The 115343-nt window shown below is 48.9% G+C and carries 99 protein-coding genes and 1 CRISPR repeat array (2 of these 100 cut by a window edge); of the genes, 44 read left to right on the top strand and 55 right to left on the bottom strand.

The window, feature by feature from the left end:
- From DUW71_RS00715 to malE, 9 genes are all read right to left on the bottom strand, one after another.
- Window positions 1-124, bottom strand: the start of a protein-coding gene (locus DUW71_RS00715; protein WP_267896634.1) for a methionine ABC transporter permease. It extends 548 nt beyond the left edge of the window; the window shows 124 of its 672 coding nt (coding positions 1-124); its start codon is at window positions 122-124; its stop codon lies beyond the left edge, outside the window.
- A complete protein-coding gene (locus tag DUW71_RS00710; RefSeq protein ID WP_119393313.1) occupies window positions 117-1127 on the bottom strand; it encodes a methionine ABC transporter ATP-binding protein in 1011 nt (336 codons plus the stop codon). Before DUW71_RS00710 ends, DUW71_RS00715 begins: the two co-directional genes overlap by 8 nt.
- Window positions 1128-1278: 151 nt before the next feature.
- The gene (locus DUW71_RS00705; protein ID WP_119393312.1) at window positions 1279-1716 is read right to left on the bottom strand and encodes a GNAT family N-acetyltransferase; all 438 of its coding nucleotides are present in this window, start codon (window positions 1714-1716) and stop codon (window positions 1279-1281) included.
- Between the two features lie 239 nt (window positions 1717-1955).
- Window positions 1956-2642 (bottom strand): EAL domain-containing protein, encoded by a 687-nt coding sequence (locus DUW71_RS00700; RefSeq protein WP_233545991.1) that lies wholly within the window; start codon window positions 2640-2642, stop codon window positions 1956-1958.
- A gap of 116 nt (window positions 2643-2758) precedes the next feature.
- Entirely contained in the window at window positions 2759-2989 is a 231-nt protein-coding gene (locus DUW71_RS00695) for a hypothetical protein (protein ID WP_119393310.1), read from the bottom strand.
- Window positions 2990-3076: 87 nt separating this feature from the next.
- Window positions 3077-5242: a catalase/peroxidase HPI gene (gene katG / locus DUW71_RS00690; RefSeq protein ID WP_119393309.1), complete on the bottom strand. Its 2166-nt coding sequence runs from the start codon at window positions 5240-5242 to the stop codon at window positions 3077-3079.
- 480 nt (window positions 5243-5722) lie between these two features.
- Window positions 5723-6613, bottom strand: coding sequence for a maltose ABC transporter permease MalG (gene malG, locus DUW71_RS00685; RefSeq protein WP_119393308.1), 891 nt, complete (start codon window positions 6611-6613; stop codon window positions 5723-5725).
- Window positions 6610-8130, bottom strand: coding sequence for a maltose ABC transporter permease MalF (gene malF, locus DUW71_RS00680; RefSeq protein ID WP_119393307.1), 1521 nt, complete (start codon window positions 8128-8130; stop codon window positions 6610-6612). The genes malG and malF overlap by 4 nt, the downstream gene beginning before the upstream one ends.
- Window positions 8131-8207: 77 nt before the next feature.
- Window positions 8208-9386: a maltose/maltodextrin ABC transporter substrate-binding protein MalE gene (gene malE, locus DUW71_RS00675; RefSeq protein ID WP_119393306.1), complete on the bottom strand. Its 1179-nt coding sequence runs from the start codon at window positions 9384-9386 to the stop codon at window positions 8208-8210.
- Window positions 9387-9600: 214 nt separating this feature from the next.
- On the opposite strand from malE, the gene DUW71_RS00670 reads away from it, so the two are divergent.
- A complete protein-coding gene (locus tag DUW71_RS00670) occupies window positions 9601-10650 on the top strand; it encodes a substrate-binding domain-containing protein (protein ID WP_119393305.1) in 1050 nt (349 codons plus the stop codon).
- Window positions 10647-11765, top strand: a complete 1119-nt coding sequence (locus tag DUW71_RS00665; RefSeq protein WP_119393304.1) for an ABC transporter ATP-binding protein — start codon at window positions 10647-10649, stop codon at window positions 11763-11765. The genes DUW71_RS00670 and DUW71_RS00665 overlap by 4 nt, the downstream gene beginning before the upstream one ends.
- Here the strand turns inward: DUW71_RS00665 and DUW71_RS00660 are convergent.
- The 13 genes from DUW71_RS00660 to aroQ all read right to left on the bottom strand — a co-directional run bounded on the left by DUW71_RS00660 (window position 11754) and on the right by aroQ (window position 25169).
- The gene (locus DUW71_RS00660; protein WP_233545989.1) at window positions 11754-12173 is read right to left on the bottom strand and encodes a GNAT family N-acetyltransferase; all 420 of its coding nucleotides are present in this window, start codon (window positions 12171-12173) and stop codon (window positions 11754-11756) included. The genes DUW71_RS00665 and DUW71_RS00660 overlap by 12 nt on opposite strands.
- Entirely contained in the window at window positions 12140-12955 is an 816-nt protein-coding gene (locus DUW71_RS00655) for an ATP-grasp domain-containing protein (protein WP_119393303.1), read from the bottom strand. The genes DUW71_RS00660 and DUW71_RS00655 overlap by 34 nt, the downstream gene beginning before the upstream one ends.
- 247 nt (window positions 12956-13202) lie before the next feature.
- A complete protein-coding gene (coq7, locus tag DUW71_RS00650) occupies window positions 13203-13829 on the bottom strand; it encodes a 2-polyprenyl-3-methyl-6-methoxy-1,4-benzoquinone monooxygenase (RefSeq protein WP_119393302.1) in 627 nt (208 codons plus the stop codon).
- Window positions 13826-16081, bottom strand: coding sequence for a response regulator (locus DUW71_RS00645; RefSeq protein WP_119393301.1), 2256 nt, complete (start codon window positions 16079-16081; stop codon window positions 13826-13828). The genes coq7 and DUW71_RS00645 overlap by 4 nt, the downstream gene beginning before the upstream one ends.
- A gap of 3 nt (window positions 16082-16084) precedes the next feature.
- Window positions 16085-17380, bottom strand: coding sequence for a phosphoribosylamine--glycine ligase (gene purD, locus DUW71_RS00640; protein ID WP_119393300.1), 1296 nt, complete (start codon window positions 17378-17380; stop codon window positions 16085-16087).
- Between the two features lie 13 nt (window positions 17381-17393).
- Window positions 17394-18974, bottom strand: a complete 1581-nt coding sequence (gene purH, locus DUW71_RS00635; RefSeq protein WP_119393299.1) for a bifunctional phosphoribosylaminoimidazolecarboxamide formyltransferase/IMP cyclohydrolase — start codon at window positions 18972-18974, stop codon at window positions 17394-17396.
- Window positions 18975-18984: 10 nt separating this feature from the next.
- On the bottom strand, window positions 18985-19275 hold the full coding sequence (gene fis, locus DUW71_RS00630; protein ID WP_119393298.1) for a DNA-binding transcriptional regulator Fis: 291 nt from the start codon (window positions 19273-19275) through the stop codon (window positions 18985-18987).
- The gene (dusB, locus tag DUW71_RS00625; protein WP_199671113.1) at window positions 19272-20258 is read right to left on the bottom strand and encodes a tRNA dihydrouridine synthase DusB; all 987 of its coding nucleotides are present in this window, start codon (window positions 20256-20258) and stop codon (window positions 19272-19274) included. Before dusB ends, fis begins: the two co-directional genes overlap by 4 nt.
- Before the next feature lie 89 nt (window positions 20259-20347).
- On the bottom strand, window positions 20348-21661 hold the full coding sequence (locus DUW71_RS00620; RefSeq protein WP_119393297.1) for a zinc-ribbon and DUF3426 domain-containing protein: 1314 nt from the start codon (window positions 21659-21661) through the stop codon (window positions 20348-20350).
- A gap of 7 nt (window positions 21662-21668) precedes the next feature.
- Window positions 21669-22556 carry a 50S ribosomal protein L11 methyltransferase gene (gene prmA, locus DUW71_RS00615; protein WP_119393296.1) on the bottom strand — a complete coding sequence of 296 codons (888 nt, stop codon included), beginning with the start codon at window positions 22554-22556 and terminating at the stop codon, window positions 21669-21671.
- A 348-nt stretch (window positions 22557-22904) separates the two neighbouring features.
- Window positions 22905-24248, bottom strand: coding sequence for an acetyl-CoA carboxylase biotin carboxylase subunit (gene accC, locus DUW71_RS00610; RefSeq protein ID WP_119393295.1), 1344 nt, complete (start codon window positions 24246-24248; stop codon window positions 22905-22907).
- An 8-nt stretch (window positions 24249-24256) separates the two neighbouring features.
- Entirely contained in the window at window positions 24257-24715 is a 459-nt protein-coding gene (gene accB, locus DUW71_RS00605) for an acetyl-CoA carboxylase biotin carboxyl carrier protein (protein WP_119393294.1), read from the bottom strand.
- Window positions 24716-24731: 16 nt separating this feature from the next.
- Window positions 24732-25169: a type II 3-dehydroquinate dehydratase gene (gene aroQ / locus DUW71_RS00600; protein ID WP_119393293.1), complete on the bottom strand. Its 438-nt coding sequence runs from the start codon at window positions 25167-25169 to the stop codon at window positions 24732-24734.
- Between the two features lie 329 nt (window positions 25170-25498).
- On the opposite strand from aroQ, the gene DUW71_RS00595 reads away from it, so the two are divergent.
- On the top strand, window positions 25499-26518 hold the full coding sequence (locus tag DUW71_RS00595; RefSeq protein WP_233545987.1) for a DUF2333 family protein: 1020 nt from the start codon (window positions 25499-25501) through the stop codon (window positions 26516-26518).
- A gap of 153 nt (window positions 26519-26671) precedes the next feature.
- On the opposite strand, the gene DUW71_RS00590 is transcribed toward DUW71_RS00595, so the two are convergent.
- From DUW71_RS00590 to DUW71_RS00570, 5 genes are all read right to left on the bottom strand, one after another.
- Window positions 26672-27457, bottom strand: a complete 786-nt coding sequence (locus DUW71_RS00590; RefSeq protein WP_158583811.1) for a hypothetical protein — start codon at window positions 27455-27457, stop codon at window positions 26672-26674.
- Window positions 27458-27460: 3 nt separating this feature from the next.
- Window positions 27461-29065 (bottom strand): hypothetical protein, encoded by a 1605-nt coding sequence (locus DUW71_RS00585; RefSeq protein ID WP_119393291.1) that lies wholly within the window; start codon window positions 29063-29065, stop codon window positions 27461-27463.
- Window positions 29062-29724 (bottom strand): ATP-binding cassette domain-containing protein, encoded by a 663-nt coding sequence (locus tag DUW71_RS00580; protein ID WP_119393290.1) that lies wholly within the window; start codon window positions 29722-29724, stop codon window positions 29062-29064. Before DUW71_RS00580 ends, DUW71_RS00585 begins: the two co-directional genes overlap by 4 nt.
- Entirely contained in the window at window positions 29721-30107 is a 387-nt protein-coding gene (locus DUW71_RS00575) for a GntR family transcriptional regulator (RefSeq protein WP_119393289.1), read from the bottom strand. The genes DUW71_RS00580 and DUW71_RS00575 overlap by 4 nt, the downstream gene beginning before the upstream one ends.
- A gap of 99 nt (window positions 30108-30206) precedes the next feature.
- The gene (locus tag DUW71_RS00570; RefSeq protein ID WP_119393288.1) at window positions 30207-30686 is read right to left on the bottom strand and encodes a hypothetical protein; all 480 of its coding nucleotides are present in this window, start codon (window positions 30684-30686) and stop codon (window positions 30207-30209) included.
- A 376-nt stretch (window positions 30687-31062) separates the two neighbouring features.
- Here DUW71_RS00570 and DUW71_RS00565 point away from each other — a divergent pair, with 376 nt between their 5' ends.
- The gene (locus DUW71_RS00565; protein WP_119393287.1) at window positions 31063-32946 is read left to right on the top strand and encodes a PhoX family protein; all 1884 of its coding nucleotides are present in this window, start codon (window positions 31063-31065) and stop codon (window positions 32944-32946) included.
- An 88-nt stretch (window positions 32947-33034) separates the two neighbouring features.
- Here DUW71_RS00565 and DUW71_RS00560 read toward each other — a convergent pair whose 3' ends face one another.
- Window positions 33035-33688, bottom strand: coding sequence for a hypothetical protein (locus tag DUW71_RS00560; protein WP_119393286.1), 654 nt, complete (start codon window positions 33686-33688; stop codon window positions 33035-33037).
- Window positions 33689-33842: 154 nt separating this feature from the next.
- Here DUW71_RS00560 and thiD point away from each other — a divergent pair, with 154 nt between their 5' ends.
- Window positions 33843-34637, top strand: coding sequence for a bifunctional hydroxymethylpyrimidine kinase/phosphomethylpyrimidine kinase (thiD, locus tag DUW71_RS00555; RefSeq protein WP_119393285.1), 795 nt, complete (start codon window positions 33843-33845; stop codon window positions 34635-34637).
- Here thiD and DUW71_RS00550 read toward each other — a convergent pair.
- From DUW71_RS00550 to DUW71_RS00540, 3 genes are all read right to left on the bottom strand, one after another.
- The gene (locus DUW71_RS00550) at window positions 34627-36300 is read right to left on the bottom strand and encodes a methyl-accepting chemotaxis protein (protein ID WP_119393284.1); all 1674 of its coding nucleotides are present in this window, start codon (window positions 36298-36300) and stop codon (window positions 34627-34629) included. The genes thiD and DUW71_RS00550 overlap by 11 nt on opposite strands.
- Window positions 36301-36406: 106 nt before the next feature.
- Window positions 36407-39481, bottom strand: coding sequence for an efflux RND transporter permease subunit (locus DUW71_RS00545; protein ID WP_119393283.1), 3075 nt, complete (start codon window positions 39479-39481; stop codon window positions 36407-36409).
- Window positions 39474-40697 carry an efflux RND transporter periplasmic adaptor subunit gene (locus DUW71_RS00540; protein WP_119393282.1) on the bottom strand — a complete coding sequence of 408 codons (1224 nt, stop codon included), beginning with the start codon at window positions 40695-40697 and terminating at the stop codon, window positions 39474-39476. Before DUW71_RS00540 ends, DUW71_RS00545 begins: the two co-directional genes overlap by 8 nt.
- Window positions 40698-40994: 297 nt before the next feature.
- Here DUW71_RS00540 and DUW71_RS00535 point away from each other — a divergent pair, with 297 nt between their 5' ends.
- Window positions 40995-41711 carry a hypothetical protein gene (locus DUW71_RS00535; RefSeq protein WP_119393281.1) on the top strand — a complete coding sequence of 239 codons (717 nt, stop codon included), beginning with the start codon at window positions 40995-40997 and terminating at the stop codon, window positions 41709-41711.
- Here DUW71_RS00535 and DUW71_RS00530 read toward each other — a convergent pair.
- Window positions 41708-42289: a class I SAM-dependent methyltransferase gene (locus tag DUW71_RS00530; protein ID WP_199671112.1), complete on the bottom strand. Its 582-nt coding sequence runs from the start codon at window positions 42287-42289 to the stop codon at window positions 41708-41710. The two genes, DUW71_RS00535 and DUW71_RS00530, sit on opposite strands and share 4 nt — an antisense overlap.
- A 66-nt stretch (window positions 42290-42355) precedes the next feature.
- Between DUW71_RS00530 and DUW71_RS00525 the strand changes: the two genes are divergently transcribed.
- The 10 genes from DUW71_RS00525 (at window position 42356) to DUW71_RS00480 (ending at window position 50735) form a co-directional block, all read left to right on the top strand.
- Complete coding sequence (locus DUW71_RS00525) at window positions 42356-43462, top strand: GGDEF domain-containing protein (RefSeq protein ID WP_119393280.1); 1107 nt, start codon at window positions 42356-42358, stop codon at window positions 43460-43462.
- A gap of 120 nt (window positions 43463-43582) precedes the next feature.
- On the top strand, window positions 43583-43774 hold the full coding sequence (locus DUW71_RS00520) for a hypothetical protein (RefSeq protein WP_119393279.1): 192 nt from the start codon (window positions 43583-43585) through the stop codon (window positions 43772-43774).
- A 29-nt stretch (window positions 43775-43803) separates the two neighbouring features.
- Window positions 43804-44754, top strand: coding sequence for a nitrilase family protein (locus DUW71_RS00515; protein WP_119393278.1), 951 nt, complete (start codon window positions 43804-43806; stop codon window positions 44752-44754).
- A 45-nt stretch (window positions 44755-44799) separates the two neighbouring features.
- Window positions 44800-45315, top strand: a complete 516-nt coding sequence (locus DUW71_RS00510; protein WP_119393277.1) for a putative periplasmic lipoprotein — start codon at window positions 44800-44802, stop codon at window positions 45313-45315.
- Window positions 45316-45381: 66 nt separating this feature from the next.
- Window positions 45382-45711, top strand: a complete 330-nt coding sequence (locus DUW71_RS00505; protein WP_119393276.1) for a hypothetical protein — start codon at window positions 45382-45384, stop codon at window positions 45709-45711.
- Window positions 45712-45795: 84 nt separating this feature from the next.
- Window positions 45796-47328, top strand: coding sequence for a M48 family metallopeptidase (locus DUW71_RS00500; protein WP_119393275.1), 1533 nt, complete (start codon window positions 45796-45798; stop codon window positions 47326-47328).
- Between the two features lie 41 nt (window positions 47329-47369).
- On the top strand, window positions 47370-47879 hold the full coding sequence (locus tag DUW71_RS00495) for a GNAT family N-acetyltransferase (RefSeq protein ID WP_119393274.1): 510 nt from the start codon (window positions 47370-47372) through the stop codon (window positions 47877-47879).
- Between the two features lie 10 nt (window positions 47880-47889).
- Entirely contained in the window at window positions 47890-49311 is a 1422-nt protein-coding gene (locus DUW71_RS00490) for a right-handed parallel beta-helix repeat-containing protein (RefSeq protein ID WP_119393273.1), read from the top strand.
- Between the two features lie 360 nt (window positions 49312-49671).
- Window positions 49672-50118 carry a GNAT family N-acetyltransferase gene (locus tag DUW71_RS00485; RefSeq protein WP_233545985.1) on the top strand — a complete coding sequence of 149 codons (447 nt, stop codon included), beginning with the start codon at window positions 49672-49674 and terminating at the stop codon, window positions 50116-50118.
- Between the two features lie 5 nt (window positions 50119-50123).
- Window positions 50124-50735: an HAD-IB family phosphatase gene (locus DUW71_RS00480; protein ID WP_119393272.1), complete on the top strand. Its 612-nt coding sequence runs from the start codon at window positions 50124-50126 to the stop codon at window positions 50733-50735.
- Here the strand turns inward: DUW71_RS00480 and DUW71_RS00475 are convergent.
- The 4 genes from DUW71_RS00475 to DUW71_RS00460 are packed head-to-tail and all read right to left on the bottom strand — an operon-like array spanning window position 50732 to window position 54612.
- Complete coding sequence (locus DUW71_RS00475) at window positions 50732-51529, bottom strand: ABC transporter permease subunit (RefSeq protein WP_119393271.1); 798 nt, start codon at window positions 51527-51529, stop codon at window positions 50732-50734. The genes DUW71_RS00480 and DUW71_RS00475 overlap by 4 nt on opposite strands.
- Complete coding sequence (locus DUW71_RS00470; protein WP_119393270.1) at window positions 51526-52398, bottom strand: ABC transporter permease subunit; 873 nt, start codon at window positions 52396-52398, stop codon at window positions 51526-51528. Before DUW71_RS00470 ends, DUW71_RS00475 begins: the two co-directional genes overlap by 4 nt.
- Window positions 52395-53525, bottom strand: coding sequence for an ABC transporter ATP-binding protein (locus tag DUW71_RS00465; RefSeq protein ID WP_119393269.1), 1131 nt, complete (start codon window positions 53523-53525; stop codon window positions 52395-52397). Before DUW71_RS00465 ends, DUW71_RS00470 begins: the two co-directional genes overlap by 4 nt.
- A 16-nt stretch (window positions 53526-53541) precedes the next feature.
- Window positions 53542-54612, bottom strand: a complete 1071-nt coding sequence (locus tag DUW71_RS00460; RefSeq protein ID WP_325048576.1) for a polyamine ABC transporter substrate-binding protein — start codon at window positions 54610-54612, stop codon at window positions 53542-53544.
- 170 nt (window positions 54613-54782) lie between these two features.
- On the opposite strand from DUW71_RS00460, the gene DUW71_RS00455 reads away from it, so the two are divergent.
- Together DUW71_RS00455 and DUW71_RS00450 are read left to right on the top strand one after the other, a co-directional pair.
- Entirely contained in the window at window positions 54783-55529 is a 747-nt protein-coding gene (locus DUW71_RS00455; RefSeq protein ID WP_158583810.1) for a GNAT family N-acetyltransferase, read from the top strand.
- Between the two features lie 13 nt (window positions 55530-55542).
- On the top strand, window positions 55543-55830 hold the full coding sequence (locus DUW71_RS00450) for a hypothetical protein (RefSeq protein ID WP_119393266.1): 288 nt from the start codon (window positions 55543-55545) through the stop codon (window positions 55828-55830).
- Window positions 55831-55865: 35 nt separating this feature from the next.
- On the opposite strand, the gene DUW71_RS00445 is transcribed toward DUW71_RS00450, so the two are convergent.
- Window positions 55866-56048: a hypothetical protein gene (locus tag DUW71_RS00445; RefSeq protein ID WP_119393265.1), complete on the bottom strand. Its 183-nt coding sequence runs from the start codon at window positions 56046-56048 to the stop codon at window positions 55866-55868.
- A 236-nt stretch (window positions 56049-56284) separates the two neighbouring features.
- Here DUW71_RS00445 and DUW71_RS00440 point away from each other — a divergent pair, with 236 nt between their 5' ends.
- Both DUW71_RS00440 and DUW71_RS00435 read left to right on the top strand, forming a co-directional pair.
- Window positions 56285-58915, top strand: a complete 2631-nt coding sequence (locus tag DUW71_RS00440) for a contractile injection system protein, VgrG/Pvc8 family (protein WP_119393264.1) — start codon at window positions 56285-56287, stop codon at window positions 58913-58915.
- A gap of 10 nt (window positions 58916-58925) precedes the next feature.
- A complete protein-coding gene (locus tag DUW71_RS00435; RefSeq protein WP_119393263.1) occupies window positions 58926-62750 on the top strand; it encodes an OmpA family protein in 3825 nt (1274 codons plus the stop codon).
- Here DUW71_RS00435 and DUW71_RS00430 read toward each other — a convergent pair.
- Together DUW71_RS00430 and DUW71_RS00425 are read right to left on the bottom strand one after the other, a co-directional pair.
- Window positions 62728-63681, bottom strand: coding sequence for a formylglycine-generating enzyme family protein (locus DUW71_RS00430; protein WP_119393262.1), 954 nt, complete (start codon window positions 63679-63681; stop codon window positions 62728-62730). The genes DUW71_RS00435 and DUW71_RS00430 overlap by 23 nt on opposite strands.
- Before the next feature lie 464 nt (window positions 63682-64145).
- Window positions 64146-65105, bottom strand: a complete 960-nt coding sequence (locus DUW71_RS00425) for an SUMF1/EgtB/PvdO family nonheme iron enzyme (protein ID WP_119393261.1) — start codon at window positions 65103-65105, stop codon at window positions 64146-64148.
- A 387-nt stretch (window positions 65106-65492) separates the two neighbouring features.
- Here DUW71_RS00425 and DUW71_RS00420 point away from each other — a divergent pair, with 387 nt between their 5' ends.
- Window positions 65493-65900, top strand: coding sequence for a hypothetical protein (locus DUW71_RS00420; RefSeq protein ID WP_119393260.1), 408 nt, complete (start codon window positions 65493-65495; stop codon window positions 65898-65900).
- A gap of 20 nt (window positions 65901-65920) precedes the next feature.
- Here the strand turns inward: DUW71_RS00420 and DUW71_RS00415 are convergent, their stop codons facing one another.
- Both DUW71_RS00415 and DUW71_RS00410 read right to left on the bottom strand, forming a co-directional pair.
- Window positions 65921-66832 carry a formylglycine-generating enzyme family protein gene (locus tag DUW71_RS00415; protein WP_119393259.1) on the bottom strand — a complete coding sequence of 304 codons (912 nt, stop codon included), beginning with the start codon at window positions 66830-66832 and terminating at the stop codon, window positions 65921-65923.
- Window positions 66833-67295: 463 nt separating this feature from the next.
- Window positions 67296-68255 carry an SUMF1/EgtB/PvdO family nonheme iron enzyme gene (locus DUW71_RS00410; protein ID WP_119393258.1) on the bottom strand — a complete coding sequence of 320 codons (960 nt, stop codon included), beginning with the start codon at window positions 68253-68255 and terminating at the stop codon, window positions 67296-67298.
- 321 nt (window positions 68256-68576) lie between these two features.
- Between DUW71_RS00410 and DUW71_RS00405 the strand changes: the two genes are divergently transcribed.
- The 8 genes from DUW71_RS00405 (at window position 68577) to DUW71_RS00370 (ending at window position 82733) form a co-directional block, all read left to right on the top strand.
- Complete coding sequence (locus DUW71_RS00405) at window positions 68577-69419, top strand: WYL domain-containing protein (protein ID WP_158583809.1); 843 nt, start codon at window positions 68577-68579, stop codon at window positions 69417-69419.
- A gap of 85 nt (window positions 69420-69504) precedes the next feature.
- Complete coding sequence (gene cas1f, locus DUW71_RS00400; RefSeq protein WP_119393256.1) at window positions 69505-70458, top strand: type I-F CRISPR-associated endonuclease Cas1f; 954 nt, start codon at window positions 69505-69507, stop codon at window positions 70456-70458.
- Window positions 70455-73805, top strand: a complete 3351-nt coding sequence (gene cas3f, locus DUW71_RS00395) for a type I-F CRISPR-associated helicase Cas3f (RefSeq protein ID WP_119393255.1) — start codon at window positions 70455-70457, stop codon at window positions 73803-73805. Before cas1f ends, cas3f begins: the two co-directional genes overlap by 4 nt.
- Complete coding sequence (csy1, locus tag DUW71_RS00390) at window positions 73802-75115, top strand: type I-F CRISPR-associated protein Csy1 (protein ID WP_119393254.1); 1314 nt, start codon at window positions 73802-73804, stop codon at window positions 75113-75115. The genes cas3f and csy1 overlap by 4 nt, the downstream gene beginning before the upstream one ends.
- Window positions 75115-76059, top strand: coding sequence for a type I-F CRISPR-associated protein Csy2 (gene csy2, locus DUW71_RS00385; protein ID WP_119393253.1), 945 nt, complete (start codon window positions 75115-75117; stop codon window positions 76057-76059). The genes csy1 and csy2 overlap by 1 nt, the downstream gene beginning before the upstream one ends.
- Before the next feature lie 12 nt (window positions 76060-76071).
- Window positions 76072-77055 carry a type I-F CRISPR-associated protein Csy3 gene (gene csy3 / locus DUW71_RS00380; RefSeq protein ID WP_199671111.1) on the top strand — a complete coding sequence of 328 codons (984 nt, stop codon included), beginning with the start codon at window positions 76072-76074 and terminating at the stop codon, window positions 77053-77055.
- A 7-nt stretch (window positions 77056-77062) separates the two neighbouring features.
- Window positions 77063-77683: a type I-F CRISPR-associated endoribonuclease Cas6/Csy4 gene (cas6f, locus tag DUW71_RS00375; protein ID WP_119393251.1), complete on the top strand. Its 621-nt coding sequence runs from the start codon at window positions 77063-77065 to the stop codon at window positions 77681-77683.
- A gap of 129 nt (window positions 77684-77812) precedes the next feature.
- A CRISPR array of direct repeats spans window positions 77813-81861; the repeat unit is 28 nt; unit sequence CTTCACCGCCGCACAGGCGGCTTAGAAA.
- A 374-nt stretch (window positions 81862-82235) separates the two neighbouring features.
- A complete protein-coding gene (locus DUW71_RS00370; RefSeq protein WP_119393250.1) occupies window positions 82236-82733 on the top strand; it encodes a hypothetical protein in 498 nt (165 codons plus the stop codon).
- 270 nt (window positions 82734-83003) lie between these two features.
- On the opposite strand, the gene gloA is transcribed toward DUW71_RS00370, so the two are convergent.
- The 3 genes from gloA to sodB all read right to left on the bottom strand — a co-directional run bounded on the left by gloA (window position 83004) and on the right by sodB (window position 85757).
- Window positions 83004-83552 (bottom strand): lactoylglutathione lyase, encoded by a 549-nt coding sequence (gene gloA, locus DUW71_RS00365; protein WP_119393249.1) that lies wholly within the window; start codon window positions 83550-83552, stop codon window positions 83004-83006.
- Window positions 83553-83901: 349 nt separating this feature from the next.
- A complete protein-coding gene (locus DUW71_RS00360) occupies window positions 83902-85029 on the bottom strand; it encodes a 1-acyl-sn-glycerol-3-phosphate acyltransferase (RefSeq protein ID WP_119393248.1) in 1128 nt (375 codons plus the stop codon).
- A gap of 143 nt (window positions 85030-85172) precedes the next feature.
- Complete coding sequence (sodB, locus tag DUW71_RS00355) at window positions 85173-85757, bottom strand: superoxide dismutase [Fe] (RefSeq protein ID WP_119393247.1); 585 nt, start codon at window positions 85755-85757, stop codon at window positions 85173-85175.
- A gap of 280 nt (window positions 85758-86037) precedes the next feature.
- On the opposite strand from sodB, the gene DUW71_RS00350 reads away from it, so the two are divergent.
- Window positions 86038-86919, top strand: coding sequence for a hypothetical protein (locus DUW71_RS00350; RefSeq protein ID WP_119393246.1), 882 nt, complete (start codon window positions 86038-86040; stop codon window positions 86917-86919).
- Window positions 86920-87131: 212 nt separating this feature from the next.
- The gene (gene rlmM / locus DUW71_RS00345; RefSeq protein ID WP_119393245.1) at window positions 87132-88157 is read left to right on the top strand and encodes a 23S rRNA (cytidine(2498)-2'-O)-methyltransferase RlmM; all 1026 of its coding nucleotides are present in this window, start codon (window positions 87132-87134) and stop codon (window positions 88155-88157) included.
- A gap of 16 nt (window positions 88158-88173) precedes the next feature.
- On the opposite strand, the gene DUW71_RS00340 is transcribed toward rlmM, so the two are convergent.
- The 5 genes from DUW71_RS00340 to DUW71_RS00320 all read right to left on the bottom strand — a co-directional run bounded on the left by DUW71_RS00340 (window position 88174) and on the right by DUW71_RS00320 (window position 92675).
- On the bottom strand, window positions 88174-89616 hold the full coding sequence (locus tag DUW71_RS00340) for a hypothetical protein (protein WP_119393244.1): 1443 nt from the start codon (window positions 89614-89616) through the stop codon (window positions 88174-88176).
- A 138-nt stretch (window positions 89617-89754) separates the two neighbouring features.
- Window positions 89755-90387 carry a dethiobiotin synthase gene (bioD, locus tag DUW71_RS00335; protein WP_119393243.1) on the bottom strand — a complete coding sequence of 211 codons (633 nt, stop codon included), beginning with the start codon at window positions 90385-90387 and terminating at the stop codon, window positions 89755-89757.
- Window positions 90380-91084 (bottom strand): methyltransferase domain-containing protein, encoded by a 705-nt coding sequence (locus tag DUW71_RS00330; protein ID WP_119393242.1) that lies wholly within the window; start codon window positions 91082-91084, stop codon window positions 90380-90382. The genes bioD and DUW71_RS00330 overlap by 8 nt, the downstream gene beginning before the upstream one ends.
- Complete coding sequence (locus tag DUW71_RS00325) at window positions 91081-91653, bottom strand: alpha/beta fold hydrolase (RefSeq protein WP_119393241.1); 573 nt, start codon at window positions 91651-91653, stop codon at window positions 91081-91083. The genes DUW71_RS00330 and DUW71_RS00325 overlap by 4 nt, the downstream gene beginning before the upstream one ends.
- Window positions 91647-92675: an aminotransferase class I/II-fold pyridoxal phosphate-dependent enzyme gene (locus DUW71_RS00320; RefSeq protein WP_119393240.1), complete on the bottom strand. Its 1029-nt coding sequence runs from the start codon at window positions 92673-92675 to the stop codon at window positions 91647-91649. The genes DUW71_RS00325 and DUW71_RS00320 overlap by 7 nt, the downstream gene beginning before the upstream one ends.
- Window positions 92676-92761: 86 nt before the next feature.
- On the opposite strand from DUW71_RS00320, the gene bioA reads away from it, so the two are divergent.
- Entirely contained in the window at window positions 92762-94039 is a 1278-nt protein-coding gene (gene bioA / locus DUW71_RS00315) for an adenosylmethionine--8-amino-7-oxononanoate transaminase (protein WP_119393239.1), read from the top strand.
- Here bioA and DUW71_RS00310 read toward each other — a convergent pair.
- Complete coding sequence (locus DUW71_RS00310) at window positions 94002-94826, bottom strand: putative RNA methyltransferase (protein ID WP_119393238.1); 825 nt, start codon at window positions 94824-94826, stop codon at window positions 94002-94004. The genes bioA and DUW71_RS00310 overlap by 38 nt on opposite strands.
- A gap of 110 nt (window positions 94827-94936) precedes the next feature.
- Between DUW71_RS00310 and DUW71_RS00305 the strand changes: the two genes are divergently transcribed.
- From DUW71_RS00305 to gloA2, 4 genes are all read left to right on the top strand, one after another.
- Window positions 94937-96745, top strand: coding sequence for an ABC transporter transmembrane domain-containing protein (locus DUW71_RS00305; RefSeq protein WP_119393237.1), 1809 nt, complete (start codon window positions 94937-94939; stop codon window positions 96743-96745).
- Between the two features lie 55 nt (window positions 96746-96800).
- Window positions 96801-97628, top strand: coding sequence for a hypothetical protein (locus DUW71_RS00300; protein ID WP_119393236.1), 828 nt, complete (start codon window positions 96801-96803; stop codon window positions 97626-97628).
- Between the two features lie 191 nt (window positions 97629-97819).
- Window positions 97820-98254, top strand: coding sequence for a DUF1801 domain-containing protein (locus DUW71_RS00295; RefSeq protein WP_119393235.1), 435 nt, complete (start codon window positions 97820-97822; stop codon window positions 98252-98254).
- Window positions 98255-98266: 12 nt separating this feature from the next.
- Complete coding sequence (gloA2, locus tag DUW71_RS00290; RefSeq protein WP_119393234.1) at window positions 98267-98686, top strand: SMU1112c/YaeR family gloxylase I-like metalloprotein; 420 nt, start codon at window positions 98267-98269, stop codon at window positions 98684-98686.
- Window positions 98687-98705: 19 nt separating this feature from the next.
- Here the strand turns inward: gloA2 and DUW71_RS00285 are convergent, their stop codons facing one another.
- The gene (locus DUW71_RS00285; RefSeq protein ID WP_158583808.1) at window positions 98706-101948 is read right to left on the bottom strand and encodes a S8 family peptidase; all 3243 of its coding nucleotides are present in this window, start codon (window positions 101946-101948) and stop codon (window positions 98706-98708) included.
- 340 nt (window positions 101949-102288) lie between these two features.
- On the bottom strand, window positions 102289-104376 hold the full coding sequence (gene fusA, locus DUW71_RS00275) for an elongation factor G (RefSeq protein WP_119393231.1): 2088 nt from the start codon (window positions 104374-104376) through the stop codon (window positions 102289-102291).
- 343 nt (window positions 104377-104719) lie between these two features.
- Here fusA and DUW71_RS00270 point away from each other — a divergent pair, with 343 nt between their 5' ends.
- From DUW71_RS00270 to DUW71_RS00260, 3 genes are read left to right on the top strand one after another with little or no spacing between them, the layout of a single operon-like run.
- Window positions 104720-106393: a GGDEF domain-containing protein gene (locus tag DUW71_RS00270; RefSeq protein WP_158583807.1), complete on the top strand. Its 1674-nt coding sequence runs from the start codon at window positions 104720-104722 to the stop codon at window positions 106391-106393.
- A gap of 45 nt (window positions 106394-106438) precedes the next feature.
- Window positions 106439-107200, top strand: coding sequence for a hypothetical protein (locus DUW71_RS00265; RefSeq protein ID WP_158583806.1), 762 nt, complete (start codon window positions 106439-106441; stop codon window positions 107198-107200).
- 1 nt (window position 107201) lies between these two features.
- Entirely contained in the window at window positions 107202-108038 is an 837-nt protein-coding gene (locus tag DUW71_RS00260) for a GGDEF domain-containing protein (RefSeq protein WP_119393228.1), read from the top strand.
- Between the two features lie 44 nt (window positions 108039-108082).
- On the opposite strand, the gene gatB is transcribed toward DUW71_RS00260, so the two are convergent.
- Genes gatB through gatC form a run of 3 tightly spaced genes read right to left on the bottom strand, consistent with a single transcriptional unit; the run spans window position 108083 to window position 111281 of the window.
- Window positions 108083-109516 (bottom strand): Asp-tRNA(Asn)/Glu-tRNA(Gln) amidotransferase subunit GatB, encoded by a 1434-nt coding sequence (gene gatB, locus DUW71_RS00255; RefSeq protein ID WP_119393227.1) that lies wholly within the window; start codon window positions 109514-109516, stop codon window positions 108083-108085.
- A gap of 14 nt (window positions 109517-109530) precedes the next feature.
- Window positions 109531-110976, bottom strand: a complete 1446-nt coding sequence (gatA, locus tag DUW71_RS00250) for an Asp-tRNA(Asn)/Glu-tRNA(Gln) amidotransferase subunit GatA (RefSeq protein ID WP_119393226.1) — start codon at window positions 110974-110976, stop codon at window positions 109531-109533.
- 17 nt (window positions 110977-110993) lie between these two features.
- Window positions 110994-111281, bottom strand: coding sequence for an Asp-tRNA(Asn)/Glu-tRNA(Gln) amidotransferase subunit GatC (gatC, locus tag DUW71_RS00245; RefSeq protein ID WP_119393225.1), 288 nt, complete (start codon window positions 111279-111281; stop codon window positions 110994-110996).
- 182 nt (window positions 111282-111463) lie between these two features.
- Between gatC and DUW71_RS00240 the strand changes: the two genes are divergently transcribed.
- The 5 genes in view from DUW71_RS00240 to rng are tightly spaced (at most 15 nt apart) and all read left to right on the top strand, a layout consistent with a single transcriptional unit that may run on beyond the window.
- Window positions 111464-112498 (top strand): rod shape-determining protein, encoded by a 1035-nt coding sequence (locus DUW71_RS00240; RefSeq protein WP_119393224.1) that lies wholly within the window; start codon window positions 111464-111466, stop codon window positions 112496-112498.
- Window positions 112499-112513: 15 nt separating this feature from the next.
- Entirely contained in the window at window positions 112514-113359 is an 846-nt protein-coding gene (gene mreC / locus DUW71_RS00235) for a rod shape-determining protein MreC (RefSeq protein ID WP_119393223.1), read from the top strand.
- Window positions 113340-113831, top strand: a complete 492-nt coding sequence (gene mreD / locus DUW71_RS00230) for a rod shape-determining protein MreD (RefSeq protein WP_119393222.1) — start codon at window positions 113340-113342, stop codon at window positions 113829-113831. Before mreC ends, mreD begins: the two co-directional genes overlap by 20 nt.
- Window positions 113832-113841: 10 nt before the next feature.
- The gene (locus DUW71_RS00225) at window positions 113842-114420 is read left to right on the top strand and encodes a Maf family protein (protein WP_119393221.1); all 579 of its coding nucleotides are present in this window, start codon (window positions 113842-113844) and stop codon (window positions 114418-114420) included.
- Window positions 114417-115343: the 5' portion of a ribonuclease G gene (gene rng / locus DUW71_RS00220; protein WP_119393220.1), read on the top strand. 537 nt of this gene lie beyond the right edge of the window; the window shows 927 of its 1464 coding nt (coding positions 1-927); the start codon lies at window positions 114417-114419; the stop codon falls past the right edge of the window. The genes DUW71_RS00225 and rng overlap by 4 nt, the downstream gene beginning before the upstream one ends.

Genomic DNA, 115343 nt, shown 5'->3' with positions numbered 1-115343 from the left:
CTGCAAGTGGTAGGCCAAAAATAACCGCCACTAAACCCGAGACAAATACCATCAAAATGGTTTCCCACGATGATTCAAGCAATAAGCCAATTAAGCGTTCGTTCTCGTTAATCCAGTTAAACACGACCAAGTACCTCTACTTTTGCCCCGTTGATGGCAGCACAAATCACTTCAGGCTGTTCGCCTTTGAGGGCGGCAATCACGTGTCCAAAACACGCACCGTCCACATAATCCAAGTCGGATTGGTACAGCCTTACTGCCACTTGGTGCTCAGCGGCAAGCTGATAAAGCTGCTCGGTATCGTGAGCACTACCAGAAAATGTGATTCGTACAGCCAAGGCCTCACCGTTGTCACTTAGTTCACTGGCCAGTGCCTTGGGTAGCTCGTCATGTTGTGTGGCGGCAATAAAGCGCTTGGCTTGTGCGGTTTTCGGCTTGGCAAAAATACTGCCAACGGTTCCGGCTTCCACTAACTCACCGGCATCAATAATGGCAACATCGGTGCAGATCTGCTTAACCACTTGCATCTCATGGGTAATCAGCAAAATCGTAATGCCAAGCTGTTGGTTGATATCTGCGAGCAAGTCGAGGATTTGTTTGGTTGTAGCAGGGTCGAGCGCCGACGTTGCTTCGTCGCACAGCAACACCTGAGGTTTTGGCGCCAGTGCTCGAGCAATGGCAACTCGCTGTTTTTGGCCACCCGACAATTGCGCTGGATAAGCCTGTTCACGGCCAACTAAGCCAACTAATGCAATGAGCTCATTGACTCGCTGCTTTATGTACTTCGGTGGGTGTCCAGCCAACTCGAGTGGTAAGGCGATGTTGTCGAAAACATTGCGATTACTGAGCAAGTTAAAATGCTGAAAGATCATGCCAATGTGCTGGCGGGCTTTGTTAAGTGCCGAGCGATTAAGCTCAGTAAGGGTTTGCCCTGCTACGACAACAGACCCGCTAGTCGGTGCTTCAAGCATGTTAACGCAGCGAATCAGTGTGCTTTTGCCTGCACCCGATGCACCGATTACACCGTAGATTCGACCCTTAGGCACGCAGAGGTTGATGTTTTTGAGCGCATACACAGCTTGCTCGCCATCGCCAAACGTTTTGCTTACAGATTTGAGCTCTATCATGGTGGGTCCACAAATCGACTAGGTGGCGCGATGATAGAGTGCACTCGCAAGGCTTGCAAAGGCTATATCAAAATATTTTGATATAGCCTGTTTAGTTAGCTGTACGAAATTTTTAGTTTAGTTATTTATATATGCAATGATGCTTTAGTGCCTAGCTTAAAGTATAAAACAACCACTGACTGGATTTGGTCGGTAGTGCTTCATACACTGCTTGAGCGGTACTATTGTCTGGCGCGGTGACCCATTGCAGGCGGGCTGCACCTTGGTCGATCGCATAATCGCGACAATGTTGGATGAGTTGTTTGGCAATCCCTAAACCACGCGCATCGGGTGCGGTGTACAGGTCGTTCATCACGGCTACTTTGCTGGTGATGGTGCTGTTAAAACTAAAATAAACGGTTGCGAACGCTACCAGCTGGTGGTTGTGGCGAAAGCCAAATAAGCAGCCAGTTGGTTTTCCTTCGCCAAACTGATTTAAGAAAGTCCGATTCTTGTCGTCGTTTATATCGCTAACTCGATAAAACTCCTGATACTGGCGAAATAATGGCAGAACGGCCTCTAAATTTCCTTCGTTTATTGGCTCAATCATGCTCGACCTCCCTTGGTCTTTTATAACAAAGGGCTAAGCCTAACATTGCGGTACAGAGATAAGAAGTCAATGCCATTAACTTAAGCTTTATCCAAAGTGGTCGCGGTGCTCGATAAGAGACCGTCACCCGCAGGGAGCGGGTGTCGAGGCTACAGGGACGTACTTGTGCCGTGTCGATTATCGAGTTCCACGACCGCTCCAAATGCTTAAGTTAATGGCATTGGATAAGAAGATAATAATTAAGCGGTAGGCCAGTCGATGTTAGGCAAGCATTCAAAACCCGGTTTGGCGAATAAATAACCTTGCATCAAGTCGACCCCTAGTGCCTTTAGCCACTCGAACTCATCCACAGTTTCAATGCCCTCGGCCAGTACGGTAATGCCAAGGTCTGTCATCATGTTGCAGGTATGGCGAACAATAATCTGTTTGGTGGCATTGCTGTCAATGTCGCGAACCAGCGCCATATCTAGCTTTACGATGTCAGTTTTGAGCTGCGCCAACATGTTTAGGCCAGAATAACCAGCGCCAAAATCATCAATGGCCGTGGTGAAACCACGCTCGTGGTAATAGTCAACGATATATTTAATGTGCTTGATGCTATTCAGCGCTTCCGATTCGGTAAGCTCAAACATAATTTGATTAAGTGGAAAATCGTGGTCTTCGGCGGCCTGAACGGTTGTATGAATGCAGCTTGCAGGTTGATAAACCGCTCTAGGCAGAAAGTTAATGCTAACTTTCTCAGTGATGCCAAGCTGACTGGCGAGCTCAATGGCTTTCACCCGGCAATTTTGGTCAAAGCGATAACGATTTTCTTCGTTAACTTGTGCAAGAACATGGCCCGCGCCTTCTTGGTTAGGCCCCCGCACTAGCGCCTCGTAGGCAAATACCGAGCGGTTAGACACCCTAACAATGGGTTGAAATGCCATGGTGAATGCAAAATCAAGTTCGGGGACAGACTGGCAATGCTTGCAGGACATAAAAAGGCTCATCAAACAGTTTCTTTGATAAGCCTAGATGCTAGTAAGGGCGCAAGCAATATTTGTTATGGGCTTACGATTAACCCCGTGGCAATGGTAACAAGAGCAAATGACTTCCATTCGTTCTGCGAACGCTCTTTAAGTAGTGCAGTAGCATGACGAGCATCGTTTGCTTCGATCGGGTCGCCAACAAGCTTAAAGCCTTGATCCATTAGCTGGCGCTTCTCTTCTTCGGCGGTCGCGTCAGTTAGTTTTATATGGGTGACCACTGATTCATCGGTGAGGAACTGATACATGGGTTGTCCTTATTTAGTGCATGCACGATTTACTATCCATATTACTGTTAACGAATCAATAAAAAGGGGGCCTAAGCCCCCGAGTTGTTAATTTAGGTCAAAGCGATCCAAGTTCATCACCTTCACCCAGGCTTTGATAAAGTCGTCAACAAACTTTCGCTCGCTATCGGCTTCAGCATAGACTTCAGCAATGGCTCTAAGCTGTGAGTTCGAACCAAATACTAGGTCCACGCGAGTTGCGGTCCAGCGGCGTTCACCGGTTTTACGATCAACACCTTCAAACTCAGTGTTATCACTATCCAGTGGTTTCCACTCGGTTGCCATATCTAACAAGTTAGTGAAGAAGTCTGGCGATAGCGTGCCTTTACGCTTCGTCAGTACCCCATGATCACTATCGCCAACGTTGGCGCCAATTGCCCGCAAGCCACCAATAAGCACGGTCATTTCTGGGGCAGTCAGGGTTAATAACTGAGCTCTATCGAGCAGCATTTCCTCGCCCGTTACTGCATACTTGGCTTTCTGGAAATTGCGGAAACCGTCTGCTTTGGGCTCCAGAGGCTCAAACGAGTCGACATCAGTTTGCGCTTGTGTCGCATCCACTCGGCCTTGGCTAAATGGCACGACCACATCATGGCCAGCAAGGTGAGCGGCGCGCTCAACACCAACACTGCCACCTAGCACAATCAAGTCGGCCATCGACACATTTTTACCTGTGGCTTCTTTGAATGCCTTTTGGATGTCTTCGTATTTACCTAGTACTGCCGACAGTTCAGTTGGCTCGTTCACTGCCCAGTCTTTTTGCGGCGCTAGGCGAATGCGCGCACCATTAGCACCGCCGCGGAAGTCAGAGCCGCGGAAGGTAGAAGCACTTGCCCATGCGGTTTTAACCAGTTCAGCATTAGTGAAACTGTGGTCTTTAATGTGCTCTTTAAGCGTTGCAATATCACTGTCGGTTAACTTATCCATCGTCGCAGGCAAGGGGTCTTGCCACGCTAGGTCTTCGGCTGGTACCTCAGGGCCTAAGTAGCGTGATTTTGGCCCCATATCGCGGTGAGTTAGCTTGAACCAAGCTTTCGCAAAGGCTTCGGCGAACTCTTCTGGATGCTCCATAAAGCGGCGAGAGATTTTCTCGTATGCCGGGTCAAAGCGCAGCGACAGGTCGGTTGTTAACATGGTTGGCTTATGCTTTTTCGCTGGGTCATGGGCATCGGGAATGATTTCATCAGCATCTTTAGCCACCCATTGATGCGCCCCTGCTGGGCTTTTCTCTAGTGTCCACTCATACTTAAACAGCAGCTCAAGGTAATCATTGCTCCATTGCGCTGGGGTGCGTGTCCAAGTAACTTCTAAGCCACTTGAAATGGTATCGCCACCTTTACCTGACTTGTAGGTGCTGTGCCAGCCAAACCCTTGTTGTGCGATATCAGCCGCTTCGGGTTCCGCCCCAACATGGGCTGCATCACCTGCGCCATGGGTTTTACCGAACGTGTGCCCGCCAGCAATTAAAGCCACAGTTTCTTCATCGTTCATTGCCATGCGAGCAAAAGTCTCGCGAATATCAACAGCCGCTTTTAATGGATCTGGATCTCCATTTGGGCCTTCTGGGTTCACATAGATTAAGCCCATTTGCACCGCTGCTAGTGGGTTTTCAAGATCGCGCTCAGATGTGTATCGCTTATCATCAAGCCACTCTTGCTCGGTACCCCAATAAATATCTTTCTCTGGCTCCCAAATATCTGGGCGCCCGCCAGCAAAACCATAGGTTTTAAAGCCCATTGATTCGAGTGCAACATTACCCGTTAAAATCAGCAGGTCGGCCCAAGAAATCTTCTTGCCGTACTTTTGCTTGATCGGCCATAGTAGGCGGCGCGCTTTGTCTAGGTTCACGTTATCCGGCCAACTGTTTAACGGCGCAAAACGCTGTGCACCCGTACCACCGCCGCCACGACCATCGGTCACACGATAGGTACCTGCCGCATGCCAAGACATACGAATGAAGAACGGACCATAATGGCCAAAGTCTGCCGGCCACCAGTCTTGTGAGTCGGTCATTAAGGCATGCAAATCTGCCTTGAGCGCCTCGTAGTCGAGCGTTTTAAACGCTTCGCGATAGTCAAAGTCTTCGTCGAGTGGATTAGATTTATTGGAATGCTGGTGTAGAATGTCCAGCTTCAATTGATTTGGCCACCAATCCTGATTATTGGTTCCGCCGCCTGCTACATGATGAAAAGGACACTTGCTCTCGTTGCTCATAGTGGTTTCCTCCTGCCACCGATGACTGGGTACCTATATGTTTAGACCCAGAGACTGTTTACCGCCAATTGAGTTTGTTGCCATTAGTTATTTAAAAAATAAATGGTGGTGGGAAATAATGAATGAGCGGAGTAGGTTGTACAGCGCGTATAGCGCTGGGCAACGGGTCGGGCTTCGCAAAACCGGGAGTCTAGTTTCAGATGTTTCCCGAAGCTTCGCTTCGAAAAACCTACGCCGGTTGATGAGTGTTGGGCGTGGGTTGTATAGCGCTTTGGACTGCGCAAAACCGGGATTTGGCGCCTATCGGCTTACGGGGCAATGCGTCCATGCGGTGGCTCCCAGCCAGGCTACGCAAAATCGGGGTTTGGCGCCTATCGGCTTACGGGGTGATGCGTCCGTGCGGGGGCTCCCAGCCAGGCCATCCATGGCCTGTCGTTCAACCCTGAAAACGCATGCGTTTTCTGCCTTCGGCACCGGGTTTCACCCCTTAACCCCGCCGTCGCTTAGGCCTGCTACGAGGAATTTCTGAGCGTAGAGAAAGACGATGGTGATGGGTAGGCCGGACAATATTGCCGCAGCAGCGAAGTCGCCCCAGCGGTAGTTGTTTTCTTGTAAGTACTGGCGGGCGCCAATCGCTAACGTCATTTGGTCAGTTTCGCGCAACAGTACTGAAGCAACAGGATACTCGCCGATCATAAATATGAACGCGAGGACAAACACCACAGCCAAAATTGGCAATGACAGCGGAAGGAAAATGTAGCGGAAAGTTTGCCATGGGCTAGCGCCATCTATCGCAGCGGCTTTATCAAGGGCTGGGTCAATGGAGTCGAAATACCCCTTAATCGTCCAAACGTGCAAGGTAATGCCGCTTATGTAGGCCAGCACTAAAGAAACATGGCTATCAATCCCTAATAGGGGGGACACCTCACCTAGGGCATCAAAAATTGCGTAAATGGCAACCACGGCCAATGATGCAGGAAACATCTGGATAATTAGCAGTGAGTCGAGCAGGGCGCCGCGTCCTCTAAATTTCATACGTGCGAACGCATAAGCTGCCGTTGTTGATAATAGCAATATGCCTGCCGAAGCAATTGTCGACACCTTGATTGAGTTCCATAGCCATAGCAGTACGGGGAATGGTGGTTCGATTATGGTGCCATCGGCACGGGTATAGTCGAAACCAAAAGCCAATATCCAATGTTCTAGTGTCGGCCGGTCAGGAATTAAGCCACCGGTGGCGAAGTTTCCCTCACGCAGTGAAATCGACAACACCATAAAAAATGGGAATAAAATAAGCGCCAGAAATAATAATAGAAAACCATGCGCTAAGATTTTCTTTATCCACAGGTTGTGGCGGTGTTCTACCATCATCGTCCTGTCCCCTTAGCATTTGCCGCTTTGCTTAAAGCAATAAAGTTAACGTAGGCAATGACTGCCACCACAATAAAGATCAAGCTGGTCACCGCACCGGCCAAACCAAAGTTCTGACCAGAATCCAAAAACGAAATTCGATAGGTAAACGACCCAAGCAAATCGGTGTAACCTGCTTGAATGGTGGTGCCTGGAATATCTGGCAGGCCGCTGGTTAGCAATAAAATCAGTACAATGTTATTAAAGTTAAAAGCAAAGTTGGCAATTAATAACGGTGCAAAGGGTGGCAACAGTTGCGGCAAGGTAATGGTAAAGAATGTGCGCACTGGGCTTGCACCTTCAAGTGCTGCTGCCTTGTAATGATCCTGAGGTATCGATTGCAAATAGCCCATTGCCAGCAACATCATATACGGATAGCCAAGCCAGGTATTTACGATCAGTGTCATGGCTCTTGCAAGCGTTGGGTCGGTAAACCACGCCGGTTTAATGCCAAAGATGGAGCTCAAGATAAAGTTGATTTCGCCGAAGTTCTGGTTAAAAAGCCCCCGAAACACCAAAATCGAGATAAACGCTGGTACTGCGTAAGGCAGAATTAACATTACCCGATAAATAGCTTTGCCCCTTAGGTGCTCCCACTGCAGCACCATTGCTAATACAAGGCCTACGGCAAAAGTGAATAACATAGATAGGAACGCAAATGTCATGGTCCAAATAAAAATCGTGACCATGGGCGCACGAATGCTCTCTGAGCCTAATACTCTAGCGAAGTTTGCCCAGCCAACATGAACTTTCCAACCGGGGGCAATTTGCTCGCCCGATTCAAACTCATAAAAGCCCGTTTCGTGATTGGCAATTAATAACTCACCAGTGCTACGGTTGCGAAGGGTATTGTCATCAACTTGCTCATAAACCGGTGTAATCGGCGCAAATGAGCGCAAGCCACTAGCGCGTAATACGCCATCGGGCGTGTCGATCGAAACCTCTTGCAGGAGTGAACGGTTTTGTACAACATCCCGAACCGACAAAAGATTCTCTGGTGTTTCTGCTGAAGAGGTTGCAAGCGGCTCGCTATGGCCCGTCATAAACGGTTCACTAAGCAGTGATTGATCGGGTAGCCAGATTTGAAACCCTTGTTCACTGCGCACTAGATTAAATGCTTGCTCATTATCTTGATCAACTTCGCGCAGAGCCAAGTGGTATTTGGTCGCGCTGTCAAAGTCGAGAAGGTTGCGGCCACCATAGTTGGTAAAGCCTAAGTAGCTGGTGTACAGCACGGGTACCAATATAAATATCAGTACCGCTAAAATTCCGGGGAAGACAAATCTTTGGGTATATAACTTGGGGCTGGCAAAGATGACGGCCGCGCTTAACGAAATGGCTAGCACAATTAGGCCAATGCCTTGCTCGCCTGCTGTCATTAAAATCCAAGCCATGTAAAGCGTGAGTACAACAAATGTGACCAATGCGGCCCAATAGAAGATGGTTTTTCCTATTGCGGGTTGCGTGGCGACTGTCATATGGAGCATCCCTAAAGTAGAGCGTGAAGGGCTCGCTAGGTAGGCCAATGGCCATACCTAGCTGCCCTAAATTGTTATTATTCAGCCAAAATTCGTTTGGCTGCGTCGTCTAACGCTTCTTGTGGCATTTGGCGGCCACTAGTGATGTTTTGCAGTGCTGGTTCCATTGCTGACCAGAACTTGCCCATTGCAGGAATACCTGGCATTGGCACACCGTTCTGCGCGTTGGCCAAAGTGGCAGCAATATTAGGGTCTTGCGTTACCACATCCGAGAACGACTTGTCGGCCGCCGCACCAATTGGGCTGGCTGCATTCATTTTGGCTAGGCCTTCATCGGTTAGCAGGTAGTTTTCGAGGAACTCTTTGGCAATGTCTTTATTTGGCGTGGCCGCGTTGATCGCAGCTGAATAAACGCCAACGAATGGTGCGGCAGGCTGACCATCAACACTTGGTAGTGGCGCAACACCAAAGTCGATGCCCGACTGTTGCAACTGACCCCACGCCCAAGGACCATTGATTACCATGGCAACCTCACCCTTGTTCATCGCTGCATCCATTACGCCGTAATCTACCCCCGCAGGCATGATGCCAACGTTGATTAGGTTGCGCAGAAGTTCGGCACCAGCGACCGAACCTGAGTTATTTACCCCAGTATCTGTTGGGTCGTAGTTGCCAGCAGCGTCTTTCTTAAACGCATAACCGCCGCTGGCCATCATCAGTGGGAAGGTAAAGTAGGTGTTGTTATAGTCCCAAAGAATTGGTGCCACACCATCTGGCAGGTCTAAGTCAACCAAATCAGAGAAAGCTTTTGGCGGGGTGTCAATGTAAGCTTTGTTGTAGATCAAACCAACCGCTTCGAACGAAATTGGATAACCCCAGTATTTACCGTCTTGGCTAACAGCATTCCAACCCGTATCAAAAATGCCCTCCATCACTGCACGCGATGGCTCAACTGGTGCAATGAGGCCACTTGCAGCCCATTCGCCTAAGCGGTCGTGTGGCCAGAATACAATGTCTGGGCCATCACCGGTTGCGGCAGCTTGCTGGAATTTATCAGTAATTGGCTCTGGGTGTTCAATAACAACCTCAATACCTAGGTCGTTAAAGAACTGCTCACCAACGGCTTTAATGCCATCGATACCCTTATCTGGTGCAATCCAGAGTACCAGCTTGTCATCGTCAAACGCCATTGCATTACCAGCAAGCATGGCACTAGCGGTGATAATCGCGGCGGTTATTGTTTTTTTGCTTTGCATAGTTGCATCTCCAATCGATCACGAAAGTACGACTGGCACGCTTATTTACTATGTGTCAGTCTGACTTTTCGACACTGTGGTCTTTGCTCAGAATAGGCCAAAGTTGGCAGAGTGCTAATTTTGACCAGTGGTTTTTTATGTCGTAACCAAAAGCGTAGACTATAGTTATTAAACCGGTTTAAATTTTTGTCGCTTGCGACGTTTTAGGGCTGTTATGGCAAGATTACAGGACATTGCAGATCGACTGGGGCTGTCGAAAGCGACAGTGAGTCGAGCACTGAATGATTACCCAGAGGTGGGCGCTTCTACTCGGGCCAGAGTCAAAGCGGTAGCGCAAGAGCTAGGCTACTTACCAAACTTGAGTGCCCAGCGCTTGGCGACTGGACAAACGGGGTTGATCGCCATGGTGCTGCACAGTGAGGACGGTGAAGTACTCGATCTAAATCACTCCAAGGTCATGCTCCAGTTAACTGATCACTTGCAAGTTAGTAAGCTCGATTTGGTATTTCGAATGTCGGCACATGGCGACAGCTTAGAGCTCTATCAGCGGTTGGCCCGCCGTGGCGTAGTGGATGCGATGATTGTTAGTGCACCGCGCCCGAATGATCGGCGAATTGCTTACCTAAAAGAAAATGGTCTGCCGTTTGTTGTCTATGGCTGCGATAGAAAGTCACCCGACTATGCTTTTTATGATGTCGACAACGAAGGCGGTTTTTACCAGGCAGCCAATGCTCTAATCGACGCTGGACATCAACGAATAGCCATATTAAATGGCCCCGAGCGCTTATATTTTGCCCGTCAACGAAGTAATGGCTTTTTAAATGCATGTAGCGAAAAAAGTCTGTTTATTCCCGAGTGTTTTGTGTCATTTGGCGCGCTGACCGATGCGTCGGGTTATAAACAAACCAAACAAATGTTCTTACAACAACAATACTCACCGCCTTCTGCTTTGCTATGTGCCTCTACTTTACAAGCTTATGGTGCTTACCGAGCACTTGCTGAGCTAGGTTTTATTGTTGGCCAGGATGTTGCCGTGGTTGCTCACGATGACGTGTTGCCACAATGGCAAGCAGAGCAATTTCATCCACCACTCAGTGTGGTGCAGTCCGACTTAACACTTGCCGCTCAGCCGTTGGCGGAAATGGTTGTAAAAGTGTTGAAAGGCGAAAATCCGTCTACGCTGCAACATATTGAACAAGTTCAACTCATTTTGCGTGAATCCTTTTGCCATGCAACAAACAATAAGGAAAAAGGCTGGTCATGACTGCTCAAGCGATACAACAACCCAGCGCTATTTTGCGCATTGATCACTTAAAGAAAACCTTTGGTACTACAAAGGTACTCGAGGATATTAATATTGATATGCCACCGGGCGGCTTTTTAGTGTTGGTGGGGCCATCGGGATGTGGCAAGTCCACCTTGTTGAACTGTATTGCGGGCCTTGAAGAAACTAGTGCGGGGCATATTCATATCGATGGGCGTGAAGTGACTGAACTACCGCCACGCGAGCGCGATATTGCCATGGTTTTCCAGAGCTACGCCTTGTACCCAACCATGACGGTGCGCGAAAACATAGCATTTGGCATGAAGGTTCGCCGAATTGCTAAAGACGTGCAAACCGAAAAGGTCGACAAAGTTGCCAAGCTGTTAAAAATTGAGCAATTGCTTCACCGTAAGCCCTCGCAGCTCAGTGGTGGTCAGCGGCAACGGGTAGCCATGGGGCGCGCATTAGTCCGCGATCCCGCCTTGTTTTTATTTGATGAGCCGTTGTCGAACTTAGATGCAAAGCTGCGGGTTGAAATGCGCGCAGAAATTAAACAACTGCATGAAAAAACCGGTGCCTCGTTTGTTTACGTGACACACGACCAAGTTGAAGCCATGACCATGGGCTCGCAAATCGCCGTATTAAACAATGGCTATTTGCAGCAACTCGGCACACCAGACGAGATCTACAACAAGCCTGCTAATATCTTTGTTGCTAGTTTTATGGGCTCACCGCCGATGAATATTCTGTCGGCTACTTACGGCAAGGATGAGCAAGGTTGTTATGTGGAAGTCAACACGGGTGCACCGCATAAGCTTTATAGTGCGCATTTTGCCTCAGCTAACCTGTTGCCGAATACACCGGTTAAGCTAGGCATTCGCCCAGAAGCATTCGAGGAGGTCGAGGCGGCACAAGCCACGTTATCGCTCAACTTGAAGCTGGTTGAAATTACCGGCGCCGATACTTATGCGGTATTAGACTTTGGTGACGAAAAAGCGACTGCCCGCCTAGGAGTGCCTTTTGCCCATAGTGCTGGCGACACTATTCACCTGCACATAGACCCAAAACAAATGATGTTATTTGATGCCGAAAGTGAGCAGCGTTTAACGAGCTAACAGCATGTCAATATGGGGAATCCCATCTTCAAGGTAGGGCTCCCCTTGGCTTTTAAACCCAAGAGAATGGTAAAAACGGGTTAAGTAACTTTGAGCGCTAATCTTAATCGATCGGGTAGGGTAAAGCTGCTCAATGCAATATGTCATTAATTGGCGAGCCCTGCCTTCACCTCTGCGTTGGCTAAGCACACGGCCAATGCAAAGAAAACCATCTTGCTCATACACACGCGCGTACGCCGCTAACTCATGGTTGTGCCAATCGCATACATGTAATGCCTGCCAGTCGATTGCATCGATATCTCGATAGACACAGTTCTGCTCGACGACGAAAATGTCGATTCTAGCTTGCATTATGTGCAGCAGTTGCTCGGCGGTTAGCTCGCTAAGTCGGTAGGCGGATAGGGCCAAAGTTGCTCCACTGTCGGTTCTGAACGCTGGGCTAAATACTCTTCGATTGCCGCATCTACGTCAATGCCCGCTACTTCTAAGCCTTGATTGCCAAATAGCCGGTTGAACTCAAACAAGTATGGATGCTCGCCGACCATGGCGATATCAAAACCAGCGTGGTCGATGCCAAAATGACGGGCAACGCGCTCTGCCAGAGCAAGCGCTTGCTCAGATACTTCACCCGTTATGATCTCACCGCCTTGCGAGATATTATTGTGAAAGCCATGCTCACTTGCTTTGCGCCAATAACCACCTAAAGCTTTGTCGCCGATCACAATGATTCTAAGGTCGCGATCGATCGGCAATAACTCTTGCACATACAGCACATCATGTTTCGCACAGTAATCGTCGAACTCAGACCGGTTGTTAATTTTGAACACCCCATAGCCCATGCTGGCTTTTGCTGTTTTGGCGACAAAGGGATACATCATGACATCTAGAATCTCTTCAATCGCACTTGCCGTGTTTGGTCTAATTAGCGTAAGCGGCACGTGGGCAGGGAAGAAGGTTTCAAATGCGCGCGTTTGCTGCACTTTATCGTGCCCTAAAAAGTAGGAAGCAGGCGATGGAAAAACCTTCTTTTTGGTGCCATATATCAATGTTGGTAGCTGCCAATATTCGGGGAACAACAGCCATTCAGCTGCATCAATTCTATCAAGCTCAGTTTGAAAACTTTCTGGTTTAATTGCCGTCACGCCAGACAGCTTCAGCGTTCGCAGAGCGTTAAAACTCACTTTTTTCATGGTATACCATCACGCAAAGGCAAGCAGGTGGATACTTGCAAACTAATAAAAGTTATTAGCGGCGATAACTGCCAGCCTCAAGCGAGGCAAGGGTTTGAATAAACCAATATAAGCCGAACCTAGGGCTAGGTTCGGTAACGCAAGCGTTAAACTGCCCGAGTAGACGAGCTGAACGGAAAAGTGTTTTAAGCCAGCGGAATAATAGCCAAAACGACACGTCTGGCAAGTGGTTTGGATGACTAGTTGGTTAAATTCTATACGTGGTCGTTGTCATTACCTTGCTCATAACCGTCATCAATTGCTTAACTGGGCTTGGAAAGGCTTTACCACCACGCGCTAGGGCTTCACTGCCGTGGCGCTCCTCATCCTCAATCATTTGTTGCAGAATGGCTCGCGAGCGCTGGTCCTCCTCTGGCAGGGTCACCATATGCTCTTCTAGGTGCTTGCACACTTGGTCTTCGGTTGCCGAGACAAAACCTAGGCTTATTCGGTCGCCAAGCAAGCCCGTCATCGCACCAATCGCAAAACTAGCGCCATAAAAGGCTGGGTTGAGCAGGCTTGGGCGACTAGCTAGCTCGGCTAAGCGCTCTTCACACCATACTAGATGATCGGTTTCTTCGTCTGCTGCATGTTCTAAGTAGGCACGGGCCTCTGCTGATTTGGCGGTGAGCGCTTGGCCGTTGTATAGCGCTTGTGCGCATACTTCGCCTGTGTGGTTGATGCGCATCAAACCAGCAGCATGCTGGCGGCTACCCTCGTCCATTTCGATGTCATGTGGTGCCTGCTGCGCTGGATTGGCTTTTGCCGCACTGGCGCTATTGGGGATAACCGTTTTCAAAAAACGGTCAAATTGTGCGATACCATATTCAATCATGCTGAGCCTCGAAGATATTCATTGTATGCGTGTTCAAGCGTTTTACGCAGGGAGTGCATAAATACCGGCTTTTCCACTACATGCTTAACACCTAGCTGCCTGTACTCATCTGGCAGTTCAAATTTCGGCGTGCCACTCATTAACACAATCATCATGCGTTTTTGCCAAGGCTCTGTGCCTTGTTTGAGTTCTCGCACTAGTTGCAAACCAGGATAGTTACCCAACTGGTGATCACATAAAATCACCTCAAATGGGTCATCCATATGGTACTGGGTTTCTATTGTTGCGAGCGCCGTTTGAATATTGTCTGCCACTTCCACGCGCAGTTGTAACTGTTGCAGCATAGGCTGCAGTGTTCGCCGACAAGTCAGACTATCATCCACGACCAGCACGCGCATACCACTAGGTAGTTGCCAATTACTACGTATGGTGGCTTGAGTTGGTTGCTCAAAAGGAATTGCCAATTGAATTGGTAATACAAAACTCACGCCGGGTGAATCACCGGTTAGGTGAAGCTCGGCATCAAATTGTTTGGCAAGGTGCACCGCTAACTGTAGCCCTAGTGCTCTAGGTTGCTCATGATTAGTGTGCATTAAAGATTGGATATCACTAGCACTCATGGTCATACCACGAGCTTGAATGCGAAAACGGCAATCGCGATCGTTAGCTGCCAATGCCGTTAAGATAATCTCATCCCCGGTGGCACTAGCATCGATGGCTCTGCCTAGAATAATTTTAATGCAGCGCCTAATTGCCTCGTCTGGCCCAATGCGTGCGCTGTGTGTCACTTGCTCAAGGTCGGCAATCAGTTCCACCCCTAAGCGAGCAGCCACTTGCCTAAATGGATCGACACAGGATTCAATCAGCTCAACGACATCAAACTGTTTTGGACTAAGAAGCCGCTGGCGCGAATCCGCCGTGCCTCGGTCTTGCAAGAGCGTGATGGTGTTGAGCTCATCACACAAACTCTCAAGCTGTAGCACGGATAAATCTATGGTACCGAACCACTCGGCATGCTGATTGGCAAGCCCTGTTTGTGCCAACATATCCATGGTGCCAGTCAAACCATTAATCCGGTTGTTGAGACTATGGCTAATATCTTTCAACAGTTTGGTCGTGATACTCGAACTCACTGGCGTAACCGGCAGTGGTTGTTTTTTATGGCTACGACTAAAGCTAAACACACCATGGTAAAGCAGCGTCACATGTAACATGGTGATCACTGAGAATACCGGAACCGTGTAGGGTTTAGCCAGCGACTCGCCGCGCATTTCAAACAGCCATAGAATCAACCACACTCCAAATGCTAGCGCAGAGGCGACCAAAGCGGATAAGCCAGGTGCCTGGCCGCGATAGCCAAACAAGCAGGTGCCCAGAACGATAGGGCACAACAAGGCAGTTGCCGCCGAGTAGAAGGATCTTGGTATGCCTAGCCAGAGTAAAAATGGGATCGCAACGAGCAGAGTAATGGCCGCAGTTTGCGTTGTTCGGTAATAAATATCCGATAATGAGGTTCGCACCATATAACTGGATATGAGCCAGAATATCAGTAAAAAACTCAATACAATGGCCGAAGCCAGCATGGGTGTATTGGGGGTTACAGTTGCAACCGCGTAAGGCCACACAGCGCCAAAAAAGAAAAGGCTTGCGGTAAAATATGTCGATAAGAAAAACAGTAAACCATTACGCTGGCGAATGGCATACCACATGCTAAACCCCGCCATGGCAACCAGAACGCCTGCCATAATTGCTTGCACACCACCAGCTTGTAGACGGTACGCTATCGACTGCTCAACCGAGCCGATACTCAACGACAGCGAGGTAGGCGCTGTTGGAACAAACCGCACAAAGAACTCGTGTCGACCTTCTGGCAGGGTTAGCCCAATACTTCGCTCACCCATGGTCGTTACAGCCTGCCCATTCATGCTAACAATCTGATCAATGACTAGGTAAGGTGAGTCGATAAACAGTAATCTCTGTATCGGCTCTTCGGCAAAGGTCACTAATTCAAAGTTTAGCCAAAAGGGGTGAATATCAGGGCCAGTGCGAAGACTGTTGCGGCTAAGCGGGCGAAAGAACTCTACGACGGTATCAGACCGCAGGTCATCTTCAGACAGTGCGCGCGCCGATTCAATGTAAATCGACGCGTGCGGTAGGACAGGTTGAACTTCATCCGTGATGTTCAGCGCCAATACGCTTGGGCTGATTGATATCCAGCAAAGAAGAACCAACCAAGCCAAGCGATTGGACATGAATTACTCCTTGTTAGCTTGCTCGCGAGCGATGGCGCGGTAAGCGATGTCGCTGCGGTACTCAACACCTTCCCAATTAATGGTTTTGACGCGCTCGTAAGCAGCAGCTTGTGCTTCTGATACAGTGTTACCTAGTGCTGTCACACATAGTACACGACCACCAGACGTAACAACATCACCCGCTTCGTTAAGTGTGGTGCCAGCGTGGAATACTTTCGCTTCGCCGCCATCAACGTTCAAACCAGAGATCACGTCGCCTTTTGGATAGCTGCCTGGGTAGCCTTTAGCTGCCATCACAACACCAATTGCTGCACGTGGGTCCCAGTCAGCAGTTTCGCCGTCTAGTTTACCGTCGATACCAGCCAAGCAGTGCTTAACCAGGTCTGAGTTCAAACGAGACATGATTGGCTGAGTTTCAGGATCACCAAAACGAACGTTAAATTCGATCACGTTTGGTGTGCCATCTTCAGCAATCATTAGACCAGCATATAGGAAACCAGTGAAGGTATTGCCTTCTGCTTTCATGCCACGAACTGTCGGTAGAATTACCTCGTTCATTGCACGCTCAGAGATTTCAGCTGTCATCACAGGTGCTGGGCTATATGCGCCCATGCCGCCAGTGTTAGGGCCTTTGTCGCCGTCGTAAGCGGCTTTGTGGTCTTGGCTAGTGGCCATTGGCAATACATTGTCGCCATCAACCATCACGATGAAACTTGCTTCTTCGCCAGTCAGGAACTGCTCGATGACCACGCGGGCACCCGCATCACCAAACTTGTTACCGCTTAGCATGTCATCAACCGCTGCTTTTGCTTCGGCTTCAGTCATTGCAACGATGACACCTTTACCGGCAGCAAGACCGTCGGCCTTGATGACGATTGGTGCACCTTTTTCTTCAATGTAAGCGTGCGCAGGTGCCACTTCAGTGAATACTTGGTAGAAAGCCGTTGGAATGTTATGGCGCGCTAGGAAGTCTTTCGTGAAAGACTTCGAGCCTTCTAGCTGAGCCGCACCCTTGCGCGGGCCCCATGCTTTTAGACCATTCTCTTCGAAGAAGTCTACCGCACCTGCAACGAGTGGCGCTTCAGGACCAACAATGGTTAGCTCACAGTTGTTTGCTTTGGCAAAGTCAACCAACTTAGCGAAGTCCATCTCGTCGATCTCAACGTTGGTTAGACCCGCTTCTGTTGCGGTACCAGCATTACCTGGTGCAACGAATACTTGCTCAACAAGCTCAGACTGAGAGGCTTTCCAAGCTAGCGCGTGTTCGCGGCCACCGCGACCAATTACTAATACGTTCATCTTAATGTCCTTCTTAGTGACGGAAGTGGCGCATGCCAGTCATAACCATCGCAATGCCATGCTCGTTGGCTGCGGCAATAACTTCGTCATCACGCATTGAGCCACCAGGCTGGATAACCGCTGTAACGCCCATTTCTGCTGCTTGGTCTAAACCATCGCGGAATGGGAAGAAAGCGTCAGACGCGAGTACTGAACCCTTAATCTCTAGGCCTTCGTCAGCGGCTTTGATGCCAGCAACTTTGGCAGAGTAAACACGGCTCATTTGGCCAGCGCCAACACCAACAGTTTGACCGTTTTTCACGTAGACGATGGCGTTAGACTTAACAAATTTGCCTACTTTCCAAGCAAACATTAGGTCTTTCAGCTCTTGCTCAGTTGGCGCGCGCTCAGTCACAACTTTTAGGTCAGCTTCAGTGATCATACCTAGGTCACGGTCTTGCACGAGTAGGCCGCCGTTAACCTTCTTGTAGTCGTAGCCTGCAACAGGTGCATCCCACTGACCACATTCTAGAAGGCGAACGTTCTTCTTCGCAGCCACATATTCTTTTGCTTCAGCTGAAACAACAGGGGCAATGATGACTTCAACAAACTGGCGATCAACGATGGCTTTTGCCGTTTCGCCGTCTAGTTCTTTGTTGAATGCAATGATGCCGCCAAAAGCTGACGTCGGGTCAGTTTTGAACGCAAGGTCGTATGCTTCCAGAATGTTGTCAGCAATTGCAACACCACATGGGTTAGCGTGCTTAACAATCACACATGCAGGCTCGTCGAAGCTCTTCACGCACTCAAGTGCGGCGTCGGTGTCAGCAATGTTGTTGAACGATAGTTCTTTACCTTGAAGCTGCTTAGCCGTTGCAACTGATGCTTCTTGCGCATTCGGATCAACGTAGAAAGCAGCATTCTGGTGTGGATTTTCGCCGTAGCGCATGTCTTGCGCTTTAACGAACTGGCTGTTGAACGTACGTGGGAACTGGACACGACCTTGCGCAGATAGTTCTTCTGCTTCAAGGTTAACGGTACCCAGCCAGTTAGCAATCATGCCGTCGTACTTGGCAGTGTGCTCAAATGCTTTTAGCGCTAGATCGAAGCGCGTTTTCATTGTGGTGCCGCCCGCGGCAACTTCCTGCGCAACACGATCGTAGTCGGCTGCGTCAGTCACAATGTTTACCCACTTGTGGTTTTTCGCTGCTGAACGAACCATTGTTGGACCACCGATGTCGATGTTCTCAATGGCGTCAGGTAGCGTGCAGTCTGGCTTAGCAACGGTTGCTTCGAATGGGTATAGGTTTACTACTACCATGTCGATTGCAGCGATGTCGTGCTCGCTCATAACTGCGTCATCTTGGCCGCGACGACCTAGGATGCCACCGTGGATTTTTGGATGCAGTGTTTTTACCCGGCCGTCCATCATTTCTGGGAAGCCCGTGTGATCAGACACTTCGATCACTGGCAAACCGCTTTCTTTTAACAGGCGGTGTGTACCACCTGTCGACAATAGTTCAACGCCTGCTTCGCTTAGTTTTTTAGCGAATTCAACGATTCCAGTTTTGTCAGAAACACTCAGAAGTGCGCGCTTAACAGCAACTTGAGTCACGGTCTGCTCCTTATAGCATGTCGTATTGTTTCAGCTTTTTGCGCAGCGTGCCGCGGTTCAAGCCGAGAATTTGCGATGCTTTCGTTTGATTGTCGCGAACATAGTGCATTACCGCTTCTAATAATGGTGCTTCTACTTCTGCAAGGACCATCTGATAAACGTCAGATACTTGCTCACCATCAAGTTGGTCGAAGTAGTTAGCCATTGCGCGCTCAACACTCTCACGTAACGATAGTGGCTCTTCTACTTTTAGCGCAGCGTTTACCTGTGGCTGGGCTTCGATCACACTTTGTACACTCATGCAGCGATTTCCTGTCGAATAATAGGTTCGAAGTATTCCTCAATTAACGCAAGTTGCGCTAACGGGTCCTCTAATTGATTAAATGCTCGCCTGGTTGTCTCGCCCTCTGCGTGGCTTTTGAGATACCAACCTAAATGTTTGCGAGCGATGCGAACTCCTGGAAGTTCACCATAAAAACTGTGTAGGGCTTTAATGTGCTCAATCAGCACATCGCGCGTTTCATTTGCGCTAGGTGCTGGCGCGTCCTCGCCAGTCGCTAAGTAATGTTGGACTTGGCCAAAAATCCAAGGATTCCCTTGTGCCGCCCGGCCAATCATGACGCCGTCGGCTTTGGTGTAATCCAGTACATATTTTGCTTTTGCACCGCTGGTGATATCACCATTGGCAATAACAGGGATGGCCACCGCTTGCTTGATGGCGGCGATGGTATCGTATTCAGCATTGCCCATATATTTGTCGGCACGGGTACGGCCATGTACCGAAAGCATTTGAATGCCAGCTTGTTCAGCGATTTTGGCAATGGCAACACCATTGCGGTTGTCTTGATCCCAGCCGGTACGGAATTTAAGTGTTACCGGCACATCAACTGCCGCAACCGTTGCCTGTAGCATTTCTGCTACGAGTTTTTCGTCACGTAGTAATGCACTGCCGGCAGCCTTGTTACAAACCTTTTTGGCTGGGCAACCCATGTTGATGTCGATGATCTGTGCACCATGTGCAACATTCATCTGGGCCGCTTGCGCAAGCCACTCAACATCACCACCGGCAATTTGGCAAACAATCGGGCCAGGTTCTCCATCGTGATCACGGCGCATTTTGCTTTTGCGGCTATTCCAAAGGTCGGGATTAGCGCTCACCATCTCAGAGACGGTTACCCCTGCGCCAAGGCGTCGACATAGCTGTCGAAAAGGTCTGTCGGTCACGCCGGCCATGGGCGCTAAAAACAGCGGTTTTTCAATACAATGTTCGCCTAAATAAAACACAGTTGTTCAAATCGTGATCACCAGAGGGGCGCGTATGATACCTAAGCTCGCGCCCATACGAAAGGTTGAAATCGTAGAAATTTTGAACTTTATGGCGCGCCGGTAACATCTATTCGATAGGTTGGAACATTACCAGGGTTTTCTAGTTTTAATTGGACTTGCACCGGTACACCAATAGGCATTAAGTCGGTTGACTTAATATTGCCGGTCAAATAATTGTTTGGGTTAACACGGTAGCGCTGTGTTACTTGGCCTTGACCATTTAAAAACGACACAATGACTTGTGGATAAGGTTGCTCGAAGTTAGCCGAATTGCGCAGCATTAAGTCTACTAATACCGTACCTGGGTCGGAAGGGTTTGGGCGAACTTGGTGATTGCTAATTTGAATTTTGTCAACTTCGGTTAGTGCCGGCAAGGTGCAGCCAACTAAGTTGCAAGCGCTATCATAAAACGGTCGCAGGCTGCTGTTTTGTGACAAAGTATCACGTTGAAACCAGGCGTATTGCCCTATCAGCACCAGTGCTAGTACAACCGCTAAAATCGCCCACAGAACGCTTGAAAACATGCTTTGATTATTAAGGTGGTGCGATTCGATTTCGTCGATTGCTAAAGCGCCACTACTGGCTGGGGCTTTAGGTTTTTTGGCTTTGCCTTTGGCAAATGTTGGCTTGCCAACCGGCGCTACATATTGGGTAACATTCACCGACGATGTTTTTGGCTCATTAGTGATATCAAAATCATCGTCCAGCAAACTATAGCTGTCTGGGGTTGCCCCTTTCTTGTCGTCGTCAACAAGCGACTTCGCCCATGCTTCGTCGTCATCGTCATCGGTAAAACCAGCCGCGCGGGGTTCGAATTGATTGCGCATGCTGTCATCAGCCCGATAGTTAAGAAAGTCTTCGGAAATTTCGCCAATACCACTATCTTCGTCTTTTGCAGCAACTTCTTCTGCATCATCAAAGATATCATCTGGGTCGTCTTGGAAAACAAAATCATCGTCTGATTCAGCTGACAAATTGGCTGTGAAATCGTCGAAGTCCGCAGTGCTCGGTTTGTTTGCTGTGGGCTTTACTGGCGCTGGTTCGTCATTAAATGCGCCCCCTAACTGCGGCTCAGTTCGAGCATAGCCTTGTTTGGGAATGCTTGGTTTCTTTTCGACTGGCTTAGTAGGCGGCGCAACTGGTTTAGGCGGCGGTGACAAGGGCTCATCATTAAGTACAACTTGCGCCGCTGGTGCACTGTTTTCTAGTTCATCGCTCGCAAACTGAATATGATCTTCTGCATCGAACACGCACAAACATGCGCCACACCGCACTTTGCCATTAGCTTTAGCGAGCAGGTTAGGGTTGACCTTAAATGCTGTTTTGCATTTAGGACAGCGTGTTACAAATGCTTCATCCATGTTTCAACTACCGTTTAATACCTGAAAGTCGAACCCAGCCCTCATGTTGGCAGACTGGGTCAAAATCAATCCATTTTTCATAAGCCGACATCACGTCGCCAGCTTGATCCTGTAGGATACCAGATAACACAATTTGTCCACCAGAGCGCAATAAGTCGCATATATCTGACGACAGTTCTACTAATGGACCGGCCAAAATATTTGCCAGCATTAGATCACACTCTTGACTTTGAACTTCGTTAGGTAACCACAATTCTAACAAGTTTTCTGAGACGCCGTTAGCGATGGCATTGTTTTTTGTTGCCAATATAGCTTGTGGGTCTATGTCGATTCCCACCATCGACTTCGCACCCAGCAAGAGCGCAGCGATGCCAAGAATACCGCTACCACAGCCATAATCGGTTATGGTTTTGTTATGTACATCATTCTCCGACAACCATTGCATACACATATGTGTGGTAGGATGGGTGCCGGTTCCAAAAGCCAAGCCTGGGTCTAGGCGTAAGTTGGCTGCATTTGGGTTGGGCGCCTCTTTCCAGCTTGGTACTACCCATAAGCGATCATTGAAGTTAATGGGCTCGAAGCGATCCATCCATTCTCGCTCCCAGTCTTTGTCTTCAACAATCTCGGCTTGCCACTTAGGCAGGTCGCTGACTGATTTTCCTGTAACAACACTCAACATGGCAATCACTGCTTCCGGTGCTGTGTCTGCCTCATACAACGCAGTTAGCACCGTATCTGCCCATAGCGGCGTGGTACCTAGCTCTGGCTCATACACTGGATTGTCGTGTAAGTCTGTAAAGGTTACCGCAAGGGCACCGGTTTCAAGTAAGGCATCTTCATATACTTCACTTTCTTCTGGGGAGATGTCGAACTTTAGTTGGATCCAAGCCATGCAAGTACCTTTGTGTTGCCTATGAGGGTAGGCTGTGAGCAAAAATAAACCACTATTTAACCATACTTTTTGGCATTTTTGTGCAGGTAAAAAAAATCGGCCGTTCCAATGGAAAGCCGATTTCTCGGGCGATGCTGGTTTCCCAAACCTGCGGTTTGTAAAACCTAAGAATCATCCCGTAGGTCGTACGAACCTATGGTTCGGGCGACAATGTGTTTCCCAAACCTGCGGTTTGTAAAACCTACGAATCACCCTGTAGGTCGTACGAACCGAAGGTTCGGGCGACATGCCTGCTAGACATTTACAGCGCATCAACTAGGTCCCCGCCTTCGCGGGGATGACGTTTGTTTAGCGGTTTTCTAGCTTTTTCTCTAGGTAGTGGATGTTAACACCACCTTGTTTAAAGCCACTATCGCGAACCAACTCTTTTTGCAGGTCGATATTGGTGCGGATGCCACTAATGGCAAGTTCGTCCAATGCTATGCGCATTTTCTCAAGCGCTTGCTCGCGAGAGTCGGCATAAGTAATCAGTTTGCCGATCATCGAATCATAATATGGCGGAATGCTATAACCGGCATACAGGTGTGAATCCCAGCGTACCCCTAAACCACCAGGTGCATGGAACTGGTCCACTTTACCAGGGCTTGGCATAAAGGTTTTTGAGTCTTCGGCATTGATACGACACTCAAAGGCATGGCCGTGGAAGCGAATGTCTTCTTGCTTCACCGAAAGTGGCAAACCAGAAGCAATGCGCAGCTGTTCTTTAATGATGTCGATACCGGTAATCATTTCAGATACTGGATGTTCCACCTGAACACGCGTGTTCATTTCAATAAAGTAAAAGCCGCCGTTCTCGTACAAAAACTCAAACGTACCAGCGCCACGGTAGCCAATTTCGATACAAGCTTTTACACAAGCTTCAAAACAAGCGGCACGCGCTTCTTCGTCTACGCCAGGCGCGGGTGCTTCTTCCAATACTTTTTGGTGACGGCGCTGAAGCGAGCAGTCGCGGTCACCTAGGTGAATGGCGCCACCTTGGCCATCAGCAAGAACCTGTACTTCCACGTGACGAGGGTTTTCCAGGAACTTCTCCATGTAAACCACGTCTGAGCCAAACGCTGCTGCGGCTTCAGACTTTGTTACATGAATAGATTGAATTAATGACGCTTCTGAATGCACAACGCGCATACCACGACCACCACCACCAGCGGCTGCTTTCACAATCACAGGAAAACCAATGCGGCGGGCAATTTCTAGGCATTTTTGGTCGTTGTCCGGAAGCGGGCCATCAGAACCCGGAACGGTTGGCACACCAGCAGCTTTCATTGCTTCAATCGCAGAAACCTTGTCACCCATTAGGCGAATGGTTTCTGCTCTAGGGCCAATGAAAGTAAAACCACTTTTTTCTACCTGCTCAGCGAAGTCAGCGTTTTCCGCTAAAAAGCCATAACCTGGATGAATGCCAACTGCACCAGTGACTTCGGCCGCTGAAATTAAGCGCGGAATGTTCAAGTAGCTTTCGTTACTTGGGTTATTACCAATGCATACCGTTTCATCGGCTAGGCGCACATGTTTAAGGTCGCGGTCTACCTTGGAGTGCACCGCAACCGTTTTAATGCCTAGCTCCTTACAGGCACGCAAGATACGTAGTGCAATCTCACCACGGTTTGCGATTAGAACCTTATCTAACATTGAGTGCCTCAAACAATCGTTACTAGCGGTTGATCGAACTCTACTGGCTCACCGTTTTCTACCAAGATGGCTTCGATGGTGCCGCTCTTGTCTGCTTCAATTTGGTTCATCATCTTCATTGCTTCAATAATGCAGATAACGTCGCCTTTTTGTACCGACTTGCCCACTTCAACGAAGGCTGGCGAGCTTGGGCTTGGCGCTGAATAGAAGGTGCCTACCATTGGCGATTTAACAGTGTGGCCAGCAGGCGCAGCCGGAGCAGCTTCTGCCGCCGGTGCTGCAGCTGGTGCTGGTGCAGGGGCAGCCGCCGGTGCTGCAGCTGGCGCTGCATATTGAACAGGTGCTGGTGCAGCATGCGTTGAATGGCGTGAAATTCGAATAGACTCTTCGCCCTCGGCAATTTCAATTTCGTCGATGTTTGATTCTTCAAGCAACTCAATGAGTTTCTTAACTTTGCGAATATCCATGAGGCGGTTCCTATTGTTAAGCGGTTAGTCGTTTGATTATGTAGCTCAGCGCACTGTCGTAACCAAAACTACCTAGGCCGCATATTACGCCTTGAGCTTGGTCAGAAAAATACGAGTGATGACGAAATGGCTCGCGGGCATGCACGTTAGATAGGTGTACCTCGATAAAAGGTATCTGCACCGCCGCCAAAGCATCGCGCAAAGCAACAGAAGTATGTGTAAACGCTGCCGGGTTGATAATGATGTAATCTACCCGACCACGCGCTGAATGGATGCGCTCAATTAACTCATGTTCAGCATTGCTCTGAAAGGTCTCGACTTCAATCTTTTGCTCGCTACCGGCGCGTTCTAAACGCGCGTTGATATCTGCCAGTGTTTCATGGCCATAAATATCGGGCTCGCGTGTACCAAGAAGATTTAAGTTTGGACCATGCAGTACCAAAACGGTTGTCATTGTTGATCGCTCTACTCAGCAAAAATTCGGAAAAGTTGTATTGATCTTGAGCACAACTGCTCATATATGAACGATAAAGACACTAATCAATGGAGGCAACGATTTTTTGTGATTACACCTGTGACTAACGGGCAACAATCAAGGCAATTAATCACTGGCTGAATGCTAAATCACAGAGTAGTCTTACTAACATATTGATCAACTAGCCTTTTGGTGTAAATGGCGCTGGGTGCAATGCGTGGTCACTGTTGTGGCCTATGATTACGCGCAAAATAACGATGATAGGGTATTACATTTACTCACAAATGCGCTAGAAAGAGAGGGATGCGATGAGCGTGAAAGACGAATTGCTAGGGCATTGGCATCGGCTGAAAGCGAAGCTAACGCCAACAAAGTCTGAACATAGCAGTGAAGGCGAACCGGCACTAAAAAAGATGCCATGGCGTTACCTTGGGTTTGGTTTGGCAGGTATTTTTGCCCTGTTAGTATTGCTTGGCATCTATTGGAGCAATGAGCCAAAGCTATTTGATGTGCCGCCTGCTACGGCCAACCCCGAAATTATCGGTAGTACGTCCGTTGCCACAGTCGATGAGCTGGTTAATGTAATGCTGAATAAACCAGGGGGCATGCTCGCCAATGACGTGACGCCGCCTAGCATTTGGCTAGACAATATTCCAAGTTGGGAAGTTGGCGTGATCTTCCAAGTGCGAGACTTCTCACGCGCATTGCGCCGAGACTTTTCACGCTCACAATCTCAGTCGCAGGAAAACGGCAATCTAGTGCTGGCCGACCCGCAATTTAATGTGGATATCCGCAGCTGGCTCATTCCTGCCGCCGAAAGTGAGTATCGTGAAGGGCAGCGCCATTGGCGTCGCTACCAAGCTGAGCTTGAAAGTGGCCAAGGGGCGCAGTTTTATGCGCGCGCCGATTCTCTCAACCGTTGGTTAGGCGATGTGCAAACCCGTATTGGCAGTCTAAGCCAGGAGTTAAGCGCATCAGTTGGACGCCCAGTAGTGGGTAGTGAAAACAATGGTGAAGTTCAAAAAACACCATGGTTGCAAATCGACAATGTGTTCTATGAAGCACGAGGTCAGAGTTATGCCTTAATTCATTTGCTCAAAGCCATTGAAGTCGACTTTGCCGACGTATTAGAGAAAAAAGAGGCGCAAGCTCCACTAGCTCAGATCATTCGTGAGCTCGAGGCAACTCAAAAAACGGTTTGGTCGCCAGTCATCCTGAATGGTTCTGGTTTTGGCATGGTTGCCAACCATTCACTCGTGATGGCCAACTACCTCAGCCGCGCAAGCGCCGCCATCGGTGACCTCCGAGAACTACTGTCATCAGGATAATAGCGTCGCAACCGGTTCGCGAGATGCCGCCAATGGTAGTTACCTCTCTGCGCAGCAATGCAACACCTTTTGGTAGGTCTGTAAATCATCCGCGTAGCGGATGTTTGCAGACACCGTTGGTAGGTACTGCGCGACCATCCAGCGCCGCCCGCATCAGTTGTGAAAGCTTTTCTCGAGTAATTCAATGAATGCTTCGCCATTGAAGATGGCTTCGGCATCAAATTGAGCAGCGGTATTGGTTACAGAAAAGTGCTCGCTGATGTCAGGTGGAAGCTGGTTGAACCATGTGTTGCGGTTGCCCGATGAGCGAAAGGAGACTTCTAGTTGTTGGCTAGCGAGCAGCAGGTCAATACTAAACATTTGCATTGTGTCGGTTTGCTCAAACCCTGCTACCAGCTTGCCTTGTTGATAAAGCTGCCAGGGTTTTGGGGTAGTACTAGGTTTGGTAGCCAGTGCAGTAACTAGCTGTTCAACTTGTTTGGTTGTAGGTGCAACCGCCAGCCAATTGGGTGTAAATAAGATAAATGTCTCACCAAGAACCGGAAGGGCATCGATGCGATACAGGTTCGTACCTACTTCTTGCACGGCAAAGTCGATCAATAGCTGTCGAATAATCTGCTCAGCTGAAAAGGTACCATGCATTAGCAGTTGTGGCTGGTCTAGCGAGCCAAACACAAACAGGTAGTCGAGTTGCGCTCGCAGTTGATGATTGTATAAGCCCGCAAACCAGTACGGTGTGCGCTCAACAGCAGGGGTAATAAAGTCATAATAGCCGGCCAGCCGCTCGATTTCGCCATGATTAACAACAACCAGCGGGCTGTTTAGCTGCATAGCAACACTGCCAGCACTCTGAACCGGTGTATAAGACTGCTTGGGTAGCAATAGGAAAGCAGCAGCGATTACCACACTGGCAACCGCTACCATGAGTGCCCACTTCAATGATTAATACTCGTATTGTTGTTCGCGTGCATGCATTAGTAAGAATGGCACGCCCAAGAGCATACTCCCCACTAATACAGCCTTGCGACGGCGAATACTGATAGCGACTGCAATCAAGCTGCTAATCAGTAGTGCCAACCCGCCAGCTTTAAGCTCGTTATCTAGTGCCGCCTGAAATTGATGCCACTCGACGGGTTGCACGACGCCAGCGTTATCAAGTGCTAATGGATTCTGATTAAGGTCGACAGTGTAAGCATTAGTAGCTGTAGTAAAGTGCAAGTTAGCTGTACCTGAACTGTAGCGGCTATAAGCAAAACTGGTTGGTTGCGCCATGGCGCCAAGGTTTTGCAATCTATCTCCTCGATCACTGGTGACAATGAATAGTTCGCCATTTTTGTAAAACCATACAAAGTTGGTTGGTTGCTCTTGGCTTAGGTCCATCACCATGCTGTTACCGTGATGTAGTTCAATATCATTCAATATTGGCTCAGGTGGGGCCTCTTCCAAAGAACTAGCGCGCATGTATACTTGGTAGGCGCTGTTGCCACTAACTACAATCCAATTGCTGTATGTGAGCTGGTAGATATAAAGGTCCCCATTGTGGTGCCAGAGCTGCCCCAGCCAGGGTTGTATTTTTTGCCACTGATTATCAGACCAATAGTCAGTGAGCAAATCCCACCTACCGGCGTAAACGTTCTTATTGACTGGATTATATCGCAGTGCATCCGAGTCTTTTGCTAACAGAGTTTTCTCTGATGGAACTAGGTTATAGAATTTAAGTAAAGGTTCGAGTGCTGCTTGATAAGCTATTTGATCCCTTACTTGCAACCCCGGCAAACTGGTGGCTATTTCGCTATATCTGATATGTTTTTTGCTCTCTCCGACAGCACTGATGCGCACGGTATTTATGTTGTCTCTCGCGCTGTCAAAGTAGGTTCTTGTGGCACTGCCAGTGAACAGCCATTGATCCTCGGGGTGTGAGAACTGAACATTAGCTGTCACGATAAATGGCAAGGTAAAGCTAAACACTAACGCTGCGGTTTTTAAAATTGCAGCAATTGGTTTGGCGAGTGCAAGTGCGATCACCGGAAGAACCGTAAGCATTGCCAACAGGCTGATTGCCAAAGATACATACCAGGTCATATTGGCGATATACAACGCAATGGTGATGCCAGCTAACACCAGCAGCCAGCGAGTGCGGCTTTTATCTAGATGATACAGTAAGCCAATACTATAGCCGCTTAATCCAATCAGCCAGAATAGCGATAGTACTGCAAAATCGTAACTCTGGGACCTTGGGAACTCCGCCACCACGAGCAAAGATGGCAGTAACTGGCAAGTTAAGCCGATTAGCACGCCTTGTAGCATAACAATCAGCCAAGGGCTGTTGGGCAAAGTTTGGCGCAATAACCATAATCTGCTGCGGGCAAAAAATTGTGATAGTACGAGGTTTTGCAAGAGCCAAAACACCAAAAGCACATCGGCAAAGCCATAAAATGCACCAGCATGATTGTATGTGGCAACCCACATCAGCAGTCCATAATTAATCGCCAATATAACTGGTGCTAACCAAAGTGAGCGTAATGAAAGTTGCAGTATGCTTTTCATGCTGCTTCTCCTTGCAGACATTTGAAAATATGTTGACTAAAGGTGTTTTCAGTGTGGTCAGGGGCGCCAATATCTTGCACTTGGCCATTGTCAATTAGCAGGATTTCATCTGCTAGACGCTCTAACTCACTGGTGTTGTGAGATGTATAAAGTAAGCAGGGCGCGTCATCAGCGAAACACTGACCTAACATGCTGAGCATTTGCTGACTGGCGATGATATCTACGCCTAATAGCACTTCATCTAATAGCCAGATATCTCTGGGTTGAGCAATATAGGCAGCAAGACGGGTAGCAGCTTGCTCGCCCGTGGATAATTTTCCATAGCGGCTTTTTGCGTCTATTCCTAAGATACCTAAGCAATTTAGCCACCGATCTTCTTGCCAGCCTGGCTTGGCAATGAGTTTGGCAATGGTTTGTAGACGCATGGTATTGGGAAAGCTTGCACTGGGTGATAGTGCAACAACTGGCTGCTGACTGTTTACTTTTATGCTGCCACGATCTGGAGCGATGGCTTTACTAATTAACTTCAATAGTGATGATTTTCCTGAGCCATTGCGGCCAATTAATCCATAGCAGGTACCTGCTTCGAGCGATAGGTGGTCAATTGCGAGACTGAAACGACGGGAACGTTTGAGTACGACGTTATCCATTTGAATCATGTTTTATCCTTTTCTAGTACTTGTTGAACCGCGGCAAGCAAATCTTCGGTGCTAACGCTTAACGTGCGTGTTTCAGCAACATAGGTTTCGGCTGCGGCCAATAGTTTTTTTTCCCTAGCAATTTGTGACAGCTCACTTTCTTTGCTCGCTACGAAATAGCCCCTGCCGCGCTGACTTACGAGCGCTCCGCGAGCAACTAGTTCTTTATAAGCGCTCGCAATGGTGTTGGGGTTAACGCCAAGCTCGCCTGCAAGGGCTCGCACACTAGGCATGGGTTCGCCCTGTGTGAGTTGCTGGCGCGCAACGGCAAGCTCCGCCTGTTTAACGAGTTGCTGGGCTATGCCGTCTTGGCTGTCGAACTGAAGGGTGAATGAGATAGGCATTGAGCCTCCTTGTATTAACTGTACTGATATTAGTAGTACAGTTAATACAAGGTCAAGGAAATTTTAGTAAAACATCGGCCAATAACCTATCGAGTCAAATTAGGCTTTCTTAGCGCCAATGCTTTTCAGTGCGTGTTGGCGTTGGCTTTCGGCCCATTCAAAAGCGGCTTGTGGATCGTCGAAGAGTTTAAATATAAAACCGGCCTGACTATAAATTTGCTCGTATATTTCCGCCATCATAAACGCACCTTCAACATCGGGCTTGAGCACAAATGCTGTGGCATGGGCGTTTAGCCCGTGCTTTTTCGTTTCAATCAGGTATTCGGTTAGCAGTGCTTTGGCGTCGTCGAGGATCATGCAGGATTCTTTGATTTCAATGACTTCACACCAAAACTCGAACTGCTCGGAAAACTCAGTTATGGCTGACTGGTCGACTGAAACAAAGGTTTCTAATAATTCTAGGTTCGCAGGCCCAACGGCTTCGTAATACATAATGCCATTGCCGTACGCGGTAATATGAACCTGGCCGTGAGCACCCAGGGTTAACGAGCTTAATTCGTTTGTGCTGTAGTTAGCCATAGTAAGTAAACATAGCCGCCTAAATTGTATTGCTAGTATTTAGTATAGCCCTGCCAATTGTACGGTTATAGATGATTTATGTATTGCTGTAGCCATTTGTTAGATGGAAAGTTGACGGTGAAACTTGCGTGCGGAGTAAAACCCTTGTCGCGACCCTAACAAGTGGTAATGCAGACCTTAAACCGCTGCAATAGTGGCCGTTTAAAGGCCTTCGCCAAAAAAATGGCGGTGTTAAATATTTTCGTCATTTAATCGCCATCGAACCATCATTATCTCCATCAATACTCTGCGCCTGTGAATTGTGCTGCGCGCACCTGGGCAGGAAATAGCGCCGCTAGCACCCACCAATAAACAACAACATGGTCAGGGCAGAGTTATGAACGGTGAAAAACCAAACGATTACCCAGTAGAATTTGAAAACGTACTTGCGCGCGCCGTATCGCGTCGCAGTTTTATTAAAGCAGGCACCGCTGTGGGCGCTACCTTTTATTTGGGTGGTGTGTCTTCTGCAGTGTCGGCAGCAACGCGTACTGAACAGCCGCCTAGCTACACCACATTAATGGGCTTTAATAACATTGCCACGAGCACAGCCGATACCATCACATTGCCAGAAGGGTATAGCTATGAATTGTTGGTGCAATGGGGTGACCCAATTTTAAAAGACGCACCAGCGTTCTCGGTTGCCAATACCGCAGCAGATCAGCTAGGTCAGTTTGGTGATAACACCGACGGCATGAGCATGTTCCATTTGCCAACGGCTACCGGTGTGGATGAAAACCGTGCAGTGTTTGCGGTAAACAGCGAATACATCAACCGCGAGTTTATGCACACGCACAAAGGCGAGAATATGAGCGCCGATGACGTGAAAAAAGAAATCTACGCCCACGGTGTGAACATTTTTGAAGTTGAGCGTAAAAACGGTAAGTGGCAAGTTGTAAAAGACGGTCGCCTGAATCGTCGTTTGCATGGTGATGCGCTTGATTTTGAACTAACGGGCCCAGTACGTGGTAGTGATTTAGTCAAAACGGCAGCCGACAGCTCGGGCACACAAGTGCGTGGTACGCTTAACAACTGTGGTAATGGTGAAACGCCATGGGGCACTTACCTGACTTGTGAAGAGAACTTCAACGGTTATTTTGGCGCACCTGAAGGTACCGAAATGACCGACGAGCAAAAAGCGTACGGCATTAGCACGGAAGGCTTCGGTTACAACTGGTGGCCAACGGAAGAACGTTTTAACGTTGCTAAGCATCCAAACGAGCCAAACCGCTTTGGTTGGGTTGTAGAAATTGACCCAATGAACCCAGATTCAAAAGCCCTTAAGCGTACTGCCATGGGTCGTTTTAAGCACGAAAACGCTGCATTGACTATCAACAAAGATGGTCATGCCGTTGCCTACATGGGTGACGACGAGCGCGGTGAGTTTATCTACAAGTTTGTCTCGAAAGACAAGTACATCGAAGGTAACCGCGCCCACAACATGACGTTGTTAGAAGAAGGCACCCTCTATGCTGCTAAGTTCAACGACGACGGTACCGGTGAGTGGTTAGAACTGACGCACGGCAAAAACGGCTTAACAGCTGAGAATGGCTTCCCATCACAAGACTACGTTCTGGTTTATGCGCGTATTGCAGCCCGTTATTTGGGTGCTACTACAATGGACCGCCCTGAGTGGGTTGCGTGCCACCCATCTTCGCCAATGGTGTTCTGTACACTAACCAATAACCGCCACCGCGGTGTGCGCGAAGAGCATCCAATCAATGCGGTTAACCCACGTATGAACAATAACTTTGGTCAAATTGTTCGCTGGATGCCAATGAACCGTGACCACAGCAGCACAAAGTTTGCTTGGGACCTATATGTGCTAGCAGGCAACCCTACTGTCTTTGAAGATGAGTACGCTGGCAGTGACAACATCAGCAAAGACAACATGTTCAACAGCCCAGATGGCCTAGCCTTCGACGCTGATGGTCGCATGTGGATTCAAACCGATGGTAACTACAGTAACCAAGGTGACTTTGCTGGCCACGGGAACAACCAAATGTTGTGTGCCGACCCAGTCACTGGTCATATTCGCCGCTTCCTAGTGGGCCCGCAGGGCTGTGAAGTGACAGGTATTGCTTTCTCTAAAGACCAACGCACTGCATTCGTTGGGATTCAGCACCCTACTGAGGGCTGGCCAAACACCGCCAAAGATGGTGCACCGCGCTCAGCAGTGATTGCCATCACAAAAGATGACGGTGGCATTATTGGTGCTTAAGCATTAGAGCCGATTAACAGGGAAACTAGCAAAAGGACTTGCTTATTAAGCCAGTGGTTCGCCACTGGCTTACTTGTTTATGGCACTGTTATTCACCGCACTCAATTGGTTCGAAAGACAGTGTGTAATTAAGCAGTGTGGTGGCCAATAACAAGTCAGCCTGATCACTGGTTTGATTCAACCAAACATAACTTTCACTGCTAAAGCCACCTACGTAGGCATCGAGAAAATACTCCAGCAAAATTTCACCGTCATGCGTCACCGTAGCACCACCAATCTTGTACTCATTGCCCAGCACATCTCGCAGTGTGTTATCGGCAATTTGCCAAGTGGTGCCTTGGTACTTCAAAGTACCTTTAACGTTTTTGTCGACATCCACGGTATCCAAACCCAAGTCGCTTAAGCGAAAACCACTGGCGGAACATAATGTTTGGTAGTTCAGCGTCACTGCTTCACCCATAGGGTCTACTTGGCGCAAACTAACATTTTGTGTGCGTTCTTCGGCAATGGCTGAGCTATCAAATATATCTGCCAAAATGGCCCCGCCCAAAGCGCGCTCGGTATCTTTATCAACGGTAGCAACGTAACCAGCATACTTGATTTGAGATGCCCCATTAGATGCCGACTCAACAATGGTATGGCGAGGTGAGTCGGTTAAGTAAGTAGCTTGAACATTCATCGGTGGTCGCGAAGCACAGCCAGTTAATATAATCGCGGCGCCAAGGTAAGCGAGTTGTTTCATAAGATGGTCCTTGCAAAAAATGAGCTCTCGTTAAGCTTATCTGTAACAGCTTAACCTGCGCTGTTAGGCGAACCTGAACGCGCTGCGCATTGCTATCAATCTAGGGTAGTATGGTTGCACGTATTCACAGGCACATTGTTACCGAGAAAGGATTATGACCATACCTATTGTGCTGTCGATTGCCGGTTCGGATTCTGGCGGCGGCGCTGGCATTCAAGCTGATATCAAAAGCATTTCTGCAAATGGCGGCTACGCGGCCACAGTGCTATCGGCGCTTACGGCGCAAAACTCGCATGGCGTTGCTGGTATTGAACCAATTTCCGCCGAGTTTGTTGACCAGCAGCTAACGGCCGTACTAAGTGACTTAACAGTAAAAGCAATCAAAGTCGGCATGCTAGGCGACCCGGAAGTGATTCGCGTGGTGGCCAAACACATAAAAGCCGCCAACGTAGAGCATGTTGTGGTCGACCCAGTAATGGTGAGTGCTAATGGGGATGTGCTCTTGCCCAGCTCATCTGTGCAAACACTCAAAGAAGCGTTATTCCCGCTTGCTTCGGTGTTAACGCCAAACACACATGAAGCGGCACTGTTGATTAATACCGACTCACAAACGCTATTGGCGCAGCCAGACAAGTTTATCGACCAGTTTTCGGGCTGGCCACCAATCGTACTGAAGGGTGTTGGCGGGCGAGAAGTCAATCACCATGATGATTGGTTGATTGAACAAGGCGCTTGCACCGTTGTGGCAGGGCGTAAGGTAAACAGTCACAACACACATGGCACTGGCTGCAGCCATAGTGCCGCCATTGCTACCTACCTAGCCTTAGGCTTTGATTTGTTAGGCGCATGCCAGCAGGCCAAGCGCTATGTGTCACAAGCATTGCAGGCCTCTGACCAGCTAACGATTGGCTCCGGCAAAGGCCCAATACACCACTTTTTTAAACAGTAAACTTACTCGTAATAGAAGCAATCTGGTTTGATTGCTTCTCTATACTCTGGATTTGTTCCTCGTTTTGCTGCGATATACCATCCACCTCAGACGACAAGTCGGCAATTCCAGTCACATTTTTCGCTACATCTGCTGCAACTTGAGCCTGTTCATGAGCGGCCGTTGCGACCTGAACATTTTGCTCCGCAAGCTGTCGAATAAGTTGCGTACTCTGATTAACGATTTCACTAATACTGGCCATCGCCTCGGTAACCGCCTGTCGCTTATCAGCAGATCCTGCCATGTCGCTCACTGTGCGTTGCATGCTTGACTGTAGTTTTTCGAGTACTTGCTGAATGTCTTCAGTGCTTTCTTTGCTTCGCTGTGCAAGGCTCCTTACTTCGTCTGCTACCACCGCAAAGCCTCTACCTTGATCGCCAGCACGCGCCGCTTCAATCGCAGCGTTAAGCGCCAGCAAGTTAGTTTGTTCAGAGATGCTACTGATAACGTTAAGCGAATCATTGATGGTGCCAACATTTTGCTCAAGTGCTTGTACTGAGTTTTCCATGCTCGACAAAATATCGTTCAGTGATTCAAGCTCGTGACGACCCTGCTTAACCTGGCCTAATACAGAGTGAATGCCTGTTTCTGCTTCGCCTGCCGTAGCTCGCGTCGTTTCAGCGCTTTCGGCTATTTGATTGGCCGTTGATGCAAGTTGCTCGATCGCTGCAGCCACCTGGGTCGTGGCATGCATCTGTTGCTGAGAGACAGCTTTGAGTTGGCTGCCTTGCTGGCTAGAGGTTGAGGAAATCGATTCAAGTTCGCGTGTTGATTCTTTCAATTGCTTTATATCAACAGCGAGGCTGTCTAAATACTTATTAAAGTACTGGCTTGTGTCATTGAGCAAGGATATGTTGTTTTTGGGCAGCTTGGCTGTGAGATCCCCTGCACCGGACGCCAAATTGCCAACTGCTTGTTTCAAACGCTGAAGCGGGTCATATACCGAGCGAATGCCAAAGAAACTCGCAACGAAAATAAGCGCAGCCAAAACTAGCAGTAATGCGATCGTTTGAGTACTGATTTGCGCTGCTTGCGTCGATATTTCACTATCTACTTGTGCAAGGGTTTGCTCTACGCTGTCAATGTAAAAACCCGTTCCAACAATAACATCCCATTTATCGATATAAATGTAATAGCCAAACTTGGGCTCGGCGACTGATTCACCAGGTTTTGGGAAGTAATATGTATAGTACCCATCGCCTTCCTTAGCAGATTGAATGATTCCTTGGATCAGTAGGTTGCCTTGCGTGTCTTTTAAGTTCCAATAGTTGTCACCAATACCGCCAGCACCACCGGCGTGCATCAGCCTTGTACCCTTACTATCGTATGCTGACATATAGCCGACATCGCCATCAAACTTCATTAGCGCTAACTGCGCTAACCCCTCATCTTTACCCGTCGTGCCTGGCAGGTCTATGAGTGGCTGAATGGCCGTCTCTGCGGTTTGCATAACGGACTTTAATCGATGTTTTTCAACATCAATCACACTCGTTTCTACTATTTTTGCAGTGGCCTCCTGCAAGGCACTTACTAATCGAGACTCAACAATTAAGCTAACAATAGTAATTAACAGGAATGGCACGAACACCAACAGATAAATTCGAAGCTTGAGAGATTTCAGCACAATCGTCTCCTAGTTGAACAGATACTGCGATTAGTCTAGGCAATGAATGTAAAAATTGTGCGAATAATCAAAGCGAGCGCTGCGCCGAAGCGCAGCGAAAAAGAAACTACATAGCAGGCTTACCACGCAAGCGCTTCATACCATTACGCATGCTCTCAATGTAGCTCAATAGGCAGGGTACAATCACTAAAACCAGTAAGGTACCAAAGCTTAAACCAAACGCTAAAGATACCGCCATTGAACGCACAAGCTGCGCGTTAACTGAGGTTTCAAATAACAGTGGCAGCAAGCCAAATACTGTCGTGAGTGTAGTGAGAATCACCGCCCGAAAGCGTTGTACCGATGCTTCAACAATGGCTAGTTTTCTATCCATGCCTTCGGCGAGCAGCTCTCGATATCGGGTAACCAAGATGATCGAGTCGTTAACGATGATGCCGCCTAAGGCAAAAAAGCCAAAAATCGACAGGACATTTAGGTTTAAGCCAAGCAAAGCATGGCCATAAATTGCCCCAGTAATCGCCAATGGAATGGCCGCCATTACTGCCAAAGGCCAGCTCCAAGAGGCAAAGCTCCAAGCCAACACAAGGTAGATCAAAGCCAAAGCGCCAAGGCCTGCAAACATCAAGTTATTCAGCAATTCTTGCTCACTTTGATTGCCGCCAGTGAAGTCTGCTTGCAAGTTGTAGCGAGTTAATATGGTTGGTAACACAGTTTGGCTTATCTCGCGGCTTAGTTCCGCTACCGTTGTGGTATCCGAAACAACTTTGGCAGTGATCTCAGCACCCACTTGGCCATCTTGCATATAAATGGCACTCGCACTGGTATCGCTGCCAAATGTCACTAATGTACCAAGCGGGGTGGTTTGGCCATTAGGTAAGCGAATTGGAATGCCTGCCAAAATGTGCTGGTCTTCTCTCTCGGTTTGCGGCAGTACCACAACAATATCGGTATCTCGGCCGTGGCGGACAAAGTTTTGCACCTGGCTGCCGTCGATGGCCGCTCGAAGCTGCTGGCTAATATTGGCGGCGGTCATGCCAATGCGTTCAGCCTGTGGCAGTAGGTCGAAGGTGACTTCTACTGCACCCTTGCCTAGGTTGTCTTCAACCTCTTGCAGCTCTGGGTAGCGTTTAAGTTCCTCTTTAAAGTCGTCCACAGCAACTCTTAACGTGTCTAATGTCACGTCGCCGGCAATAAAAAAGCCGATGGTATCTGCATTGGCCGAACCACCACGTTGCTGATCACCCATGCTGACATAATACACCCAGCTGCTATCGGGCAAGTTATCGCGCCACTTGTTTAGTACCTGCACGTTCGATACTTGCCTGTCGTCACGTGGCGATAGTGTTGCTAAAAAGAACACGGAGTTACTATGGTAGTAGCGCTCGTCAATCAACACTTCTACTAAGTTTTGCGCGCTTAGCTCGTTGTTCGCCAGTTCAAGTGCATCGCGAGCCGCTAGAACCATCTCATCTATTACGCTATTGGGCGTGCCATCAACAAAATGAATACGGGCCATAATTTGATCATTTTCGGCATTCACATCGCCTTCAAAGCCTACGCGCTGGCTGATAACTAGTGCTAAAGCAATAATGAGCGAACCAAGCGTTATCGAGACAGTTAAAAACCTGTGTGATAGGGCAAACGTGGCGAACGCCCGATAAGGCTTTTGTCGTACCCAATCAATTGCGTGTTCAATGCGTAATCGCAGTTTATTCGGTGGCTTTTTCTGCATGCCTTCAAAGCTATGGCGCAGGTGAGCAGGCAGAATTACAAAACATTCAACAATTGAGGCGATTACCACACATATGATGACCAGCGGAATTGGCTTTAATAACTGCCCAAACTCACCTGGTAAAAACAGTAGAGGTGAAAAGGCTGCAATAGTCGTGAGCGACGACGCCATAATTGGCCCAAACATGCGTTTAGCGCCCAACAATGCTGCCTCGTGAGGCGATTTGCCTTGCTGAAACAAGGTCAAAGACTCCTCGCCCACAACAATGGCATCATCCACAATAATGCCCAGCGCCATTAAGAGAGAAAAAATAGTAAAAAAGTTGAGTGTTACATCTTGGCTATATAAGAAGGCGAGGGTGCCAAGAATCGATACCGGTACCCCTACCGCTGTCCAAAACGCAACGCGCCGGTTGAGCATAAAAAACAGTAGCACTAATACTAAGGCTAAGCCCGCCGCGGCGTTAGCAAGTAGCATATTGCGGCTACCAATGACAAACTCTGCAAGATTAAACACCTCAACCAAGGCCATGCCTTGTGGCAAGGTCGCATTGGTTTTTTCTACCCAGGGTTCGAATAGGTTTGCCACGGCTACCGAGTCGACAGAGTGGTCGCGATAGACTTGCAACTCAATTGCCGGTTGCCCGTTTACCGAAATTTTCGCTTGCCCTGGAATATTGCTGTATTCAATGTTCGCGACGTCACCTAATGCAATGCTGCCACCTGAGGTTTGCACGGGTAGATTTTTCAGGTCATTCAGCTCAGTGCTATAGCCAGAACTGCGAATGCTTCGACTTTTATAATCTTCCCCAATTTGGCTAGCCGAATAATCGCGGTTCACCATCGCAATTTGTTGGGCAAGCGTATCGATGGATAAATCTAGATTGCTTAGGGCAGCAATCGGAACTGTGACTTCAAGGCGTTGAGCTTGGGTGCCATTTAGATCCACGCGTGGAATACCCAATGCGAGCAGTTCTTTGCGCAACTCGCTGGCAATAGGGCGTAGCTCATCAATGTTAGGCCCGGTTAAACTGTAGTAGTACACAACTTCCTGAAACTCGAACCGAGAAACGTCAGGCCTTTCGGCGCCTTGCGGTAGTTGGAAGCGATCAACCTGAGCCTTGATATCCTCCTCAGCTTTTTGCATGTTGGCGCCATAAGCAACCTTCACGTAAAAGCTTGCGTAACCCGAATCGCTATAGCTGCTGACCTCTTCAACATTGGCAACCGCTTCTAAAGAGTTGCTAAGTGGGGTAGCAATCCATTGCGCAACGTTGTCAGCAGAAGCGCCCGGCCAAGCAATGCTGACCTGAATTTCATTGAACTCCAGCTCGGGATAAAAGGTTTGCTTCATTCGCAAAGCACCAAACAAACCTGCCAATATCATCATCAACATGCAAATATTGGCAGCTAGGCGATGGCGAATGAAGTAATCAAAGAGCTTACTCATCACCCGCTCCTTTTACCTTCATGCCTGAGGTTACATTAGCGATGCGAGTCGCTAGCAGCTGGTCACCGTTTTCTAGTGCCGCAGCTTGAATGAGTATATGGCGGTCGCTGCCCTGAATCATGCTACCTAGGTGCTCAAATTCAACGGCTTCTAGTGCGCCATCTACCACTTCATAAACACGTTTGTCGTCAAAAACCGCTGCCGCAGGCACCGCAATCACATTGTTAATGGCCGGTAGGTTTAAAATAATGCGTGTAGTATCGCCGGCCGTTAACCGGTCTCCATGATCCACCACTTTAAGAAATGCCGTTCGGCCAACCATGCCAGGCTCAACTTGAGCAGCGATTCTATCCAATACCAAGCGCGTGCCGGCATCGGTAAATGCGATGGTAGGAGTGTTCTCTAACTGACGGCTTAAATGGGCAGGCAACTGAACCTGTACTTCTTTTTGATCGGTTTGCACTAATTGAGCGACCTGCATACCGTTATTAATTAATTGCCCAGGGGTTGGCAGGTTGCCAATGACTTGCCCTGCTACTGGCGCTATGATCGATGTGTTCGCCAGCATTCGCTCAAGGTTGATTAGCTCATTCTGGGCGAGTTCCTTTTGCAGGGTTAACTGCTGGTGTTGAATGTCGGCTAGCTCGATAGACCCTTCTAAGCGCTTTACGGTTAATTCAAGGTTACTAAACTCGCGTAGTTGTGCCGCGTGCTCGATATCGGAAATCAATTTCCGATTAAGCATATTATCGGCAGCGGCTAACTGATTCTGACTCAGCCCAAGTAAGCGCTTTTGCACCACAAGTTCTTGCTCGGCTTGGTTTTTTTGTTGCTCGTTCTGCAGCAGCTGGCTGTTAATTTGTGATATTTGCAAGCGTTGATTAGCAACTGCTTGCTGGGCATGGAAATCATCCACCTCCATCAATAAATCACCGGGCTCAACTTGGTCACCAACCTCTACTAACACTCGCAACAACTTACCTGTCACTTCACTGGTAATAAGTTGTTGTTTGGGTGTGTGCACCATTCCATAGAGTTCTAGCTGAGGTCGTTGCGCTTGGTGTAGAACGGGTAGGGTGTCGACGGTATATATTTTTTCTTCAGTTATGGTTTCTACCTGTGGTGGCTGGCTAGTTAATGCGGCAAAGGCAAAAACTGAAGCACCAAGCACACCAAGTGGCAGAACACCTTTGAAAATGATGTTGGACGGTTTCATTTTCAATCGCTCCCTGTGCGAGTTTAGTGAGATAAAACATTCATATCTGTTTTATTTTGCTTGCAATAAGCGAATGAATTAAATGAATTGATGAACAAATGATCAATAGGCGTTCAGATATCGGTTCATAATTGATACACAGTAGATTACGAATTCGTTAAGGTCTTCCCACCGCCCAGTTTGCTTACTGAGTACATTCCAAACAGCAGCGGTTAACAAAGTGTTTAGTATCTACTAGATATAAATTGTATGTATCTATAAGATATGTATGCGAAACCAAACTGGAGCATGTAAGCAATGAAACCTTTATTAGCTGCTGTCGCATTGATTGCCAGCCCACTTATGGCCAAGCCAATAGCATGGGAAGTTGGCTTGGGCAGCCAAGTGAGTCAGCCGCAATTTAACGATCAACAAACTGAGCAACTGCAGCTCGGCGGTTACCTCATAGAGCCAGCGATTTGGCTGACCTATCATTTTGATCATGGGTATTTGGGCACTATGGGGTCGAAGATTTGGCTCACACATGGCGCTATTAAGCCCATTATTGTGGGTGGGTTTGATCATCTTGGTATAGGAGTGGAAACTGAGTTTGGTCCACTGCTAGCTACGGCTGCTAGTCGCTATTATTGGTTCGACGAACTAGTTGGTCATAAAGTGGATGCCACGTTGGCGAGCATTGAAGTAAAGCACAACCTTGAGTTTGCTTTGGCGCAAGTGGATGCCAGTGTATTGCTGCCAGCCTTTCAAAACGCCAGCTTACAAGTTGCCCTAGTGGGAGAGGCCAGCTGGCAAAGCCAGCAGCGCTTGGTGCAGGAGTACCCAGACCAAGGCCCACATGATAGCAGCGGCAACACCTATCGCTATGGTGCCAAAGGGCAGTGGCAATGGAGCGACCATTTTGGCATGGTCAGCCAAGTAATGGTTGAGCAATATGATGCTGATTTGGTGCGGGCGCTAGACTTAGCCGATAACCTTGGCGGGCGTTACATGCTTGCCTTTACTGCTAGGTTTTAACTAGGCCACTGGTAAACGTATATAGGGCTTTTGTACAAGTCGTTAAGTTGCAGTGTCTTCGTGGCGCTCAACGCTGGCAAGCTAAAGTTGTTGCTAATAATCGTTATCTGCTGGTCAGGATATTGAGCGAGCAGGCCTGCTAGGGTCTGCATGCCTTTTGGCATTAAATAACACAGCAAAATGCTGGCGCTAGCAAGCGACGCATGGCGAAAATCTTGCCGATACACTCGAACATTCGGGTACTTTGCTAACCGCAAGCGAGCGTATAACCAAGGTAGCCAAGACACCTCATATCCAATTATTTGCCTTTGCGGATGTTGTTTGGCGGCGGCCATCAGCAATGTGCCCCAACCGCTGCCTAAATCTATAATATCGCCGTCACTACAATTAATTTGCTTGAGCATTGCTGAGCGTGCCGACGCGTTGCTCATCATTGGCGGAATGCCGGTGCGCACCGTACTCCACACAATGCTGAGCGCGGCGAGCAGGGCAAAAGCAACCGCGATCGTTTCAATAATTATTGTCATTGTTAAATAATTGGCTCGGTTATTAGGGGTGCGAACAAGACTGTAAATCATTACATTCTCAGCATGCTCGAATGTTAGCAACTATAATTTCCAAATACCGTTGCGCAAGTACGTTCTATGTCGGCAAATGACAACCCAAACTACACCAATAAAACCTTGTTGGAGCAAATGCGGATTACCGAGCTAGAAATTAGCTCGCGTATGGCTTTGTTTATGGTCACCGAGAAAGATACGGCCACGTTGCGCAAGGTACAACCCATCATTCGTGCCCACCTAGACACCTTAATTGATGATTTCTACGTGGCGCAAACTAGCGATCCAGATATAGCACTGCTAATTGGTGATGCCGACACCTTACAACGCTTAAAGGTAGCTCAGCTGGATTATGTAATTAGTTTGTTTTCTGGTTTCTATGATTTGGAGTACGTCAATACTCGCCTGCGCGTAGGTATGGTGCACAAGCGTATTGGTGTGGAGCCCAAGTTATATTTGTCGGCAGTGCAAAAGTTGAAGCTGCTAATCTATCGGCTAATAGAAAAGCACATACCCGACGAAAATGAACAATCCGCAGTAAAACTCGCACTTGAGAAAGTCATGATGTTCGATATTTCGCTCATTTTCGAAACCTACGTGCGCAGCCTAGTCAGTGAAGTAGAAACCTCTAAGGCTAAGTCGGAGCGCTATGCTTCCTTGCTGGAAGACAAGGTTAAAGAGCGAACTGAGCAGCTAGAAGTGCTATCAAGAACAGACTCACTTACTGGGCTGCTAAATCGTGGCCATTTTGAAGAAATGCTCACCCATGAGCTACGCGCCGCGCAGCGCCGGGAAGAACAAGTTACGCTAGCCTATATTGACCTAGACGACTTTAAAGCCATTAACGATAGTAAAGGCCATCACTATGGTGATGAAGTATTGCGCACCGTGAGTGCGGCGCTCTTGTCATGCTCGCGGGCTTCCGACAGTTGCTTTCGATTTGGCGGTGATGAATTTTGTGTCGTGATGCCGAATTGCTCCATTCAACAAGCCAAGGCGACTTGGCAGGGTAGATTACTGGCGTATGTGGAAGAAAAACGGCCTTGCGTTTCAATGAGTATTGGGTACTCGGAAACTGGGCCGGTGAAGTTTCTACCCGTTGAAGAAATTCTTATCCAAGCTGATGAAGCTATGTACCGAAAAAAGAACAAAAAGAAACTGATCGATCCAAACCGACAAGTAGATCAATAAGTCATGGTTGACTCATCTGATTAAGCGCTTCAAGCAACCTGAAATAAAAAATTAATAAAATTCCAAAATTACCTGTATATTTTGTCATTGGATGTCACTCAATCTTTTCAAGGAGCCAACATGGAATTTATCATCGGCGCAGTGGGCTTTATTCTTGCTGCCATCTTTTTATATTTAATCCCAATTTTATGGGTGTTATTTTCACGCAAAGTATCTGGTGTAGAAAAGCTTGGCTGGGTACTCGCCATCCTGTTCATTTCTTGGGTGGCGTGGATTATTTTCCTTATCGTTGCACCGGTGAAAAAAGCCTAGTTTGATAGCACTAATAAAAAGGAGCCCCAATGCCACAGCCGATTAAGGTTGCCACGGCTCAATTTGAGCATGCCAGTGGTGATAAAGCCTTTAACTTAGAGCGTATCGAAGCACTGGCGTCCCAAGCCAAAGTACAAGGCGCGCGGGTAGTGGCATTTCACGAGTGCTCTATTACCGGCTATACCTTTGCTAGGCGCCTAAGTGAAGCCGAAATGCATGAGCTAGCCGAGCCCATCCCTGATGGGACAAGCATTCAGGCCTTGCACCGCATTGCTCAGGCTCTGGATATTTACCTGCTTGCTGGCTTATTTGAGCGTGGCGATGACGGCAAGCTTTATAAAGCCTACGTGTGTGTAGGGCCTGCTGGCTTGGTAGCCAAATACCGAAAAATTCACCCATTTATTAACCCCTACCTAACGCCTGGCAGTGACTATGTGGTGTTTGAGATCGAAGGCTGGCGCTGTGGCATTTTGATCTGCTACGACAACAATGTCATCGAAAACGTGCGGGCCACAGCATTGCTTGGCGCTGATGTTATCTTTATGCCACATGTCACCATGTGCACACCATCCAGCCGCCCGGGTGCAGGGTTTGTTGACCCTGAACTGTGGCATAACCGCCACAATGACCCAACCAGCCTGCGGGCTGAGTTCGACGGCCTTAAAGGTAGAGCTTGGTTAATGAAGTGGTTACCAGCGCGGGCTTATGACAATGGCATTTATGCGGTTTTCGCCAACCCAATTGGTATGGATGACGACCAGCTTAAAAATGGCTGTTCAATGATTATCGACCCTTTTGGTGATGTATTAGAGGAGTGTCGTGCCCTGGGTGAGCAAGTGGTGACAGCGACCCTAACACCTGAGAAGCTGACCGATGCAGGCGGGTATCGCTATCGGCAAGCGCGCAAACCTGACCTTTACCGAGACATTATAGGCGGTGAGCATGACTCACAACAAAAAGTGGCTTGGATGAAATCCTGATATAGTTACACTTATGGCGAGTGCTTACTATCAGATAGGTTTATGATGAAAAAGATGATCGCGGCATTAATTGCTTCATTCACCCTTGCAGCGTGTGAACTACCACCGATACCTATTCCTGTTGAAGGCGAAACCGTTGTGGAAAGCAACTCACTAGTGGTAACGCTTAATGCACTAGGCTTTGATCAGTTTACCGATTTTGATCTTACTTCAACGAGTGAGTTTAAAAATGAAGTGGGCAGCCTGAGCAAGGTGAAGGCCATTTATTTGGATCAATTCACGCTAGAGGCCGTTTCGCCAGCCGATGCGTCGATCGACTTTATCCACGCCGGTACCTTTAGCTTTGCCGCCGACGGTGAGAGGGAACAGCTGGTTGCTGAGATTTCTAGTCGCCCTGCTGATGGGGCAAAAACCTTAGCGCTGCGCACCTATAATGAAACGAACCTAAAAAACATTATTGCCAGTGAGAAGTTTACCCTCACATCAGACCTAGACGTGACATCGCCAGATCAAGACACCACAGTGAACGCAAAGCTTGTCTTTATGATTCACCTCAATTAATTGCCTACGGCACGATGGATTGCCAACTATACTTAAGGCTTACCGCGCTTGTATGTGGAGGCCATCGTGCTTGCTGAACACCAGTTATTAAACATTACCTACCGAATTGAACCTGGCACCCTTGGCTCTAATGGCATGGACTTTATTGAAGGGTTTTGTGGCTTTTTAATGAACCAATCGCAAGACTTTTACCCACAGGTAATTCGCCTAAACATAGTGCCAAGATACGACAAATCATTGCCCGAGAAAGACTTCTTTGTGATGAAAAAGCACATCTCATACGAGCAAGCCGAGAAGTACCTGCAAGCCATCAACCTAGACATAGAAGATATAGAAGACCAGCTAGATGATAGAACCTCACTAATGGTGGATGACTACTTCGCTCAGCATAGCTAGTGGTTGTTTTTTGCTGTTGGCTCAGTTTTTGCTTAGCGAAGTGCATATGCCAGGCTGAATAGTAGAAAACCAAAGGGACTCATTATGGAAAGTGCATTTTTAGTGCGCTCTAAAGCGTGCTTAGTGAAGGGATTTACCCCCGAGGATGTTGTTAAACAGTTGGTTGCTAAAGGGCTCAGCCCACAGCAAGCACAGGCCGTAGTCAATAAGCCTGTCGTGCTGAAAAATGGGCTCAGTCACAGCCAAGCAATGACCTATGTGGAAAGCATGAAAAAGCTTGGTGTGCAGGTTAAGCTGGAACGTGTCGCCAAAAGCCAACCCAAAGCTAAACAAGCTGACGTTTACCCACAGTTGCTAGCCCAGCTAAACCGTCAGGTGGCGAAGCCTGCGATGAGCCGAGCGTTTCGAAACTCAGCCATTGTCGCCGTGATTAGCTCACTGATTGCCCCGCTTATTTACTTTGCTGTGATTGCCTTATTACTTGCGGCAATTTGGCAGTACTACGCGCTTATAATGGGGGTAGATGTTGGCAACATTTACTTAAATATTTTGCTCTATGTGTTACCTGGCTTCGTTGCTGTGTTCTTGCTAGCTTTTTTGCTGTCACCACTTATTAGCCATAATTACCAAAGTGCCGACATCGAACTTGACCGAAAACGCTATGCCAAGCTCTATGAGCTATGTAGTGCGCTGGCAAAAGCGATAGGCGTGCCCGCACCGCATACCATACGCGTTAGCAACGAGGTCAATGCGAGTGCTTCCGGCTCGGCGCTTAAACTGTTACAGGGTAAGTTAACCCTTACTATTGGAATGCCTTTGGTTGCGTGCATGACTGTAGAGCAGGTGGTTGGTGTGATTGCTCATGAGTACGGCCACTTTGCCCAGCGCAAATCTATGCTCGCCTATATTTGGATTAATCGAGTCTCTGCTTGGCTTGGCCGCTGTGGTTACGATGACGGTATTTGGTTAGAGCGGCTGACAAAATGGCGCAGCGAAACCAGCAGCGAGTTAATCATAATCACCCTTGCCGTGTGCCAAGGCATGTTGATTGCGGTGCGCACGCTGTTTCGCCAACTATGGGTGATTAACTTGCACCTTACGCGCAATATGTCGCGGCAAATGGAATACGATGCCGACCAGTATGAAATAACCATGGTTGGCAGCAAAAAATTTGTCGAAAGCTCTAAGCGCCTACATTACGCAGCTGCGGCTAGTGGCTTTGCAAGTGAACTAAATGCTATGGCTTATTTCGAACACGACCAACTGGTAAGTAACACTTCGTTGGCTACCCAAACGGTACTGGCGGCCATGCCGAGTGATATTGTTGAGCGCATTAATCAGCAGATGAAGCAGATGCAAACCCAGTTTTATGACACGCACCCAGCCGACTACGACCGCATAAAACGCGCCGTTGCAGCCAATCAGCCTGGTATATTTGTTTGCCCATTGCCAGCCAGCATATTATTTGACGACTATGAGCGCCTGTGCCGCTCGGCTACCCATAAAGCGTACCGGGCAACTGGTCAGATTTTGGACCTAACAGAATGCTTAACCGATAGACCAAACTGGCTTGACGCGCCATTTGGCGAGCCGACACCCCTGCGCCAAGCGGGCTAACCTGCTAAGGTGGCAGCCCAGATTAACGGCTGTTACTAACTATGCAAAATGCTCAACTCGAAACGTCGCGCTTGTGCTTGCGGCCAATCAAAACAAGGGATTGGCCTTTATACCAAGCACTACTGCGAAGCCCAGACATAACACGCTATTTACCCAAACAAGCCCCCTATAGTGATGATGAGATCATGGGCATCATGCAAAAGCGCATTCAGCACTGGCAATCATTTGGTTTTGGCACCTTTACCATGATTGATAAAGAGAGCGATACGGCCATTGGCTATGTGGGTGTGCAAAAAGTAGAAGGGCACAGTGAATCGGATATTCGTTACGCCATTCTGCCTGAATATGGCGGTAAAGGTCTTACCAAAGAAGCCGCGCGAGCATGCCTATTGTGGACATTTGACCAAGGCCAGCATGGTGCCATTTTTGGGGCTGCATTGACAAAAAATGTCGCCTCGATCAACACCCTAAAAACAATTGGCATGGTGCCCTGCAATCATGTGCAGCTGTATGATAGCGATGATATTGTTTATTTTATAATCGAAAAATAAGGAAGCTGCTATGAAACAAGGATGGCTAGTCATTGTTGTTACCCTAATTCTGTTAGGTTGCACCGATGCGCCAGTTAGCTCACCCTCTGCAACCGAGCCCGTTACAACAAACCCTGCCTTAGCACCGTTTATTAAGGTTTATCCGGCTAGTGCGGCAGCCATTATCAATGCAGGAAATAACTTTTCCACTGGCGATATTATTACACCAAAGCTTAGTGCGGCCCCTGGTTTCAAGTTTGCTGCATTGTCATCGGGTGAATCAGAGCTTGGCGAGGTAACACTAAACAGCGCTGACCCAATAATTATTCACATGGCGCACGACAGCCAAGAAGTCAGAATTGTTGCGACGAACACCGAACTTCGCCAAGCTGTGAATGAGTCAGTGGTATCTGGTAACCGAATCATATTGCTGCAGCCAGGAAACTATGACCTTCCCGAAACTGTGTTTGTTCGTGAAACCGCCAACAACCTAACCCTGCGCTCGTTATCAACTAACTACCGTGATACTGCCATCACGGGCAATGCTTATAACAACATGTTTTTAGTGCGCGGTGATTACTTCACATTAGAGGGATTAACACTTGGCGGGACGAGTCATAGCGAGCGCAAATTTGTACGCAATCATATTGTGCAACTGCAAGGTGAAAAAGATGCTGACTACCTTACCTTGCGCGATAACCGCTTTATTGACTCTTTTGAACAGATGATCAAAGTTTCCACCAGTTCCGATCGCACCAAAAGTGGCGATTATGGCTTGGTTGAAAATAATCTCTTTGAGTTTACCGATGGCAAAGCCCCGCAGTGGTACACAGGCGGGATCGACGCGCATAATGCCAATCATTGGGTAGTACGAGGCAATACCTTCCGCCATATTCATATTAACCATCTGGCAGACACTCGCCTTACCGAAGGGGCCATCCATTTTTGGTCTAACTCGCGCGATACCCTAATTGAGAATAATATTATCTACAATGTAGACCGTGGCATCATGCTTGGGCTGACGAGTAGCAGTGGGCACAACGGCGCTATCGTTCGCAACAATATGATTATGACTAACAATGATGTGGGCATTTATCTTGCGAGTGCCACCAATGTTGACGTGTACAACAACAGTATCTGGTTGAACAGCAATTACGCCAATGCCATTGAGTACCGGTTTGATGGCTCACAGAACAATTTAATTGTTAATAATTTAACGAATGCACAGGTACGCTCACGTAATGGTGGCCAAGCCACAGTCATTAATAATGTCACGAATGCTCAGGCCGATTGGTTTGTTGATTGGCAAAGTGGTGACCTGCACTTGGCGCAACAGCCTGAAAGCGTAATAAAACGAGGGCAGTATGTTGAAGGCTTAAACCAAGACATAGACGGCCAGCAGCGCCCCATTGATGGTATTGATATTGGCGCCGATCAGGTGCAAATAAACTAATTTGGTGCACAAATTGGTATGTAGCTTGTGTGTCCGCAAACAATCCCAACATAGCACGCATATCGAACCCAACCGTAGGTCTGTTAGTCACCCGCGCAGCGGGTGCTAGCAGACAGTGCTTAGCATCCCTGTCCGCACCGCAGCCTTGCTCCTGCGAGCTGCTCAGTACGGACATCCCTGTCCGCACCGCAGCCTTGCTCCTGCGAGCTGCTCAGTACGGACATCCCTGTCCGCACCGCAGCCTTGCTCCTGCGAGCTGCTTAGTACGGACACACGAACTCGCGGGTCTTCTAACAAAACATAAACAATGGCATTACTTTTGCTGTCGCCAATTAACTTATCAAATTAGGGCGAATAGCCATGCAGCCAGAAAAAATTCAATACATAGAGATGACCATTGACCACTACCAAGAGGTGATAGGCGTTTGGCAGCAAACCGAGCATATGATGCTGCGCGATGCCGATTCTCGCGAGTCGATTGCCCGCTACCTTGAGCGTAACCCAGGCCTTAGTTTTGTTGCCATCATTGATAACAAGGTGATTGGTGCCATTCTGGTGGGCACCGATGGGCGGCGTGGTTATGTTCAGCACCTAGCAGTGCTCAGCCAGTACCGTGGGCAAAGCATTGGTAAAACCCTCGTAGATAAGGCCATTCATGCGCTGCTTGCGCAAGGCATTGGTAAGTCGCACCTATTTGTGTCGGTTGATAATCACCAAGCCGAACGATTTTATGGTAAACATGGGTGGTTTGAACGCGACGAAGTACGAATGTACTCGTTTAACGCCACCGAAAGTGAAAATACTTAAGCGCAATGACCCAAAAACAAGTAAGTCACCAACTTGCCCTATTCGATTTTGACGGCACGCTGACCACAGAAGACATTTACACCCTGTTTATTAAACACGAAGTCTCGTGGCATCGGAAAGTATGGGGCAAGTGTGCGCTAGCGCCTTTTTATATTGCTTATAAGCTGGGCCTGCTAGCAGGCCCCAAAATGCGCGCCATAGCCACCTTTATCAGCATGTCTGGGCGCAAGCGCCAAACGGTCGAAGCGCAGGGTAGGGTATTCGCCGAACAAGTTATTCAACACTATTACCTAGATTGGGCCATGCAGCGCATGCGTTGGCATCAAGCGCAAGGCCACGAAGTGGTGGTAGTATCGGCGTCGCTCGACGCCTACTTAACACCTTGGTGCGAAAGCCAAAAAGTGGCGCTCATTTGCAGCGAATTAGCTGGTAAAACTAGGTTAACCGGCACCTATAAAACCGGTGACTGCACCAAGGCCGCAAAAGCCGAAAAAGTGTTGCAACGCTATCAGCTCGACCAGTTCAGCAAGGTGTTTGCCTATGGCAACACCGAAGAAGACAACGAGTTATTAGCGCTCGCGCACGAGCGCTATATGAATGGCGTGAAACTTAGCTAGCTTGCACGCTTACTTTGCTTGTGCAGCACATACCAGGCTGCCATGGTAAACAAAGACACCACCAGCAAGATCATGGTTGCTAGGGCGTTGACCATAGGCGAGACACCCATACGCACCGATGAAAATACTTCGATTGGCAAGGTGGTGGCACCAGGGCCCGATACAAAGCTTGCGAGTACCACGTCGTCGAGTGACAAAGTAAACGCCAGCAACCACCCAGCGCCAATGGCTGGGGCAATGATTGGCATGGTAATTCGGGTAAATACCGTCAATGCCGAGGCGCCAAGGTCGAAAGCGGCTTCCTCTATGCGAGGGTCCATTTCTTTTAAGCGCGAGCTAATCACAACCGTGGCATAGGCTAGGCCTAATGTGGTGTGGGCTAACCAAACGGTGAACAAACCACGTTCGGTTGGCACGCCAAAAGCTTGTGTGCTGGAGACAAACAACAGCAGCATAGCCAAGCCCAGTAGTACATCGGGCATGACCAAAGGCGCAGTAATTAAGCCCGAAAACAGCGTGCGGCCACGGAATTTACCGGCGCGTACCATAACGACTGAGGCAAAAATGGCCAAAAACACCGAAGCCGTTGCACTATAAAACGCAACGGTTAAGGAGCGCCACACGGCCGCCATAAGTTGCTTGTCTTGCCATAGCTCGCCGTACCATTTGGTGCTCCAGCCGGCCCACACCGTTACTAAGCGTGATTCGTTGAACGAATAAATCACCAAAATCAGCATAGGGATATATAAAAACGCCAACCCAACGGCCAGCATGGTTTTGCTGAACTTGTTCATCGCACGGCATCCTGGTTACGCTGAAACCAAACAATTGGCGCTAACAAAGCTAGTACCAATAACAATGCTAGCGCCGATGCAACGGGCCAATCACGGTTATTAAAGAACTCTTGCCAAACCACTTTGCCAATCACTAGGGTGTCGCTACCACCTAATAACTCTGGAATCACATACTCACCAACGGCTGGGATAAATACCAACATTGAGCCAGCAATAATGCCGTTTTTTGATAGCGGCAGCGTAATGCGGGTAAACGTTGTGAGCCCTCTGGCACCTAAATCTTGCGCTGCTTCAATTAAGCGCAAATCATGTTTGACCAGGTTGGCATACAGCGGCAGCACCATAAATGGCAAATACGAATAAACAATACCGATATACACCGCTAGGTTAGTGTTTAGAATTTCTAGCGGTTCGCTTATTAGGCCAATGCTGATTAAAAAGTTATTCAGTGGCCCGTTCTGGCCCAATATGGTCATCCAGGCATAAACGCGTATTAAGAACGAGGTCCAGCTTGGTAACAGCACCAGCATTAACAAGATTGACTGCTGATGCGCGGGCGCTCGAGCAATGGCATACGCCATTGGGTAACCAATCAGTAAACACAAAAGGGTTGCCCCAGCAGCAATGACCACTGAGTTGAAAAACGCCTGTAGATACATGGTGTCTTCAAACAACACGGCAAAGCTGTTGATGCTGATGCGAATGGCTAAAATGCCATCTTCAAACTCGGTTAGGCTGCTAAACGGTGGAATAGCACGCGCAGCTTCAGCAAACGCAACCTTGATCACCAGCAGCAGCGGCACCAACAAAAACAGCCCAAGCCAGAAGTAGGGCACCGAAACAATGGCTCTACGACTCCAGCGCTTCATCGAATAATGACCCCACTATCGCTTTCCCAAGAGATAAATACCTCGTCATCCCAAGTTGGGCGCTCGGCTTTACGCTCGGTGTTGGCCAAAAAACATTGCACAATTTGGCCCGACCTAAGTTCCACGTAATAAATACTATGGCCGCCAAGGTAGGCAAAATCGGCAACGGTACCTTTTTCCCAGTTGTAGTCTTGCTCGGGTGCTTCGGTGGTGAGCCAGGTTTTTTCTGGGCGCACGGCAAAGGTTACTTCCCGGTTGTCGATATCCGTGGCAAACCCATGCCCCACATAAATAGGGCGGTCCAGAGCTTCGCTGTGCAAAATGGTATGGTCGGCTGCTTCATCACCCAACACACATTCGAATAAGTTAATTGAGCCAACAAACTCCGCTACCATGCGGTTGATTGGGTTTTCGTAAATATCCACAGGGGTGCCCACCTGTTGAATATACCCTTCGTCCATAATGGCAATACGATCGGCCATGGTCATGGCTTCTTCTTGGTCGTGGGTGACCATTACGCAAGTCACCCCCACCTTTTCTATAATGTCTACCAGCTCAAGCTGCATCTCGGTGCGCAGCTTTTTATCCAGCGCCCCCATGGGTTCGTCGAGCAATAGCAACTTAGGCTGCTTTGCTAGGCTGCGGGCCAATGCCACTCGCTGCATTTGCCCACCCGATAACTGATGCGGCTTACGCTTGGCAAACTTGCTCATCTTCACCAGCTTTAGCATGCTCTCAACACGTGCTTGCACCTCTTCTTTGGGCAGCTTGTCTTGCTTTAATCCAAAAGCAATGTTGTCGGCCACCGACATATGAGGAAAAAGCGCGTACGACTGAAACATCATATTTACTGGGCGCAGATTTGGCGGTAACGCCGTGATATCCACGCCATCTAGCTGCACACTGCCTGTAGAAGGCTGCTCGAAGCCAGCCAAGATTCTAAGCAAGGTAGACTTACCCGAGCCAGACCCCCCTAGCAGAGCAAAAATTTCGCCTTGGCGAATTTCAAGCGACACGTCGTCTACCGCCCGCGTTTCACCAAAATACTTGCTTACTCCATTAATGGTAAGCAGGGTTCGGTCGCGCAGTGCGGCAGACTGTTTACGAGCAGCTAGCGTAGTGAGCATTCATTAACCTCCGCGGCTAGTTGCCGGTTTTAACGTTTGTCCAAGCACGGTTGCGGTCGCGCAAGGCGCGCGGCGGCAGCGTTTGATAAGTGAACAAGTTGGTGCCCTCTGGTGGGAATACGCCAGGGTCATTGAGAATTTCTTCATCAATAAACGGGCGTGCTGCTGCATTCGGGTTGCCATACCAAACATAATTAGTGATGTCGGCACTGATTTCCGGCTGCAATACGAAGTCGATAAACTTGTGCGCATTGGCAACGTTTTTGGCATCGGCTGGAATCACCATCATGTCGGCCCACATTGCAGCGCCTTCTTCAGGAATTACATACGCAATTTCAACGCCATTCTCAGCTTCGGCTGCACGCGCTTGCGCTTGGAAAATATCGCCCGAGAAGCCCATTACCAAACACAGGTTGCCGTTGGCTAAATCGGAAATGTAGCGCGAGCTGTGGAAATAGCGCACATACGGGCGAACCTGAAGCAACAACTCTTCTGCTTTTTCGAAGTCGCTTTTGCTGGTGGTATTTGGGTCTAGGCCAAGGTAGTTCAGCGCTGCTGGAATCATCTCTACCGCGGCATCTAACGTAGCAATGCCACAATCTTCTAATTGGCTAGCGTACTCTGGGTTAAAGAGCAATTCCCAGCTATTGAGCGGCGCATCTTCGCCTAAACGCTCTGTGACCATAGCAACGTTATAACCAAGGCCCGATGTACCCAGTGCCCAAGGCACCGAGTAAGCATTGCCTTCATCAAAAGCAGACAGCAATGCCATGGTTTCGCCGTCTAGGTTATCTAGGTTGCTAAGCAAGCTTTTATCTAGCTTTTGGTAAGCGCCGGCTTCAATTTGGCCTTGCATAAAGTCGGTGGTAGGCACAACTAGGTCGTAGCCTGAGTTGCCCGATAACACCTTGGCGTCTAACACTTCATTCGAGTCGAACACATCGTAAGTCACTTGAATGCCGGTTGCGGCTTCAAACTTTTCAATGGTGTCTTCGGCGATATAGTCAGACCAGTTATAAATGCGCAGCTCATCGGCTGCAGCCACGCCAGCTAAGCCGGTGGCTAGCAATACAGTTGTTAGTTTCACAATATTGCTCCTTTTAGAATGAAGTGGGTAAAAAAGCCGCGGAAGTATAAGACCGCCTTGGCGGTTTACCTAGTGATTTTTTGCCTGTTTTTCAAACAATTTTCAGCGGCGAAAACCCAGTTGTTTTGAACGCTATGAGTTGTTTGTAGGCGCTGGTAAAACGGTAGAACTTGCCAGTACTAACCGCTAAGATACTTGGATCATTTATCAACGAGATTCCCCGCGTGTTCCAAGCACTTAAGCAGCAATTGCTAGCCAGTTTAGACGATATTCCTAGGTGGGTTGAAACACGCGATTTATTACTCAACCCTAACAGCTGCCTGCAAATATTTAGTGCGCCAAATAGTTTCGCCGTATGGCTAGAGCAAGACGCCATAGGCGCCATAATCGGGACACCCACCGAACCACTTGGTGGCATTAGCCACTGCGATGAAATTTTAGCCTTCAACAACAACTACCAAATGCTGGCAAACCTATTGCCCACTCACCTATGTGAACATGCCAATATCTACCAGCAAAGTGGTGAGGTAGGGAAAAGTACGCATAGTGTTCGCTCACTAACCCTGCACGATATAGAACCCCTAGCACAGAGCAATAACGCCTTATTTGCCGAACTTCAGTGGGCGCTTTTTCACGGCGCACCAGCCTTTGCTGCGTTACATCATGAGCAAGTAGTGGCATTCGCCTATGCCTCGGCTCAAAGCGAACACTACTGGGATATGTCGATCGATACCCTAGCAGAGCACCGCCAGCAAGGGTTTGCATGCGCCGCCGCGCGTGCCTTAATTAACGCAATGAACGAGCAGGGTAAACAAGGCGTTTGGGGCGCACTGGATAGCAACGAGGCGTCGAATCAGTTAGCCTTAAAACTTGGTTACCAATTGGTAGACGAACTGTGGTTATTTTCGGCGCAATAAATAGAGGCAAATAGTGGAACGCTTAATTGTATTCGTGGTGGTATTGGTAGTCGTTGCTCTGCTGTATGTAGTGATTAACCCATTGCATTCTGGCCGCAATACCATTCGCTTAGCCATTAACGACGGTTGCGCCTACGGCGTATGTATAGCCGCCGCCTCGTTTCGCTACCTAGGCTCCGACATCCCATTCGAACTTTTTGGCATCGACTTTGGCTGGTTTTGGTACACCACAGTTGTATACCTCACCTTAGCCACCCCAGCATTCCTCTGGTACGCCAACCGCCACGACGTAAGATTTTAAGCGCTGTGGCGATACCACGAGAAAAAGCGTAGGTTTTACAAACCGAAGGTTTGGGAAACGTTAGTAGGCCATGAAACATGATGTCCGGCTTCGCCGTACAACCCACGCACCACCGCCACACCCATGCCCACCACCGTCACACCCGCAGCCACCACCGTCACACCCGCAGCCACCACCGTCACACCCGCAGCCGCCATCGTCACACCCGCAGCCGCCATCGTCACACCCGCGCAGGCGGGTGTCTAGTTGAATAAAATATATGAAATTTATATATCTAAAAATTCATATAATATGATCTTATATTTAAAAAAATAACAAAAATAAGATATTTTATAAATATACAAACCCCCCGAAAAAACCACCCAAAAATCCAAACTTTGCGACGAACGTCATTGAAGTTCACCAGTGCATTTCATAAAGTAAAACCATTTCGCACAGGTAAAAGGATCGCCCTATGCTCCACAGCAAACAAGCACGGATTGCCGACGCCACTTTTCCCGTACTCGCATTGACTGGCACCGACCAGCTCAATCATGGCATTCAGCTGCAAGTCATTATCGAATCATCGATTGTGCCGCAAGAAGCGCGCGACAACTGGTTGGGGCAGAACATTACCGCACAAATCACCGAGCCCGAACAACTGCCAGTCGTTGTGGCCGGTATGGTTAGCCGTATTCAACTCGTTAAAAGCCACGAAACGCATTTTCACTACCAGGTTTCGCTCACCTCGCGGTTACTTACCGCCAACCACAAAAAGGCCACACAAGTATTTGTTGGTGTGCCGGCAGTGGAAATTTTAAGAACACTAGCGATGGACGCCGGCTACTTGGCAGATCAAATAGTTGTAGACGTTGATAACGCACAACAGCTTAGCCACCAGCCATTCGTATTACCGCAAGGCACTATTGCCCAGCAATTTAAGCAGCTCGCTGCGCTGCATGGGTTTATGTTTTGGTCATCAGTCTCTGCTGATGGCGGTAGTGATGGCATAGCAGGCGAAGAACAGCTGATTATTGCCAACTCGCCGCAGCATTACCGGCGCAGTGGCAGAAGCTTTGTTGAAAAGGCCGGTGCGGGCCAGGGTGGTGATGGAAGGGGATTTGATGCCAGCGAAATGATCCGCGAACTGGCCGTAGAACAGCACTGGCGCCCGCATACTAACAGTGAAATGGTGCTAGAACACCCAAGCACGCTATATGCGTTAGACGAACAAGCGTCGGTACAAAGCGCCAACGCACCGCTCGATTACGGCGATGCCGTTACCCGCGCTAAACTCAATAACGATGCCCTAACGCACGATGCCAACCGCTACGTGGCATTCACCCGCGCGCCCATTGCCCGCGCTGGGCAAGTAATTGGCGTGCAACCCATAACCGAAACCCTACTAAGCGGCTGGGATGTGGCGAGCCAAATGGTGGCCAAAACAGTTAAGCACCATTTACCCATTGGCGAGCGCTATAGTGGTGAAGTAGAACTCGTACCCGACCACCAAGCCGTACGCTTACCCGTTAAAACCGAGCTAACACTGCCACCGGTGTTTGTTGCCAAAGTCATTAGCCCCAATGCCGCACCAAAACTCGATGGCTTAGGCGAGTACCAAATTCGTGCCATGCACGACGGGCAAACAGAAGGCGACGAAGCCTACAGCCCACAGGTGCCAAGCCTAAAACCCTACGCCTCGCCCGACCCAGAAAAAGCCGTAGGCTGGCACATGCCTTTACATGATGGCACCGACGTACTGCTCACCTGCCTCAACCAAGACCTAATGAAGCCACTCATGCTAGGCGTGGCAAGCAAAGACACCGACGAGCAAATGGTCACGGCAGAAAACTACAGCGAGTACCGCATTAAAACCCGCGCCAGTCACGAGCTGTGGTTCGAAGACAACGACCAGCAAATAGAGCTAAAAACCTTCGAGGGCCAACACCTGCTGCGCTTTGAAGCCAGTGCTAACCAGGTAATGACGCAACTCATTACGCAATTCGGTAGCCAGTATTGGCAAGCAAACAAAACCTTCGCCCTAACCGTAGGCAGTGAAGAAGACGCTGACCTAACCCAATTTGTTGGCGACAACCTAAACATTGCCAGCAAAGCCGACAACACCACAACCGTTACCGGCAACGCCCACTGGCAAAGTGCTGCCGACCTAAGCCTGCGCAGCCAAGCCAACATGACCTTTGCCACCGAAGGCGACTGGCAGCAACAAATTAGCCAAGGCACCCACACTCAGCAAGTGCAAGCCGACCACAGCACCACAGTGACCGGCGGCGACCACACCCGAAAAATAGTAAACGGCGCCATCATCACCCAAAGCGGCGGCGACATCACCATTGAAGGCACAGGTAGTGGCGAGCTGCTACTGGTAAACGGCGACGGTGGTATCAAGATGGCTAGCAACGGCGATGTAAAAATTTTCGGCCCAACCGTAGCGTTCAATCCTAATTCAAAAGTCACCCTCACCGGCGAGGTGGAATACGAAGTAGGGCCGAGCAATGCGCCAGAAAGTGGCGCCGAACCAGAGATGCCAGAGTTTGGCGAAGTCGACATGCTCGAAGCCGAGCGCACCCCACTGATAACCAGCGCCGTATGGCACGCACGTGAATGGTTCGACGACGAAGCCATTGAGCTAAATGTGGGGTATCGCCACTTCGAAGTCGGCGATACCGCCGAAGTTGAAATGATACTGATCAAACCTGATGGCAGCGAAGAAGTGCTCGACACGCTCAGCCAAGACTTACCAGAGAAGTCCGGCGCATTGCAATTCCACTGGCACTTACCACAAGCAAGCAGCGACTCAGAAAACCGCCGCGACAACGACAACTCGGCACTGTTCCCGAACCAATACATCGCCCGCGTCAGTATTAATGGCGAAGAAGCCGAGTGCGCACCGGCGGTGCATTATGCGAAGTTTGTGGTGAGGGTGAAAGGTGCTTCGGCTGATTGCCCACAATTTGTAGCAGTACAGGACTCCACACTTAAAACTCATTATGAAAAAATTGCCAGCGAGCGAGTTGAGTTCAACAACATCTTGCAAGGCGACGTCCGTGTTTGGCTAACGGCCACTCACCACGAAAAGGAAAGCTAGGAGAGGACACATGGCGCAGTATGAAGCGGCGATTATGTCGACAGTTTCGACAAGTTCAGGCACAACGGAAGTTGAGTTACAACAAGCTCCTCTAGAAAGTATTCAGGCAGGTGGAGATACCTACTACGAGTTTCTAGTGCCGGAGTATTCATGTTACGTTTTTTTCACTAAAGCAGAAGTTGAAAACTTTAAACTTGTAGATGATGAATTTAAAGAAGCTTTAGGCCATTACGCAAATGCATTAAAAGAACATCGAAATAGCGGCTACAACGGCTCTAAAACTGCTGATGTTGAAGAAAAGAAAGGGAATCTCCTTGCCATAATGCAATCGCAAGGCGTCAAGATTGGCAACACCGAAACCCTAGACTTCATTACATGCTTTAACACCAAAGCGAGCGGTGCTGCGGAGCAGGTAGGGGACGACGACATTCTATTTGGTACTGAAATTCCCAAGGAGCATGTGCTTCTTGTACCAATTAGTAAGTTAGCAAATGGCCAGTTGCCCGCCGATCGCACAATTGACATTTCGGGTTTTTGGCGAGCACTTGCCGCTGACGGCACGATGGACTTCTCGGAAAAAAGTAGCGTGCCACCAGCCAACTTTAAGTACGGTAAGCAAGGAATAAATGCTGAAGAGCCTGAGCCTATCGCTTCGTTAAGTGTTGCGAAAGAGTACACAGCATCTGGGCAAATTTCTTTGAAATTTATAGCGAATGCGGCAAATGGCTTCGACCCGGCACTGAAGGGTAAGATTGATAACTCTGAGTTTTTGAATAGCCTGGATCGAGGTATTACAAAGCTAAACCAGGCTTTGCACTTCAAAACCGATGCGCGGGCAGAGCAGCGACAGCATATCGTTGATTTATTCGGGCCAGACAATCCATCTGAAGAAACACTCGAGCAGCTCATTACTCACGAAAATTGGGGCCGAATTGATCGAAAGTGTGACGAGCTATGGGCTGGCGAATCCCCAGTTAAGGCTTACTGGCCAATGGGGCTAAGCCAGCAGTCTACAGGTGGTTCAATGTCCATGAGCGGCGATAGCGCTTCAAGGCAAGAAAAAGCTTGGCGTGAGCTAAAGTCGGCAGTAAAAGATGCGAACCTGCCGCCAATGCAGTGGGACGCCTCCGGTAACGGTTCTTTTTTGCGCTACATGGGCACAGCCACAGGCAAGGCAGATTTCAACCCACTAGATGGCAACCTTGCTCTAGCTGGGGAGCTTAAAGCCAGAGCTGCTTTGGCAGAGGGTAGCGTGCGAGGCGGATGTAAATTGCCTAACTCAAATGGCTTTGACGCCTCGGTTAAGTTTAAAGCTCACAAGTTCAAGTACAAAACTGAGGTGCTTCACGTTTTTTGTACGCTGAAAGATTTCCAGCATATGGAAGGCTATTTCCCGCATGGGGTTAGACTTTTCAAGCGCCTTGGTAATTGGGAGTTAAGCACGCCAGAGGACATACGCTTCGCTTCGAGCTCAGCACTGGTAGACGCTTCATATGACACCATGCTGCAAGGGATTGTAGACCAAGTATCTCGTGAGCCTGGTGTCAAGCTATTAGTAAAGGGATTTACTGATAGTGAAGGCCAAGAAAACGATAACGTCGCGCTAGGGCTGGCACGTGCCGAGGCCGTGAAAGCGAAGTTGATGAATAAAGGCTTATTTGCTGGTTCCATTCGCACTATTTCATATGGTGAGAGCCTGAGTAAAGCAACCAACTCCACTAGTGTTGGCATGGCAACTAACCGGCGAGTAGAGATCACAGTGGACAGCTCAACCATGGTGACAGGGTATGAAAAGTTCTTTAACGACAGCCTAGTGCCTGCCCCGTTCGACATGATGCCCGCAAATCATGGCGGCAGCAATTACGAGCCGCCATTGTTTAAAAAGTTCAGTATTGAACTGACCCCCGCAGGCGTGAGCTTATTAAAGGCAATGCATGACTCTGTGCTCAGTGACATACATAGTTTTGCTGGCACAGATAAATTGAACTATGCCTTGCTTCAGTCGTTAACAGCCGACGATACAAATAGGCATTTTGCGCTATCACTTCGAACCATTCATGGTGATGAAGAATTGCTAGGGCGAGAGTTTAAAAAACAGTTACGCGAATTAAGGTACAAAGTTGTACGGGAGTTTTTATGTCGGAACATCGAGTTCTCGTCATCGTCCCCCGCTTCGGTTTCGAATCTATATGCTGATTTCAACCTACAGCACCGCCCAGCCTTCAAGGCAAAGTTGCAGCGAGACGTTCCGCAAGTAGACAGTAGTTTACTGGATGCAGCAATTGATACGCGCGATTTAAGCCACTATAAAATGCCTACCCCACAAGGTACGCAAGCCTCTTACTTTAATAGAGTTTTACCTAAAAAGGCGAGTCCAGAAGCGGATGCCGCACCGCATCCAAACAAAACGATTGGTACTCAACTGGCTTTGTCGGTTGTGGATAAAGAGCCTGATGGTTTTACTGGGCAAAAGGTTGAGCAAGAGTTTGAGTTTGGCTACCTAAGAGTAGACGTTGAATTTACTTTATCGGCGGCTGCTTGTGTAAAGGCAAGCCTAAGTGGCGGGGTGCATTTAAATACCGGGGTGCCTTGGGGCAAAAGCTCGGTAGAGCAAGCTTCGCAGCAACTTGATCACGTAAATAATCAAACAACAACGACTACGACAAACATTAGAACAAACGGCGCAACTGAAACGGTAAATCAGGCCCGAACAGTGACGAATGCTAACGGCGACACGCGTTCTAAAACCGTATATATGAGCTACGCTGGTAGCGCACCAGAAGGCCTTAACCTTCCAAGTGGTGGTGCAAACCTAGGCGGTGAAGTATTTGCCGGTGTTGAGGCCTCGGCAGGTATAGCAGGCAAGTTGATGTGGCATAAACCAACCAAGCCAAGTGAGCCAATTAAAGACAGTGAGTTTAAAGAACTGGGAAGTCTTGGCTACATTGTTACAGCAGCGCTAGGGGTAGGTGCTGCATTTGATTTGAAGATTGGGTTTGACCGAGGCTCCAGTAAGTTTTTAATTTCTTTTAAAGCCAAGCTCGTAGTGAAAGTCGGCGGAGGCGGCGAAATGACCGCTGCTGTGGATGTCGCTCAGATTTACAACTTCTTCGTAGTTATTTACGAACAACTTAAAAAAGCAGAGTTTCGTATTGCTGACATTTTTGATGACGAGCGTGTTTATGAATACTATTGCGCTGCAGTATGGGGGCTTTTGACCTTAGGTCGCTACAACCTCGTCGATGCCGCAGTGTATGCATCGGGAGGCTCCGAATTCTGGGATGAGCTCACCGACCGAGCTAATCAAAAGTTAGTTCGTGCGTCAATCTCGGCTATTGATCAAGTACAATTGTGGGATGCAGAGTGGAAGGACTCAAAAGCGGACGATTTAGTATTCACAATCGTAGAACGTTGCTCTGAAGAGCATATTGACTTTATTAGAAGTGCCCCCCCCGAAGTCATTGGTAATTGGCTTTGGTTTTTGATTAGCGAAACAGGGCTCTTTGATTGGGATTTCCTCAATAAAAAACGAAAGGCAATATTATATTTGCTCAAAAACGGAGTATCCTCTCGTCGTGAATTTCATGAGGTTCTTGAGCATTGCTTGGAAAGCCCACACAGCATCGAGCACCAGTCGCGAACAGCTGAAGTCAAATCGGCTTTAGTTGAAGAAACCGCTGAAGCTATACGCAATAGGCTTAGCACTGTTGTGTTGCGACTGGAGCTGAAAGAGTGGTTCAATAATCTTGAGGGCGATTTTAGTGATGATACGCTTCCACAGTATGATTGGCTATACAACCCTCTAGAGTACCTTAGTGATTGGATTGCCGAGTAGGCAATCCAGTCCACTGCTGGTAAACGATTTGCGGCAATGGAGAGCTTGAGTTAATCGCACACCTGACTCCATGCCTTCCACTGCTTGGATCTGCGGTTTTTCTGGACTGTATGTAATTTAATGTAAGGTCATGTGCCAAAGACCAGTCACTCCGCCAAACTCGAGTGATATGTGGACCCGGCTCTAAGCCAAAGTCTTCAGGCAACATAACCGGATTATCGCGCTCGGCGAGTTCATGGTAGTTATCTACATAGCCATCTCGCATCCATTCCCCACCGTTAAAAGCCATCTCGTAAAAGCCATAAGGGTTTGGCGGAAAGTATTTGGAGGGTAAGCGATCGCCAGGGTACTTGCCAGATCGGTAGTCTTCTTCACTATAAAAGTTTCGACCAAACTCCAGTTGCCCGTTATCCGTCGCATAAATCCAGTCACTGTTACCGCTCTTGGCTGCTTTTTCCCATTGCGCTTCACTTGGTAATACGAATGGCAATCCTGTCTCAGAGCCTAACCACCGACAAAATTGACTAGCTTCGGTCCAAGACAAAAAGGCGCCTGGGAACTCGGAACCATATCGACCATTGTTGAAGTCTGGATCGGGATTGTACGAAAATCGGCCTTTTTCTTGTCTTTCAATTCCAGACCTCTGATCAAAAAACTCAAACCCTAGCCAAGAGTGTTTGGTATTAAATAAATAATAACCGTCTAGGTACACTTCTATGGGCGGGCCTTCGTCGGGAATGCCGTTGTTAATGCCCATGATAAACTCGCCAGGCTCAACGTATACCATGTTATCCATTACACCTTGAAGATATTCGGCAAACTCTTCGTCGTCGACACAAATTTGTTGTTCGTTTGGCTCACAAGACGTACCACCAAAACAGGCACTTACTAGCAGTGGCAGAGTCGCGATTAACAGAGCATTACTTTTCATAACCTAGTCGCTCCTTGATATTTTTGATTACTTTACCATGTTGTGTTGTTTGGCTCTATTTAACGGTGGTCGCTAATGACATGCTAAGGCTAGCAGTACTCATTGCTGATACTTGGTCGTATACTCACGCATAGCAGAATAGTTGGGCCACAAGTCTAACATTGCCAGTCAGCTCTAATCACGGAATACTGTTTGAGCTGTTATTACTAACACTGTTTTTGTAGGGAATTGGGTAGTAACTGGTAACCAAAAGCAGTAGATGTTCTAATCAAACATGCTCAGTGATAGAGAAGATAAAGCCGAACTTGCAACTTGGTTTGAGTCATTACAGCCTTACGATGGGATTGAGCCTATTCTACCAGCAGATAATTGGCTGCAAGAGCCAAAAATTCGAAGTGTTAGTAGAGCATTTTAAACTTGAATACCTGTCGAAGTTTACTTCGACAGGTATTCACCGGCAAAAACTAAGGCTGATTAATGGTAGGAAGCACACTGGCGTTAATAGTGCAGCGAAGAGAGTTGCTACCAGTGCCGTCTCGAGCAATGCGTTGTTGGATATAACTATTCTGAATATTGTATCTGTCCCATGCTGGCCCACCACCACGAACCGCAACGCCATAGCGCTCTCCAGCCTTGAGTTCTTTATCATTGTTGATTTGTCGGCCTGCTAGACGAGTTTCGTATGGCACAGGGAATGTAGGGTTTCTATCCGCCGCTAACTCTAGATATTTAGACCGCCACAGATCCGCTGTCCATTCCTCGCCATTGGTATGTAGGCCATATAAGCCGTTAGGGCTTGGAGGCTGGCTGGTAACGGGTATATACAATAATACCGACTCACCGTGACCACTTCGAGACGTGACAGTTCGTTGTTCCATTGTTGGATAATCGCGCCCTTCAATAAACTGGTTATCTGCAGTTGCCCAAACATGACTGCGGTTACCATTTTTTGCTGCTTTTTCATACTGTGCTTCAGTTTGTAATCCTGCATCCAAACCGGTCAAGTCACCAATCCATTGGCAAAAATTATGCGCGTCGTAATAGTAAACAGCATAGGCAGGCTGGTTCGCGCCAAGGTTGACTCCGCGTTCGGGTTCCCATTGTTTTGCGCCATCGGTATAGCCATAACCAGATAGGCGATAAAACGCATCGATTTGCTTCCAAGTGTGCTCACTTTGGTAGATGAAGTAGTCATCCATATAGATTTTTCGCTCAGGCATTTGATTCTCAGGCCCTTGCACCAACCCCATGTAAAACTCACCGGCTGGGATAAACACCATGCCATCCAAAATCTCTTGCATTATGTCAGCAACTTCTTTGTTGTCGATGCAAACATTTGTCTCGGATAGTGTGCACTTGTTGGATTGACAGGCTGATAACAACAAGGCGCTTGCTGCGGCAAGCAAAAATCCATGCTTCTTCATTGCTGATCCTTGATTGTCTACTCATACATAGCAGATTAATTTGGTCATAAGTCTACCACCGCCTCACAGCTCAAACCACGTAACACTGTTTGAGCTGTGATTGCTGGCTATGTTGAAGCAGGTTGCTGGGGAGTAATTGGCAACCAATAACAGCAGGTGTTCAGATTAACCAGTCGTTATTAGCCAAGGGTATTTCTACGCTGCGCGAGTTCAACGAAGTGCTCGAACACTGCCTTGAATAACCGCACGGCGAAGAAAAAGAGGGCCGCACTGTAGAGGAGAGGTAAAAAACGCCCAGTACAACCGACAGGCAATCATACATCCGGTAGCAACCGGTAGGTTTTTCGAACCGAAGGTTCGGGAAACATTGACCTGTGGCGATACCCGTTGCCCGGCGCGAAAAACGCCCCGCCAGAAGTAATTGGTAATTGGCTATGGTTTTTAATAGATGACACGGGCTCATGGGATATTGATTGGTTTGGCAAGAAGCGTAAAGCGATGCTGTACCTTTTAGTTAATGGTATCTCTACGCGTCGCGAATTTCATGAGGTATTAGAACACACTCTAGAAAGCCCCCACGGCCCCCAGAATGCAAATCGCCCAACAGAAGTGAAGTATCAACTCGCTGAGGAAACAGCAGAAGCGATCAAAATAAGACTAGGCTTAGGGTTGTATCTTAATGAACTGAAAGGCTGGTTTGAAGAGTTGGAGGGTGATTTTGACGCCGACGTATATCCTCCGAAAGATTGGCTATATGGACCATTAGACTATATCGTAGATTGGATAGCCGAATAGGCTATCCATCGTTCTGTAATCTAGTACTTAACGTCTGGCAATGGTTTCGTTGTATTAATGGCACAACGCACACTGAATGTACCGGTAACTGGGTTTGATGTTTTTCTAGACTGGAGGTAGTTCAATGTAAGGTCATGCGCCAGTGACCAATCACTACGCCATACTCTTGTAATATGCGGGCCCGGCTCTAGGCCAAAGTCTTCAGGCAACATAACCGGGTTTTCGCGTTCGGCCAGTTCATGGTAGTTATCCACATAGCCATCTCGCATCCATTCGCCCCCATTGAAGGCCATCTCGTAGAAGCCGTATGGGTTAGGAGGGAAATACTTCGAAGGTAGTTCGTGGCCAGGGTAAAGCCCTTTGCGATGGTCTTCTTTGCTAAAGAAATTCCGCCCAAAATCTAATTGGCCGTTGTCAGTAGCATAAATCCAATCATCATTGCCCGCTTTAGCAGCCTTTTCCCACTGCGCTTCGCTTGGCAATTCAAATGGCAAACCTGTCTCAGAGCCTAGCCAATGACAAAACTGCTCAGCTTCATTCCAAGAAAGCAATGCTCCAGCGAAGTCAGCGCCGTAGCGACCCTGATTAAATTCGGGGTCGGGATTATAGGCGAACTTTTTATTCTTTCGCTCTACCCCAGACCTCTGATCAAAAAACTCAAACCCTAGCCACGAATGTTTGGTATTAAATAAATAATAACCGTCTAGGTACACTTCTATGGGCGGGCCTTCTTCGGGAATGCCGTTGTTAATACCCATAATAAACTCGCCAGGCTCAACGTATACCATGTTATCCATTACACCTTGAAGGTATTCGGCAAATTCATCATCGTCGACACAAATTTGTTGTTTGGTTGGCTCACAAGACGTACCACCAAAACAGGCGCTTACTAGCAGTGGCAGAGTCGCGATTAACAGAGCATTTCTTTTCATAACCTAGTCGCTCCCTGATATTTTTGATTACTTTACCATGTTGTGTTGTTTGGCTCTATTTAACGGTGGTCGCTAATGACATGCTAAGGCTAGCAGTACTCATTGCTGATACTTGGTCGTATACTCACGCATAGCAGAATAGTTGGGCCACAAGTCTAACATTGCCAGTCAGCTCTAATCACGGAATACTGTTTGAGCTGTGATTACTAACACTGTTTTTGTAGGGAATTGGGTAGTAACTGGTAACCAAAAGCAGTATGTTTTAATCAAACATGCTCAGTGATAGCGACGATAAAGCCGAACTTGCAACTTGGTTTGAGTCATTACAGCCTTACGATGGCATTGAGCCTATTCTACCGGCAGATAATTGGCTGCAAGAACCCAAAATTCGAAGCGTTAGCCGAGCATTTTAAAGTCGAATACCTGTCGAAGCGCTGCTACGGCAGGTATTCAGCTGCAAAAACTAAGGTTGATTAATGGTAGGCAGTTGACTAGCGTTGATAGTACACCGCAGTGAATTAGTACCCCTACCGTCTCGAGCAATGCGTTGTTGGATATAACTATTCTGAATATTATATCTGTCCCACGCTGGCCCACCACCTCTAACGGCAACGCCAAAGCGCTCTCCAGCCTTGAGTTCTTTATCATTGTTGATTTGTCGGCCTGCTAGGCGAGTTTCGTATGGCACAGGGAATGTAGGGTTTCTATCCGCCGCTAACTCTAGAAACTTAGACCGCCACAGATCCGCCGTCCATTCTTCACCATTAGTATGCAATCCATATAAGCCGTTAGGGCTTGGAGGCTGGCTGGTAACGGGTATATACAATAATACCGACTCACCGTGACCACTTCGAGACGTGACAGTTCGTTGTTCCATTGTTGGATAATCGCGCCCTTCAATAAACTGGTTATCTGCAGTTGCCCAAACATGACTGCGGTTACCATTTTTTGCTGCTTTTTCATACTGTGCTTCAGTTTGTAATCCTGCATCCAAACCGGTCAAGTCACCAATCCATTGGCAAAAATTATGCGCGTCATAATAGTAAACTGCGAAAGCTGGTTGCTCTGCGCCCAAATCAACGCCACTCTCAGGCTCCCACTGCCAGGCGCCATCGGTATAGCCATAACCAGATAGGCGATAAAACGCATCAATTTGCTTCCAAGTGTGCTCACTTTGGTAGATGAAGTAGTCATCCATGTAGATTTTACGCTCAGGCATTTCATCTTCAGGCCCTTGCACTAACCCCATGTAAAACTCACCGGCGGGGATAAACACCATACCATCCAAAATCTCTTGCATAATGTCCGCAGCTTCTTTGTTGTCGATGCAAACATTTGTCTCGGATGGTGTGCACTTGTTGGATTGACAGGCTGATAACAACAGGGCGCTTGCTGCGGCAAGGAACATTCCGTGCTTCTTCATTGCTGGTCCTTGATCGTCTACTCACGCATAGCAGATTAATTTGGCCATAAGTCTACCACCGCCTCACAGCTCAAACTACGTAACACTGTTTGAGCTTTGATTGCCAGTTCAGTTAAGACAGTTTATTGCATTGCCACCGGCAACCTAAAGCAGTGGGGTATCAAGCCTTGCTACCACTCAAAGTCCCGAAGAGCGCTAGTTTTATAATGGCCAATACCAAAGGGTAGGTATAGCAATAAAAATCGGTCGATTTATAAACATATGTCAATGTTATGCGTTTAATATAGGGTAGCAGTAGCTGAAACCACTCTGTAATATTGTGTGAATTGGTTCACATGGGAAATGGCTATGCAAGGTGGCAACTGCAGTATTACCAGTTATATCGAGGCTTGCTTATACTGGCGAAAACCCTTTACCAGAAAAGGTATTGAGCAACGTTTTAATGTTACCAAGCCCACTGCACTAAAGAAGCTTCAACCCTACGTTGATGCAGGGTATGTAGCGATAGAAAAACTCGGCCAAGTAAATTTATATACCCCTGTTGGCCAGCCTATCACTAGTAATTGTGTTCCCACCTTTAATGATTTTGTTGAAAAGCACCCTGTGTTGGTAGGTGGCATTCAAACACCATTGTCTTACCAACGAAGTGAAGCGCCAGAAATTATTGGCAAGCTGCTTTTTGCCATCGAAACTCAATCAAGATTCGAAGCCAAGTACTACTCGGTATCCAGCGGGCAGCATGAGCATAGAGTCATTCAGCCCCATAGTATTGTTTTTGCCAGCGGACGTTATCACACACGAGCCTATTGCGAGAAGAATCGACGTTTCGCCGATTTTGTATTGGCGCGCTTTGCCGAGGAAGGCGAAATTACCAGCGAAGGATTTCCTGAGCACACCGGCGAGTTTGATGATGACTGGCACAACAAGTTAGTACTAACCATCATTTCAGATCCTCGTCTACCAGAAAACAACCGCAAATGTGTTGAACTTGAATATGGAATGCAAAACGGCCAGCTAGAGCTTACCACTCGCAAGGCCTTGTTGAACTATGCACTGCAAGAATTACGCGTAGACCGCTACAACGAAGATCCATTTGCGCAACAGATAGTGCTTGAGCCGAAATGCCGAGAGCGAATAAAAGACTCTTTTTGGCCAAAGGGGTAAAACGGTTTTACTGGTTGGATGATCAGTGGGTATGCAGTGTGGCATGTGCATGCCATTCTAGATAAAAATAACGAGGGATTGAGTGATGGATGATTTTTCATCGCTAGATATGAAGACCATTTTGCACTCTAAGCGTGCCAATTTGTTCTACTTAGAGCATTGCCGTGTTATGCAAAAAGATGGCCGAGTTTTGTATCTCACGGAGGGCAAAAAAGAAAATCATTACTTCAATATCCCCATTGCAAACACCACGGTGATATTACTCGGCACAGGTACCTCCATTACTCAGGCGGCCATGCGAATGCTTGCCAAGGCTGGTGTGTTAGTTGGCTTTTGTGGTGGCGGAGGAACGCCGCTGCATATGGCTGCCGAAGTAGAGTGGCTTAGCCCACAAAGTGAATATCGCCCCACCGAGTATGTGCAAGGCTGGCTGTCATTCTGGTTTGATGATGCACTGCGCCTAGTTGCTGCTCGCCAGTTTCAAGAAGCCAGAATGGCCTTTATTCAAAAAGTATGGTCGAAAGATGGCGAGCTAAAAAAGCAGGGCTTTAATGTCAATGACCACGCCGTAGAGAAAGCACTGGCGCAACTGGAACTAAAAACCAAGCGCGCCAATTCAGCCACCGACTTGCTTACCAGCGAAGCGCAATTCACCAAAGCCATCTACAAGTATGCCGCTAACAATACAGGCACCGAAGAATTCACCCGCCAGCATGACTCAGCCGATACCGCTAATGATTTTTTAAACCATGGCAATTACTTAGCTTACGGTTTGGCAGCAAGTTGTTTATGGGTGCTGGGCATTCCTCATGGTTTTGCCGTGATGCACGGTAAAACTCGGCGCGGTGCTTTGGTTTTTGATGTGGCGGACCTTATTAAAGATGCACTGGTATTGCCATGGGCCTTCATTTGCGCCAGCGAAGGCGCGACAGAGCAAGAATTTCGCCAGCAAGTGCTGCAAGCCTTTGCTGACCACAAAGCCTTGGATTTTATGTTTGATACGGTAAAACGCATTGCCTTGGAGGACTACCAATCATGATGGTCACCTTTGTTAGCCAGTGCGAAAAGCGGGCGCTTGCCAAAACTAGGCGGGTGCTGGATGCCTTTGCCAACCGCATAGGGGACAACACCTGGCAGACCATTATTACGGAAGATGGCCTGAAAACTGTGCAAAAAATGCTGCGCCAAAGTGCCTCGCGCAGTACCGCAGTGAGCTGTCATTGGCTTCGTAGTCGCAGCCGCTCGGAGCTCATTTGGATTGTTGGTAATCGCAGCAAGTTTGCGCTAGATGGCACAGTGCCTGTGAACACTACAAAGCTCAACCTAGCCCATGGCGAATGGGAGCATGGGTGGCGCTATACGCAGGTGCTATCACTGGCTGCCGCCATTGGTGGGCTGTTTCATGATATTGGCAAAGCCAATGCACTGTTTCAGAAAAAGCTCAGCGGTAAAGGAGAGCAGGTATGGGAGCCTTACCGCCATGAATGGGTATCGTTCTGTGCATTTCTGCAGTTGGTGGACGGCAAGTCTGATAAAGAATGGCTAACTCAGCTGGCTGAGATCAGCCAAGCGAACAACGGCCAGCTTCTTGACCAGAAGTTATGTGAAGCACTACCAAACAATCAAAAAGTGGGTGAGCAGTTCGACCAGCTTGCCTCTTTTGCACAACTAGTTGCTTGGTTAATTCTGTCTCACCATAGATTACCGCTGGTACACGTTACAGGTGACGCACCTGACCTTACTAAGATGAAAGGCTGGAAATCGCTGCTGGATGAATCTTGGAACTCGGCCAACCGGGAAAAAGACTGCAGTGAACAAGCGCTGGCAGATAACTGGCATTTCCCCAATGGTACACCGCTTAAAAGTAGTATTTGGCAGCACAATGCGAGCAACCTGGCACAGAAAGCACTGAACTGCGTGGATTTGTTTGACGAGCAAAACTGGCTAAATCAGCGCTTTGTTAGTCACATTGCGCGCATGTCACTAATGCTCGCCGACCACTACTATTCCTCGTTGCCACCAGAGCAGTCCAAAGCCGTATGGCGTGATTCAACCTATACGGCAGTTGCTAATACGGATCGAAAAACCGGAAAAACCAAGCAGCAGCTTGATGAGCACAATATTGGGGTGGGCCTTAATGCACTCAAATTTGCCCGCAACCTGCCAACGCTAAAGTTAACCTTGCCAGCACTGGCAGACCATAAGTTTTTAAAGAAGAAAACTAATCACAAAGATTTTTTATGGCAAAACACCGCTGCACAAGTAGCTAAAAAGGTCGCCAGCACAACCGAGCGCCAAGGTTTCTTTGGGATCAATATGGCTTCAACCGGCTGTGGTAAAACCGTGGCTAATGCCAAAATTATGTATGCGCTAGCCGACCCCAATGAGGGGTGCAGGTTCTCAGTCGCACTTGGGCTGCGCACGCTCACGCTGCAAACAGGCGACTCGTACCGCAACTTGCTTAAACTCGACGACGACGCGTTGGCGGTATTAATTGGCTCGCAAAAAATTCAAGACTTACACCAGCTTGGCAAACAAACGGAATCTAAAACTGGCAGTGATTCAGCGAACGACCCACTGGCGCACTTGAGTGTGCAATATGATGGGCAAATCTATGATGGCCGCTTAAAACACTGGCTTGCAGGCAACCCCAAGCTTGAAAAAATGCTTAGTGCGCCAGTTATGGTCAGCACTATTGACCACCTTATGCCAGCAACCGAAAGCCTGCGCGGCGGCAAGCAAATAGCGCCAATGCTGCGTTTATTAACCAGTGATCTAGTGCTAGATGAGCCAGATGATTTCTCGCTAGCAGATATGCCAGCGCTCAGCCGTTTGGTGAACTGGGCTGGCATGTTGGGTTCGCGGTTGTTGCTATCTACCGCCACCATGCCACCAGCACTTGCCGAGTCATTATTTGAATCATATTGCGTGGGGCGTAAATACTTTGATGAGGCCAACTTCAATGATGGTAAGCCCTTACAAGTGCAGTGTGCTTGGTTCGATGAGTTTAGTGCCGAAGAGCAGCTAATTAAACGTGCTTCCGAGGAAGAAGGTGTAAAGGCTGTGTTTGCCCAGCATCATCAAAAGTTTATCGATAAGCGCCTAAAAGCACTTGGCCCTAAGCTTGTTAAAAACCGCTTGGGAACTTGCGTGCCTGTCATCGAAAGTGACGCGTCGGTTGCTAGAAGGTTAGCCGAAACCATTCACCAGCAAATACATCAGTTGCACGCTAAGCACCATCAAACGAAAAGTGAAAAACTGTCCATCGGGGTGGTGCGTTTTGCTAATATCGACAACATGGTGGCGGTTGTAAAAGAACTTGTTCGGCTCCCTTCATGGGAAAACACAGCCATCCATTACTGTGTTTATCACTCGCAGTTTCCGCTTGCTATGCGTTCAGCCAAAGAGGCCATGCTGGATCGCGTACTTGATCGCCATGACCCTGAAGCAATATGGCAACATGACGCGCTAAAGTCGGCGAGTGACAAGCAGAACAGAATTTACGTCGTGCTTGGTACCTCAGTGGTAGAAGTTGGTCGAGACCATGACTACGACTGGGCGGTGGTTGAGCCAAGCTCACTTAGGTCAATCATTCAGCTAGCAGGGCGCATTCAGCGCCATCGAAAATGGCCCGTTGCAGACAACAATATTGCGATTTTAAACCAGAACTTTAAAGCACTTCTCGGTAAGCCTCTCGCATTCGAAAAGCCTGGTTTTGAAACCAAAGGCCTACCGCTTGTTAGTCACCAAGTTAGCGACCTAATGACCAACGAACAACTGCAGCCCATTAGTGCCCAACTGCGCATTCAGGGGCCAAACAGTGAAGCGCTCAGCCAAGCATTAAATCTTGGCCAAACCATAGAGCAAGCCGTAAAGATAGATGATTTTTGGCTGCAAGAGCACCGCGCACTAGCCGCCACGCTAAATAAACCAAAAGTCCTCAAAAAATATCGCACCAAGAAAGAAGCAAGCCTATGGTGGACATGCCATGGTACCTGGGCCGGTGAGTTTATCAGGCAAACTCAGTTTCGCCGCTCAGATCCACAAGAAACCTTCGTTTATATGTGCGAAGAGGACGGTGACCCATTAACTTGGCATATTGTGGACGATACCTCAGAGATGACTTATTACCTACCTGCTGGCCAGTCCCGCTTTAATGAAGAGCAGGTTGAGTTAGCGACCGATGTGTATTGGTGGCAGCCAGACAGCGCAGAGGCGGTGATGACGCGCCTTGCCAATCAATTTGATATGGCTGGCCCTGCAACCACGAAAAGATTCGGCGAATTAAACCTACGTGCGCCAAGAGAAAATGAAGACCCCATTCGCTGGCACTGGCATGAACAACTTGGTGTGTTTAGACGAATTAAAGAAAAGGAGCAAGCATGACGGATACGTTAGAACAAGCGATTGCTGACTATATAAAAGGGCGCAAGCTAGCCAAGCTTGAACCTTTAGAAAAAGCGCGCGATAAGGCGTTAAAAGAGGCGGCTACAAGTGAGCAAATTGAGGCAGCCGAGCAAGCCTTTGCCGAGGGGGCACAAGCGCTCGAAGAGCAGTTTAAGCCAGAGAGCTGGTTAACTGATGCTGCAAAGCGCGCCAAACAAATTGCCATGGCGACTCATGCAGCTAAGTTTGCCCACAGTGATGCGAAAGCTAGTAGCTTCTTGGATGATGAAGTCGACACCCACGAAAGCCGGTATTTAACAACGGCATCGCTTCCTGTCCGAAAAATTGACGCTGTGGGCAATGCGGCAGCACTTGATGTCGCGCGACTGCTAAAGCTTGAAGCGGACGGCGAAAGTTTGGTTAACCAGCTAAATCAGGGGCACATTAATGCCTTAGATACCTTTACAGATAACGCCGACCTCCGCCGTGAATGGTTTGATGGCTTTAAGCAGGCTGTCACTGTGAAAGACCCGACAGCGCACACGTTGCTAAAGCAAGTATACTTTCCCGTAGCAGAGGGTAGTTATCACTTACTATGCCCACTTGGTGCATCATCCTTGATGGGGGTTCATAACGCAGCGATTGAAACGACCCGCTATGGTGACAGTAAAGAAGTGCGGGACGCGAGGCGTAACGAGCATTACCACGAGCGTACTGATGTGCGTTTTCCTCATGTTGCGGTACAAAACTTTGGTGGTTCTAAGCCGCAAAATATCTCGCAGCTAAACAATGAACGTGGGGGCAAGGTTTACCTGCTAAACAGCCAACCCCCCACCTTTGAAGCAGTTGCCAAGCCGCCCGAAAATGAAACGCAGCTGCTGCGCCGCTTTGACCAAGCGACATGGTGGCACGTTACTGAGTTCAAAAGCTTTTTGGTTAATTTGACCGACCGAGATAGTAACTTTAAAACGCGCTACAAACGTGACTACCAGTATCTCATTCCTATTTGCGAACGCGTATTGCAGCAAGCAGCGTTGCTGCAAGCCTCTTTTGAGCCGGGTTGGTCAACTAGTACCAGCTTGCCTGCGCCATTACAAGCATGGTTAGACCCGCATGCACATGAAACACAACGGCAAAACAAAGACTGGCTGCTAATAGTCAGCCAATGGTTAACCGATTGGTTAGTGCGACGCCTACAGAATGACAAAAGCTATAAGCTTGCCGATGTAGAGCATCGCTACATCAACAAAGTGATCAAGCATGAGCTCACTATGGTGGAGCTTGGCAGAACCGAGCAAGGAGGTCAGTAATGCAATTTTTATTACTAGAGCGCATTACCGTACAAAACGCCAATGCAATTTCCGGCCTAACTTACGGTTTTCCTGGTATCACCAACTTTCTAGGGTTCGCGCATGCGCTATCGCGCAAAGCGCCAAGCCAGTTGGGGGTAAGTTTTGCTGGCGTAGCAGTGGTGTGCCACAAGCACCAAGTGCATGCCAAACGCCCAAGCCAATGGGCAGACTATACCTTTGCGCTAACCCGCAACCCGCTAACTAAAGATGCCAAAACAGCGCCAATCAATGAAGAGGGGCGCATGGATATGCAGGTGTCTTTATTAATCGAGATAGAAGGCCTTGCGCAAGGTGATCGGGATACCAATGAAGCACTCGTTGATTGGGCGATGCAGCATGTGCCATTTATGCGCCTTGCAGGTGGACAGATTACCGGTTTAGCCAGTGCCCAAGTGGTTGCACCAAGCATGCAAAAAAAGGCGTTACACAAGCTAATGCCGGCCTTTGCGCTGATAGACCGAAGCGACTATTTGGCCGAGCACTTTGAAGCGTTAAAAGCTGAAAATGCCAATACAACGCTTATGGATGCATGGCTAGATTTTGCCAAATTACAGTATAAGGCAGAGCCATTAGAAGAGGGCGAGACCAAGGCCAAATGGCTGCACCAGCCCAAACCGGCACCGGGTTACCTAGTGCCAATTGTTGTGGGCTACAAAGCCATATCACCACTTTATGAGCCAGGCAACGTAGCTGGCGCACGCGATGCTCAAACGCCTGTTACCTTCGTGGAGGCCGTGCACAGCATTGGCCAATGGCAGAGCGTACACAGGTTCAACAACATTGATGAAATGGCATGGCGTTACAGCTATGAGTCGCCTTGGTATATCGCAAAAACCAGTCAAGTGGTTCAGGCCGAGCAAGCCATAGAACCGGATGAAGACGAAGAAGAAATTTCTGTATAAGCAAGGAGAGTAATGATGAGCAATGCAAAACTAAAAACACCGTCGGTATTAGCCTTTGAAGCCAAACTTGTACCATCTGATGCCTTAATGTTCTCGGGTAACTGGGATGGCAATGAATGGCAACCGATTGCCGTAGGCGAAAAAGCCGTGCGCGGCACTATTTCTAACCGCCTAAAAGCCGCGACAGCAAATGATCCATTAAAGGTAGATGCTGAGGTTGCCAAGCCTAACTTGCAGACTGTTGATGTGGCAGCACTGCCCCATGCGCACGACACACTGCGTTTAGACTTTAGCCTGCGTGTGTTACCTGGGTTACATGAGCCAAGTACCTGTAATGCACCGGATTATCAATTGGCGTTGGCTGAAAAAGTGACCACTTACCAAAACACTCATGGTTTTGGCGAAATTGCCAAACGCTATGCAGAAAATATTGCCAATGGTCGATTCCTATGGCGCAACCGTGTTGGCGCCGAAGCACTGCGAATTGAAGTTTTGGTAGGAGAAGATACCTTTAAATTCGACGCTTATGACTACAGCTTGCGTGATTTCAGTGGGAATAACATTGAGCAGCTAGCCCAGCACATTGAACAAGGGCTTTCAGACAAACACGTGCTGATTCAAGTGAAAGCCTTTGCCAAAATTGGTAGCGGCCAACCAGTTTACCCTTCGCAAGAACTCGTAATGGGTGGCGGTAAAGGGGATAAAAGCAAGCACCTTTACGCGCTTGATGGCCAAGCAGCCATGCACTCACAAAAAATTGGCAATGCGCTGCGCACCATTGATACCTGGCATGCTGGCGCAGATGAAGTGGGGCCGATTGCGGTAGAGCCATACGGTTCGGTAACCAACCGTGGTGCGGCATATCGCCAGCCAAAGCAGAAACAAGATTTTTACAACCTGTTAGACGGCTGGATGATCAAAGACAAAGAGCCTGAAGCCGAGCAGCAGCACTACCTGATGGCAATGCTGATTCGTGGTGGGGTATTTGGCGAGTAGGTGGTGTATGAACTATTACATTGAAGTAACTGTGTTGCCCGACGCCGAAGTGGCCGAGGGCTTCATATGGCAAAAGCTGTTTCAGCAAGTGCACTTGGCACTTGCTGCAAACAAACTGGCCGATAACCATAGTGCTGTAGGGCTAGGATTTCCGCAATACCAAGCCAAAGGTGGCTTTCCACTGGGCAGCAAACTAAGACTATTTGCACCTGAACAACAGCAACTAGAAGCACTGAACTTGCCAACCTGGCTCAATCGGTTAACGGACTATTTACACATAAAGTCGATTCAACCGGTGCCTGCCAATTGTGACCATGAAGTGTTTCAGCGCAAGCGCGTAAAAGGCCAAACACGTATCGAAAAAGATATGCACAATAAGGCAAAGCTTTGGGCTGAAAAGTCGGGGCAAACTCTAGAGCAGTGCTTGCAAGTTTTAGAAACCAGCAAGCCGAAAGCCAGCTCCAAGTTGCCGTTTGTTTGGGTGGAAAGTCAAACAACCAAGGAATCGGGTAGTCAAAGGTTTCCCTTGTTTATCGAGCGACTGGCAAGCGAAGGTAAACAAGTAGGCATATTTAATTGCTATGGCTTGGCCGATGTGAACAAGCCTGCCAGTGTGCCGAACTTTTAACCTTGTTTTAAGCGCTCTTTAAAAAGTTGTTTTAAATCAACAAGTTACGATTAGGGCTGGAAAAAGGGTATTTTTGCAAAAAATGCGCTTAGCCCTTGTCGTAGCTTATTTTTGTGTGCAAAAATTGCACTTCACCGCCGCACAGGCGGCTTAGAAAAGGGCAGACCGTGTTCGACATTAGCGCAAAGTCTTCACCGCCGCACAGGCGGCTTAGAAATTGAGCCAATGGAAGACTTGGCCTATAGACGGCTTCACCGCCGCACAGGCGGCTTAGAAACTGAAGGGGCTACGCATTTTGATGGCAAGCACTCTTCACCGCCGCACAGGCGGCTTAGAAACAAGGCTTGTGCAACGGCCAATTGGTAGTCGTCTTCACCGCCGCACAGGCGGCTTAGAAAGATACAAAGGAGCTTACGGCTACATAATGATTCTTCACCGCCGCACAGGCGGCTTAGAAAACCTACGCCCAACTCTGTTACCAGGTCATTTACTTCACCGCCGCACAGGCGGCTTAGAAATGAAAGACAATCGGCTATTGGAGGGTAAGTAGCTTCACCGCCGCACAGGCGGCTTAGAAAGCACAGAAGAAGAAAAGCTGATTGATGAGGCGCTTCACCGCCGCACAGGCGGCTTAGAAAAGCTAGATACGCCGCATAACGGTCATCTTTGCCTTCACCGCCGCACAGGCGGCTTAGAAAAATACCGTTCACTACATTGGGGATTACATAGCCTTCACCGCCGCACAGGCGGCTTAGAAAAAATGAAACCAGAACAAGCACGAGAAATTCTACTTCACCGCCGCACAGGCGGCTTAGAAAAAAGAGATAACAAGAAAGAGCTGGCTATCACACTTCACCGCCGCACAGGCGGCTTAGAAATTGGCAGTACCCTATGGCTTCTTCTACTTTAACTTCACCGCCGCACAGGCGGCTTAGAAAGCAGCAGTACCAGCAGCCACAACAACCGATGCCTTCACCGCCGCACAGGCGGCTTAGAAAAAGCTAACCAAGCCTTTTAGCTCTTTCGCAAACTTCACCGCCGCACAGGCGGCTTAGAAAGACTCAAAGAGATAGGCTTGTATCGTGCATGGCTTCACCGCCGCACAGGCGGCTTAGAAATGAAATTTGGTTCACAATGAACCGCCGGTCATCTTCACCGCCGCACAGGCGGCTTAGAAACAAATGAAAAAACTTAGTGTTTGAGTCTGGATCTTCACCGCCGCACAGGCGGCTTAGAAATGGCTATCTTCTTGCTCGGTATTGGCGCTAGTCTTCACCGCCGCACAGGCGGCTTAGAAAATCGAAAACGGTACGAACTATCAGTACATGGTCTTCACCGCCGCACAGGCGGCTTAGAAATTTCCGTCAGTATTGTTAGCGGCTGGCTGCGTCTTCACCGCCGCACAGGCGGCTTAGAAAGTGAGAATGCCGAGCGATACAGCAATAATTGTCTTCACCGCCGCACAGGCGGCTTAGAAATTCTTGTCGGTCGCAGCACTGCTTACTGTTGTCTTCACCGCCGCACAGGCGGCTTAGAAAGCTCCACGTTACGGAGCATACAACAGTAAGCACTTCACCGCCGCACAGGCGGCTTAGAAAAAAAGACAGAATTATTAGCTGGGAGACAGCAACTTCACCGCCGCACAGGCGGCTTAGAAAGTTCGCAAGGCTCGACTAGAATTGATTCCTGCCTTCACCGCCGCACAGGCGGCTTAGAAATTTTGGCCACATGGAGCGCCACTAAGTACAGGCTTCACCGCCGCACAGGCGGCTTAGAAAAACACGCAATGAAGTGCTGGACCACATGCTAACTTCACCGCCGCACAGGCGGCTTAGAAAAATGTGATTTAGCTCTACCTGTGTAGCCATTTCTTCACCGCCGCACAGGCGGCTTAGAAAATTACGTACCGGAAGCACGCAGCCAGAAGTTACTTCACCGCCGCACAGGCGGCTTAGAAAACGCCGTACCGTTCGCCCAAAACGTCGGTTAACTTCACCGCCGCACAGGCGGCTTAGAAAGTTACGACTAGCGCTTTCGTAATCAACTACCTCTTCACCGCCGCACAGGCGGCTTAGAAAACCAGTTCTCGCCCCCTAAATCCGTTTGATCACTTCACCGCCGCACAGGCGGCTTAGAAATTTTGATGTTTGAACCAGGTCGAACATTTTCACTTCACCGCCGCACAGGCGGCTTAGAAAAGATATTTTTTCTTATTATGGTTAACAATTAACTTCACCGCCGCACAGGCGGCTCAGAAAAATGGCGCCAATGACTTTGTTGATATTAATAGCTTCACCGCCGCACAGGCGGCTTAGAAAAACTAGCGTCACCGCCAAGGCCGTCAATCCAGCTTCACCGCCGCACAGGCGGCTTAGAAATCTAGTTGCTACTATAGAAGGACAAACACGGGCTTCACCGCCGCACAGGCGGCTTAGAAATTAGTTAGTAGTTGTGATTTTACATTGATCACCTTCACCGCCGCACAGGCGGCTTAGAAACGTGAACGACACAACAAGTCTAGGAATTTACACTTCACCGCCGCACAGGCGGCTTAGAAATCAACATGTAGCGATTGCACCCCAGCGCCTACCTTCACCGCCGCACAGGCGGCTTAGAAAGCAACCATCGAATACCGCGTCAAACACTACCGCTTCACCGCCGCACAGGCGGCTTAGAAAGCAACAAAACACAGGCGTGGCTTGCTGAGCAATTTCACCGCCGCACAGGCGGCTTAGAAAACTACGCGCTGCCATGATTGTATTCTTGATGACTTCACCGCCGCACAGGCGGCTTAGAAAACAACGAGATTTGGCAAGTACGTCATTCTCAACTTCACCGCCGCACAGGCGGCTTAGAAAACCGCGAATCATAAACTCCACCAGGCGTTCAACTTCACCGCCGCACAGGCGGCTTAGAAATCGCGCTGCTTGCGTTCGCTCGGTGGTAGCTTCTTCACCGCCGCACAGGCGGCTTAGAAAAGCAGTCGCAACTAAAAGAACTAGCAGATCGACTTCACCGCCGCACAGGCGGCTTAGAAAATTCTAAATCAATCTCTTTTGGCCAATGCCAACTTCACCGCCGCACAGGCGGCTTAGAAATGAAAACTGGCAAGATGATTTTGTAACAGAAGCTTCACCGCCGCACAGGCGGCTTAGAAAGGAAAAAACAGAAGCTTCTACAGCTATCGCTACTTCACCGCCGCACAGGCGGCTTAGAAAAGCGTTCGCCAAGTGCTTGCAAGCGTTGAATACTTCACCGCCGCACAGGCGGCTTAGAAATTGCTTTCCAATGCGCGGCGGCGATCAGCCATCTTCACCGCCGCACAGGCGGCTTAGAAATACCATCGACCATCGTTACGTTGACCAGCATGCTTCACCGCCGCACAGGCGGCTTAGAAAACACCAGTTTAACAACGCAGGAGAGTGAGAATCTTCACCGCCGCACAGGCGGCTTAGAAATTGCGCGTTGTCGTGCGCACAATAACAAAGTACTTCACCGCCGCACAGGCGGCTTAGAAATAAACGCCCACATCGTCAATCATTGCGCGAATCTTCACCGCCGCACAGGCGGCTTAGAAATAAATTAGGATCAACATCCATCAGGACGCCATCTTCACCGCCGCACAGGCGGCTTAGAAAACTATGACATCCACCCTCAATAATAGACTTTACTTCACCGCCGCACAGGCGGCTTAGAAAGCGTGAGGCTCAGGTACTCAGCGGCATCGCTCCTTCACCGCCGCACAGGCGGCTTAGAAAATTGACAACCGGATAGTCCTGATTTGGCTCTGCTTCACCGCCGCACAGGCGGCTTAGAAAGAACTAAGAAAGGGCGCGAGATCGAAGTTGACCTTCACCGCCGCACAGGCGGCTTAGAAACTTATATCGAACAAAGCTAGCAGAATCAAAATCTTCACCGCCGCACAGGCGGCTTAGAAAACCCAACTCAGGCACGTTAATCACTTTGGTTTCTTCACCGCCGCACAGGCGGCTTAGAAAGAGGTTAGATGCCAGAAGTGCGGCGGCGAGCTCTTCACCGCCGCACAGGCGGCTTAGAAAGTAGGCCGGAGAGCTTAGCAGCCCGCAGGATTCTTCACCGCCACACAGGCGGCTTAGAAAAATCCCTGAAGGCGACAATGTTACAGAAGTAGCTTCACCGCCACAAAGGCGGCTTAGAATTATTTTTCAGTTATCTAAATTTGTTTCCCGAAGCGTTGCTTCGGAAAACCTACGAGAGTTTGTTGAACTGGTTTCAGACAATTGTTGGAAAAAAATCGCTTTGCGAACGCATTGCAGGCATTCCACTGAAGAAGCCTACCAATAATTCCTAAGCATTTAAGAATGGCGCATTGACTTGGAGTGATGGTGCAGTTGATATAGTGTGGGGTGCCGTATGGGATGGGACTCGAACCCATGAATGTTTACCGAGGTAATATGACCAGCTCCAGCTAGCACCATACCGCGTTTGCTATTCTAGCAAGGCAGTCCGTAGAATGGCCATTCGATACGGTGGATGAATGTTTATCTCCGCCAGCTCTCAAAAGGACGACCCAATGAAAAACCTGCTGTTGCCTGGGCGTCATGCGTCTAATTTGCCTTGGGCGCAAGCGCTTGCGTCCTTATTATCGCAGCCATTTGAGGTGGTTGAGTACCCTTGGTGGCGGGGTGATGAGGCGGTTCATCCTAAACATATCGCTGCTGGTTTTGCTGGGGATACTTATGATTGTGTGGTGGCTAAGTCGATTGGCAGCTTGGTGGCGGCACTTGTGAGTGAGCAGCCTTGGGCTAAAAAAGTGGTGTTAATTGGCGTGCCACTGAATGTGCTAAGTGATGCGGAACGCGACTTTGTGAAGCAGTTTGTTGCCCGTCATCGAACACTCATCATTCAGCAAGCAAATGATAAAACTGCTTCGATGGCGCAGGTTAAAGCTTGGCTAGCGGATACGAGTTGTGAGTTTGTTGAGGTGCCCGGTGAGGATCATATGTATGAGGCTGTTGAGGATTTGGCGGGTGTTGTTGATAGGTGGCTAGGTGGGAGCCAAGCGATCTGATTGGTAGGTTTTGTCTGCAAACATTCGCTTCGCGAATGATTTACAGACCTACTTGCTTCGCGGGTGTGGCGGATAAGAGGTGTGATTGGGGAGTCTGTAACTAGACACCCGCCTTCGCGGGTGTGACGGTTAAGGTGCGGGTGTGACGGGTAAGAGGTGCGAATAGGGAGGTTGTAACTAGACACCCGCCTTCGCGGGTGTGACGGATTAGACGCGGGTGTGACGGTTAAGGTGCGGGTGTGACGGTGTCGTTGCATTTGCGGCTTTTGTTTATTTCTTTAAGTGCGGTTCGCAAATGCTGTGTACGTCGGTGGCGGTGAATATTTCAATCCAATAGCCGTCTGGGTCTTTGATGAAGGCTAGGCCTTTCATGGCGCCGCCGTCGGCGCGTTTTTGGAATTCTACGCCTAGTTCGTCGAAGCGCTCGCAGGCAGCGTTTACGTCTGGTACGTGAAAGCCAATATGGCCAAAGCCTTTTGGCTCGCTGTTACCGTTGTGGTATTGCGCGGTTTCGGCGGTGTCGTCCCAGTTGTGGGTAAGTTCTAACATGGCTGGGCGGCCGAATGTTTGCGCGGTGCGCTCGGCGTCGTTTGGGCTGATGTCGCTGAAGTCTTCGCCTGTGGTGAGGAAATACAAGCTAAAGCGCATGTCTGCGAAGTCTAGGCGCTTAAGTAATGTCATGCCCATTACGCGGGTGTAAAAATCGAGTGAGCGTTTTGGGTCGGCAATGCGCAGCATGGTTTGGTTGAATACGAAGCCTTCGGTGGCAGGATCGCGGTTTTCGCATAGGCCTTCGGCTTGGTCGAAATGGCGGCTCATGGTCACTCCTTTTAGATGGTTTCGGCAATTGTGCATGATTTTGGCGAGGGTTTGTAGGTGGGGGTAAGATTAGGGTGGTGTATATGTGGCTAGACACCCGCCTTCGCGGGTGTGACGGTAGTAGCGGGTGTGACGGATGAGAAGTGTAATTAGGGTCGTGTAACTAGACACCCGCCTTCGCGGGTGTGACGGTAGTAGCGGGTGTGACGGATGAGAAGTGTAATTAGGGTCGTGTAACTAGACACCCGCCTTCGCGGGTGTGACGGATGAGAAGCGGGTGTGACGGTAGTAGCGGGTGTGACGGTAGTAGCGGGTGTGACGGTTAAGATGCGCGTTTAACGCAGCTTTGTTACAGCGGTGGTTGCTGTTGTTTCATTTGCACGGCGTTGGCGTATTGTTTGAGCAAAAACGGTTTGATGTCGTCGTTTAGTATGCTAACGGCTTCGGCTAGGGCTTTGGTCATGTTTTCGCTGGCGTCTAGTACTTCGCCGGCTACGGTTTTGGCGGCCCATTCGTTGGTTTCGAATAGGTGGTAGTTGGCGTGTATTTGTTGATCAATAGCTTTTGCCACGTCGGCGTCGTTTTCAAAGTCGCCTTGTAATACTTCGCCAAAGGCTACGTGAATACGGCCTTTGTCACCAGTAATGCCTCGGGCAATGCTGCGCAGGTCTTCGTTGGCGCGTTTTTTGTAGCTGCCTTGCGACGCCTTGGTGTACATTTCTTTGGCTTGTTGCACGTCGCACGGGTTGCGCTCGTAGCTAATGGTTACTGGTACGATGTTGAGCTCGTTAATATAGCTGGCGTACTCGCGGTCTTTGGGTTTGCTCAGCGAAAACATGCCAATTACGGCTGGGTTGGTGGAGTCGTAGCCGTCTTTGGCGCGCCCTTCGCGTTGGGCAATCCACACGTTGGCGTTTTCTTCTACTACGCAGTGGTGAATATATTGCGACAGCTGCTTGGCGGCTTTGAGCTTCTCGCGCATGCCTTTCACCGAGCGCTTCACAATAAAGCTTTTGTTTAGGCGCATTAGGTGCGAGGCAAAGGGTTTGCTCAGCAGGTTATCGCCAATGGCTATGCGCACGGTTTGAAAGCCATTTTGGTAAAGCGTCCAGTTTACCATGGCTGGGTCCATCACAATGTCGCGGTGATTAGACACAAATAAGTAAGGTTTGTTTGGGTCGAGCTGGTCTAAGCCACTCACGCTCAGCCCCGCCGAGCTGCTATTAATTACTTTGCCTAGTGGCTTCTCTAGCTTGCTTTGAAACTGGTCAACTGTGGTCACGCCCCGAAAATAAAACCGCAAGAACTGTTTAACGGCCCAGCGGCTTAGGCCTGGTGCGGTGCTATGAACCTTGGCGGCTACCCATTTGGCAAGGGTGTCGTGAAATTCTGGGTCATTGGTTAAATGAATAAGAATTTCGCGCACTTCGTTGTCGCGATACGGGCGAATGTCTTCAAATAGGTCTTGTTGGCTCATACACAGGCAGAGAAGTATTAATGTGGCGCATACTCTACGCACTTGCTAGCAGCAAACAAGCCACAACAGTGGGTGAATTTGGAAAAACTGTTTACACGGGTAGGGCAGAAAGCTGGGGCGAACCCCAGCTTTGGCGGGCTAAATTAGCCAGCTAGGTTTTGGTTAACAAATTCCCAGTTAACCAATTTCCAGAACGCGTCTAGGTATGTTGGGCGCGCGTTGCGGTAGTCAATGTAGTAAGCGTGTTCCCATAGGTCTACGGTTAGTAGTGGGGTTACGCCTGCATCAGTTAGTGGGCAGCCAGCGTTAGAAGTGTTTACAATTTCTAGTTCGCCAGCAGCGTTTTTCACTAACCAAGTCCACGATGAACCAAAGTTGTTAACCGCTGCAGTGTTGAATTCTTCTTGGAACTTTTCGAAAGAACCAAACTTGGCGTTGATTGCATCAGCAACTGCGCCAGTTGGTGCGCCGCCGCCATTAGGGCTTAGGCAGTGCCAGTAGAACGTGTGGTTCCAAATTTGTGCAGCGTTGTTGAATACACCACCAGAAGACGTTTTGATGATTTCTTCTAGTTCTTTGCCTTCAAACTCAGTGCCAGGGATTAGACCGTTCAGCTTTTGCACGTAGGTGTTGTGGTGCTTGCCGTGGTGAAAGTCTAAAGTCTCGGCCGAGATGTGTGGCTCAAGTGCGTCTTTTGCATATGGCAGTGCTGGTAATTCAAAAGCCATGATATATCCCTCGATGGTTGCGTTTAAAAATACGTATATGCTGCGAAAAGCTGTATCAACTCTTACTAGAGCCTTGCCCAAGTCAGCTTTACGCTCTGTGCATTATGTTCTGCGCATGTAACAATATGTCGGTTGAAGTTATGGTTAACTTCGAACACGGGTATACTCCCGCAAGTTTTAGTGACGTATTGCTAGCTTTTTGCGTCATGTACGCGCCCTCTTCTCAATTGGGGCACTTATTAATATTTCGTAACTGCATTAACGATACGGAGTACCTTTTATGCCTGAGCGCAGAGAACCAGGTTTAGGCGATTTTTCGCCTTCATCACGCAAACCAGCCGTTAAGCAGCAAGCGCCTAGTAGCTCTGCTCCAAGGCCTACCAATGTGCAACGCCCTGGTCGCACAAAGCCGGCACCGAAAAGCAGCCAAGGTAAGCTGGCTACAGTATTGGCTATCATTGCCATAATTGCTACTGCAGCCGGTGGCTTTTTACTGTATCAGGGCCAACAATTGCAAGCCCAAACACTAGCACAGCTTACCAATCAGCAAACGCAAATTGCCGAGCGCATCGACCGCGTCATTGCTGACTTAGAAAATAATGGGGTTGCTACATCGGAATCTCAAGAGGCGTTGGTAGAACAAGACGAATTTTTATTGTCGGAAATTCGCAAACTGTGGGATCTATCCAACAAGCGCAACCGGCCAAACATTGAAGCGCTGCAAACCGATGTGAACACGCTTGCTGCCACAGCCGAAACCCTATCGGCGCAGGTTACGGCTTTAGATGGTTTATCCAGCACACTTAGCGGCCAAATTGATAACCGAGTTGCGAGCGCGCAGGCTACGCTGCAAAGCCAAATTAACGAGCAAACGTCGGCCCAAAATCAGGCCATTAACCGAGTGCAGGCGCAAATTAATAACCTGCCTAATGCCGAAATGCTAAGCAACATTAGCGCCCAGCAGCAAACAGCGCAGGCACAGGTGTTAGAGCTTAGGTTGGCGGTTGAAGCGCTAGAAGAGCAAATTAATCGGTTGTCGGCGGCTGCCGGTAGCGATATGACATTAAGCCAATGGATTAGTGTGATGGATGCTTCACGTATTGAGTTGTCGCAGCGCATTAGCGCCTTACAGTTGCAGTTAGAGTCGCCAGCAGCAAACTAGCTGCACTGTTTATTAGATAGGTTTATTGGCTAGGTTTGGCGAGCTTGCATCGCGCTCGCCAGCGATGCATTGCTCGTTTGCGCGAGTAAGCGCTAGGCCCACGAGCTAAACAGGTGGTGCAACCTACCTGTAACCAGATAAAATCTCGTTTTATTGTTAATTCGCCACGTTTGCAAAATGGACAAGCGTGGTTTTTGCCATTAGGAGTCATTGTGCAAGGCCTAATCTTTCATGTACGCCCCGGATTTGAGGCCGACCTCGCTGCCGAGGTTGCCAGTAAGCTACCTAAGTATGGCTTAGTTGGGTATCCAAAAACAGGGGCAGGGCAGGTATTTTGGTATGGGTTTCAACCATTTCATGTCGACCAAAATGCAATTGCCAACCTAGTCTTTGCTCGCCAAGCCTTGTGGATTCTTGCCGATGTACCAGAGCTTCCGCGCGAAGACCGAGTATCGGCCGTACTGGCAGCATTGCCCGGTAAAGGCAAACAACAATACGGTGGTGTGCGCATCGAGGCCTCCGACGCCGATGCGTTGCGCCCACTAAGCACGCTGTGTAAAAAGCTTACCAACCCAATGCGCAATGCGCTGCGCAAAGCCGGTTGGCTGAGTGATAAAGAAGATACCTCCCTGCCTTGGTTGCACCTTGTGTTTACCTCAGAAACCAGTGCTGTTGTGGCCATGTCGCCACAGTTGCCGGAATGGCCAATGGGCATAGTGCGCTTAAAGTTCCCAAATAAAGCGCCTAGTCGCAGTACGTTAAAGCTCGATGAAGCGTTTCGCGTATTAGCACCAGATATCACCCAAACAATGGGCGGTCAGTGGTGTGTTGATCTGGGTGCGGCCCCGGGTGGTTGGACCTACCAGCTTGTGCGTCGAGGTGCGCGGGTATATGCCGTCGACAACGGGCCAATGGATCCAGAATTAATGGAAACCGGTCAGGTAGAGCACGTCAAAGCCGACGGTTTCTCGTGGCAGCCACCAAAGCAAATTGAGTGGCTGGTGTGCGATATGGTCGAGCAGCCGAGCCGCGTGGCCGATTTAATGGCCTTCTGGATCGACAATCAGCTGTGTCGCCGAGCTATGTTTAACCTAAAACTACCAATGAAAAAGCGCTGGCAAGCCGTGGAAGATGCGCTGGCGCGTATCAATAATGGCATCAGCCCAGGCTTGTTGGTGCGCGCTAAACAGCTGTATCACGACCGCGAAGAAATCACGGTTGTTATTGCGCCGCGCTAGGGCTTACTTTTTAGCGTTACCATTCTAAGGCAATGCCCCAGCGGGGCGTTGTTACGCCAATTGTCGTGGCAATACTTAGGCCGCTTGTTAGGTCGGTGGTAATGCGCAGGCTGTCTATCGGCAAGGGAATGCCCGCTAAGCGCTGTTTGCCCAGCGGCTTGCCTAATACAACTAGGTTATTTTGGTTGTCTAGCGCTTCGAAGGCTATTACGTCTGTGGTGACCGACAGCCGTTCAATATTATGCCAACTTGGTTGATACCAAACGCCCACATCGCCCGACACCGCCAAGTTCAACATGCTACTGCCACTTTCTACTTGCTGATTATTGTTCACATAGCGGTAGTTGAGCCCAGAAAGGTTCCAGTTCATGCTGAAGTCTTGCACGATGGTTGCGCCAAATGCTCTGCTACTAGGTAAATGCTTCATAGTGGTGAGCTCAATGCCGTAGAACCTTTGCCTAACCTCAAAAAACCAAGGGTCAAGGCTAGAGGTAGTCAGCCCTATTAGGTTTTGTTGGTCACCATCTAGTTGCTGTATTGCAGTGGCAACACCGGCCAGGGCAGCCAGCGTGAGCACATTGCGGTTGCGTTCATCTTGCCAGCTATCGTTGCCTATTCCTTCCAACACGGTCAGTGCACCCAGCATGGCGGTGTAACTGTTGTGTGCTAGGTTGGTATCTGCCCAAATTGGTTGCATGATGGGTTGTGGTTTGTATGGCACTGGTTGCAATATGTTGTGTGGCATGGGGGGCACTGGTTTAGCTTGTGGTGTTGCAACAGTATTTGGTTCAACATTGCCCACAGCAACAGTTTCTGCATTTGATGCTCTCGCAACTGAGGAAGCAGGGGGTTCAACTGGCTCCGCTGAAGCACTAGGCTTGGCTTCGCTGGCAAGGTTTTGGCGAGCATTGTCGTAGCGCAGCCTGGCTTCGTTATAGTAGCGGTCGGCAACATTGCTCTGAGTAACTTTAACGTTGCGCAAAGACACTTGGGCTAAGCTGCTGGTGCGCTCAATATTGGCAACCAGTGTGTTAAGTGTTTGCTGTGCCTGCGCCACGCCTTGGGCGTTAGCGCAATGGTCGCCCGAGCTCACTGTTTCAGAGGTGAAGGTACCCATTTTGTAGCCAGCATAATAAATGTCGGCCTGCCAGCTTGTGATGGCGTCGGCTAAGTTGTCGGGCAGGTTATTTATGGCGAAAGGGTGGCTGGGGGCAAACCGTTGGCGATTAATCACCACACCGGTACTGGTGGAAAGTGATTCAAAGTCGACAAACAGTCGGACGGGCTGGCCGTTGGCCTCCTTACAAACACCTACGCTCCAGTTCAAGGTATTCGTGAACGCAGCGCCGTTTATCGGGTCGTAAATAACCTCGTTCTCGCCTTGTGAATAAGCAATAAACCCTTGCATGGCTAGTGCACTAAACGGGAGTGCCATCAACAATAAAAAAATAACGCGCACCAGAATCTCTCTATCACTGATCAAAAACTGATCGCTAACCTAGCGCAGTTCGGTTAAAACTGCTAGCGAGGGGCGCAACTATATTATTTATTTTTGAACCGGTTCCAGTAACGAATAATAAACGGGGAGATGATAAGCCTAACGCTCGTCTGGGAATTGGATAAGTGTTGCGGCGTGGTTAATGGTTGTTTGCCCTAAGGTGCCTAGGCAGGGGGCGGTGAGTCTTGTGGCAATCGAGTCAATCATGTTTTGGTTGCTGCCATGGCGATTATTCGCAACCCAGCCTGCTAACTTGCTGCCAATCGCCTGGGCGCTCAGTAGCGCATGGTTGATGCAACCAAGTTTGATATCCACCACCAGTATCACAGGTATATTTAATGCATTGGCGTAATCGGCTAGGGTTTGTTGCTCGTTGATGGGAACAAACCAGCCGCCAGCGCCTTCTATTAATTGGTAGTCGGCGGGCGGTATTTGCTGGCTTAGGTTTATAAGGCTTTGTAGGCTGGTGGCTTGGCATAAATGCGGTGACTGGGGGTCAGCAAATACTATGGGGTTGTGCACAGAATAATCGTAACTTGGTGAGCTGTACTGTTGGAGCAATTGGCCATCTTCATTTTCTAAGGCGCCGTTGTGCCAGGTTGCACCAGCGGCGATTGGTTTAAAGCCAAAGGCGCTGCGCCCTTGCTGTGCGGCGCGAGCGAGCAGGGCAGCCGTTACAAAGGATTTTCCCACTTCGGTATCGGTGCCGGTTATGAAATAGCGTTTAGTCATAAGATTTAATAGCAGTAAGGCTAACGACTTTATAGGTAAGTGGCAGCTTGCCTGTTTCGGTGCGTTGCATGCTGTTTTCTAGGCGCTCTAAGGCCGTTTGGCTGCGAATGCCGGAGTCTTGTGTAGGCGCATTGGCACCGGTTTCTTTTATGTGCTGCATTAGGTCGCGAATGTTGTCAAACTGCAGTTGGTAGCTGTGCACATGATGATGAATTAAGGAAAACTTTGCCCCAAATAACGACACCCAGGCGGTTGCCGGAAGCGTTGGTTGAACTGGGCAGGGTAAGCCAACCTTATTGTAGGCGTGAACAAGTTCGGCGAAGTTGCCAGCGCAGGTAACACTGCAGGCTATTTTGGCGCCTAACTTACATACACGAGCCCATTCATCAATGGCATTTAACGGCTGCTCGCACCACTGCAATGCCATGTTGGAAAAAATGCCGTGCACCGATTTGTTTTGCAAAGGAATGGCTTCAGTGCAGGCTTGCACTCGGGTGCTGCCACGGTAATAGGCTAGGTCGATGCCAATGCAGTCATCGCCTAGTGCTTGTACTTGTGGGCCGCAGCCAACATCTAACCATAAGCCCTGTGTTGCACCCAGTTGCGCCAGCATGTCGTCGCGAACCCATTGCTGAATAACGGCGTGCTCGTGATAATGTTCTGCCGCTCGTTCGAATTGTTGCGCAGTCTTGTTCATAGGTGCTCCAGTACGCTTGCATGTCCACCTTCAACTAGTTCGCAATGTCCCTCTGCTATGACCAGTTTGTCTTGTTTGGCATACACGCGTCGTGCGTTGTGCCAGTGAGTAATTTCATATTTTTCTAACCAATCTAGAGTGTTTAGCAGGGTAGGCTTGTCGGTCACTTGTGGTGCTGTGTCGTAGTCGCACCAAGTTTGAAACCTAGCTAATGCCTCTTCTGGAGAGCGGGCTAATAAGCGTTTAAATGCCCGCAGTGCTGCATTGCTAATACCCTGTGGGTGGCAAAACCTCTGCCCACATGCCAACACCGTGGTGCTGCAACTCTTTGGTATTAGCTGCATGGCTACCGCACCGCCTAATGACCAACCAGTCACGGCACAGTTTTCTGGCATAGCCGCCAGTATCTGTTCGCAGTAGCTGTGTAGGTCTAGCTCGGCTGACCACTGTGTTGCCCAGTGTTCACCTGGGCGCGTGGCAATGGCTTGGTTAAATATTCGCCAGTCGTAAGCAAAACCTGGAACCCATAAATAGGGTTTGCTGCCTGTTTTTGCTACGCGCGTTAGCATGTTTCCATCACCAGCTCAGCAAGTTGATTGACTGCCTTTTCACTCTGATTTGAACTAAGTGTAATGCGCAGCTTAGGGGTTTTGACGGTGGGGCGACGAATGGCGCCTGTTAGGTAACCTAACTGCAATAACGTGGTGTGTTTGGTCAGTAGTGTTTGATTGTTTGGCATCGAAATGGTTTGAATAGGCGAGTTGGTAACGGTCCCAGTTGCCTTCTGCCAAATATCTATGTTGCGTTGTAGCTTTGCTTGGCGCTCACCGGTTTGAGCAAGTTGGAAGTTATGATGTATTTGCTCAATCACCATAGGGGGTAAGGCCGTGCTGTAAATATGGCTATTGGCAAACTGGCGTAAATACTCAATGCATGGCTGGCTAGCCGCAACAAAGGCGCCAACACAACCAACGGCTTTTGAAAAAGTGCCAACATAAAGGTCTAGGTGTTTGCTTGCCAACGGTCGCAACATAAAACCATGTGCGTCATCCACCATATGCCAGCTATTTGGGCTGCTGGCAGCAAATGCTTCTAGGTTTAGCCAATCGCCATCCATTGAAAATAAGCCTTCGCTGATCACTAGCTGACACGGTTTGCTGTGCACGCGCTGTGCTAGGTGCTCGTAGTTTTGATGACGAAAGCGCCGCCATTGGGCGCCGCTTAACTTTAGGCCGTCGAGAATGGAAGCGTGGCAAAGCTGGTCTGCTAGGGCAAAGTCGTTTTTGTCGAGCAAGGCTTGCAGTACGCCAAGGTTGGCTTGGTAGCCACTGGCGAACACCATAACTGCTGGCATGTTGAGGTAGTCGGCGATGGCTTCTTCAAGTGCTTGCTGGGCTTTATGGTAACCACTCACCATCACTGAAGCGCCCGCACCACAAGCTTTGTTTGAATGGCTTGTCTGGTTGGCCAGGCCTAAATAGTTGTTGCTGGCAAAGTCGTGAAGTTTGCTGTTGTGCACTGTTGCTGTTCGATTTAGCTCTAATTTTGTTCGCTGGTAAAGCTGGTTAGAAACCTTGCTAGCTAAATTCATATTTCTTCCTCGACTTCCACTCGCCGACTACGATAGTTTTTGCCGTTATTTAGTCAATGTAATTTAAATAAGTAGTTTACAAAAGTATGAATAGTAATCAGGTTAAACAGATAGACGCCGAGCATTTATGGCATCCGTATGCGGCAATGGGCAGTGCTAGTCAGTATGTGGTCACACACGCTAAAGGCGCCAAAATTACGATCGCTAACCATGGCGAAGTGCTAGATGGCATGGCTTCCTGGTGGGCTTGTATTCATGGTTATAACCATCCGCTGCTTAATCAGGCCCTGCATCAGCAAGTCGAGTCGTTTTCTCATGTTATGTTTGGTGGCTTAACGCATGCACCGGCAGCTGAGCTAGCAGAACAGTTAATGCAGCACCTGCCTGCTGGGCTAACTCGGTTTTTCTTCACCGACTCAGGCTCGGTATCCATCGAGGTGGCGCTAAAATTAGTACTGCAATATCAAATGGCGAAGCGGCGCCCGAAGCGCAGAAAAATGGCGTCTCTGCGAGGGGCCTATCATGGTGATACCTTTGGCGCCATGTCACTGTGTGACCCAGATAAAAGCATGCACTCAATGTTTAATAGCATGTTAGCTCAGCACTGTTTTTTGCCGCGCCCAACAGCAGAGTTCAGCGAAGACATTTGGCAGCAATGGCAACAAACTTTGCTAGCGCAGCAAGATGAGATTGCTGGTGTGTTTGTTGAGCCCCTGCTGCAAGGCGCTGGGGGAATGCAGCCATATCATAGCGAATACTTGCGCCGCTTGCGGGCACTGTGTAATGAGTTGGATATCTTGCTGGTTGCAGATGAAATCGCGACGGGTTTTGGCCGTACCGGGCAGTGGTTTGCTTGCCAAACCGCTGGCATTGTTCCCGATGTCATTTGTATCGGTAAAGCCCTAACCGGTGGTTACATGACAATGGCCGCTATGGTTACCACCAGCAAGGTTGCTCAACAAATGAGTGCCTCACCGGCTGGTGTTTTGATGCATGGGCCAACGTTTATGGCTAACCCATTGGCTTGTAAGGTGGCAGGTGCCAGCATTCGCCTATTAGAAAGCTACCCTTGGCAAGCACGGGTGAGCACTATGAATGCCCGCTACCAAGCGGCGTTGTCTACTATTGAGGCCATTGCTGGTGTAAGCCAGGTACGCACACTCGGCAATATCATTGCTGTCGACTTAACAGCGCCAGTGGATATGGCAAGCTTCACCAAGCTTGCCGTGAGCCATGGCATCTGGCTGCGCCCATTTGGCAACATGGTTTACATGATGCCGCCTTATTTACTCAATGACAGCGAGCAAGCTTTGCTTGTAGAGCGGTTTATTCGGGTGCTGCAGCAGTATCAGCAGACGCGTTAAACTGGCAAACTTGCAGCCGTACCGAGACTTCAATGGCGCTTGGTGGCTGCTCAATTAGGGCTTCACGCGCTGCTTGTTTGGCTCTGAACCAATGCGGTGTCATAACAGCAAGCGCTTGCACTTCGCTCGCATCTAGGCCTTCTATGCTATAAGTCAGCACCTGCTCGTGTTCGCAGGTTAGAAACGCAGGCAACTGAGCTTCGGGCTTTTCAATCACCTGTTCGTATAGGGCAGCGCGCAGCGAATATAAATGCTGGTTGGTGCTATTTACCAAAACTAGCTTGCCACCGGGTTTGAGTAAGCGCTGAAACTCGTGCCATACGGGAAAGCCAAAGGCGCACACAATATAGTCGAAGGAGTGCTCAGCAATTGGCAAGGCTTTGTTGCTGGCCACCAGTATTTGCGCCGCAGGGCACTGCTTCGCCGCCACGGCTGCGGCAAACTTAGAAATGTCGTTACCCACAGCATCTATGTTTTTAGCGGCCAATAGCTGGCTTAAATAGTAGCCTTCACCGCAGCCAGCATCGAGCACTGTGCTGTTATTTTCGATCAATTCGCTTAGCGCATTGGCAATTGGCTGGTAGTAGCCTTTTGCCAACCAAGCCCTGCGCGCTGCGACCATTTCTTTTGAATCGCCCGGTTGTTTACTGCGCTTTTGTTGAACTGCAAGTAGGTTGATATGCCCTTGTTTTGCCACATCAAAGCTATGCTGGTTACTGCAGCACCATTGGCTGTTGGATGGCTGCAATGGTGCTTGGCAATGAGGGCAAATGAACGCAATGGGCATAAAAATCCTGTTCTGACTCGATTTCACTCAACATGCCCCCATAATACAACATTACAGGGTGTTATCCTGCCAAAATAACACCACCCCTAGTATCAGCTGGAGTCTCAGTGATGGCAGATCAAAAACGACCAATCAGCGTTTTGCGCAACCTTTGGCCATATATCAAACCTTACCGAATGCGCCTGTTTGCCGCTTTGGCAGCGCTGTTGGTCACCACTGCAATCAACGCTTCAATTGGTCAGGGCTTGCGAGTGGTGATCGATCAGGGACTCATTGCTCAGTCGCTAGAGGTGTTAAACCAAGCGCTGATTATTATGGTGGCTGTAGTTGTTGTATTGGCTGTTGCCACCTACCTGAGGTTTTATTGGGTCACCTCGCTTGGCGAGTACGTAACGGCGGATATTCGCCGTTCGGTTTTCCGCCACTTGGTCACCCTGCACCCTAGTTATTTTGAAGAAAACCGCAGCGGCGAAATTATGTCGCGCTTAACGACCGACACCACCTTATTGCAATCCATTATTGGGTCGTCGGTGTCGTTCGCCTTGCGCTCATTTTTAACCATGTTGGTGGGCATTGTGATGTTGCTGATTACCAACATTAAACTCACGGCCATTGTGCTACTAAGTGTGCCGATTGTACTGCTACCTATCATTATTTATGGCAAGCGTGTGCGCGAGCTGTCGAAATCTAGCCAAGATCGTATTGCTGATGTGGGCACCTACGCTGGTGAGATTATTCAGCAAATGAAGGTGGTGCAAAGCTATCACCGACAAGATTTTGAAAACCAAGCGTTTAATACTGAAGTGGATGCCGCGCTCGATGTTGCCAAAGCGCGCATTCGCCAGCGTGCAGCACTGATTGCCGTTGCCATTTCGCTGTCGTTCATTGCTATTGGTTTTATGGTGTGGATTGGTGGCCGCGATGTGATGACCGGCGCTATGAGTGGTGGTGAGTTAGCGGCTTTCTTGTTTTATGCTGTAATGGTCGCAATGGGGGTGGCGTCGATCTCAGAAATTATAGGCGAGCTGCAGCGTGCCGCCGGGGCAACCGAGCGGTTAATGGAGCTGCTTGCTGTGGAGTCTGATATTCAATCGCCACAAGCGCCGCTTGCGCCGAACTTTAACGCGCCCACCCATGTTAGTTTTGACCAGGTTAACTTCAGCTATCCAAGCCGGCCAAACGAGAAAGCGTTGAATGCCTTAACGCTGGCCATTGCCCGTAACGAAACCGTTGCATTAGTGGGCCCAAGTGGGGCGGGTAAATCAACTTTATTTGAGCTACTACTGCGCTTTTATGACCCGCAGCAAGGCAGTATTGCGATAAACCAAGTGGATGTGCGAGAGCAATCGCTGGCCGATATTCGCCAACACATTGCATTGGTGCCACAGCAGCCGGTATTGTTTAGCGCTGATGTTTGGCACAACATTCGCTATGGCAACCCCAACGCCAGTGATGAACAAGTATTGGCGGCGGCAAAAGCGGCCAATGCGCATGAGTTTATTGAGCGTTTGCCCGAAGGCTATGGCAGTTATTTAGGTGAGAATGGTGTGCGCCTAAGTGGCGGCCAGAAGCAGCGCATTGTGATTGCGCGCGCCATTTTGGCGAATCCTGAGTTGCTGTTACTCGATGAAGCAACCAGTGCGCTCGACGCGCAAAGCGAGCACTTAGTGCAGCAAGCACTAGAAAAACTGATGCAGGGGCGTACCACCATTATTATCGCCCACCGCCTGGCCACAGTGAAAAATGTTGACCGAATTCTGTTGCTACAGGACGGTGAGCTCAAAGCTCAGGGGAGCCATAACGAGCTGATGCAATCGTCTGAGCTGTATGCCAAGTTGGCAAGCTTGCAGTTTAACGAGCAAGCAACACCAGAAAAGCCGGACTTAGATCAAAAAGTTGTTGCCAATAGCAGCATCTAGATAAAAAAAGCAGTAAAGTGCACAACGAAAAACAAAAGAAATAGGAGCACGTTAGGTGATTAATTCAGAAGCTCTTGAGTCGTTTATTGAAACTGCCTTTAGCCGCAGTTTAAGCGTGCTTGACCAACAAAAAGTATTTCAACCTTTGCTATTTACCCAGCAAGGTGACAACGAACCAAAAACAGACCCGCTCACTGCCAACAGCCTAGAAGAGGCGTTTGCCGAGGCGCAAAACCTAATCAACGACAAGGTTGATGAGCTATCTTTGTATGCTGTGGTGTGGGACGCCGAAGTTGGCGTAGAAGGCGAAAAGTACAAAGCCATTATGGTTGAGTTTGGTTCCGACCAAGATGCACAGGGGGCTGTGATTGCTCAGCGTTACACTTGGCAAGATGGCAACCCGGTCGCCTTCGACCGCCCAATTATGGCGCGCCAAGTTCAAAGCCGCTTAGGTGCAGTAGGCCCATTCACCCGCCTGCAGTGGTTAGACATCGTGAAAGCGCCTGTGTTGGCATTTGTTACCATTGGCGGTGCCGATGGCAATTATGATGATGAAAAGCTCGCGGTGTTCTCTAAATACCTAGCCGATCCAACGAAAGCGGAAGGCAAGGTCACTCAGTTGGCGCTCGCTCATGCTGGCCCGCTGATGCAGGAAATTATTGCTCATTCGCCAAAAACACCACTCGAGGTGTTGGCTGGTATTCAAAAAGCACAAACCTTGCTGAAAGAAAAAGAACCAAGCGAGTACCGCGCCTTCTGCGAAGATCTATACGCGATAGCTGCGGCGGTTGCGAAAAAATCAACCGGTAACGAGCAAGCCGTAAAAGGCATGCTCGCAACACTTGGCAAACAATTATCGGATAGTAAAACGGCAGTGCAGTAGGTTTTACAAACCGCAGGTTTGGGAAACATTGATCGATGGCGATACGAGTTGCTCGGCAAAAACGCGCCGTGCAACCTATAGTAGGTTTAACGAACCGCAGGTTCGGGAAACATTGATCGGTGGCAATACGAGTTGCCCGGTGCAAAAACACGCGCCGTGCAACCTACTTATAATCCATATATGGTGTTCGCATGGCTAATAAAACTCAGCCCACTCACGTTGACCCACTGGAAGTGATTCATAACGCCAATGCGCCGGATTTTCGCAAGGCAGACGGTGAAGCCCTGTTGTCTTTGATTACTGAGGTGACTGGCGCAACGCCTGTTGTCTGGGGCGATAGTTTGATTGGTTTTGGGCGTTATACGTATCTTTGCGGAAAATCAGAAGAGCAGTTTTTTGCTACTGGTATGGCTGTGCGCAAGGCAAATCTGGTTTGTTATGTCATGCCAGGCTATCAAGACCTAACAGACGAGTTATCCCGCTTAGGCAAGCACAAAATTGGTAAAGGCTGCTTGTACCTCACCCGTTTAGAGCATGTCGATCTAGGTGTGCTTAAGGAAATTATTCAGCGTGGTGTAGATGAAATGAACCAAAGATATCAGGTACAGTGGGACTTTCGTCCATAACCTGATAATTCCATGACCAATTCAGCACCACCGTTGGCGATCCACCACATTGCCATTATTGCTAGCGACTACCAGCGCAGCAAAGTTTTCTACTGCCGTATCTTAGGCCTGCAAGTGATTGCCGAAAACTACCGCGCCGAGCGTGATTCTTACAAGTTAGACTTAGCCCTAGCAGATGGCCGCCAAATTGAGCTGTTTAGCTTTCCTGGTGCCCCCAAACGGCCTTCACGTCCAGAAGCGCAGGGGCTTCGCCATTTGGCGTTTGCTATCGATGATTTAGATGCGTGGGTGTCCCACTTAGAAGCAGCAGGGGTAGCGGTGGAGCCCGTGCGGGTTGACCCCTATACACAAGCAAGATTTACCTTTTTTGCCGACCCCGATGGCCTGCCGTTGGAGCTATACGAGGTGGTGCAGTCAGCACCTAAGTGCTGACTGCTAGGCATGGAAGGCCTTAACGAAGCGTAATTGGCAAGTACACTTCTACATCACTCTGCAGCGGTAGGTCGCGCATCGTGTTGCCGTTAAGCAACATGCCACATGGCTCGTACGCTTCACAAATGGTGTTATTGCCATTCATGTCGCCACCAATCAGAACTTGGTAGGTGCCACGGTTAATTGGCAAGCTCCAGCGGTAGCCGTTTTCCGCCGTTAGTGTTTGGCTCGCAGCCAGTTCATTCGTTTGGCTGTTGAGAACAACTAACTCCAGCGCGCCGACATCGCCACCAATACGAGTCGCCACGCGTACCGATGCGATCACCGATACTGGATACTCGTTGTTCGCTTTATCGGTCACGGTCACTTGTGCTTGGTAAACACCAGTGGTTAGCTGTGAACGGTCAATCGCAACTTGGTAGTCACCTAGGCCATCGGCTGTAACATTGTTTGGCGTAATGCTCAACCAGCTTTGGTTTGCGCGGATTGATGCCAGTTCGCCAGCGCCGCGGGTGCTAATGTTTAGCGTTAGAGTGTCGGTGTTGACATCAAAGCGCAGTTCACGGGTGTCGAACACTAAGCCATCTTGCGGCACAGCCATGTCTTGTGCTGCACGAACAGCTTTCACTGCGTTAATTTGGCCATGGCCAAACTCGTTGTCACGCCCACGTGCGCCCAAGTCATCAACAATTGCACCGCTGGCAATGAGCTCATCAACCTGATCTGGCGTTAGGTCTGGGTTCACTGCTTTCATCAATGCAATCACGCCCGCAACATGAGGTGTTGCCATCGATGTACCTTGGTAGGCCGCATAAGTTGGTGTGCGAGCACGGTCATTTTCAGCAATCAGCGACATAATACGGCTGTCGACACGACGGTTGCCACCTGGCGCAGAAATATCTACTTGGCTGTTGTAGTTCGAGTAGTAAGCCCGCTTGCCGTCGTTACCTGTTGCACCAACAGAGATAACGCCTTGTGTTGAAGCTGGGTAGTTAAAGCGGAAGTCGCCATCGTTACCGGCTGCGGCCACAACAATAACACCTTGCTGGCGCGCTGCCGCAACCGCTTGACGATAAATTTCACTCTCGCCTTCGCCACCTAAGCTCATGTTGATAATATCGGCTTTACGGCTTGGTACCGGGCCGTTACCCGAGCGAATGCCAGCGGCATAATAAATAGCATCGGCAATATCGCGCAGTGAACCACCATTCTGACCAAGCGCTCGCAGTGGCATAATCTTGGCATTCCAGCTTACCCCAACAATCCCAATGCCATTGTTGGCTTTGGCTGAAATGGTGCCAGCTACGTGCGTGCCATGCCAGCTTGGGTTTTGTGAGCTGTCGCCGATGTCGTCAGCATTATTATCGCGGCCGTCGCCATCGCGCGCACGGTCAGGGTCGCTGATAAAGTCATAGCCATCAACTACATCACCGTGGTCTGGGTGGTGTAATACACTACCAGTGTCGATCACCGCTACGACAACATCTTGCCCAATCACCGAATTACCAGTAGTGATTTGCCAGGCTTCTGGTACTTGAATCTGGCTCAAACCCCATAAGCTTGACGCATAAGGGTCGTTGGTAGACACATTCAGCGCTTTATAGATGTAGTTAGGCTCTACCAATAGCTCTGGCATTACCTGTTGCTTGTTAATAATTGCCTGCAAGGTGGCTTTTTTCGCTGCTTGCGCTTCGGTTAACTGGTAACCATAAGTGACCGAGGTTGACTCTGGTAGTGCTAGCTCGATCTCCTCAATTGGGTTCACCAGTGGCGTACCTGTCGCACTTTCCATGAGCGCAGGGTTGTGCACAAGTGCAGTGGCAACTTCGAAGTCGCTCGTTACGCTATATGTACCCGTCGCCAGTTGCTCCGGCTGCTGACCCATTACTAGGTTATAAAGGCCGTTACCTTGGCTGGCTTCTACCACTACACGGTATTCGCCAGTTGTTGGAACTGTGACTGCTTCAACTTGGTTATTGCCCAGTGATGAATCGATAATGTTGCCGTTTAGATCAACAAGATATAAGTCAAAGTTAGCGGCAGTGTCGGCAAGCGTTAACAAAATGCTGGTGCCCGCTGTTAACTGGCTGGTGAACACATCGGCAGGGTCGCTGGCTTTGTCTACATGGCCTGCAATCTCATCCAGTTCATTGACTGGCTGGTAACGGTCAACCGTTGAGTGGTTATCAACAAATGTTGCTTTTGGATTCGGGGTATCGCTGTCTACTTGGAAGTAGTCGGCGATTAAAGCCTGGCCGCTTAACGTGACTGTGCCATTGCACTGGTCTTGCAGCTCCCATACGCCGTTTCGATAAATGCTTCCTGGACCATAACCTGAGCTACTGCACCATACTGAGCTGATGCATTTATGAACTTCGGTTAATTGAGTTCGGCTGTTCACCCAGGTAACAAAGTCGCCTTGGCTATATCTGCTTCCGGCTTGATATGGTTTTGCCGACGCACAGGCTGGGTCTTGTGGGGCAACAATGACCGTTGGCGTAATACCAGGGTTGTTTGGTGCTGGTGTTGCGGTCGGAATCTGCGTTGGTGTTGCCGTAGCTGTTGGTGTTGCAGTAGGCGCCTGAGTTGGAGTTGCAGTCGGCGCCTGTGTTGGTGTGGCTGTCGGCGTTGCAGTCGGTGCCTGGGTTGGCGTTGGTTGTGTATCGCCACAGTTGTCAACTAGTTCCCAAGCAATAGAGCCTGGCGCTGAGTCTGGTGCCCAATAGGCATTGCCAAGGCTGACGAGCTTATAAATATTGCCTTGGTAAGTTACTAGTGTACCAAGCTTGTATGTTGCCCATACTGCAGGGTTAAATTCTGGCGCCTCACACTGTACCGGTGCAGAGGTAGGCGTAGCAGTCGGAGTTGCTGTAGCAGTCGGAGTTGCTGTCGCAGTCGGCGTTGCTGTCGCAGTCGGTGTTGCTGTCGCAGTCGGTGTTGCTGTCGCAGTCGGCGTTGCTGTCGCAGTCGGTGTTGCTGTCGCAGTCGGTGTTGCTGTCGCAGTAGGCGTTGCAGTAGCAGTCGGTGTTGCTGTCGCGGTCGGTGTTGCAGTAGCAGTCGGTGTTGCTGTCGCGGTCGGTGTTGCTGTCGCAGTTGGCGTTGCAGTTGGTGCAGCAGTCGGGACAGAAGTCGCCGTCGGCTCTGCGGTCGCGCTTGGTTGTGACGTAGTGATAACGGCAATAGGGTTGCCATTACCATCAGTCACCTGGCAGCCTGTCATAAACAGCGTGGTGCTGGCTATGGCGGCTGTGATGAGCTTCATTCGCATTGTTGTTGTCTCCTACGAGCAGTCCTGCTCGTTTACATTGTTATCGCGCGAACAATGTAAACAAACCAATGTAAAGCCGCAATAACACTTGAGGGTAGGCTGTAAAAGGATAACTACGTGTATGCTTTTGGGTATTGAGAATTAGTGCTCACTTATCTGATTAACAGCGGAAGTTTGTGTGAGATATTTAGCGCTAACTATGAGAACAGGTTGGCATAATTAGGCGCGTGGAAAGAATTGTAGCCAGTGTTAGGCTTTTGTATGAATGAATACTGGCTGGGCACAAATAGAAACGCCCAGCATGAGCTGGGCGTTTCTTAGAGCGGTAAGAAGATTACTTCTTAGCGTTACGCTCTTTAACTTCCGCGATAACTGTTTCTGCAACGTTATTCGGGCACGGCGCGTAGTGGCTGAACTCCATAGAGAACTGACCACGGCCTGACGTAATAGTACGTAGGTGGCCGATGTAACCGAACATTTCAGATAGTGGAACATCCGCTTTAACACGTACGCCAGTCGCGTTTGGCTCTTGGTCTTTGATCATGCCACGACGACGGTTCAAGTCACCAATCACATCACCAATGTTGTCTTCTGGAGAGAACACGTCAACCTTCATCACAGGCTCAAGAAGTTGTGCACCTGCTTTCGGGATAGACTGGCGGAATGCGCCACGCGCTGCCAACTCAAATGCTACTGCAGACGAGTCAACCGCGTGGTAAGCACCATCGTAAAGCTCGATTTCAACGTCTAGTACTGGGAAGCCAGCTAGTACACCCGTTTGCATCATCTCTTTGAAGCCCTTCTCAATTGCTGGGAAGAACTCTTTAGGTACGTTACCGCCAACAACTGTTGAAGTAAACGTGAAGCCAGAACCTTGCTCACCTGGTTTGATACGGTAGTCGATCTTACCGAACTGACCAGAACCACCAGATTGCTTCTTGTGCGTGTAGCTATCTTCAATTGGCTTAGTAATGGTTTCGCGGTATGCAACCTGTGGCTGACCTACTTCTAGCTCAACGCCATAAGTACGCTTCAGGATGTCTACCTTAATGTCTAGGTGAAGTTCACCCATGCCTTTAAGGATGGTTTCACCTGAATCTTCGTCCGTTTCAACCTGGAATGATGGATCTTCAGCAACCATCTTACCAATCGCAACACCCATCTTCTCAGATGCGCCTTTGTCTTTTGGTGCCACTGCAATCGAGATTACTGGGTCTGGGAAGATCATGGCTTCTAGCGTACATTCGTGCTTCGGATCACATAGTGTGTGACCAGTCTGAACGTTCTTCATGCCAACAACGGCAATAATGTCACCAGCTTGTGCTTCAGTTAGCTCGTTGCGCTCATCAGCCTGCATCTCAACCATGCGGCCGATACGCTCAGTCTTGCCAGTCGCAGAGTTAAGGATGGTGTCACCCTTCTTCATGCGGCCAGAGTAAATGCGGATAAACGTTAGGGCACCAAAACGGTCGTCCATAATTTTGAACGCTAGTGCTTTTAGTGGTAGGTCTGCGTCTACAGTCGCTACTTCACCAGTTGGCTCGCCAGTTTCTTTGTCTGTAAGCGGCTGTGGATCAACCTCAGTTGGGCTTGGTAGGTAGTCAACAACTGCGTCTAGTACTAGCTGCATACCCTTGTTCTTGAAAGCAGAGCCACAGAACGTAGGGAAGAATGTTAGGTCACGTGTACCTTTACGGATACAACGCTTGATGTCTTCGATAGATGGCTCTTCGCCTTCCATGTACGCCATCATTAGGTCGTCGTCGATCTCAACAGCGCTTTCGATTAGCTTCTCGCGCCATTCAGCCACTTCGTCTTCCATATCAGCTGGAACGTCAGTGATTTCGTAGTTTTCTGGCTGGCCAGACTCGTCCCAAATGTAAGCTTTGTTTTCTAGTAGGTCTACAACACCAGAGAACTCGTCTTCGCGACCAATTGGTAGCGTCATAACTAGTGGGTTAGCCGCTAGAACGTTTTTAACTTGGTCTACAACGCGTAGGAAGTCTGCACCTAGGCGGTCTAGTTTGTTAACGAAGATCAAGCGAGATACGCCAGAATCGTTCGCATAGCGCCAGTTCGTTTCAGACTGAGGCTCAACACCACCAGAACCACAGAATACGCCGATGCCGCCGTCTAGTACTTTAAGAGAACGGTAAACTTCAACGGTGAAGTCAACGTGCCCTGGTGTGTCAATGATGTTTAAGCGGTGGTCTTTCCACGCACAAGTTACAGCAGCAGACTGAATCGTAATACCACGCTCTGCTTCCTGTTCCATGAAGTCAGTCGTTGATTCACCTTCGTGTACTTCACCAAGCTTGTGGATTTTACCAGTCAGCTTAAGGATACGCTCTGTTGTGGTAGTTTTACCCGCGTCTACGTGGGCAAAGATACCGATGTTTCTGTATTTCGATAAATCAGTCATTGCTGCTCTCGGCTTTCAGGTTTCAAAAAACGCGGCACATTATACGGCATAAACCTACACAATTGGTATGCCAACCTGTGGTTTGTGCCAAGTAAACGAAAAAATACGGCAAGCTCCCAATGCTTCAACCTATGCAGCACTGGTAGTAACCGTATTCAATGCGTTGTTCCGCAGCTAGGTGAAAAGCTCCTCTTCACCTAGTTAAATTTAGTGCGGCAAACATAGTGTGAATTGACTAAATGTTCAAGGGATTTGATCGTCTGTTAAACAAAAAAAACAACATTATGGCCGTTATATGCTGTGTTTTTATGCTTGTAAGCTAAACTGCATGGCGCTAATGAGCATGGAGCTAATTTCTGTGAGGATAGGGTATTCAATTAAGTGGCACCAACCACTGTCAGTGATTCTGCTGTTGGGGTTGGGTGTACTAGCTGCTAGCCAAGCACAGGCGCAGTTGCGAGTATTGGCAGTACATTCGTACGAGAGTCACTTGCCTTGGGTTGAGGGGTTTACCAATGGGGTACTGGATTGGCCGCAGCAAGATGTAGTGCTGTTTAATGAGTACCTAGATGCCGAGCGCCTTTCCCATCAGTCACAAGACAGCTTTGTTGAATATCTACTTGAGCGTTATGAGGGGCAGGGAATCGATTTCATCCTGCTAAATTCTAGTGCTGCAAGTTTGTTGGTGAAAGACCACGAAGAGGTGTTTAATCGCATTAGCGAGATTAGAGTGCACTACAGCATGCTCGACATCCCTTTGGCGGAAACCGAAGCACTTATTTCGCCCGACTTTGGTGCGTCGGTGCAGCAAACCATGCAAGTTGCCCACACCTTGCAGCCAGAGTTAACTAACGTGCTTATTATCGAAGGGCCTACGTTTGTTGACCGCGAAATTGATGACAGCATTAGGCAAGTATTTGAAGGTTCTAGCGTTCAAGTAGAGGTGATGCGCCGATTTACATTGGAAGAAATGGAGTCAGCAGTATTGTCTTTGCCAAGCTCATCAGCAATTTTTATGTCGCTGGTATTCTCCGATACCAAAGGTAATCAATATGTACCCAAGCAGGTTGCTAGGCGTGTCGTTGAATTGTCATCTGCACCTGTATATACACTTTATAGCAGTTTCATGGAGACCGGTGCCATTGGCGGCTACTTGTTCGATTCCGAGCTCGTTGCACAAACAATGATGAATGCTGGTATCGACCTACTCGAAGATGCTCGATTGAGTAGAGAGTATCGTGCTGAAGTGCCAATGTTTGATGCATCCGCCATGAAGTCTTTCCGGTTGGATCCTAGTAGGTTACCGGCTGGCGCACTAATGCTGAATGAACCAAAGAGCTTAGTTGAAAAGTATCCGAAGTTGTTTGAGTTGTTGTTCGTTGCACTAGCTACTGCACTGGTTTTGTTTATTGCTTGGCTACTTTATCAGCGCTGGTACAACCTGCAGCTGAAGCAGAAGAACATCTTACTTAATCGGTTGAAGTCTGAACTAACCATCGCCAACGAGCGGCTACAAGAGCTAGCTTTGTACGACTCATTAACTGGCTTGCTCAACCGGCAAGCTGCTGAGCCCATGTTGCAAGAAGCCATTAGTCGTTTGCGTCGTTACCACACGCCTGCAGTGCTGCTTATTGTGGATATTGATGACTTTAAACAAGTCAACGACAAATTCGGTCATGACGTGGGAGATAAAGCGATAGTTGGTGTATCGAATGCACTAGTTAAAGGCGTTCGCGATAGCGATATGGTAGCGCGCTGGGGTGGTGAAGAGTTTGTGGTTTTACTTAGCAATACTGAGCTTGAAGGTGCTGCTGCCGTTGCGAAAAGCTTGTGTCGAACTATTGAGCAAGCACTCGTTGAGCCTCGTATTACCATTAGTATTGGTGGTGCACCCCTTAAAAACGGCGAAACCTGGGAGCATGCATTTAAACAAGCCGACGAGGCCTTATACCAGGTGAAATCTACCGGCAAGAATAACGTTAAGTTTGCCTCGACTAAATCTTTCAGTATGGGCTGAAAAGTGTTCAGGCAAAATCTTGGCTATAGTGAGGTTATTCAATGCTTGAGTGACGCCGTTTTGCGTATCTTATTTATTTTGCTTTTATCAGTCAGCTCTCTCGCTAGTGCCACTACTGTGCTGGTCATTCATGGCACCAATCCCCATATGCCCTTTCAAAGAGCAATTGATGGTGGCTTGATTCGTTACGGTCGCGGCATTGACTTTTTTGTTGAGTACTTGGATACGCAGCGCTTACCTAATGTTAGCGATGATGTATGGTCGACGTATTTGTCGGCTAAATATGAACTCGATCAGTTTGATGTTGTTGTTGGGATGAACAACTCTGCAACCGAGTTTGTGCTGAACTACCGCGATACCTTGTTTGCCAATGCTGGTCTAGCGGTTTATAGCGCAACCGACAGTTTTGAGATTGACGCGCATGATGTGATGTTAACGCCTGATTTTCAAATGGCGGTAGTGAGAAACCTAGCATTTGCAAGGGCGCATCAGCCAAACCTCAAGAAAGTTGTTGTCATTGGTGAGGACACAGCGTTTACCAACCTGGTTAAAGATGAGCTGGAAAAGAATTTACAACAAAGCCAGATCACGTTTGAGTATTGGCAGGATTACTCCCTTGCTAACTCGATTGACCAGGTTGCCAATTTAGCAGCTGATACCGCCATATTTTATACTGCGGTGTTTACCGAACCATCTGGTAGATCTGTTATCCCGCGTCACTATATCGAGCAAGTTGCCGCTAATACCGTTACGCCTATATACGTTTTTTTACTCAAGTTTCATTGGGGCTGGAGTGGTAGGAGGTAACATGCAAGATACCGATACCATTGCAAATAGTGTGGTAGCAGCGGTCAAGGATTATGCTGCGGGCACATTACAAACAGAGGATGATTACTTAGCGGTTCGCTCTATTCTTGATGGCGGCGTGATAAATCGTTTGAAGCTTAACTACGAGTCGCTCGGTGCGATCGTCGTCAATGAGCCATTGTCATTTACTCAAAAATATCATCAGCAAATAGCCTTTACGCTTTGGTTTGTTTTTGGCGGCGCTGCGTTTTTTATGGTCGCCCTTTGGCGCCAACAAAAAATTAGTGTCGAGCTGACCTATAAAGCAAGAGCCTTAACGGCCTTGCAAGTACAGTTACGAGAGGCGAACGAACATTTACATGAATTGGCCACGATCGATCGGTTAACGTCTGTGTTAAATCGCCACGCGGCAGAGCCAATGCTTGATCAAGTGATTAGCCGGTCACTGCGCAGTAGCGAAGTGTTTACTTTGATGATTATTGATGTGGATAGCTTTAAAAACATCAATGATACCCTGGGCCACCCAACCGGTGATGCGGTGCTAAAAGCCATTGCCGGTACGTTGCAGAGTCGGTTACGAGGCGAAGATATTTTGGCGCGCTGGGGTGGGGATGAGTTTTTAATTGTTGCTCAGTGCGATGACATGGTGAGCTGTCGCTTAGCCGATGATTTAATTGATGCTATAAATGGCGCGGCCGACTCTCTATTTGGCGCCACCATTAGTATGGGGGTTGCGAAAATTGACCCTGAAGAAGGATGGTTGCATGCGTATAAGCGGGCGGATAATGCCCTATTAAAGGCCAAGGATAATGGTAAAAACACGATTGTACGGGCGTAAAAAAACCGCGCTCGTTGGCGCGGTTTGTTTTAATGAGGTGCCTATTAGGCGTCGAGCTTTTTCTTCAATAGTTCGTTCACAACCGCCGGGTTTGCTTGGCCTTTTGATGCCTTCATTGTTTGACCAACGAAGAAGCCAAATAGCTTGTCTTTACCACCACGGTATTGCTCAACCTGACCTGGGTTGTTGGCAATCACTTCGTCAATGATTGCTTCAATTGCACCCGTATCAGAAACCTGCTTCAAGCCTTTGGCTTCGATGATTGCGTCCACTTCACCTTCTTGGTTCCACAAGCATTCGAAGACAGTCTTCGCTTGGCGGCCCGAGATGGTTTCGTCAGTGATACGAGCAATCATTAGTGCCAGTTGCTCTGCTGGTACTGGGCAGTTTTCAAATTCAACGTTGAACTTGTTCATCTGCGCCGACAGGTCACCCATTACCCAGTTCGCGGCTAGCTTAGGCTCTTTGCAGCCAGCAACAACCGCTTCATAGTAGTCGGCAATGGCACGGCCCGAAGACAATACCGTTGCATCGTACTCAGACAGGCCGTGTTCGCTCATAAAGCGATCACGTTTTGCATCGGGCAGTTCAGGTAATGACTTGCGAGCTGCTTCGATGTACTCGTCGTCGATGACAACTGGAAGCAAGTCTGGCTCTGGGAAGTAGCGGTAGTCGTTTGCTACTTCTTTAGAGCGCATGCTGCGTGTTTCGTCCAGCTCTGAATCGTACAAGCGAGTTTCCTGTACGATTTCGCCGCCATCTTCGATGATGTCGATATGGCGCTGTACTTCGTAGTTGATCGCTTTTTCAACGAAACGGAACGAGTTAACGTTCTTAATTTCGGTGCGTGTACCAAACTCTTTCTGGCCTTTCGGGCGCACAGAAACGTTGGCGTCACAGCGCATTGAGCCTTCGGCCATGTTACCGTCAGACACACCAATGTAGGTGATGATGCTGTGCATCTTCTTCAGGTAAGCAACGGCTTCTTTGGCGCTGCGCAGGTCTGGCTCAGAAACGATTTCTAGCAGTGGTGTGCCAGCACGGTTTAAGTCGATACCTGACATGCCTTCGAAATCTTCGTGCAGCGATTTACCCGCATCTTCTTCAAGGTGAGCGCGGGTCACGCCAATCTTGCGAGTGCTGCCATCGTCCATAACGATTTCTACTTCACCTAGACCAACAATTGGGTAGTCCATCTGGGTGATCTGGTAGCCTTTCGGGCTATCTGGGTAGAAGTAGTTTTTACGGTCGAAGCGCGAAGTTTTGCCAATTTCAGCGTCGATCGCTAGACCAAACTGCACGGCTTTGAATAGCGCTTTTTCGTTAAATACTGGCAATACACCAGGCATGGCTAAACAAATAGCGCTCGCCTGTGTGTTTGGGGCTTGGCCAAACGCAGTGCTGGTGCCAGAGAAAATTTTAGTGTCGGTTGAAAGCTGAACGTGAATTTCCAACCCGATTACGATTTCCCATTCCATCTTAGGTCCTCCGCTTAGGCTGGGGTTTTAGTGTGCCAGTCAGTTGCCAACTGGAACTGGTGGCCAATGTTCAACAGGCGTGCTTCATCGAAGTAGTTACCGATGACTTGCAAACCAACTGGTAAACCGTCAACCATACCGGCTGGAATCGACATGCCTGGTAGACCCGCTAGGTTCACCGCGATGGTGTATAGGTCTTCTAGGTACATAGAAACCGGATCGGCATCTTTCTCGCCAGCTACCCAAGGTAGGTTAGGCGTGGCAGGGCCCATGATCACGTCGACATCATTGAGTGCCGCAACAAAGTCGTCTTTGATTAAGCGACGTAGCTGCTGTGCTTTGTTGTAGTACGCATCGTAGTAACCAGCAGACAGCGCGTAAGTCCCTACCATGATGCGGCGCTTCACTTCCATGCCAAAACCTTCGGCACGCGTACGGAGGAACAAGTCCATCACGTCTTCTGGGTTTTCACAGCGGTAGCCGTAGCGCACACCGTCGTAACGCGACAGGTTAGTGCTCGCCTCTGCTGGTGCGATGATGTAGTAAGCAGGGATGGCTAGGTGCGTGCGAGGTAGTGAAATTTCTTTCACGATCGCGCCTTGCTTCTCTAGCTCTTTAACCGCGTTTTGCACAACTTCAGCAATGCGTGGGTCTAGGCCTTCACCAAAGTACTCTTTTGGTAAACCAATTTTTAGACCCTTGATGCTGTTGCCAAGTGCAGTAGTGTAGTCTGGCACTTCAACATCAACAGATGTTGAATCACGCTTATCAAAACCAGCCATAACGTTCAGCATAAGTGCTGCGTCTTCGGCAGTTTTCGTCATTGGGCCGCCTTGGTCTAAAGACGAACCATAGGCAATCATGCCCCAGCGTGATACACGACCATAAGTTGGTTTAATACCTGTGATGCCACAAAAAGCAGCAGGCTGGCGAATTGAACCACCGGTATCTGTACCGGTTGAACCTGGCGCTAGGTCTGCAGCAACCGCAGCAGCTGAACCGCCAGAAGAACCACCGGGCACGCGAGATAGGTCAAATGGGTTTTTCGTAGCACCATAGAAGCTTGATTCAGTAGAGCTACCCATCGCAAACTCGTCTAGGTTGGTTTTGCCTAGTGTGACGGTGCCGGCGGCATTCAACTTTTCCACTACGGTCGCGTTGTAAGGTGCTTCAAAGTTATCAAGCATCTTAGAGCCACAGCTAGTGCGCACACCTTCGGTACAGAAGATGTCTTTGTGCGCGATCGGTACACCGGTTAGCAAGTCAGCTTGACCAGCGGCGCGGCGCTCGTCAGCTGCTTTCGCTTGTTGTAGTGCTAACTCTTCGGTGACAGTGATGTAGCTGTTGATCTCACCATCTTTTGCTTTGATCTTATCGAGGTAGGCTTGCGTGATCTCTACGCTTGAGTATTCGCCATCGGCAAGGCCTTTAGCGATTTCTGCCAATGTTTTATTGGTCATTGCTTAAATTCCTTGGATTATTCAACCACTCGAGGCACTAGGTACAAACCTGCCTCGGTTTTAGGGGCTACTTTTTGGAACTTCTCACGCTGATTCACTTCAGTTACTACGTCAGCGCGTAGTCGTTGGGTAGCGTCAAGCGGGTTGGCAAGAGGCTCTACGCCAGTTGTGTCTACCGCCTGAAGTTGGTCTACCAAATCCAAGATGCTATTAAGCGACTTGGTGTAATTTTCTATTTCGCTTTCTGCAACGCCAATGCGTGCAAGCATGGCGATGTTTTCAACCTGCGAGCGATCAAGGCTCATATTGAAAGACTCCCGTGGGTTATTGCCACTTTGAGGTGTAAAATGGCAGCTATTCAGCGCAGCGTGCGCCAATCCTAAAAATCGACCTACGAACAGTAGCACATTTCTGTCTTGCCCAAAATCCCTGCCACTGCTAGAGTGATCCGAATTCCGTTAACCGCCTTCGAAAGGAATGCTTTCGTATGTTCAAAAGGCTTCGTGGCTTATTTTCTAGTGACTTGTCAATCGACCTGGGTACTGCCAATACCCTAATTTATGTGCGCGACAAGGATATTGTTTTAAATGAACCTTCGGTTGTTGCTGTACGCATTAGTGGCAACCAGAAATCTGTTGCAGCGGTTGGTCATGAAGCCAAACGCATGTTGGGTCGTACGCCTGGTAATATCCAAGCCATTCGTCCAATGAAAGACGGTGTGATTGCCGACTTCCAAGTAACGGAAAAAATGCTTCAACACTTTATTAAACGTGTGCACGAGAATTCTTGGTTCACCCCAAGCCCGCGCGTTTTAGTGTGTGTGCCATGTCAGGCAACTGAAGTAGAGCGCAAAGCGATTCGTGAATCGGCAGAATCTGCTGGCGCTCGCCAAGTGTTTCTAATCGAAGAGCCTATGGCTGCAGCGATTGGTGCTGGCCTGCCGGTAGAAGAAGCACGCGGCTCTATGGTAGTTGATATTGGTGGTGGCACCACTGAAATCGCCGTTATCTCGCTATCGGGCATCGTATATTCAGAGTCGGTACGTGTTGGTGGTGATCGCTTCGATGAAGCCATTGTCAACTATGTTCGCCGCAACTACGGCTCGCTGATTGGTGAATCAACAGCTGAGCGCATTAAGATCGAAATTGGTTGTGCATACCCAAGTGCTGAAATTCGTGAAATTGATGTACGTGGTCGCAACCTAGCCGAAGGTATTCCACGCAGCTTTACACTTAACAGCAATGAAATTTTAGAAGCATTGCAAGAAAGCTTGTCTGCTATTGTGCAGTCGGTGAAGAGTGCGCTAGAGAAAACACCACCAGAGTTGGCCGCTGATATTGCGGAGCGTGGCATGATTCTAACCGGTGGCGGTGGTTTGCTACGTGATATCGATAAACTATTAAGCGAAGAAACTGGTCTGCCAGTTCTTATTGCCGACGACCCACTAACTTGTGTGGCCCGTGGTGGCGGTCGAGCGCTAGAGCTAATGGACAAAGAAATGTTTGAGTTCGCTTCAGAATAATCTGGAGGCTGGGTTATCAAACGTATATTTCGTACTGAGCCGGAGCATGGGCGCCGGCTTTTTTCCGTTCTAGCTGTTGCGCTTTTGCTTCTTATTGCCGACGTGCTCAACTACGCCGACCCGGTGCGCCAGGTGCTAGGGCAGGCGCTCACCCCTGTTCGCTGGTTACTCACCGCCCCGCGCGAGCTGGCCGATAACATCGACTCCTACATGACCGAACATGACGCGCTGATTACCGAAAATGAAGCGCTGCAGGCTCGTATCCGAGTGCTTCAGGTTCAAAATCAGCGGGTGGCTAGCCTGCAAGCCGAAAACGATCGAATGCGAGCGCTGCTCGGCGCCAGCGAGGAGCTAGAAGCGAGAGTATTAGCGGCAGAAATTCTGTCTTTGGACCCTGATCCTTACACTCATCAAGTTGTGATTAACCGCGGCAAAGCCGATGGTGTAACACTTGGCATGCCAATCCTGGACTCTGGTGGTGTAATGGGGCAGGTTGTGCAAGTAGAAACCTATCAAAGCCAAGTATTGCTTGTGGCCGACCGCAACCACGCTATTCCGGTACAAGTGAACCGCAACGGGGTGCGAGCTATTGCTGTGGGTTCTGGGCGTTTAGGCGAGTTGACATTGGTGCACGTGCCAGATACGGCCGATATTCAAGAAGGCGATTTACTGGTGACCTCTGGTTTAGGGCAGCGCTTTCCAGAAGGGTATCCGGTTGGCACAGTAAAAAGTGTATCGCATGATCCAGCACGAGACTTCGCCACGGTTGCCGCTATTCCTTCGGCTGCCTTAGACCGTTCGCGGCATGTAATCTTGTTAATGAATCCAGCGGAGGTGCTTGATGAACGCCAGCCGCAGTAATGCTTCATGGGTGGTATACGGCACCTTGTTTATTGCACTGTTACTCACTGTTGTACCCTTGCCTGAGTCCGTAATGGCATGGCGACCAGCTTGGTTAGTGATGGTGTTGGTGTATTGGATTTTAGCGCTGCCTTACCGATTTGGTGCGGTCACAGCACTTATATTAGGGTTATGTGTTGATGTGCTGATGATGGACTTACTTGGCCAGCACGCGGTTGGGCTAATTGCCATTGCTTGGATAACCACAACCTTGCAGCAGCGCATGCGCATGTGGCGAGGTGTTCAGCAAGCTGGTGTGGTTGGCATGATGGTAGGCGTTTATTCTATCTATAACCAGTGGATTGCCAGTATTACCAGCGGCGTTGTTGCGCCCGGTTACTGGTACTTATTGCCAGCAGCTGTCAGCCTATTTGTTTGGCCGCTGTTATTTAATGTGCTGCACACGCTGCGGTTGAAGTTCAGAGTTCAATAACGAGTTTATCATGGCTGTTTCACTAGTATTGGCTTCACAATCACCTAGAAGGCATGAGCTACTCAAACAAATTGGTGTAGCGCATAGTCAGCAACCGGTTGATATTGATGAAACGCCACATGTTGGTGAATTAGCTGACGACTATGTTGTTCGTATGGCGGTTGAAAAAGCTCGAGCAGCCTATAAGGGTGAGCAGGTTGTACTGGCCAGCGATACCTGTGGCGTGTTAGACGGTGAGATTTTACTAAAGCCAGTCGACAAACAAGATGCGATGGCCATGTGGCAGCGTATGGCTGGGCGTGACCATGACATTCTAACTTCTATTTGTGTAATCTCCGGGCAAGGCGAGCACTGGCGGTTATGCCGCTCAACAGTTAGGTTTCGAGCTTTCGATCGAGCGCTATTTGAACGTTATTGGCAAACTGGTGAACCGCATGATAAAGCGGGCGGTTACGCTATTCAGGGGCTAGGTGCTGTGTTGGTGGCCAATATGCAGGGGAGTTACTCATCGGTAATGGGCCTACCACTATTTGAAACAGCAGAATTACTGCAACAGGCTGGTGTGCCTGTGTGGCAGGAGGGGCAATGAATTCGGAAATATTAGTCAACGTAACACCAATGGAGACCCGTGTCGCCATTGTCGAAAACGGCGTTGCACAAGAAGTGTATGTTGAGCGTGATGAAGGCAAGGGCTACGTTGGCAATGTTTATTTAGGCAAAATTGTCCGCGTACTGCCAGGCATGCAGGCAGCGTTTGTTGATATTGGTTTGGAGCGTGCTGCGTTTATTCACGCTTCCGACATTTACACGCCCGAATCCGGTGAAGATCACCGCCAGGCACCGCCAATTAATCAACTTGTGCGTGAGGGCGACCAGCTTCTTGCTCAGGTCACTAAAGATCCGATCGGCACCAAGGGCGCACGCCTCACTACACATTTGGCGATTCCTTCACGCTACTTGGTCTACATGCCAGGCAGTCAGCACGTTGGTATTTCTCAGCGTATCGAAGGTGAGGCTGAGCGCGAACGTTTAAAGGGGCTCATAGAAGCAGCAAAAGCCGAGGTAGAGATAAGCGGTGGATTTATTGTGCGCACCGCGGCTGAAGCTTGCGGCGACAGTGAAATTCTAGCTGATATGAACTACCTGAAGCGCTTATGGCGTGCGTTGAACGAAAAAATCAAAGTAGGTTCTGCCCCCTGTATTATCTATGAAGATTTGCCGCTTTATGCTCGAGTTACTCGCGATATGATTCGCCCAGACGTTGAGCGCATTCGCGTAGACTCTCGCGAAACTTATCAAAAAGCCAAAGAGTTTGTTGAAAAGTACACGCCAGAAGTAGCGCACCTACTTGAGTACTACCCAGGTGAACGACCAATTTTTGATTTGAACTCGGTAGAAGACGAGATTCAAAAAGCGCTTGATCGCAAGGTTGAGTTGAAGTCGGGTGGCTATTTAATCATTGACCAAACCGAAGCAATGACCACGATTGATGTCAACACTGGCGCGTTTGTT

The sequence above is a fragment of the Salinibius halmophilus genome (genome assembly GCF_003577475.1).
In the GTDB taxonomy this organism is placed as follows: Bacteria; Pseudomonadota; Gammaproteobacteria; order Pseudomonadales; family Natronospirillaceae; genus Salinibius; species Salinibius halmophilus.
This window is presented reverse-complemented; position numbering and strand designations above follow the sequence as displayed.

What these genes read in the sequence shown, in the direction of transcription:
- DUW71_RS00710 (WP_119393313.1), bottom strand. Translation starts at nt 1,127, where the DNA reads ATGATAGAGCTCAAATCTGTAAGCAAAACGTTTGGCGATGGCGAGCAA.
- DUW71_RS00705 (WP_119393312.1), bottom strand. Translation starts at nt 1,716, where the DNA reads ATGATTGAGCCAATAAACGAAGGAAATTTAGAGGCCGTTCTGCCATTA.
- DUW71_RS00700 (WP_233545991.1), bottom strand. Translation starts at nt 2,642, where the DNA reads ATGGCATTTCAACCCATTGTTAGGGTGTCTAACCGCTCGGTATTTGCC.
- DUW71_RS00695 (WP_119393310.1), bottom strand. Translation starts at nt 2,989, where the DNA reads ATGTATCAGTTCCTCACCGATGAATCAGTGGTCACCCATATAAAACTA.
- katG (WP_119393309.1), bottom strand. Translation starts at nt 5,242, where the DNA reads ATGAGCAACGAGAGCAAGTGTCCTTTTCATCATGTAGCAGGCGGCGGA.
- malG (WP_119393308.1), bottom strand. Translation starts at nt 6,613, where the DNA reads ATGATGGTAGAACACCGCCACAACCTGTGGATAAAGAAAATCTTAGCG.
- malF (WP_119393307.1), bottom strand. Translation starts at nt 8,130, where the DNA reads ATGACAGTCGCCACGCAACCCGCAATAGGAAAAACCATCTTCTATTGG.
- malE (WP_119393306.1), bottom strand. Translation starts at nt 9,386, where the DNA reads ATGCAAAGCAAAAAAACAATAACCGCCGCGATTATCACCGCTAGTGCC.
- DUW71_RS00670 (WP_119393305.1), top strand. Translation starts at nt 9,601, where the DNA reads ATGGCAAGATTACAGGACATTGCAGATCGACTGGGGCTGTCGAAAGCG.
- DUW71_RS00665 (WP_119393304.1), top strand. Translation starts at nt 10,647, where the DNA reads ATGACTGCTCAAGCGATACAACAACCCAGCGCTATTTTGCGCATTGAT.
- DUW71_RS00655 (WP_119393303.1), bottom strand. Translation starts at nt 12,955, where the DNA reads ATGAAAAAAGTGAGTTTTAACGCTCTGCGAACGCTGAAGCTGTCTGGC.
- coq7 (WP_119393302.1), bottom strand. Translation starts at nt 13,829, where the DNA reads ATGATTGAATATGGTATCGCACAATTTGACCGTTTTTTGAAAACGGTT.
- DUW71_RS00645 (WP_119393301.1), bottom strand. Translation starts at nt 16,081, where the DNA reads ATGTCCAATCGCTTGGCTTGGTTGGTTCTTCTTTGCTGGATATCAATC.
- purD (WP_119393300.1), bottom strand. Translation starts at nt 17,380, where the DNA reads ATGAACGTATTAGTAATTGGTCGCGGTGGCCGCGAACACGCGCTAGCT.
- fis (WP_119393298.1), bottom strand. Translation starts at nt 19,275, where the DNA reads ATGAGTGTACAAAGTGTGATCGAAGCCCAGCCACAGGTAAACGCTGCG.
- DUW71_RS00620 (WP_119393297.1), bottom strand. Translation starts at nt 21,661, where the DNA reads ATGGATGAAGCATTTGTAACACGCTGTCCTAAATGCAAAACAGCATTT.
- prmA (WP_119393296.1), bottom strand. Translation starts at nt 22,556, where the DNA reads ATGGCTTGGATCCAACTAAAGTTCGACATCTCCCCAGAAGAAAGTGAA.
- accC (WP_119393295.1), bottom strand. Translation starts at nt 24,248, where the DNA reads ATGTTAGATAAGGTTCTAATCGCAAACCGTGGTGAGATTGCACTACGT.
- accB (WP_119393294.1), bottom strand. Translation starts at nt 24,715, where the DNA reads ATGGATATTCGCAAAGTTAAGAAACTCATTGAGTTGCTTGAAGAATCA.
- aroQ (WP_119393293.1), bottom strand. Translation starts at nt 25,169, where the DNA reads ATGACAACCGTTTTGGTACTGCATGGTCCAAACTTAAATCTTCTTGGT.
- DUW71_RS00595 (WP_233545987.1), top strand. Translation starts at nt 25,499, where the DNA reads ATGAGCGTGAAAGACGAATTGCTAGGGCATTGGCATCGGCTGAAAGCG.
- DUW71_RS00585 (WP_119393291.1), bottom strand. Translation starts at nt 29,065, where the DNA reads ATGAAAAGCATACTGCAACTTTCATTACGCTCACTTTGGTTAGCACCA.
- DUW71_RS00580 (WP_119393290.1), bottom strand. Translation starts at nt 29,724, where the DNA reads ATGATTCAAATGGATAACGTCGTACTCAAACGTTCCCGTCGTTTCAGT.
- DUW71_RS00575 (WP_119393289.1), bottom strand. Translation starts at nt 30,107, where the DNA reads ATGCCTATCTCATTCACCCTTCAGTTCGACAGCCAAGACGGCATAGCC.
- DUW71_RS00570 (WP_119393288.1), bottom strand. Translation starts at nt 30,686, where the DNA reads ATGGCTAACTACAGCACAAACGAATTAAGCTCGTTAACCCTGGGTGCT.
- DUW71_RS00565 (WP_119393287.1), top strand. Translation starts at nt 31,063, where the DNA reads ATGAACGGTGAAAAACCAAACGATTACCCAGTAGAATTTGAAAACGTA.
- DUW71_RS00560 (WP_119393286.1), bottom strand. Translation starts at nt 33,688, where the DNA reads ATGAAACAACTCGCTTACCTTGGCGCCGCGATTATATTAACTGGCTGT.
- thiD (WP_119393285.1), top strand. Translation starts at nt 33,843, where the DNA reads ATGACCATACCTATTGTGCTGTCGATTGCCGGTTCGGATTCTGGCGGC.
- DUW71_RS00545 (WP_119393283.1), bottom strand. Translation starts at nt 39,481, where the DNA reads ATGAGTAAGCTCTTTGATTACTTCATTCGCCATCGCCTAGCTGCCAAT.
- DUW71_RS00540 (WP_119393282.1), bottom strand. Translation starts at nt 40,697, where the DNA reads ATGAAACCGTCCAACATCATTTTCAAAGGTGTTCTGCCACTTGGTGTG.
- DUW71_RS00535 (WP_119393281.1), top strand. Translation starts at nt 40,995, where the DNA reads ATGAAACCTTTATTAGCTGCTGTCGCATTGATTGCCAGCCCACTTATG.
- DUW71_RS00530 (WP_199671112.1), bottom strand. Translation starts at nt 42,289, where the DNA reads ATGATTTACAGTCTTGTTCGCACCCCTAATAACCGAGCCAATTATTTA.
- DUW71_RS00525 (WP_119393280.1), top strand. Translation starts at nt 42,356, where the DNA reads ATGTCGGCAAATGACAACCCAAACTACACCAATAAAACCTTGTTGGAG.
- DUW71_RS00520 (WP_119393279.1), top strand. Translation starts at nt 43,583, where the DNA reads ATGGAATTTATCATCGGCGCAGTGGGCTTTATTCTTGCTGCCATCTTT.
- DUW71_RS00515 (WP_119393278.1), top strand. Translation starts at nt 43,804, where the DNA reads ATGCCACAGCCGATTAAGGTTGCCACGGCTCAATTTGAGCATGCCAGT.
- DUW71_RS00510 (WP_119393277.1), top strand. Translation starts at nt 44,800, where the DNA reads ATGAAAAAGATGATCGCGGCATTAATTGCTTCATTCACCCTTGCAGCG.
- DUW71_RS00500 (WP_119393275.1), top strand. Translation starts at nt 45,796, where the DNA reads ATGGAAAGTGCATTTTTAGTGCGCTCTAAAGCGTGCTTAGTGAAGGGA.
- DUW71_RS00495 (WP_119393274.1), top strand. Translation starts at nt 47,370, where the DNA reads ATGCAAAATGCTCAACTCGAAACGTCGCGCTTGTGCTTGCGGCCAATC.
- DUW71_RS00490 (WP_119393273.1), top strand. Translation starts at nt 47,890, where the DNA reads ATGAAACAAGGATGGCTAGTCATTGTTGTTACCCTAATTCTGTTAGGT.
- DUW71_RS00485 (WP_233545985.1), top strand. Translation starts at nt 49,672, where the DNA reads ATGCAGCCAGAAAAAATTCAATACATAGAGATGACCATTGACCACTAC.
- DUW71_RS00480 (WP_119393272.1), top strand. Translation starts at nt 50,124, where the DNA reads ATGACCCAAAAACAAGTAAGTCACCAACTTGCCCTATTCGATTTTGAC.
- DUW71_RS00475 (WP_119393271.1), bottom strand. Translation starts at nt 51,529, where the DNA reads ATGAACAAGTTCAGCAAAACCATGCTGGCCGTTGGGTTGGCGTTTTTA.
- DUW71_RS00470 (WP_119393270.1), bottom strand. Translation starts at nt 52,398, where the DNA reads ATGAAGCGCTGGAGTCGTAGAGCCATTGTTTCGGTGCCCTACTTCTGG.
- DUW71_RS00465 (WP_119393269.1), bottom strand. Translation starts at nt 53,525, where the DNA reads ATGCTCACTACGCTAGCTGCTCGTAAACAGTCTGCCGCACTGCGCGAC.
- DUW71_RS00445 (WP_119393265.1), bottom strand. Translation starts at nt 56,048, where the DNA reads ATGGCGGCTGCGGGTGTGACGATGGCGGCTGCGGGTGTGACGGTGGTG.
- DUW71_RS00440 (WP_119393264.1), top strand. Translation starts at nt 56,285, where the DNA reads ATGCTCCACAGCAAACAAGCACGGATTGCCGACGCCACTTTTCCCGTA.
- DUW71_RS00435 (WP_119393263.1), top strand. Translation starts at nt 58,926, where the DNA reads ATGGCGCAGTATGAAGCGGCGATTATGTCGACAGTTTCGACAAGTTCA.
- DUW71_RS00430 (WP_119393262.1), bottom strand. Translation starts at nt 63,681, where the DNA reads ATGAAAAGTAATGCTCTGTTAATCGCGACTCTGCCACTGCTAGTAAGT.
- DUW71_RS00425 (WP_119393261.1), bottom strand. Translation starts at nt 65,105, where the DNA reads ATGAAGAAGCATGGATTTTTGCTTGCCGCAGCAAGCGCCTTGTTGTTA.
- DUW71_RS00415 (WP_119393259.1), bottom strand. Translation starts at nt 66,832, where the DNA reads ATGAAAAGAAATGCTCTGTTAATCGCGACTCTGCCACTGCTAGTAAGC.
- DUW71_RS00410 (WP_119393258.1), bottom strand. Translation starts at nt 68,255, where the DNA reads ATGAAGAAGCACGGAATGTTCCTTGCCGCAGCAAGCGCCCTGTTGTTA.
- cas1f (WP_119393256.1), top strand. Translation starts at nt 69,505, where the DNA reads ATGGATGATTTTTCATCGCTAGATATGAAGACCATTTTGCACTCTAAG.
- cas3f (WP_119393255.1), top strand. Translation starts at nt 70,455, where the DNA reads ATGATGGTCACCTTTGTTAGCCAGTGCGAAAAGCGGGCGCTTGCCAAA.
- csy1 (WP_119393254.1), top strand. Translation starts at nt 73,802, where the DNA reads ATGACGGATACGTTAGAACAAGCGATTGCTGACTATATAAAAGGGCGC.
- csy2 (WP_119393253.1), top strand. Translation starts at nt 75,115, where the DNA reads ATGCAATTTTTATTACTAGAGCGCATTACCGTACAAAACGCCAATGCA.
- csy3 (WP_199671111.1), top strand. Translation starts at nt 76,072, where the DNA reads ATGATGAGCAATGCAAAACTAAAAACACCGTCGGTATTAGCCTTTGAA.
- cas6f (WP_119393251.1), top strand. Translation starts at nt 77,063, where the DNA reads ATGAACTATTACATTGAAGTAACTGTGTTGCCCGACGCCGAAGTGGCC.
- DUW71_RS00370 (WP_119393250.1), top strand. Translation starts at nt 82,236, where the DNA reads ATGAAAAACCTGCTGTTGCCTGGGCGTCATGCGTCTAATTTGCCTTGG.
- gloA (WP_119393249.1), bottom strand. Translation starts at nt 83,552, where the DNA reads ATGAGCCGCCATTTCGACCAAGCCGAAGGCCTATGCGAAAACCGCGAT.
- DUW71_RS00360 (WP_119393248.1), bottom strand. Translation starts at nt 85,029, where the DNA reads ATGAGCCAACAAGACCTATTTGAAGACATTCGCCCGTATCGCGACAAC.
- sodB (WP_119393247.1), bottom strand. Translation starts at nt 85,757, where the DNA reads ATGGCTTTTGAATTACCAGCACTGCCATATGCAAAAGACGCACTTGAG.
- DUW71_RS00350 (WP_119393246.1), top strand. Translation starts at nt 86,038, where the DNA reads ATGCCTGAGCGCAGAGAACCAGGTTTAGGCGATTTTTCGCCTTCATCA.
- bioD (WP_119393243.1), bottom strand. Translation starts at nt 90,387, where the DNA reads ATGACTAAACGCTATTTCATAACCGGCACCGATACCGAAGTGGGAAAA.
- DUW71_RS00330 (WP_119393242.1), bottom strand. Translation starts at nt 91,084, where the DNA reads ATGAACAAGACTGCGCAACAATTCGAACGAGCGGCAGAACATTATCAC.
- DUW71_RS00325 (WP_119393241.1), bottom strand. Translation starts at nt 91,653, where the DNA reads ATGCTAACGCGCGTAGCAAAAACAGGCAGCAAACCCTATTTATGGGTT.
- DUW71_RS00320 (WP_119393240.1), bottom strand. Translation starts at nt 92,675, where the DNA reads ATGAATTTAGCTAGCAAGGTTTCTAACCAGCTTTACCAGCGAACAAAA.
- bioA (WP_119393239.1), top strand. Translation starts at nt 92,762, where the DNA reads ATGAATAGTAATCAGGTTAAACAGATAGACGCCGAGCATTTATGGCAT.
- DUW71_RS00310 (WP_119393238.1), bottom strand. Translation starts at nt 94,826, where the DNA reads ATGCCCATTGCGTTCATTTGCCCTCATTGCCAAGCACCATTGCAGCCA.
- DUW71_RS00305 (WP_119393237.1), top strand. Translation starts at nt 94,937, where the DNA reads ATGGCAGATCAAAAACGACCAATCAGCGTTTTGCGCAACCTTTGGCCA.
- DUW71_RS00295 (WP_119393235.1), top strand. Translation starts at nt 97,820, where the DNA reads ATGGCTAATAAAACTCAGCCCACTCACGTTGACCCACTGGAAGTGATT.
- gloA2 (WP_119393234.1), top strand. Translation starts at nt 98,267, where the DNA reads ATGACCAATTCAGCACCACCGTTGGCGATCCACCACATTGCCATTATT.
- DUW71_RS00285 (WP_158583808.1), bottom strand. Translation starts at nt 101,948, where the DNA reads ATGAAGCTCATCACAGCCGCCATAGCCAGCACCACGCTGTTTATGACA.
- fusA (WP_119393231.1), bottom strand. Translation starts at nt 104,376, where the DNA reads ATGACTGATTTATCGAAATACAGAAACATCGGTATCTTTGCCCACGTA.
- DUW71_RS00270 (WP_158583807.1), top strand. Translation starts at nt 104,720, where the DNA reads ATGGAGCTAATTTCTGTGAGGATAGGGTATTCAATTAAGTGGCACCAA.
- DUW71_RS00260 (WP_119393228.1), top strand. Translation starts at nt 107,202, where the DNA reads ATGCAAGATACCGATACCATTGCAAATAGTGTGGTAGCAGCGGTCAAG.
- gatB (WP_119393227.1), bottom strand. Translation starts at nt 109,516, where the DNA reads ATGGAATGGGAAATCGTAATCGGGTTGGAAATTCACGTTCAGCTTTCA.
- gatA (WP_119393226.1), bottom strand. Translation starts at nt 110,976, where the DNA reads ATGACCAATAAAACATTGGCAGAAATCGCTAAAGGCCTTGCCGATGGC.
- gatC (WP_119393225.1), bottom strand. Translation starts at nt 111,281, where the DNA reads ATGAGCCTTGATCGCTCGCAGGTTGAAAACATCGCCATGCTTGCACGC.
- DUW71_RS00240 (WP_119393224.1), top strand. Translation starts at nt 111,464, where the DNA reads ATGTTCAAAAGGCTTCGTGGCTTATTTTCTAGTGACTTGTCAATCGAC.
- mreD (WP_119393222.1), top strand. Translation starts at nt 113,340, where the DNA reads ATGAACGCCAGCCGCAGTAATGCTTCATGGGTGGTATACGGCACCTTG.
- DUW71_RS00225 (WP_119393221.1), top strand. Translation starts at nt 113,842, where the DNA reads ATGGCTGTTTCACTAGTATTGGCTTCACAATCACCTAGAAGGCATGAG.